118 protein-coding genes, 6 tRNA genes, 3 rRNA genes and 2 riboswitches (2 of these 129 running past the window's edge) are annotated in these 109,841 nt (G+C 60.8%); of the genes, 99 read left to right on the top strand and 28 right to left on the bottom strand.

Going from position 1 to position 109,841, the window contains the following annotated elements; genetic code table 11:
* From LLJ08_RS17530 to trpC, 10 genes are all read left to right on the top strand, one after another.
* Nucleotides 1–630, top strand: partial view of an ABC transporter permease gene (locus tag LLJ08_RS17530; RefSeq protein WP_228207561.1) — the 3' portion only. The gene continues 624 nt to the left of window position 1, outside the view; 630 of the gene's 1,254 nt are visible here — the last part of the coding sequence; its start codon lies off the left edge, out of view; it ends in the stop codon at nt 628–630.
* Nucleotides 631–693: 63 nt separating this feature from the next.
* Entirely contained in the window at nt 694–1,521 is an 828-nt protein-coding gene (locus LLJ08_RS17525; RefSeq protein WP_015278322.1) for an ABC transporter permease, read from the top strand.
* 12 nt (nt 1,522–1,533) lie between these two features.
* Complete coding sequence (gene gabD / locus LLJ08_RS17520) at nt 1,534–3,000, top strand: NADP-dependent succinate-semialdehyde dehydrogenase (RefSeq protein ID WP_228207560.1); 1,467 nt, start codon at nt 1,534–1,536, stop codon at nt 2,998–3,000.
* Nucleotides 3,001–3,158: 158 nt separating this feature from the next.
* A complete protein-coding gene (gene gabT, locus LLJ08_RS17515) occupies nt 3,159–4,439 on the top strand; it encodes a 4-aminobutyrate--2-oxoglutarate transaminase (protein WP_228207559.1) in 1,281 nt (426 codons plus the stop codon).
* A gap of 104 nt (nt 4,440–4,543) precedes the next feature.
* Nucleotides 4,544–5,218 (top strand): ribulose-phosphate 3-epimerase, encoded by a 675-nt coding sequence (gene rpe / locus LLJ08_RS17510; RefSeq protein WP_015278319.1) that lies wholly within the window; start codon nt 4,544–4,546, stop codon nt 5,216–5,218.
* On the top strand, nt 5,215–5,916 hold the full coding sequence (locus LLJ08_RS17505; RefSeq protein ID WP_045666642.1) for a phosphoglycolate phosphatase: 702 nt from the start codon (nt 5,215–5,217) through the stop codon (nt 5,914–5,916). Before rpe ends, LLJ08_RS17505 begins: the two co-directional genes overlap by 4 nt.
* A gap of 179 nt (nt 5,917–6,095) precedes the next feature.
* Nucleotides 6,096–7,580, top strand: a complete 1,485-nt coding sequence (gene trpE / locus LLJ08_RS17500) for an anthranilate synthase component I (protein ID WP_228207558.1) — start codon at nt 6,096–6,098, stop codon at nt 7,578–7,580.
* Between the two features lie 2 nt (nt 7,581–7,582).
* Nucleotides 7,583–8,176 (top strand): aminodeoxychorismate/anthranilate synthase component II, encoded by a 594-nt coding sequence (locus LLJ08_RS17495; RefSeq protein WP_102820736.1) that lies wholly within the window; start codon nt 7,583–7,585, stop codon nt 8,174–8,176.
* Nucleotides 8,176–9,222 (top strand): anthranilate phosphoribosyltransferase, encoded by a 1,047-nt coding sequence (gene trpD / locus LLJ08_RS17490; RefSeq protein ID WP_014821658.1) that lies wholly within the window; start codon nt 8,176–8,178, stop codon nt 9,220–9,222. The genes LLJ08_RS17495 and trpD overlap by 1 nt, the downstream gene beginning before the upstream one ends.
* Entirely contained in the window at nt 9,219–10,061 is an 843-nt protein-coding gene (gene trpC / locus LLJ08_RS17485) for an indole-3-glycerol phosphate synthase TrpC (protein ID WP_125876909.1), read from the top strand. Before trpD ends, trpC begins: the two co-directional genes overlap by 4 nt.
* Before the next feature lie 45 nt (nt 10,062–10,106).
* Here trpC and crp read toward each other — a convergent pair whose 3' ends face one another.
* Complete coding sequence (gene crp / locus LLJ08_RS17480) at nt 10,107–10,751, bottom strand: cAMP-activated global transcriptional regulator CRP (protein WP_015278313.1); 645 nt, start codon at nt 10,749–10,751, stop codon at nt 10,107–10,109.
* Between the two features lie 212 nt (nt 10,752–10,963).
* Here crp and LLJ08_RS17475 point away from each other — a divergent pair, with 212 nt between their 5' ends.
* Nucleotides 10,964–11,386, top strand: a complete 423-nt coding sequence (locus LLJ08_RS17475; RefSeq protein ID WP_014821655.1) for an OsmC family protein — start codon at nt 10,964–10,966, stop codon at nt 11,384–11,386.
* Nucleotides 11,387–11,594: 208 nt separating this feature from the next.
* Nucleotides 11,595–12,395 carry an adenosylmethionine decarboxylase gene (speD, locus tag LLJ08_RS17470; protein WP_031297947.1) on the top strand — a complete coding sequence of 267 codons (801 nt, stop codon included), beginning with the start codon at nt 11,595–11,597 and terminating at the stop codon, nt 12,393–12,395.
* 57 nt (nt 12,396–12,452) lie between these two features.
* On the opposite strand, the gene coq7 is transcribed toward speD, so the two are convergent.
* Together coq7 and LLJ08_RS17460 are read right to left on the bottom strand one after the other, a co-directional pair.
* On the bottom strand, nt 12,453–13,100 hold the full coding sequence (gene coq7 / locus LLJ08_RS17465; RefSeq protein WP_023445868.1) for a 2-polyprenyl-3-methyl-6-methoxy-1,4-benzoquinone monooxygenase: 648 nt from the start codon (nt 13,098–13,100) through the stop codon (nt 12,453–12,455).
* Between the two features lie 64 nt (nt 13,101–13,164).
* Nucleotides 13,165–13,506: a histidine triad nucleotide-binding protein gene (locus LLJ08_RS17460; RefSeq protein WP_023445867.1), complete on the bottom strand. Its 342-nt coding sequence runs from the start codon at nt 13,504–13,506 to the stop codon at nt 13,165–13,167.
* 78 nt (nt 13,507–13,584) lie between these two features.
* Between LLJ08_RS17460 and LLJ08_RS17455 the strand changes: the two genes are divergently transcribed.
* Nucleotides 13,585–15,063 carry an AAA family ATPase gene (locus LLJ08_RS17455; RefSeq protein WP_228207557.1) on the top strand — a complete coding sequence of 493 codons (1,479 nt, stop codon included), beginning with the start codon at nt 13,585–13,587 and terminating at the stop codon, nt 15,061–15,063.
* A gap of 16 nt (nt 15,064–15,079) precedes the next feature.
* Here the strand turns inward: LLJ08_RS17455 and LLJ08_RS17450 are convergent, their stop codons facing one another.
* Together LLJ08_RS17450 and hemJ are read right to left on the bottom strand one after the other, a co-directional pair.
* A complete protein-coding gene (locus LLJ08_RS17450) occupies nt 15,080–16,036 on the bottom strand; it encodes a DUF805 domain-containing protein (protein WP_228207556.1) in 957 nt (318 codons plus the stop codon).
* A gap of 131 nt (nt 16,037–16,167) precedes the next feature.
* On the bottom strand, nt 16,168–16,596 hold the full coding sequence (gene hemJ / locus LLJ08_RS17445; RefSeq protein WP_014821649.1) for a protoporphyrinogen oxidase HemJ: 429 nt from the start codon (nt 16,594–16,596) through the stop codon (nt 16,168–16,170).
* A 128-nt stretch (nt 16,597–16,724) separates the two neighbouring features.
* On the opposite strand from hemJ, the gene argC reads away from it, so the two are divergent.
* On the top strand, nt 16,725–17,759 hold the full coding sequence (argC, locus tag LLJ08_RS17440) for an N-acetyl-gamma-glutamyl-phosphate reductase (RefSeq protein WP_041015127.1): 1,035 nt from the start codon (nt 16,725–16,727) through the stop codon (nt 17,757–17,759).
* A gap of 111 nt (nt 17,760–17,870) precedes the next feature.
* Entirely contained in the window at nt 17,871–18,221 is a 351-nt protein-coding gene (gene erpA, locus LLJ08_RS17435) for an iron-sulfur cluster insertion protein ErpA (protein WP_003285497.1), read from the top strand.
* Between the two features lie 51 nt (nt 18,222–18,272).
* Here the strand turns inward: erpA and LLJ08_RS17430 are convergent, their stop codons facing one another.
* Nucleotides 18,273–19,364 (bottom strand): anhydro-N-acetylmuramic acid kinase, encoded by a 1,092-nt coding sequence (locus LLJ08_RS17430; RefSeq protein WP_228207555.1) that lies wholly within the window; start codon nt 19,362–19,364, stop codon nt 18,273–18,275.
* A gap of 2 nt (nt 19,365–19,366) precedes the next feature.
* Nucleotides 19,367–20,782 (bottom strand): peptidoglycan DD-metalloendopeptidase family protein, encoded by a 1,416-nt coding sequence (locus LLJ08_RS17425; RefSeq protein WP_228207554.1) that lies wholly within the window; start codon nt 20,780–20,782, stop codon nt 19,367–19,369.
* A gap of 170 nt (nt 20,783–20,952) precedes the next feature.
* Between LLJ08_RS17425 and tyrS the strand changes: the two genes are divergently transcribed.
* Nucleotides 20,953–22,152 (top strand): tyrosine--tRNA ligase, encoded by a 1,200-nt coding sequence (tyrS, locus tag LLJ08_RS17420; RefSeq protein ID WP_228207553.1) that lies wholly within the window; start codon nt 20,953–20,955, stop codon nt 22,150–22,152.
* Between the two features lie 28 nt (nt 22,153–22,180).
* Here the strand turns inward: tyrS and LLJ08_RS17415 are convergent, their stop codons facing one another.
* Complete coding sequence (locus LLJ08_RS17415) at nt 22,181–22,621, bottom strand: hypothetical protein (RefSeq protein ID WP_228208955.1); 441 nt, start codon at nt 22,619–22,621, stop codon at nt 22,181–22,183.
* Between the two features lie 101 nt (nt 22,622–22,722).
* Here LLJ08_RS17415 and LLJ08_RS17410 point away from each other — a divergent pair.
* The 54 genes from LLJ08_RS17410 to LLJ08_RS17145 all read left to right on the top strand — a co-directional run bounded on the left by LLJ08_RS17410 (nt 22,723) and on the right by LLJ08_RS17145 (nt 64,071).
* Nucleotides 22,723–24,259, top strand: a 16S ribosomal RNA gene (locus tag LLJ08_RS17410).
* A gap of 91 nt (nt 24,260–24,350) precedes the next feature.
* Nucleotides 24,351–24,427 (top strand) — tRNA-Ile (locus LLJ08_RS17405).
* Nucleotides 24,428–24,457: 30 nt separating this feature from the next.
* A tRNA-Ala gene (locus tag LLJ08_RS17400) sits at nt 24,458–24,533 on the top strand.
* A 253-nt stretch (nt 24,534–24,786) separates the two neighbouring features.
* Nucleotides 24,787–27,677 (top strand): 23S ribosomal RNA (locus LLJ08_RS17395).
* A gap of 133 nt (nt 27,678–27,810) precedes the next feature.
* Nucleotides 27,811–27,926, top strand: a 5S ribosomal RNA gene (gene rrf / locus LLJ08_RS17390).
* The 16S, 23S and 5S rRNA genes sit together here with 2 tRNA genes alongside, the layout of an rRNA operon.
* A 119-nt stretch (nt 27,927–28,045) precedes the next feature.
* On the top strand, nt 28,046–28,993 hold the full coding sequence (gene birA / locus LLJ08_RS17385; protein ID WP_044315607.1) for a bifunctional biotin--[acetyl-CoA-carboxylase] ligase/biotin operon repressor BirA: 948 nt from the start codon (nt 28,046–28,048) through the stop codon (nt 28,991–28,993).
* On the top strand, nt 28,990–29,727 hold the full coding sequence (locus tag LLJ08_RS17380) for a type III pantothenate kinase (protein ID WP_041015744.1): 738 nt from the start codon (nt 28,990–28,992) through the stop codon (nt 29,725–29,727). Before birA ends, LLJ08_RS17380 begins: the two co-directional genes overlap by 4 nt.
* A gap of 24 nt (nt 29,728–29,751) precedes the next feature.
* The gene (locus LLJ08_RS17375) at nt 29,752–30,423 is read left to right on the top strand and encodes an SPOR domain-containing protein (protein ID WP_044315606.1); all 672 of its coding nucleotides are present in this window, start codon (nt 29,752–29,754) and stop codon (nt 30,421–30,423) included.
* A gap of 141 nt (nt 30,424–30,564) precedes the next feature.
* Nucleotides 30,565–30,649, top strand: a tRNA-Tyr gene (locus LLJ08_RS17370).
* Between the two features lie 25 nt (nt 30,650–30,674).
* Nucleotides 30,675–30,748: transfer RNA gene (locus tag LLJ08_RS17365), tRNA-Gly, on the top strand.
* Nucleotides 30,749–30,774: 26 nt separating this feature from the next.
* Nucleotides 30,775–30,850 (top strand) — tRNA-Thr (locus LLJ08_RS17360).
* A gap of 84 nt (nt 30,851–30,934) precedes the next feature.
* The gene (gene tuf / locus LLJ08_RS17355; RefSeq protein WP_014821633.1) at nt 30,935–32,128 is read left to right on the top strand and encodes an elongation factor Tu; all 1,194 of its coding nucleotides are present in this window, start codon (nt 30,935–30,937) and stop codon (nt 32,126–32,128) included.
* A 51-nt stretch (nt 32,129–32,179) separates the two neighbouring features.
* A tRNA-Trp gene (locus tag LLJ08_RS17350) sits at nt 32,180–32,255 on the top strand.
* 42 nt (nt 32,256–32,297) lie between these two features.
* Nucleotides 32,298–32,666: a preprotein translocase subunit SecE gene (gene secE / locus LLJ08_RS17345; protein ID WP_228207552.1), complete on the top strand. Its 369-nt coding sequence runs from the start codon at nt 32,298–32,300 to the stop codon at nt 32,664–32,666.
* Nucleotides 32,667–32,675: 9 nt separating this feature from the next.
* A complete protein-coding gene (gene nusG / locus LLJ08_RS17340) occupies nt 32,676–33,209 on the top strand; it encodes a transcription termination/antitermination protein NusG (protein ID WP_014821638.1) in 534 nt (177 codons plus the stop codon).
* Nucleotides 33,210–33,319: 110 nt separating this feature from the next.
* The gene (rplK, locus tag LLJ08_RS17335) at nt 33,320–33,751 is read left to right on the top strand and encodes a 50S ribosomal protein L11 (RefSeq protein ID WP_003280820.1); all 432 of its coding nucleotides are present in this window, start codon (nt 33,320–33,322) and stop codon (nt 33,749–33,751) included.
* Nucleotides 33,751–34,446, top strand: a complete 696-nt coding sequence (gene rplA, locus LLJ08_RS17330; protein ID WP_023445635.1) for a 50S ribosomal protein L1 — start codon at nt 33,751–33,753, stop codon at nt 34,444–34,446. The genes rplK and rplA overlap by 1 nt, the downstream gene beginning before the upstream one ends.
* Before the next feature lie 191 nt (nt 34,447–34,637).
* Nucleotides 34,638–35,138: a 50S ribosomal protein L10 gene (gene rplJ, locus LLJ08_RS17325; RefSeq protein WP_003280824.1), complete on the top strand. Its 501-nt coding sequence runs from the start codon at nt 34,638–34,640 to the stop codon at nt 35,136–35,138.
* 74 nt (nt 35,139–35,212) lie between these two features.
* Nucleotides 35,213–35,581, top strand: a complete 369-nt coding sequence (rplL, locus tag LLJ08_RS17320) for a 50S ribosomal protein L7/L12 (RefSeq protein WP_003293014.1) — start codon at nt 35,213–35,215, stop codon at nt 35,579–35,581.
* A 213-nt stretch (nt 35,582–35,794) separates the two neighbouring features.
* Nucleotides 35,795–39,865 (top strand): DNA-directed RNA polymerase subunit beta, encoded by a 4,071-nt coding sequence (gene rpoB, locus LLJ08_RS17315; RefSeq protein ID WP_014821636.1) that lies wholly within the window; start codon nt 35,795–35,797, stop codon nt 39,863–39,865.
* 65 nt (nt 39,866–39,930) lie between these two features.
* Complete coding sequence (rpoC, locus tag LLJ08_RS17310; protein WP_014821635.1) at nt 39,931–44,130, top strand: DNA-directed RNA polymerase subunit beta'; 4,200 nt, start codon at nt 39,931–39,933, stop codon at nt 44,128–44,130.
* 140 nt (nt 44,131–44,270) lie between these two features.
* Nucleotides 44,271–44,642 carry a 30S ribosomal protein S12 gene (rpsL, locus tag LLJ08_RS17305; protein WP_003280832.1) on the top strand — a complete coding sequence of 124 codons (372 nt, stop codon included), beginning with the start codon at nt 44,271–44,273 and terminating at the stop codon, nt 44,640–44,642.
* Nucleotides 44,643–44,740: 98 nt separating this feature from the next.
* The gene (gene rpsG / locus LLJ08_RS17300; RefSeq protein ID WP_003280834.1) at nt 44,741–45,211 is read left to right on the top strand and encodes a 30S ribosomal protein S7; all 471 of its coding nucleotides are present in this window, start codon (nt 44,741–44,743) and stop codon (nt 45,209–45,211) included.
* 30 nt (nt 45,212–45,241) lie between these two features.
* Nucleotides 45,242–47,362, top strand: coding sequence for an elongation factor G (gene fusA / locus LLJ08_RS17295; protein WP_228207551.1), 2,121 nt, complete (start codon nt 45,242–45,244; stop codon nt 47,360–47,362).
* 30 nt (nt 47,363–47,392) lie between these two features.
* On the top strand, nt 47,393–48,586 hold the full coding sequence (gene tuf, locus LLJ08_RS17290; protein ID WP_014821633.1) for an elongation factor Tu: 1,194 nt from the start codon (nt 47,393–47,395) through the stop codon (nt 48,584–48,586).
* Nucleotides 48,587–48,736: 150 nt separating this feature from the next.
* Nucleotides 48,737–49,048, top strand: a complete 312-nt coding sequence (rpsJ, locus tag LLJ08_RS17285; protein ID WP_003186070.1) for a 30S ribosomal protein S10 — start codon at nt 48,737–48,739, stop codon at nt 49,046–49,048.
* An 82-nt stretch (nt 49,049–49,130) separates the two neighbouring features.
* The gene (gene rplC / locus LLJ08_RS17280) at nt 49,131–49,766 is read left to right on the top strand and encodes a 50S ribosomal protein L3 (protein ID WP_014821632.1); all 636 of its coding nucleotides are present in this window, start codon (nt 49,131–49,133) and stop codon (nt 49,764–49,766) included.
* A gap of 12 nt (nt 49,767–49,778) precedes the next feature.
* Nucleotides 49,779–50,381 (top strand): 50S ribosomal protein L4, encoded by a 603-nt coding sequence (gene rplD / locus LLJ08_RS17275; RefSeq protein ID WP_014821631.1) that lies wholly within the window; start codon nt 49,779–49,781, stop codon nt 50,379–50,381.
* Complete coding sequence (rplW, locus tag LLJ08_RS17270) at nt 50,378–50,677, top strand: 50S ribosomal protein L23 (protein ID WP_003281842.1); 300 nt, start codon at nt 50,378–50,380, stop codon at nt 50,675–50,677. The genes rplD and rplW overlap by 4 nt, the downstream gene beginning before the upstream one ends.
* Nucleotides 50,678–50,691: 14 nt before the next feature.
* Nucleotides 50,692–51,513, top strand: coding sequence for a 50S ribosomal protein L2 (rplB, locus tag LLJ08_RS17265; protein ID WP_003281841.1), 822 nt, complete (start codon nt 50,692–50,694; stop codon nt 51,511–51,513).
* Between the two features lie 16 nt (nt 51,514–51,529).
* Nucleotides 51,530–51,805, top strand: coding sequence for a 30S ribosomal protein S19 (gene rpsS, locus LLJ08_RS17260; RefSeq protein ID WP_014821630.1), 276 nt, complete (start codon nt 51,530–51,532; stop codon nt 51,803–51,805).
* 13 nt (nt 51,806–51,818) lie between these two features.
* Entirely contained in the window at nt 51,819–52,151 is a 333-nt protein-coding gene (gene rplV, locus LLJ08_RS17255; RefSeq protein ID WP_003103908.1) for a 50S ribosomal protein L22, read from the top strand.
* Between the two features lie 13 nt (nt 52,152–52,164).
* Nucleotides 52,165–52,851 carry a 30S ribosomal protein S3 gene (gene rpsC, locus LLJ08_RS17250; RefSeq protein WP_003289210.1) on the top strand — a complete coding sequence of 229 codons (687 nt, stop codon included), beginning with the start codon at nt 52,165–52,167 and terminating at the stop codon, nt 52,849–52,851.
* Nucleotides 52,852–52,863: 12 nt separating this feature from the next.
* On the top strand, nt 52,864–53,277 hold the full coding sequence (gene rplP / locus LLJ08_RS17245; RefSeq protein ID WP_003281836.1) for a 50S ribosomal protein L16: 414 nt from the start codon (nt 52,864–52,866) through the stop codon (nt 53,275–53,277).
* Nucleotides 53,277–53,468, top strand: coding sequence for a 50S ribosomal protein L29 (gene rpmC / locus LLJ08_RS17240; RefSeq protein WP_003281834.1), 192 nt, complete (start codon nt 53,277–53,279; stop codon nt 53,466–53,468). The genes rplP and rpmC overlap by 1 nt, the downstream gene beginning before the upstream one ends.
* Nucleotides 53,469–53,470: 2 nt before the next feature.
* Nucleotides 53,471–53,737 carry a 30S ribosomal protein S17 gene (rpsQ, locus tag LLJ08_RS17235; RefSeq protein WP_003293030.1) on the top strand — a complete coding sequence of 89 codons (267 nt, stop codon included), beginning with the start codon at nt 53,471–53,473 and terminating at the stop codon, nt 53,735–53,737.
* Between the two features lie 23 nt (nt 53,738–53,760).
* Nucleotides 53,761–54,129 carry a 50S ribosomal protein L14 gene (gene rplN, locus LLJ08_RS17230; RefSeq protein WP_003281831.1) on the top strand — a complete coding sequence of 123 codons (369 nt, stop codon included), beginning with the start codon at nt 53,761–53,763 and terminating at the stop codon, nt 54,127–54,129.
* An 11-nt stretch (nt 54,130–54,140) separates the two neighbouring features.
* A complete protein-coding gene (rplX, locus tag LLJ08_RS17225; protein WP_003304067.1) occupies nt 54,141–54,455 on the top strand; it encodes a 50S ribosomal protein L24 in 315 nt (104 codons plus the stop codon).
* A 19-nt stretch (nt 54,456–54,474) separates the two neighbouring features.
* Nucleotides 54,475–55,014, top strand: a complete 540-nt coding sequence (gene rplE, locus LLJ08_RS17220; RefSeq protein ID WP_003304066.1) for a 50S ribosomal protein L5 — start codon at nt 54,475–54,477, stop codon at nt 55,012–55,014.
* Nucleotides 55,015–55,027: 13 nt separating this feature from the next.
* Nucleotides 55,028–55,333, top strand: coding sequence for a 30S ribosomal protein S14 (gene rpsN / locus LLJ08_RS17215; protein ID WP_014821629.1), 306 nt, complete (start codon nt 55,028–55,030; stop codon nt 55,331–55,333).
* Between the two features lie 184 nt (nt 55,334–55,517).
* Nucleotides 55,518–55,910 carry a 30S ribosomal protein S8 gene (gene rpsH / locus LLJ08_RS17210; protein ID WP_003293036.1) on the top strand — a complete coding sequence of 131 codons (393 nt, stop codon included), beginning with the start codon at nt 55,518–55,520 and terminating at the stop codon, nt 55,908–55,910.
* Between the two features lie 12 nt (nt 55,911–55,922).
* Entirely contained in the window at nt 55,923–56,456 is a 534-nt protein-coding gene (rplF, locus tag LLJ08_RS17205) for a 50S ribosomal protein L6 (RefSeq protein ID WP_014821628.1), read from the top strand.
* A 10-nt stretch (nt 56,457–56,466) separates the two neighbouring features.
* Nucleotides 56,467–56,817, top strand: a complete 351-nt coding sequence (rplR, locus tag LLJ08_RS17200; protein WP_003304061.1) for a 50S ribosomal protein L18 — start codon at nt 56,467–56,469, stop codon at nt 56,815–56,817.
* A 3-nt stretch (nt 56,818–56,820) separates the two neighbouring features.
* On the top strand, nt 56,821–57,321 hold the full coding sequence (rpsE, locus tag LLJ08_RS17195) for a 30S ribosomal protein S5 (RefSeq protein ID WP_003304059.1): 501 nt from the start codon (nt 56,821–56,823) through the stop codon (nt 57,319–57,321).
* Between the two features lie 2 nt (nt 57,322–57,323).
* The gene (gene rpmD, locus LLJ08_RS17190; protein WP_003281818.1) at nt 57,324–57,503 is read left to right on the top strand and encodes a 50S ribosomal protein L30; all 180 of its coding nucleotides are present in this window, start codon (nt 57,324–57,326) and stop codon (nt 57,501–57,503) included.
* A 3-nt stretch (nt 57,504–57,506) separates the two neighbouring features.
* Entirely contained in the window at nt 57,507–57,941 is a 435-nt protein-coding gene (gene rplO, locus LLJ08_RS17185) for a 50S ribosomal protein L15 (RefSeq protein WP_014821627.1), read from the top strand.
* Nucleotides 57,942–59,270, top strand: coding sequence for a preprotein translocase subunit SecY (secY, locus tag LLJ08_RS17180; protein ID WP_003304058.1), 1,329 nt, complete (start codon nt 57,942–57,944; stop codon nt 59,268–59,270).
* 29 nt (nt 59,271–59,299) lie between these two features.
* Nucleotides 59,300–59,416 (top strand): 50S ribosomal protein L36, encoded by a 117-nt coding sequence (gene rpmJ, locus LLJ08_RS17175; RefSeq protein ID WP_003281814.1) that lies wholly within the window; start codon nt 59,300–59,302, stop codon nt 59,414–59,416.
* A gap of 129 nt (nt 59,417–59,545) precedes the next feature.
* Nucleotides 59,546–59,902 carry a 30S ribosomal protein S13 gene (rpsM, locus tag LLJ08_RS17170; RefSeq protein WP_003289190.1) on the top strand — a complete coding sequence of 119 codons (357 nt, stop codon included), beginning with the start codon at nt 59,546–59,548 and terminating at the stop codon, nt 59,900–59,902.
* A 30-nt stretch (nt 59,903–59,932) separates the two neighbouring features.
* Nucleotides 59,933–60,322 (top strand): 30S ribosomal protein S11, encoded by a 390-nt coding sequence (gene rpsK, locus LLJ08_RS17165; protein ID WP_003281811.1) that lies wholly within the window; start codon nt 59,933–59,935, stop codon nt 60,320–60,322.
* Between the two features lie 17 nt (nt 60,323–60,339).
* Entirely contained in the window at nt 60,340–60,960 is a 621-nt protein-coding gene (gene rpsD, locus LLJ08_RS17160; protein WP_003293044.1) for a 30S ribosomal protein S4, read from the top strand.
* Nucleotides 60,961–60,982: 22 nt separating this feature from the next.
* On the top strand, nt 60,983–61,984 hold the full coding sequence (locus LLJ08_RS17155) for a DNA-directed RNA polymerase subunit alpha (RefSeq protein WP_014821626.1): 1,002 nt from the start codon (nt 60,983–60,985) through the stop codon (nt 61,982–61,984).
* Nucleotides 61,985–62,029: 45 nt separating this feature from the next.
* The gene (gene rplQ, locus LLJ08_RS17150; protein WP_003304056.1) at nt 62,030–62,416 is read left to right on the top strand and encodes a 50S ribosomal protein L17; all 387 of its coding nucleotides are present in this window, start codon (nt 62,030–62,032) and stop codon (nt 62,414–62,416) included.
* Between the two features lie 194 nt (nt 62,417–62,610).
* Nucleotides 62,611–64,071 (top strand): catalase, encoded by a 1,461-nt coding sequence (locus LLJ08_RS17145; protein WP_044314112.1) that lies wholly within the window; start codon nt 62,611–62,613, stop codon nt 64,069–64,071.
* A 69-nt stretch (nt 64,072–64,140) separates the two neighbouring features.
* On the opposite strand, the gene LLJ08_RS17140 is transcribed toward LLJ08_RS17145, so the two are convergent.
* Both LLJ08_RS17140 and uvrA read right to left on the bottom strand, forming a co-directional pair.
* Nucleotides 64,141–65,403: a M14 family zinc carboxypeptidase gene (locus LLJ08_RS17140; protein ID WP_228207550.1), complete on the bottom strand. Its 1,263-nt coding sequence runs from the start codon at nt 65,401–65,403 to the stop codon at nt 64,141–64,143.
* 110 nt (nt 65,404–65,513) lie between these two features.
* Nucleotides 65,514–68,357, bottom strand: a complete 2,844-nt coding sequence (uvrA, locus tag LLJ08_RS17135) for an excinuclease ABC subunit UvrA (protein WP_042923776.1) — start codon at nt 68,355–68,357, stop codon at nt 65,514–65,516.
* 131 nt (nt 68,358–68,488) lie between these two features.
* Between uvrA and LLJ08_RS17130 the strand changes: the two genes are divergently transcribed.
* The 4 genes from LLJ08_RS17130 to LLJ08_RS17115 all read left to right on the top strand — a co-directional run bounded on the left by LLJ08_RS17130 (nt 68,489) and on the right by LLJ08_RS17115 (nt 72,325).
* The gene (locus tag LLJ08_RS17130; protein ID WP_221102652.1) at nt 68,489–69,856 is read left to right on the top strand and encodes an MFS transporter; all 1,368 of its coding nucleotides are present in this window, start codon (nt 68,489–68,491) and stop codon (nt 69,854–69,856) included.
* A 157-nt stretch (nt 69,857–70,013) separates the two neighbouring features.
* A complete protein-coding gene (locus LLJ08_RS17125) occupies nt 70,014–70,508 on the top strand; it encodes a single-stranded DNA-binding protein (protein ID WP_003304048.1) in 495 nt (164 codons plus the stop codon).
* A gap of 10 nt (nt 70,509–70,518) precedes the next feature.
* Nucleotides 70,519–71,403, top strand: coding sequence for a sugar nucleotide-binding protein (locus LLJ08_RS17120; RefSeq protein ID WP_014821589.1), 885 nt, complete (start codon nt 70,519–70,521; stop codon nt 71,401–71,403).
* Nucleotides 71,396–72,325 carry an NAD-dependent epimerase/dehydratase family protein gene (locus LLJ08_RS17115; RefSeq protein WP_228207549.1) on the top strand — a complete coding sequence of 310 codons (930 nt, stop codon included), beginning with the start codon at nt 71,396–71,398 and terminating at the stop codon, nt 72,323–72,325. The genes LLJ08_RS17120 and LLJ08_RS17115 overlap by 8 nt, the downstream gene beginning before the upstream one ends.
* A gap of 74 nt (nt 72,326–72,399) precedes the next feature.
* Here LLJ08_RS17115 and LLJ08_RS17110 read toward each other — a convergent pair whose 3' ends face one another.
* Nucleotides 72,400–73,083, bottom strand: coding sequence for an OmpW/AlkL family protein (locus LLJ08_RS17110; RefSeq protein WP_101274547.1), 684 nt, complete (start codon nt 73,081–73,083; stop codon nt 72,400–72,402).
* A gap of 184 nt (nt 73,084–73,267) precedes the next feature.
* Between LLJ08_RS17110 and LLJ08_RS17105 the strand changes: the two genes are divergently transcribed.
* From LLJ08_RS17105 to LLJ08_RS17080, 6 genes are read left to right on the top strand one after another with little or no spacing between them, the layout of a single operon-like run.
* Nucleotides 73,268–74,053 carry a DUF3450 domain-containing protein gene (locus LLJ08_RS17105; RefSeq protein WP_045666209.1) on the top strand — a complete coding sequence of 262 codons (786 nt, stop codon included), beginning with the start codon at nt 73,268–73,270 and terminating at the stop codon, nt 74,051–74,053.
* Nucleotides 74,050–75,396 (top strand): MotA/TolQ/ExbB proton channel family protein, encoded by a 1,347-nt coding sequence (locus LLJ08_RS17100; RefSeq protein ID WP_228207548.1) that lies wholly within the window; start codon nt 74,050–74,052, stop codon nt 75,394–75,396. The genes LLJ08_RS17105 and LLJ08_RS17100 overlap by 4 nt, the downstream gene beginning before the upstream one ends.
* On the top strand, nt 75,389–75,934 hold the full coding sequence (locus LLJ08_RS17095; RefSeq protein WP_014821584.1) for a MotA/TolQ/ExbB proton channel family protein: 546 nt from the start codon (nt 75,389–75,391) through the stop codon (nt 75,932–75,934). The genes LLJ08_RS17100 and LLJ08_RS17095 overlap by 8 nt, the downstream gene beginning before the upstream one ends.
* Before the next feature lie 11 nt (nt 75,935–75,945).
* Nucleotides 75,946–76,359, top strand: coding sequence for an ExbD/TolR family protein (locus LLJ08_RS17090; RefSeq protein WP_023444691.1), 414 nt, complete (start codon nt 75,946–75,948; stop codon nt 76,357–76,359).
* On the top strand, nt 76,359–77,072 hold the full coding sequence (locus LLJ08_RS17085) for an energy transducer TonB (protein WP_228207547.1): 714 nt from the start codon (nt 76,359–76,361) through the stop codon (nt 77,070–77,072). Before LLJ08_RS17090 ends, LLJ08_RS17085 begins: the two co-directional genes overlap by 1 nt.
* Nucleotide 77,073: 1 nt before the next feature.
* The gene (locus tag LLJ08_RS17080) at nt 77,074–78,165 is read left to right on the top strand and encodes a tetratricopeptide repeat protein (protein WP_228207546.1); all 1,092 of its coding nucleotides are present in this window, start codon (nt 77,074–77,076) and stop codon (nt 78,163–78,165) included.
* Between the two features lie 34 nt (nt 78,166–78,199).
* On the opposite strand, the gene LLJ08_RS17075 is transcribed toward LLJ08_RS17080, so the two are convergent.
* From LLJ08_RS17075 to LLJ08_RS17060, 4 genes are read right to left on the bottom strand one after another with little or no spacing between them, the layout of a single operon-like run.
* Nucleotides 78,200–78,712: a DUF3299 domain-containing protein gene (locus LLJ08_RS17075; protein WP_228207545.1), complete on the bottom strand. Its 513-nt coding sequence runs from the start codon at nt 78,710–78,712 to the stop codon at nt 78,200–78,202.
* Between the two features lie 8 nt (nt 78,713–78,720).
* Nucleotides 78,721–79,986, bottom strand: a complete 1,266-nt coding sequence (locus LLJ08_RS17070; protein WP_228207544.1) for an ABC transporter permease — start codon at nt 79,984–79,986, stop codon at nt 78,721–78,723.
* Nucleotides 79,987–79,989: 3 nt separating this feature from the next.
* Nucleotides 79,990–80,697 (bottom strand): ABC transporter ATP-binding protein, encoded by a 708-nt coding sequence (locus tag LLJ08_RS17065; protein WP_125898022.1) that lies wholly within the window; start codon nt 80,695–80,697, stop codon nt 79,990–79,992.
* 17 nt (nt 80,698–80,714) lie between these two features.
* A complete protein-coding gene (locus tag LLJ08_RS17060; protein WP_014821578.1) occupies nt 80,715–81,344 on the bottom strand; it encodes a DUF2796 domain-containing protein in 630 nt (209 codons plus the stop codon).
* Between the two features lie 95 nt (nt 81,345–81,439).
* Here LLJ08_RS17060 and LLJ08_RS17055 point away from each other — a divergent pair, with 95 nt between their 5' ends.
* On the top strand, nt 81,440–81,790 hold the full coding sequence (locus tag LLJ08_RS17055) for a hypothetical protein (RefSeq protein ID WP_044314121.1): 351 nt from the start codon (nt 81,440–81,442) through the stop codon (nt 81,788–81,790).
* Between the two features lie 26 nt (nt 81,791–81,816).
* Here the strand turns inward: LLJ08_RS17055 and trxA are convergent, their stop codons facing one another.
* Nucleotides 81,817–82,686: a thioredoxin gene (gene trxA, locus LLJ08_RS17050; RefSeq protein ID WP_044314122.1), complete on the bottom strand. Its 870-nt coding sequence runs from the start codon at nt 82,684–82,686 to the stop codon at nt 81,817–81,819.
* A gap of 205 nt (nt 82,687–82,891) precedes the next feature.
* Between trxA and yedE the strand changes: the two genes are divergently transcribed.
* Nucleotides 82,892–84,118 carry a selenium metabolism membrane protein YedE/FdhT gene (gene yedE, locus LLJ08_RS17045; RefSeq protein ID WP_228207543.1) on the top strand — a complete coding sequence of 409 codons (1,227 nt, stop codon included), beginning with the start codon at nt 82,892–82,894 and terminating at the stop codon, nt 84,116–84,118.
* A complete protein-coding gene (gene yedF / locus LLJ08_RS17040) occupies nt 84,087–84,326 on the top strand; it encodes a sulfurtransferase-like selenium metabolism protein YedF (protein WP_014821574.1) in 240 nt (79 codons plus the stop codon). The genes yedE and yedF overlap by 32 nt, the downstream gene beginning before the upstream one ends.
* Before the next feature lie 31 nt (nt 84,327–84,357).
* Here yedF and thpR read toward each other — a convergent pair whose 3' ends face one another.
* The 3 genes from thpR to LLJ08_RS17025 form a co-directional block, all read right to left on the bottom strand.
* Nucleotides 84,358–84,876, bottom strand: a complete 519-nt coding sequence (gene thpR / locus LLJ08_RS17035) for an RNA 2',3'-cyclic phosphodiesterase (protein ID WP_228207542.1) — start codon at nt 84,874–84,876, stop codon at nt 84,358–84,360.
* 72 nt (nt 84,877–84,948) lie between these two features.
* Entirely contained in the window at nt 84,949–85,605 is a 657-nt protein-coding gene (locus tag LLJ08_RS17030) for a class I SAM-dependent methyltransferase (RefSeq protein ID WP_041014983.1), read from the bottom strand.
* Complete coding sequence (locus LLJ08_RS17025) at nt 85,602–86,027, bottom strand: YbaY family lipoprotein (protein WP_041014982.1); 426 nt, start codon at nt 86,025–86,027, stop codon at nt 85,602–85,604. Before LLJ08_RS17025 ends, LLJ08_RS17030 begins: the two co-directional genes overlap by 4 nt.
* A gap of 112 nt (nt 86,028–86,139) precedes the next feature.
* Here LLJ08_RS17025 and nrdR point away from each other — a divergent pair, with 112 nt between their 5' ends.
* From nrdR to LLJ08_RS16965, 12 genes are all read left to right on the top strand, one after another.
* Complete coding sequence (nrdR, locus tag LLJ08_RS17020; protein WP_003281766.1) at nt 86,140–86,607, top strand: transcriptional regulator NrdR; 468 nt, start codon at nt 86,140–86,142, stop codon at nt 86,605–86,607.
* On the top strand, nt 86,604–87,704 hold the full coding sequence (gene ribD, locus LLJ08_RS17015; RefSeq protein WP_228207541.1) for a bifunctional diaminohydroxyphosphoribosylaminopyrimidine deaminase/5-amino-6-(5-phosphoribosylamino)uracil reductase RibD: 1,101 nt from the start codon (nt 86,604–86,606) through the stop codon (nt 87,702–87,704). The genes nrdR and ribD overlap by 4 nt, the downstream gene beginning before the upstream one ends.
* Before the next feature lie 127 nt (nt 87,705–87,831).
* Nucleotides 87,832–87,970, top strand: a riboswitch (FMN riboswitch).
* A 120-nt stretch (nt 87,971–88,090) separates the two neighbouring features.
* Nucleotides 88,091–88,753 carry a riboflavin synthase gene (locus LLJ08_RS17010; protein WP_011912026.1) on the top strand — a complete coding sequence of 221 codons (663 nt, stop codon included), beginning with the start codon at nt 88,091–88,093 and terminating at the stop codon, nt 88,751–88,753.
* Between the two features lie 11 nt (nt 88,754–88,764).
* Entirely contained in the window at nt 88,765–89,844 is a 1,080-nt protein-coding gene (gene ribBA / locus LLJ08_RS17005) for a bifunctional 3,4-dihydroxy-2-butanone-4-phosphate synthase/GTP cyclohydrolase II (RefSeq protein ID WP_228207540.1), read from the top strand.
* A gap of 58 nt (nt 89,845–89,902) precedes the next feature.
* Entirely contained in the window at nt 89,903–90,379 is a 477-nt protein-coding gene (ribH, locus tag LLJ08_RS17000; protein ID WP_003289143.1) for a 6,7-dimethyl-8-ribityllumazine synthase, read from the top strand.
* Nucleotides 90,376–90,861, top strand: coding sequence for a transcription antitermination factor NusB (gene nusB / locus LLJ08_RS16995; RefSeq protein WP_003281759.1), 486 nt, complete (start codon nt 90,376–90,378; stop codon nt 90,859–90,861). Before ribH ends, nusB begins: the two co-directional genes overlap by 4 nt.
* Nucleotides 90,862–90,873: 12 nt before the next feature.
* Entirely contained in the window at nt 90,874–91,836 is a 963-nt protein-coding gene (gene thiL / locus LLJ08_RS16990; RefSeq protein ID WP_228207539.1) for a thiamine-phosphate kinase, read from the top strand.
* A gap of 48 nt (nt 91,837–91,884) precedes the next feature.
* Complete coding sequence (locus LLJ08_RS16985) at nt 91,885–92,382, top strand: phosphatidylglycerophosphatase A family protein (RefSeq protein WP_023444676.1); 498 nt, start codon at nt 91,885–91,887, stop codon at nt 92,380–92,382.
* Between the two features lie 84 nt (nt 92,383–92,466).
* Entirely contained in the window at nt 92,467–93,114 is a 648-nt protein-coding gene (locus tag LLJ08_RS16980; protein ID WP_101274534.1) for a retropepsin-like aspartic protease family protein, read from the top strand.
* 110 nt (nt 93,115–93,224) lie between these two features.
* Nucleotides 93,225–93,842 carry a GTP cyclohydrolase II gene (ribA, locus tag LLJ08_RS16975; RefSeq protein WP_041014975.1) on the top strand — a complete coding sequence of 206 codons (618 nt, stop codon included), beginning with the start codon at nt 93,225–93,227 and terminating at the stop codon, nt 93,840–93,842.
* Nucleotides 93,839–94,246, top strand: a complete 408-nt coding sequence (locus tag LLJ08_RS16970; RefSeq protein WP_228207538.1) for a hypothetical protein — start codon at nt 93,839–93,841, stop codon at nt 94,244–94,246. The genes ribA and LLJ08_RS16970 overlap by 4 nt, the downstream gene beginning before the upstream one ends.
* Complete coding sequence (locus LLJ08_RS16965) at nt 94,246–95,046, top strand: cobalamin-binding protein (RefSeq protein ID WP_228207537.1); 801 nt, start codon at nt 94,246–94,248, stop codon at nt 95,044–95,046. Before LLJ08_RS16970 ends, LLJ08_RS16965 begins: the two co-directional genes overlap by 1 nt.
* A gap of 22 nt (nt 95,047–95,068) precedes the next feature.
* On the opposite strand, the gene LLJ08_RS16960 is transcribed toward LLJ08_RS16965, so the two are convergent.
* From LLJ08_RS16960 to LLJ08_RS16945, 4 genes are all read right to left on the bottom strand, one after another.
* Complete coding sequence (locus tag LLJ08_RS16960; protein WP_228207536.1) at nt 95,069–96,925, bottom strand: TonB-dependent receptor domain-containing protein; 1,857 nt, start codon at nt 96,923–96,925, stop codon at nt 95,069–95,071.
* Nucleotides 96,926–97,023: 98 nt separating this feature from the next.
* Nucleotides 97,024–97,240: riboswitch (cobalamin riboswitch) on the bottom strand.
* A 243-nt stretch (nt 97,241–97,483) separates the two neighbouring features.
* A complete protein-coding gene (locus tag LLJ08_RS16955; protein ID WP_228207535.1) occupies nt 97,484–101,137 on the bottom strand; it encodes an SbcC/MukB-like Walker B domain-containing protein in 3,654 nt (1,217 codons plus the stop codon).
* Nucleotides 101,134–102,369, bottom strand: a complete 1,236-nt coding sequence (locus tag LLJ08_RS16950; protein WP_228207534.1) for an exonuclease SbcCD subunit D C-terminal domain-containing protein — start codon at nt 102,367–102,369, stop codon at nt 101,134–101,136. Before LLJ08_RS16950 ends, LLJ08_RS16955 begins: the two co-directional genes overlap by 4 nt.
* Before the next feature lie 826 nt (nt 102,370–103,195).
* Entirely contained in the window at nt 103,196–104,068 is an 873-nt protein-coding gene (locus tag LLJ08_RS16945; protein WP_104097986.1) for a helix-turn-helix transcriptional regulator, read from the bottom strand.
* A gap of 325 nt (nt 104,069–104,393) precedes the next feature.
* On the opposite strand from LLJ08_RS16945, the gene LLJ08_RS16940 reads away from it, so the two are divergent.
* Complete coding sequence (locus LLJ08_RS16940; protein ID WP_003281738.1) at nt 104,394–104,609, top strand: hypothetical protein; 216 nt, start codon at nt 104,394–104,396, stop codon at nt 104,607–104,609.
* 3 nt (nt 104,610–104,612) lie between these two features.
* On the opposite strand, the gene LLJ08_RS16935 is transcribed toward LLJ08_RS16940, so the two are convergent.
* Genes LLJ08_RS16935 through LLJ08_RS16920 form a run of 4 tightly spaced genes read right to left on the bottom strand, consistent with a single transcriptional unit; the run spans nt 104,613 to nt 107,213 of the window.
* A complete protein-coding gene (locus LLJ08_RS16935; RefSeq protein WP_228207533.1) occupies nt 104,613–105,929 on the bottom strand; it encodes a sensor histidine kinase in 1,317 nt (438 codons plus the stop codon).
* Complete coding sequence (locus tag LLJ08_RS16930) at nt 105,926–106,591, bottom strand: response regulator transcription factor (protein WP_014821557.1); 666 nt, start codon at nt 106,589–106,591, stop codon at nt 105,926–105,928. Before LLJ08_RS16930 ends, LLJ08_RS16935 begins: the two co-directional genes overlap by 4 nt.
* Entirely contained in the window at nt 106,591–106,896 is a 306-nt protein-coding gene (locus LLJ08_RS16925; protein ID WP_003301964.1) for a PepSY domain-containing protein, read from the bottom strand. The genes LLJ08_RS16930 and LLJ08_RS16925 overlap by 1 nt, the downstream gene beginning before the upstream one ends.
* An 8-nt stretch (nt 106,897–106,904) precedes the next feature.
* The gene (locus LLJ08_RS16920; protein ID WP_003301967.1) at nt 106,905–107,213 is read right to left on the bottom strand and encodes a PepSY domain-containing protein; all 309 of its coding nucleotides are present in this window, start codon (nt 107,211–107,213) and stop codon (nt 106,905–106,907) included.
* Nucleotides 107,214–107,385: 172 nt separating this feature from the next.
* Between LLJ08_RS16920 and LLJ08_RS16915 the strand changes: the two genes are divergently transcribed.
* Nucleotides 107,386–107,742, top strand: a complete 357-nt coding sequence (locus LLJ08_RS16915) for a copper-binding protein (protein WP_228207532.1) — start codon at nt 107,386–107,388, stop codon at nt 107,740–107,742.
* A gap of 2 nt (nt 107,743–107,744) precedes the next feature.
* Here LLJ08_RS16915 and LLJ08_RS16910 read toward each other — a convergent pair whose 3' ends face one another.
* Complete coding sequence (locus LLJ08_RS16910) at nt 107,745–108,521, bottom strand: DUF899 domain-containing protein (RefSeq protein ID WP_228207531.1); 777 nt, start codon at nt 108,519–108,521, stop codon at nt 107,745–107,747.
* A gap of 225 nt (nt 108,522–108,746) precedes the next feature.
* Between LLJ08_RS16910 and LLJ08_RS16905 the strand changes: the two genes are divergently transcribed.
* Both LLJ08_RS16905 and LLJ08_RS16900 read left to right on the top strand, forming a co-directional pair.
* Nucleotides 108,747–109,010, top strand: a complete 264-nt coding sequence (locus tag LLJ08_RS16905; RefSeq protein WP_023444659.1) for a PepSY domain-containing protein — start codon at nt 108,747–108,749, stop codon at nt 109,008–109,010.
* Nucleotides 109,011–109,174: 164 nt separating this feature from the next.
* A protein-coding gene (locus LLJ08_RS16900; protein WP_228207530.1) for an RluA family pseudouridine synthase crosses the window boundary here: on the top strand, nt 109,175–109,841 show its 5' portion. 218 nt of this gene lie beyond the right edge of the window; only the first 667 of its 885 coding nucleotides appear in the window; it begins with the start codon at nt 109,175–109,177; the stop codon falls past the right edge of the window.

Below are 109,841 nucleotides of genomic sequence, written 5' to 3'. Positions count from 1 at the left end.
ATCACCTCGATCTGCCTGCTCTTGGCCTATCCGCTGGCGTATCTCCTGGCCAACTTGCCGGCGCGGCAGAGCAACCTGCTAATGATCCTGGTGCTGCTGCCATTCTGGACCTCGATTCTGGTGCGTGTGGCGGCTTGGATCGTGCTGCTGCAGTCCGGCGGCCTCATTAATGGTACGTTGCTGAAGATGGGGCTGATCGACCAGCCGCTGCAGCTGGTGTTCAACCGCACCGGCGTCTACATCGCCATGGTGCACATCCTGCTGCCGTTCATGATCCTGCCGATCTACAGCGTGATGAAGAACATCTCGCCGAGCTACATGCGCGCCGCGGTGTCGCTGGGCTGTCATCCGTTCGCCAGCTTCTGGCGGGTGTACTTCCCGCAGACGCTGGCCGGCGTCGGTGCGGGCTGCCTGTTGGTGTTCATCATCTCCATCGGCTACTACATCACCCCGGCGCTGCTCGGCAGCCCGAACGACCAGATGGTCAGCTACTTCGTCGCCTTCTACACCAACACCACTATCAACTGGGGCATGGCCACGGCGTTGGGCGGCCTGCTGCTGCTCGCCACCATGCTGCTGTACGTCATCTACAGCTGGCTGGTCGGTGCCAGCCGCCTGCGGCTGGGTTGAGATGACGCATGTCGCGGCGCGGCCGCCTTTTCAGAGTCTTCATGCCGGGCAGGAGAACCTTTCATGCTGAGCCCCTACATGTCACCCGTCGAACGGGCCTGGTACTACGCGCTGCGCATCCTCTGCGCGCTGGTGCTGCTGTTTCTGATCGTGCCGGTACTGGTCATCGTGCCGCTGTCGTTCAATTCCGGCTCGTTCCTCGTCTATCCCTTGCAGGGCTTTTCCATGCGTTGGTACGAGGCGCTGTTCAGCTCGGCCGACTGGATGCGCTCGCTGAAGAACAGCATGCTCATCGCGCCCGCCGCGACCTTTCTCGCTGTGGTGCTCGGCACCCTGGCGGCGGTCGGCCTGACCCGCGCGGAATTTCGCGGCAAGGCGCTGCTGATGACCATACTGATCTCGCCGATGGTGGTGCCGGTGGTGATCATCGGTGTAGCCAGCTACCTGTTCTTCGCACCGCTGGGCATGGGCAACAGCTACCTGTCGCTTATCCTTGTGCACGCGGTGCTCGGCGTGCCCTTCGTGATCATCACGGTCTCCGCGACGCTGCAGGGCTTCAACTACAACCTGGTGCGTGCTGCGGCCAGCCTCGGCGCATCACCGCTGACCGCGTTCTTCCGCGTGACCCTGCCGCTGATCGCACCGGGGGTGATTTCCGGCGCGTTGTTCGCCTTTGCCACCTCGTTCGATGAAGTGGTGGTGACGCTGTTCCTCGCCGGCCCCGAGCAGATCACCCTGCCGCGGCAGATGTTCAGCGGTATACGGGAAAACCTCAGCCCGACCATCGCCGCCGCGGCGACTCTGCTGATCGGCTTCTCCATCGCTCTGCTGCTGACCCTGGAGTGGCTGCGTGGCCGCGCCGAGAAGCTGCGCACCCAACAACCTGCCTGACGGAATACGCACATGACTCTGCAACTTGGGCAACCCGATCTGTTGCGCCAAACCGCCTATCTCAACGGTGAGTGGTGCGAGGCCGACAGTGGTGCGCGCACTGAGATATTCAACCCGGCCACCGGTGAGCTGATCGGCGCCGTGCCAAACATGGGCCGCGGCGAAACCCGCCGGGCCATCGAAGCCGCCCAGGCGGCACAACCCGCCTGGCGCGCGCTGACTGCCAAGGAGCGCGCCGGGCGCCTGCGTCGCTGGTACGAACTGATGCTGGAGAACCAGGAAGACCTGGCGCGCATCATGACCGCCGAGCAGGGCAAACCACTGGCCGAGGCCCGGGGCGAGGTGGCTTATGCTGCTTCCTTTCTCGAGTGGTTCGCCGAGGAGGGCAAGCGCCTCTACGGCGATGTGATTCCTGCCCACGCCGGCGACAAGCGCATCCTGGTGCAGAAGGAGCCAGTCGGCGTCACCGCGGCGATCACGCCGTGGAATTTCCCCAGCGCAATGATCACCCGCAAGGCTGGGCCGGCGTTGGCCGCGGGCTGTGCCATGGTGCTCAAGCCGGCACCGCAGACACCGTTCTCGGCACTGGCGCTGGCCGCGCTGGCCGAGCGTGCGGGCATTCCGGCGGGACTGTTCAGCGTGATCACCGCCGATGCCGCCACGTCCCGTGAGGTGGGTGCCGAACTATGTGAGAACCCTATCGTGCGCAAGCTCTCGTTCACCGGCTCGACCGCGGTGGGAGTCAAGCTGATGCAGCAGTGCGCGCCGACGCTGAAGAAGCTCTCGCTGGAGCTGGGCGGCAACGCACCCTTCATCGTCTTCGACGACGCCGATCTGGATGCGGCGGTCGAGGGCGCGATGATCTCCAAGTACCGCAACGCCGGGCAGACCTGCGTCTGTGCCAACCGCATCTACGTACAGGACGGCATCTACGACGCCTTCGTCGACAAGCTTTCCGCTGCGGTGGCGCGGCTGAAGGTCGGCAACGGTGCGGAGGAGGGCGTGACCACCGGTCCGCTGATCGACGCCGCGGCAGTGGCCAAGGTGCAGCGCCATCTGCAGGACGCCCTCGACAAGGGCGCCACCCTGCTGGCCGGCGGCAAACCCCATGCACTGGGCGGCAACTTCTTCGAGCCGACGCTGGTGGGCGGCGTCACGTCCGAGATGGCCGTGGCGCGCGAGGAAACCTTCGGTCCGCTGGCGCCGCTGTTTCGCTTCCGCGACGAGGACGAGGTGATCCGCCAGGCCAACGACACCGAGTTCGGCCTCGCCGCCTATTTCTACGCCCGCGACCTGAGCCGGGTGTTCCGCGTCGCTGAGGCATTGGAGTACGGCATGGTCGGCATCAACACCGGGGTGATCTCCACCGAGGTGGCGCCGTTCGGCGGCATGAAGGCATCCGGCCTCGGCCGTGAAGGCTCGAAGTACGGCCTGGATGAATACGTGGAAATCAAATACCTGTGCCTGGGCGGCATCTGACGCCAGCGGCCTAAAACAGGCGTGCAAAATAATGCACGGAGTTTTACTGTAATCCGAACGCCCCGGATGGTGTGGCAGTCGATCATCGTATGCTGCCGCACCCGCTTCATGGCGTTCTTTCCGACCCGCGCCGACGATGAGCGGCTACCGAGGAGCTTATGAGCAAGACCAACGAATCCCTTATGCAACGCCGTGTCGCCGCCGTTCCCCGTGGCGTCGGCCAGATCCATCCGATATTTGCCGATCACGCGAAGAACAGCAGCGTGGTCGACGTCGAAGGCCGCGAGTTCATCGATTTCGCCGGTGGCATCGCCGTGCTGAATACCGGTCACCTGCACCCGAAAATCATCAAGGCGGTCGAGGACCAGCTGCACAAGCTGACCCACACCTGCTTCCAAGTGCTGGCCTACGAGCCCTACGTCGAGCTGTGCGAGAAGATCAACGCGCGGGTGCCGGGTGATTTCGCCAAGAAGACCCTGCTTGTCACTACCGGCTCCGAGGCGGTGGAAAACGCGGTGAAGATCGCCCGCGCCGCCACCGGGCGTGCCGGCGTGATCGCCTTCACCGGCGCCTACCATGGCCGCACCATGATGACCCTGGGGCTGACCGGCAAGGTCGCGCCGTACTCGGCTGGCATGGGCCTAATGCCGGGCGGCATCTTCCGCGCGCTGTACCCTTGCGCCATTCATGGCGTCAGCGTCGATGACTCGATCGCCAGCATCGAGCGCATCTTCAAGAACGACGCCGAGCCACGCGACATCGCGGCGATCATCATCGAGCCGGTGCAGGGCGAGGGCGGCTTCAACGTCGCGCCGAAGGATTTCATGGCTCGCCTGCGCGCACTGTGCGACGAGCACGGCATCCTGCTGATCGCCGACGAAGTGCAGACCGGCGCCGGGCGTACCGGCACCTTCTTCGCCATGGAACAGATGGGTGTGGTCGCCGACCTGACCACCTTCGCCAAGTCTGTTGGCGGTGGTTTCCCGATTGCCGGCGTGTGCGGCAAAGCCGAGATCATGGATGCCATTGCGCCCGGCGGGCTGGGCGGCACCTACGCCGGCAATCCGCTGTCCTGTGCAGCCGCGCTGGCGGTGTTGGAAGTCTTCGAGGAAGAGAAGCTGCTCGACCGCTGCAAGGCGGTAGCCGAGAGGCTGACCACGGGCCTCAAGGCAATCCAGACCAAGCACGAGGAGATTGGTGAGGTGCGCGGTTTGGGCGCGATGATCGCAATCGAGCTGTTCGAGGACGGCGATCATGCGCGACCGGCTGCCGCCCTGACCTCGCAGATCGTTGCCCGTGCGCGGGACAAGGGCCTGATCCTGCTGTCCTGCGGCACTTACTACAACGTGCTGCGCGTGCTGGTGCCGCTGACTGCCGAGGACGAACTGCTCGACCGTGGCCTGGCCATCATCGGTGAGTGCTTCGATGAGCTGACCTGATCCGACCTAGCGGCTCGCCGGCATCCGCAATGGATGTCAGGCGCGCCGCAACCCTGACCCTCGGGTACAATGCGCGGCATTCCGCCGTGCTACCCGAGGTCGTCATGCAGCCGTTCGCTATCGCCCCTTCGATTCTTTCCGCCAACTTCGCCCGTCTGGGTGAGGAAGTGGACAACGTGCTGGCCGCCGGCGCCGACATCGTCCATTTCGATGTGATGGACAACCACTACGTACCCAACCTGACCATCGGCCCCATGGTCTGCTCCGCGCTGCGCAAGCATGGCGTCACCGCGCCCATCGACGTGCATCTGATGGTCAAGCCGGTGGACCGCATGATTGGCGACTTCCTCGAAGCGGGCGCCAGCTACATCACCTTCCACCCGGAAGCCTCCGAGCACATCGACCGCTCGCTGCAGCTGATCAAGGACGGCGGCGCCAAGGCCGGTCTGGTGTTCAACCCGGCCACGCCGCTGGACGTGCTCAAGTACGTCATGGACAAGGTCGACATGGTCCTGCTGATGAGCGTCAACCCGGGCTTCGGTGGACAGAAGTTCATTCCCAACACCCTCGACAAGCTGCGCGAAGCGCGTGCGCTGATCGATGCCAGCGGCCGCGAGATTCGCCTCGAGATCGACGGCGGTGTGAATCCGAAGAACATCCGCGAAATCGCTGCGGCGGGCGCCGATACCTTCGTTGCCGGCTCGGCCATCTTCAACCAGCCGGATTACAAAGCCGTGATCGACCAGATGCGCGCCGAGCTGGCGCTGGCGCGTCCATGACCCGCCTGGAGCAACTGTTCGACGGCAAGTTGCCGCGGCTGGTGATGTTCGATCTGGACGGCACCCTGATGGATTCGGTACCCGACCTGGCCGCAGCGGTGGACAAGATGTTGATGCTGCTCGGTCGCGAGCCCGCCGGCATCGAGCGGGTACGTGACTGGGTCGGCAATGGTTCGCGGGTGCTGGTGCGTCGTGCATTGGCCGGTCAGCTGGAGCATGAAGGTGTAAGCGGCGAGTTGGCCGACGAGGCGCTGGCGCTGTTCATGCAGGCCTACTCCGGCGGCCACGAGCTGACGGCTGTCTATCCGGGCGTTCGCGAATGCCTGGATTGGCTGCGCGAGCGCGAGGTGAAGCTGGCGATCATCACAAACAAGCCGGCGCAGTTCATCGAACCGCTGCTGGAGGAGAAGGGGCTGGCCGGATACTTCCAGTGGCTGGTCGGCGGCGATACCTTGCCGCAGCAAAAGCCCGATCCGGCCGCGCTGTTCTGGGTGATGGACAACGCTGGCGTTGCGCCCGGCGAATCGCTGTTCGTGGGTGATTCGCGCAATGACGTGCGGGCTGCTAAGGCCGCGACAGTCCCGTGTGTCGCGCTTACCTACGGCTACAACCACGGCGAGCCCATCGCTGATGAGCATCCGGCTTTGGTGCTCGACGACCTGCGTGAGCTGGTTGCTTCGGCTCCGGGGCTGCGCTAGTGTGGCCGGACTCTTTTTGACCCACCGAAGAGATCAGCTCGTGGTGCTCACCCGCAGACAATGGATGAAAGTCATCAAGGCCCTGGCCCGTTGGCGCTGGCGCGCCTGACTTTTCCTGCCGGCCAGGCCGGCGCGTTTGCCGTTGTTCGTTCGAACCCTCCTCAGACCACGAGGCTGACATGACCCGCGAAGAATTCCTGCGTTTGGCCGCCGAAGGCCATAACCGCATCCCCCTGTCGTTCGAAACCCTTGCCGACTTCGACACCCCGTTGTCGCTATACCTGAAACTGGCCGATGCGCCGAACTCCTATCTGCTTGAATCCGTTCAGGGCGGCGAGAAGTGGGGGCGTTACTCAATCATCGGTCTGCCGTGCCGCACCGTGCTGCGCGTGCGGGATCACCGCATCAGCGTGACCACCGATGGCATCGAGACCGAGGCCTGTGAGGTCGAGGATCCGCTGGCCTTCGTCGAATCCTTCCAGCAGCGCTACCGCGTCGCGCCGGTCGAAGGTCTGCCGCGCTTCAACGGCGGGCTGGTCGGCTATTTCGGCTACGACAGCGTGCGCTATGTCGAGCGCAAACTTGGAAATTGCCCCAACCCGGATCCGCTGGGCACACCGGATATCCTGCTGATGGTTTCCGACGCCGTGGTGGTGTTCGACAACCTCGCCGGCAAGCTGCACTGCATCGTGCTGGTCGACCCGTCGCAGCCGGAAGCCTACGAGGCCGGTCAGGCTCGCCTGCACGCGTTGCGGGCGAAGCTGCGCCAGTCGATCACGCCGCGCCTGGGCCTAGATTTCGAAAAGAGCAATGGTGCCGAACCGACCTTCCGCTCCAGCTTCAGCCGCGAGGATTACGAGCAGGCGGTCAACCGCATCAAGGACTACATCCTCGCCGGCGACTGCATGCAGGTGGTGATTTCCCAGCGCATGTCGATCCCGTTCAAGGCCGCACCCATCGATCTGTACCGCGCGCTGCGTTGCTTCAACCCGACGCCCTACATGTACTTCTTCAACTTCGGTGACTTCCACGTGGTGGGGTCGTCGCCAGAAGTGCTGGTGCGGGTCGAGGAAGGTCTGGTCACGGTCCGCCCCATCGCCGGCACGCGTCCACGCGGTGCCAGCGAAGAAGCTGATCTGGCGTTGGAGCAGGACCTGCTCAGCGATGCCAAGGAGCTTGCCGAACACCTGATGCTGATCGACCTGGGCCGCAACGACGTCGGTCGTGTCGCCGAGACCGGCACGGTGCGGCTGACCGAGAAAATGGTCATCGAGCGCTATTCGAATGTCATGCACATCGTTTCCAACGTCACCGGCCAGCTCAAGGCGCCATTGACGGCGATGGATGCGCTGCGCGCGATCCTGCCGGCCGGCACGCTCTCAGGTGCACCGAAGATTCGCGCCATGGAAATCATCGACGAACTCGAGCCGGTCAAGCGTGGAGTGTACGGCGGCGCCGTCGGCTATCTCGCCTGGAACGGCAACATGGATACCGCTATCGCCATCCGTACCGCGGTGATCAAGGACGGCGAGCTGCATGTGCAGGCCGGTGCCGGCATCGTTGCCGACTCGCAGCCGGCACTCGAATGGGAAGAGACGCTGAACAAGCGCCGCGCCATGTTCCGCGCGGTGGCCCTCGCCGAGCGCGACGAGCAGGAGAACTGATCATGCTGCTGATGTTGGATAACTACGATTCCTTTACCTACAACGTCGTGCAGTACCTCGGCGAGCTTGGTGCCGACGTCAAGGTGGTGCGCAACGACGAACTGAGCGTGGCCGAGATCGAAGCGCTGAATCCGGAGCGTATCGTCGTCTCGCCGGGCCCGTGCACGCCGAACGAGGCCGGCGTGTCGCTGGAGCTGATTCGTTATTTCGCCGGCAAGTTGCCGATTCTCGGCGTTTGCCTCGGCCACCAGAGCATCGGTCAGGCCTTCGGTGGCGATGTGGTACGTGCTCGGCAGGCCATGCACGGCAAGACCAGCCCGGTGTTTCACCATGACCAGGGTGTGTTCGCCGGGCTCAATAATCCGCTGACCGTCACCCGTTACCACTCGCTGGTGGTCAAGCGCGAGACGTTGCCCGACTCCCTGGAAATCACCGCCTGGACCCAGCTGGACGATGGCTCGGTCGACGAGATCATGGGCTTGCGACACAAGACGCTGAATATAGAGGGTGTGCAGTTCCACCCCGAATCGATCCTCACCGAACAGGGCCATGAGCTGTTCGCGAATTTTCTGAAGCAGACCGGAGGCGTGCGCTGATGGATATCAAGGAAGCCCTCAACCGCATCGTCGGTCAGCTGGACCTGACCACCGAAGAGATGCAGGCGGTGATGCGTCAGATCATGACCGGGCAATGCACTGATGCGCAGGTCGGTGCGTTCCTCATGGGCATGCGCATGAAGAGCGAAACCATCGACGAGATCGTCGGCGCTGTGCAGGTCATGCGTGAGCTTGCCGCCCCGGTGCGTTTCGACACCGACAAGCTTGTCGACACCTGTGGCACCGGTGGCGACGGCATGAATATCTTCAACGTGTCCACTGCCGCCTCGTTCGTCGTTGCGGCCGCTGGCGGCAAGGTCGCCAAGCACGGTAACCGCGCAGTATCCGGCAAGAGCGGCAGCGCCGATCTGCTCGAGGCGGCCGGGGTCTTCCTCGACCTGACGCCCGAGCAGGTGGCGCGCAGTGTCGATACGGTCGGCGTCGGCTTCATGTTCGCCCCGGCCCATCATGGCGCCATGAAGCACGCGGCCGGCCCGCGCCGCGAACTCGGCCTACGTACGCTGTTCAATATCCTCGGCCCCATGGCCAACCCGGCCGGCGTCCGCCATCAGGTGCTTGGCGTGTTCAGCAAGGCATTGTGCCGGCCGATGGCCGAAGTGCTGGCGCGTCTGGGCAGCAAGCATGTGCTGGTGGTGCATGCGCAGGATGGGCTGGACGAGATCAGCCTCGCCGCGCCGACGCATGTTGCCGAGCTGAAGGATGGTGAGATCCTTGAATACAGCATTCAGCCCGAAGACTTCGGGATCAAGAGTCAGAGCCTGATCGGTCTGAACGTCGAGGATGCACAGGGTTCGCTGGCCTTGATCCGCGATGCGCTGGGGCGTCGGCAGAGCGAGAACGGGCAGAAGGCTGCCGACATGATCGTGCTCAACGCTGGCGCTGCGCTTTACGCAGCCGATCTGGCGAGCAGCCTGAAGCAGGGTGTCGAGATGGCGCATGATGCCCTCAGCACCGGGTTGGCGCGTGACAAGCTGGAGGAGCTGGTTTCCTTCACCGCGGTATTCAAGCAGGAGAATCAAAAGTGAGCGTGCCGACCGTTCTGGAGAAGATCATCGCCCGCAAGTTCGAGGAGGTTGCGCAGCGCAGTCGCCAGGTCGGGCTGGGTGAGCTGGAGCAGCGTGCCGCAGCTGCCGATCCGGTGCGTGGCTTCGCGGCCGCGCTTGAGCGCCGGGTGCGCAGCAAGGAGCCTGCGGTTATCGCTGAGGTGAAGAAGGCATCGCCGAGCAAAGGAGTCATTCGCGATCCCTTCCTGCCCGCCGAGATCGCCGCCAGCTACGAGACCGGGGGCGCTGCTTGCCTGTCGGTGTTGACCGACATCGATTTCTTTCAGGGCGCCGATGAATATCTGCAGCAGGCGCGGGCGGCTTGCTCGCTGCCGGTTATCCGCAAGGATTTCATGATCGACCCGTATCAGGTGATCGAAGCGCGCGCGCTTGGCGCCGACTGCATTCTGCTGATCGTCGCGGCACTGGACGATGCGCGTATGCACGAGCTGGCAGCGGTGGCCAAGCAGCAGGGGCTGGACGTGCTGGTAGAGGTGCACGACGCTGCCGAACTCGAACGTGCGCTGCGTCTGGAAACGCCGCTGGTGGGCATCAACAACCGCAACCTGCATACCTTCGAGGTCAATCTGGAAACCACGCTGGATCTGCTGCCGCGGATTCCAAAGGATCGGCTGGTGGTGACCGAGAGCGGGATCTTCAATCGTGCCGATGTCGAGCTGATGGAAATAAACCAGGTCTACGCATTCCTGGTGGGCGAGGCGTTCATGCGCGCCGAGCAACCTGGCGTAGAGCTGCAGCGCCTGTTCTATCCCGATCGTTCGCGCGGCCGTGCGGCCCCTGTCGCTGCCGATCCGGAGTGACCGCCTGCCCGCGCATTGCGCGCTGGCAGGTAGCGGTCTGAAGGATCAGCGAGTGCCGAATACCACCATGGTCTTGCCTTTGACATAGACGAGACCCTGGGCTTCCAGGCTCTTGAGCACCCGACCGACCATCTCGCGGGAGCAACCGACGATACGGCCGATTTCCTGGCGGGTGATCTTGATCTGCATGCCGTCCGGATGAGTCATGGCGTCGGGCTGCTTGCACAGGTCGAGCAAGGTACGCGCGACACGGCCGGTAACGTCGAGGAAGGCCAGGTCGCCGACCTTGCGTGTGGTGTTGCGCAGACGCTCGGCCATCTGACTGCCGAGGGCATAGAGGATGTCCGGATCCTGCTGGGTCAGCTCGCGAAACTTCGCATAGCTCAGTTCGGCAACTTCGCATTCGGTCTTTGCGCGGACCCAGGCGCTGCGTTCCTTTTCCGTTCCTTCCTTCTCGAAAAGCCCCATCTCTCCGAAAAAGTCGCCTGCATTCAAATAGGCGATGATCATCTCGCGACCGTCGTCATCCTCGATAAGAATGGTGACCGAGCCTTTGACGATGAAAAAAAGCGACTCGCAACGGTCGCCTGCGTAAATGATCGTGCTCTTCGCCGTGTACCGCCGTCTATGGCAATGGGCGAGCAACTTGTCGATATTCTTTATCTTGGGCGTAAGAGAGATAGCTACCATGCTGTGGGTCCCGGATAAGTATTCAATAAAGACTGATTATTGTTATATGTGGCTGTCATTCAGCTTTCGTGAGCTTAACAGACCAAGGCGGAGCAGTTGCAAAGTTGCGACAGGCGAAACGTGTGGGTCAACGCACCTTTAGTCGCGTATGTGACGCTGTCGATTTAAAGGCCCATGCTAAGCTAGCCGCCCTGTTTTTATTGGAGCTGGCGATGAAAGCGCGCATTCAATGGGTCGACGGTGCGATGTTCCTTGGCGAGTCCGGCAGCGGACATGTCGTGGTGATGGATGGCCCGCCCGAGAACGGCGGACGTAACCTTGGCGTACGCCCCATGGAGATGCTGCTACTTGGCCTGGGTGGCTGCAGTAACTTCGATGTAGTGAGCATCCTGAAAAAGTCGCGGCAGGCTGTGGATAGTTGCGAAGTCTTCGTTGAGGCCGACCGTGCATCCGAAGACCCAAAGGTGTTTACCAAGATTCATCTGCGTTTCGTCGTCAAGGGGCGCTCGCTGAAGGAGGCCCAGGTCAAGCGCGCGGTCGAGCTTTCGGCGGAGAAGTACTGCTCGGCCTCAATCATGCTTGGTCGTGCCGGCGTCGAGATCAGCCATGCTTACGAGATTGTCGAGCTCGACTGACCGCTATCGGCTATCTCAATCGATGGGAGTGGGTCTGGTGACGCTTTCGAAAAGCCTCCCGCTCTATCATGCGCAGCCCCGATTGATTCGGGTGTCATTCATTCCATTGCAATAACGGCCGTCACCGGCGCGAAGAGGTGTTTACCGTCCTGCTCAGATGCTTCGGTGTCCGACGGGCATGAGCCCCGACAAGAGAATGTTTCCAATGGTGAAAAGCAAACTCAAGCTTCACGGGTTCAACAATCTGACCAAGACCTTGAGCTTCAACATCTACGACATCTGCTATGCCGAGACGTCTGAAGACCAGCAGGCATATGTGCAGTACATCGATGAAGAATACGACGCCGAGCGGCTTACACAGATTCTGACCGATGTTGTAGACATCATTGGTGCCAACATACTCAACATTGCCCGCCAGGATTACGAGCCGCAGGGCGCCAGCGTGACGATTCTGATCTCCGAACAACCGGTGACGCCAACTGACAGTCAGATCGAGGAGTCGCCTGGCCCGCTGCCCGAAACCATCCTTGCGCACCTCGACAAGAGCCACATCACCGTGCATACCTACCCGGAAATACATCCGGTGGACGGCATTGCCACGTTCCGCGTCGATATCGATGTTTCAACCTGCGGCGTTATCTCGCCGCTGAAGGCGCTCAACTATCTGATCCACCAGTTCGATTCGGATATCGTCACCGTGGATTATCGCGTGCGCGGTTTTACCCGCGATGTCGAGGGCAAGAAGCACTTCATTGATCACGAGATCAACTCTATCCAGAACTACCTGTCTGATGACACGCGCTCGGTCTATCAGATGACCGATGTGAATGTGTACCAGGAAAATCTGTTCCACACCAAGATGCTGCTCAAGGACTTCGAGCTGGAGAATTATCTGTTTGGCGATGCGACCAGCAATCTTTCTCCGGAGCAGCGCAAGCAGGTCGAGAAGCGGTTGCGTCACGAGATGCTGGAAATTTTCTACGCGCGCAACATGCCGCGTCATGCGTAGGCTTCAGCAGCATTGTCATTGATAAGGGCGCTTCGGCGCCCTTTTTCGTGGCAAACGTCAGATGCGATAAGTCGCCTTGGTCATGACCTTGGATACCAGGCTCATGCCGAATTTGACTGGGGCTGGAAATCGCAGGCCGCCGGCCTCGATGGCGGCGGTGGAGTGCTGCTGCTCGTCCTCGCGCATCTGCTCGAGAATGGCACGGGATTTGTCGTCGCTTGCCGGCAGCTGGCCAAGGTGTTCGTCCAGGTGCTTGCAGACCTGATCTTCAGTAGCCGCGACGAAGCCCAGGCTGATGCGATCGCTGATCAGACCGGCCGTGGCGCCAATCCCGAACGACAGCCCGTAGAAAAGCGGATTGAGCACGCTGGTGTGGCTGCCCAACTGGCGGATGCGTTGTTCACACCAGGCCAGATGGTCGATTTCCTCATCCGCCGCCTGTTCCATCGCCCGACGTACCTGCGGGAGGCGAGCCGTCAGGGCCTGGCCCTGGTACAGCGCTTGGGCGCAGACTTCGCCGGTGTGGTTGATGCGCATCAGGCCGGCAACGTGGCGGGTCTCGCTCTCGCTGAGTTCGGCCTCGTTCTTCAATACCGCCGGCGACGGGCGTGCTGGCTGGCCACTGAAAGGCAACAGCGTGCGCAGGGCCGAATCGGCCTGCATCAGCAAGCGGTCAGCTGGGGAGTAGTGGCGTTGGCTGGTCATATGTCCTCCGGAACAGGTTGGAGCCACGGGCAGTGGATGAGGCTGCAGTTTGGGCGCTTGGCTGTCAGCCTGGCGGCCAATGCATCTGCCGCTGACCGAGTACGTGCATGTGAATATGGTTGACCGTCTGCCCGCCTAGGTCGTTGCAGTTCATCACCACGCGAAAACCGTCCTGACACCCTTGCTCTGTGGCCAGGCGTTGCGCAGTCAAGAGGATATGCCCGGCGAGCGCCTTGTCGTGCTCCTCGTTCAGGTCGTGCAAGGTGGCGATATGTTTCTTCGGAATCACCAGAAAGTGCACCGGGGCCTGAGCCGCGATGTCGTGGAAGGCGATAACCTGATCGTCCTCGTAAAGCTTGCGTGCGGGAATTTCCCCGTCCACGATCTTGCAAAACAGACAATCCATGGCGGTTCTCCGGGAGAGCGTCGGTCGAACAGTGTATCAGGGCATATGAGCCGTGGTGAGGCTGTACAGGGAGGTGATGTGAAGAACGATATTCATGATCTGGGTTTGGTTCTGGATTCGAGAGTCCGACTGGTGCTGGTTGAGTCCTGGGACGAGCGCAGAGTGCTCGAGACGCTGACGGGGCTTGCCATGCGCCAAGGCTTGGGCTTCTACCTGTGGTCGGCGACCGAGGGGGTGCGCCATCTGTCCTTTGGCGGCGAGCTGCAGGGCGGCGAGGAAAGCTGCGCGCCGGACGTGGCGCTGAAACTGGTGAAGCACGATCCCCAGGCGAACCTGTACGTCTTCTGCGATCTGCATCCGTTTCTCGATGAGCCGAAGTTGGTGCGGCTGCTGAAGGACATTGCGATGAGTGAAGCGCCTGTGGCGCCGACCCTCGTGCTGGTGTCGCATGCGCTCAAGCTGCCGCCTGAAGTGCAACGCTACGCAGCACGCTTCAGCCTTTCGCTGCCGGCCGAGGAAGAGCTGCTTGCCATCGTCCGCGAGGAAGCCACCCGCTGGAGCGAGCGTAATCGCGGTGCTCGCGTTCGCACCGACAATCGCACGTTGCAGCAGGTGGTGAAGAATCTGCGCGGCCTGAGCCATGCAGAGGCGCGGGCGCTGGCACGCAATGTCATTTGTGATGACGGTGCGATCACCCAAGAGGATCTTCCCGAGCTCAATCGCAGCAAGTTTCAGCTGCTGGATCTCGATGGGGTACTCGGGTTCGAATACGAGACGGCCCGCTTCGCGGAGGTGGGTGGTCTGGCCAATTTCAAACGTTGGCTGGCGGACCGGCAGGGCGCGTTTCTGGATGGTCAGGGCGATGATCTACCGCGCGGCGTGATGCTGGTCGGGGTGCAAGGTGGCGGCAAGAGCCTCGCCGCTAAGGCGGTCGCCGGTCTGTGGGGGCTGCCGTTGCTGCGGTTGGATTTCGCCTGCTTGTACAACAAGTATTTCGGTGAAACCGAGCGTAACCTGCGTGAAGCGCTGACCCTCGCGGAACAGATGGCGCCTTGCGTTTTGTGGATGGACGAGATCGAAAAAGGTTTGGCGACTGGCGATATGGATGGCGGCGTAAGCCAGCGGGTACTGGGCACACTGCTGACGTGGATGGCCGAGCGTACCGCGCCGGTATTCATGGTGGCTACGGCAAACGCCATCGATCGGCTGCCTGCAGAGCTGCTGCGAAAGGGGCGATTCGACGAACTCTTCTTCGTGGATTTGCCAGATCTCGCGACGCGTGCGGAGATCTTCCGCATCCATCTCACGCGACGCGAACTGCAACCTGATGATATGGGGCTGATGGTACTGGCCGGGACGAGTGATGGTTTCTCCGGCGCCGAGATCGAGCAGGTGGTGGTCAGCGCGGTTTATGCCGGCCAGGCCCAGCAACGGGATGTCGATCAAGCGATGCTGCTCGACTGCATTCGTGCAACATCGCCGTTGTCGGTTGTCATGGCCGAGCGCCTCGATGCACTGCGGGAGTGGGCAAGGGGGCGCACGGTACAAGCCGATTGAGGGTCTGCTTCAGCAGCTAGAAGCCGGCTCCCTGACGCATTTCCACCAGCGCGGGGATGGTCAGCGCCGCCACTAGGCCGGAGATGATCAACAGCAGCCACAGCGCGGCGAGGATCTTCACCGACCGGCTGTTGGGCGGTGGTGGAGAACCATAGCGATTGACTTCCCGACTCCCCGGCATCAGCAGCATGACGAAGGGAAACAGGCTGCCCAGCACCGGGACCAGATTGAGCAGGATCAGCCAGCCGGACCAGCCGAAGTCATGCAGGCGCTGAACGCCGATCTGCACGCTGACCACGAGCATGCCGATGCCGATCAAGCCCATGCAGATGAGCCCCATCGTGCTGGAGATTGCCATCATGATCGCGGCGACACCGAACAAGCCCGTGGCCGCGAACATGATCACCAGTGACCACGCTAGATAACGCAGACGGCCAATCCGGCCAGTGACGGAAAAAGGCTTGAGGTCGCCATGTCGAGGCATTGCTTCGCTGACGTTTGCAGAGGGCGGGGCGTAAGGTGACACCGTTGCGCTGGCGCCCTGAGGTGCAGCACTCTCATGAAGCTGCGCCTGACGCGCCAGATACTTCTCGATGATGATGCCGCACGTACTGCACTCATTGGCCTGGCTTTGCGCGTGCCCGCATTTAGGACATGTCATGAGCGCGGCAGGTGGGTTGTCACCTTGGGCCGCCGCCAGTTCTTCATCCGTCTGCACTAGGCTCAGGGTGGGGCTGGTGTGCTCAGGCTCTTTGTATGCCCTGGCGCCAGCGCGGTGCAGCGCGCCGATGTACTTGTCGGCTTCCTGGCTGCTCAGTTTGCTTTTGATCACGGCCGCCTGGCCACTGAACAATCGCTCGACCTTGCTTGGGTCGGTCTTGAACAGGACGGCCAGGTTTGCCTTTACCGCCTCGAGCGGCATGTCGGGCATAAGTTCGCCAGTGAAGACGATTTTGAATTGAGCTTGTTGCATGTGGCGTCCGTGTCACAGGGATGGTTGCGGCAGATTAGAGGTGAGGAACAGCGGATACAACAACGTATGCTCCGGTTTCCGAGTCAGGTAACACAATGCTCGCGAACTCAACTGATCAGCTGTCGGCCAGCTCAGAAGGGCCTGACGACGACAAGGATCACGATGGCCAGCAGAAACAGGACCGGGACCTCATTGAACCAGCGATAGAACACGTGCCCGCGAATGTTCTCGTCACGAGCAAACCGCTTCAGTTGTGCGCCGCATACGTGGTGATAGCCGACCAATACAAGGACCAGCGCCAACTTGGCGTGAAGCCAGCCGCCTGTACCGAACAAACCGGGATTCAGAATGACCATCCATATGCCAAACACCAGCGTGGCGATCATGGAAGGAAGCATGATGCCGCGGTAAAGCTTACGCTCCATGATCTTGAAGCGCTCTCGACTGGGTTCATCCTCACTCATCGCGTGATAAACGAACAAGCGAGGAAGATAGAAAAGTCCGGCGAACCAGCAGACGACGGCGATGATGTGCAGTGCTTTGAGCCAAAGGTAGAGCATCTATGGAATCCTGCGGGGGCGAATGCGTCGATAGTAGTGGCTGCGTTCGCCCCCGTCACCCCGGCGGTTGGCCCGCGATCAAAGCAGCTTTATCATCGCGCTTTTACGTTTCCAGTTGAGGGCAGGTCATGATCAAGGTCGGTATCGTTGGCGGCACAGGCTATACGGGCGTCGAATTGCTGCGCCTGCTTGCTCAGCATCCGCAGGCCGAAGTGGCTGTCATCACCTCCCGCTCTGAGGATGGGGTGAAGGTCACCGACATGTACCCCAATCTGCGAGGCCACTACGACGACCTCGCTTTCAGTGTTCCGGACGCAGCAACATTGGGTGGATGCGACGTGGTGTTCTTCGCGACCCCTCATGGCGTCGCCCACGCACTTGCTGGCGAGTTGCTGGCAGCCGGAACCCGAGTCATTGATTTGTCCGCCGATTTCCGCCTGCAGGATGCCGAAGAGTGGGCGAAATGGTACGGGCAGGCTCACGGTGCGCCTGAACTGCTCGCTGAGGCCGTGTACGGACTGCCTGAGGTCAATCGCGAGCAGATCAGAAAGGCACGCCTGATTGCCGTTCCTGGCTGTTACCCGACCGCTACCCAGCTGGGCTTTCTACCGCTGCTTGAAAATGGTCTTGCTGATGCCTCGCGCTTGATTGCGGATTGCAAGTCGGGCGTCAGCGGTGCCGGGCGCGCAGCGAAGATCGGTTCCCTGTTCACCGAGGCTGGCGAAAGCATGATGGCGTATGCGGTCAAAGGGCACCGGCATCTGCCGGAGATCAGCCAAGGTCTGCGCCGAGCAGCGCAAGGTGACGTCGGGCTGACTTTTGTCCCGCACCTGACTCCGATGATCCGTGGTATCCACGCGACGCTGTACGCCACCGTTGCCGATACTTCCGTGGATCTGCAGCGCCTTTATGAGCGCCGCTATGCCAACGAGCCGTTCGTCGATGTGATGCCGGCCGGCAGTCATCCGGAGACACGTAGCGTGCGTGGCGCTAACGTTTGCCGCATTGCCGTACATCGTCCGCAGGACGGTGACCTGGTGGTCGTGCTGTCCGTGATCGACAACCTGGTGAAAGGCGCATCCGGCCAGGCGATCCAGAATATGAATATCCTGTTCGATCTGAATGAAAAACTGGGGCTTGGAAATGTGGCGCTCCTGCCATAAACCGGTTTTCACATCGAGGCGCTGAAGCTGGTCGAATAGTTGACCGGTTTTGTCAGGAAAGCCGATAATGCACCGTCAATGCAGTAGGGCGTTTCACGCCAGGAGAAACCAATGAGTGTCGAATCCTTCACGCCCACCGCCATCCAGTTCAGTCAGGGGGCGGCAAGCAAGGTGAAGAGCTTGGTCGATGAGGAAGGCAATCCGCGCTTGAAGCTGCGGGTCTTCGTCACTGGAGGCGGCTGCTCGGGTTTCCAGTACGGCTTTACTTTCGATGAAGATGTGGCCGACGACGATACGATCATCGAGCGAGAGGGCGTAAGTCTCGTGGTCGACCCCATGAGCTACCAGTACTTGGCTGGTGCAGAAGTGGACTACCAGGAAGGGCTGGAAGGCTCTCGTTTCGTGATCAAGAATCCAAACGCGACGACTACCTGTGGTTGCGGACAGTCGTTTTCTATCTGATGTCTGTGGCCTCGAAGCGCCGTGCACTGCACGGCGTTTCCGTTTCTGGCATCAAGCGGGATAGATGGCGCCAAGGATTCGAGAGCCCCGTGCGCCAGTGACCGCGGGACGATTTGCCGGGATGCCTTCCAGGCAGCAGTGGGCCAACCATGCAAATGCCATCGCCTCCACCCAGTCTGCCGGCACCCCTTCGCTGTCTGTGCTTTTGACCTCACAGGTCGGGGCTAGCACCTGTAACCTTCGCATCAGCGCAGCGTTATGCGCCCCACCACCGCAGACAAGCAATTCCTCAACGTTCAGCTGAGTGGCGATGAGTGACTCGGCTATGCTCCTCGCAGTAAGTTCGAGCAGCGTCGCCTGGACATCTGCAGGCTGCAGATCTTTCCGGTCGGCGAGAAGTCTATCCAGCCAGGCCAGGTTGAAAAGCTCGCGTCCGGTGCTTTTGGGGCCCTGAGTTTTGAAAAAACCTTCGTTGAGCATCAAGGTGAGTAAGTCCTCATCCATGATGCCGGTCGTCGCCCAATCGCCGTTGCGGTCGTATGCCAAGCACTTGTGGCGTTGAATCCAGGCGTCCATTAGGACGTTGCCGGGCCCACAATCGAAGCCATGAGTAGGGTTGCCTGGATACAGAATGCTGAGATTGCTGAATCCCCCAATGTTCAGAATCGCGCGGACTCGCTGGGAATTGCCAAAGATGGATTCGTGGAAAGCGGGCACGAGCGGTGCGCCATGTCCGCCGGCAGCAACGTCGCGTCGGCGAAAATCCCCAACCACGGTTATGCCGGTCAGTTCCGCCAATAGAGCGGGGTTGCCGATCTGAATCGTGAACCCGAGATGGGGTTCATGCCTGATAGTTTGACCGTGGCTGCCAATAGCGCGTATCGACTGCGGGGCAAGCTGCTGTTCGATGAGCAGCTGATCAACCGTTTCTGCTGCGAGCGTAGCCCACTGGTTCTCAGCAATAGCTGCGCGCTTCAGCTCGTCCCGCCCAGACGAGCACAGGGCGAGTAGATCTTGCTTTAGCTTGGCAGGCATTTCCTGGAAGCGGGTGGCTATCAGCCGAGTGCGGGTGGTCTGCTCGATGAGCGCGATGTCCAGGCCATCAAGACTGGTGCCGGACATCACCCCCAGATAAAGAGCCACGATTACTGCTGGTTGAGGGCTAGTACGGTGGCCTTCTCTTCGTCCATCCGTGCCATCAGAGGCTGGCTCAGTTGCATGAAGCGCTGCTTTTCGTTGCGAGCGATCGGATCTGCCATCGGTAGTTTCAGGCCTAGCGGATCGACATGAACGCCGTCGACCTGGAACTCATAATGCAGATGCGGGCCGGTGGAAAGGCCGGTTGTGCCGATGTAGCCAATGATCTGACCTTGCTTTACAGCGGATCCATTACGCACACCTTTGGCAAAACCTTGCATGTGCGCATACAGGGTGCGGTAGCGCTGGCCGTGCTGGATGATCACCGTGTTGCCATAGCCGCCCTTGCGCCCGGCAAGCAGTACTTTGCCGTCACCGGCGCTTTTGATCGGCGTCCCGTGCGGGGCTGCATAATCAACCCCTTTGTGCGCTCGGATCTTGTTCAGGATCGGATGTTTGCGACCATTGGAAAAGCGGGAGCTGATGCGTGCAAAGTCCACCGGCGTTCGGATGAATGCTTTGCGCATGCTGGTACCGTCAGCATTGTAATAGCTGGTGGCCCCATCCTTATTGGTGTAGCGAACGGCAGAATAGGTTTTGCCCCGATTGGTAAAGCGCGCCGCGAGGATATTGCCGGTACCGACGCGTTGCCCCTCTACGGTCTTCTCTTCATAAATAACTTCGAAGCTGTCGCCTTTGCGAATGTCGAGTGCAAAGTCGATGTCGTAGCCAAATACGTTGGCCAGATCCATAGTCAGGTTATGGCTGAGGCCCGCGCGCTTCGCGGCTAGAAACAGACTGCTATCAATCTCACCGCGAGCGTATACGGAGCTGATTTCGGGCTTGATCTGTTCTTTTTTGAATGAATAACCGTCAGGCGTCTTCTCTAGCGCGAGCGTTTCCAGACTATTGAGTTTGCTGCGTAGGCCGGCTAGCCCGCCTTGCTCGGTCAGTTGAAACTCAAGGGACTGGCCGATCTTCAAACGGGAAAACTGTTTGGCATCCTTGCTGCTCGACAGGACGGCATGCATGACGGATGGGGAAAGGCCTACTTTGGAAAATACTGTCGATAGCGTATCCCCATTGGCCACGACCACGGTCTTCGTCAGAGAGTCTGACTTTGGAGCAGGGGCCTGGGTGAACTCCTCTTCTTCCGGTAGCTCAGCATTTTTGGCCTCGGATGATGTGCCCGGCGTGGCAGTTGCAGCGAAGGGAGACTCGACCAGGCCTGGTTGGCTGTCGCCGGGCTCGACGACAATTTGTCCAGAGGAGGACTCGAGCTTCAGGTCAATGAAGGTCTTCTTCGCCTCGACTTCACGTGATGGGAATACAAGCAGCGCCAGGCTCAGCAGCGCAGCTACACCACTGGCAGCCAGAAGATGGCTCTTGGGGTAGTTCGGAGCTTTTGATTTGGAAGGCATCATTGGGCTTCTGGCATATTTTTGCACGGGAAATAACTGTCTAAAATATAAGCAAAGCGCATCGGAGGCAACCCTTGTGGCTGCTGAGCTGCTGGTCGGTACAAGCGCGCTGCTTGTAATCGGCCGTCGATCTTGTAAGGTTGTCGCCCTTTAATAATGGTACGGGGCTTGCCATGAAGTCGGTTGAAGAGCAACTGTCGGTGATCAAACGGGGTGCTGATGAGGTGCTCGTCGAATCGGAGCTGGTCACTAAGCTTGAGCGAGGCGAGCCGTTGCGCGTCAAAGCGGGATTCGACCCTACCGCTCCCGATCTTCATCTCGGGCATACCGTGCTCATTAATAAGATGCGCCAGCTTCAGGACTTGGGGCATCAGGTGATCTTCCTTATAGGGGATTTCACCGGAATGATTGGTGATCCAAGTGGCAAAAGCACCACACGGCCCCCGTTGACCAGGGAGCAGGTCCTCGAGAACGCCGAAACTTACAAGTCCCAGGTTTTTAAGATACTGGATCCCGGAAAGACCGAGGTGGCGTTCAATTCAACCTGGATGGACAAGCTGACTCCAGCCGACTTTATCCGTCTAGCTTCTCAATATACTGTCGCTCGTATGCTTGAACGTGATGACTTCAGTAAGCGCTACTCCACGAACCAGCCGATAGCCATCCATGAGTTCCTCTATCCGCTCGTCCAGGGGTATGACTCGGTTGCGTTGAGGGCTGACATAGAGCTCGGAGGGACTGACCAGAAATTCAACTTGCTTATGGGGCGTGAGCTTCAGCGGTCGTACGGTCAGGCCTCGCAGTGCGTAGTGACCATGCCGTTGCTTGAGGGGTTGGATGGCGTGAAGAAGATGTCCAAGTCCCTTGGCAATTACGTCGGGATCCAAGAAGCACCAGGCGTCATGTATAGCAAGTTGGTCTCGATCCCTGATTCGCTCATGTGGCGGTACTTCGAGCTGCTCAGCTTCCGGTCGCAGGGTGAGCTCGATGAGTTTCGTGCTGATGTCGAGCGGGGATCCAATCCCCGGGATATCAAGATCAAGTTGGCCGAGGAGATCGTTGCGCGTTTCCATGGGGACGAAGCGGCTGCGGCTGCGCATCGTTCTGCGGGTAATCGGATGAAGGAGGGTGAGCTTCCCGAAGACCTTCCGGAAATCGAACTGATCTCTGATCAGGACATGCCCATTGCGTCGGTCCTTAATAAGGCGGCGCTGGTCAAGAATGCAGCTGTCGCGCGGGACTTGCTGGGTTCTAGCGGTGTCCGTGTTGACGGGCAGGTAGTGGATCGTGGTTTCGTATTCAGGCTTGGCGCGACCCATATTTGTCAGGCTGGAAAGAAGTCGTTCGCGCGTATCTCCCTCAAGGCAGAATAAAACTGAAATAAACGGTTGACGTTGATTTTCAGGCTCCTATAATGCGCACCACTTCCGGTGCAGTCCTTAAGCAAAACCTCTTGTAAATCAAAAGGTTAGCGAAATAAAAGGGTTGCACGGATGGCGGATTCGAGTAGAATGCGCCGGGCTGGCAGGGTGGTAGTTGCATCCTGTTGGCGGCTTCGGTCGGGTTGATCGGAAGCGGTTGAAAGAGGTGGTTGACAGCGGTTTTGAACGCTGTATGATTCGCCTCCCGCTGACGAGAGACGCAAGTTGATCTGAAGCGCAAGCGGTTGAGAAGAAAGAAAAACTTCTTCAAAAACAGCTTGACAGGTAACAAGGCTGCTGTAGAATGCGCGGCCTCGGTTGAGACGAAAGACTTGATCGAAACGCTCTTTAACAACTGAATCAAGCAATTCGTGTGGGTGCTTGTGAATGTAAGACTGATGGTCAGATAGATTATCAGCATCACAAAGCAACACTCGTTTATTCGAGAGTTACTCTTTACTTGTAAAGAGATTTGCGATTGCTGAGCCAAGTTTAGGGTTTTCTCAAAACCCAAGCAGTATTGAACTGAAGAGTTTGATCATGGCTCAGATTGAACGCTGGCGGCAGGCCTAACACATGCAAGTCGAGCGGATGAAGAGAGCTTGCTCTCTGATTCAGCGGCGGACGGGTGAGTAATGCCTAGGAATCTGCCTGATAGTGGGGGACAACGTTTCGAAAGGAACGCTAATACCGCATACGTCCTACGGGAGAAAGCAGGGGACCTTCGGGCCTTGCGCTATCAGATGAGCCTAGGTCGGATTAGCTAGTTGGTGAGGTAATGGCTCACCAAGGCGACGATCCGTAACTGGTCTGAGAGGATGATCAGTCACACTGGAACTGAGACACGGTCCAGACTCCTACGGGAGGCAGCAGTGGGGAATATTGGACAATGGGCGAAAGCCTGATCCAGCCATGCCGCGTGTGTGAAGAAGGTCTTCGGATTGTAAAGCACTTTAAGTTGGGAGGAAGGGCATTAACCTAATACGTTAGTGTTTTGACGTTACCGACAGAATAAGCACCGGCTAACTTCGTGCCAGCAGCCGCGGTAATACGAAGGGTGCAAGCGTTAATCGGAATTACTGGGCGTAAAGCGCGCGTAGGTGGTTTGTTAAGTTGAATGTGAAAGCCCCGGGCTCAACCTGGGAACTGCATCCAAAACTGGCAAGCTAGAGTATGGCAGAGGGTGGTGGAATTTCCTGTGTAGCGGTGAAATGCGTAGATATAGGAAGGAACACCAGTGGCGAAGGCGACCACCTGGGCTAATACTGACACTGAGGTGCGAAAGCGTGGGGAGCAAACAGGATTAGATACCCTGGTAGTCCACGCCGTAAACGATGTCGACTAGCCGTTGGGATCCTTGAGATCTTAGTGGCGCAGCTAACGCATTAAGTCGACCGCCTGGGGAGTACGGCCGCAAGGTTAAAACTCAAATGAATTGACGGGGGCCCGCACAAGCGGTGGAGCATGTGGTTTAATTCGAAGCAACGCGAAGAACCTTACCAGGCCTTGACATGCAGAGAACTTTCCAGAGATGGATTGGTGCCTTCGGGAGCTCTGACACAGGTGCTGCATGGCTGTCGTCAGCTCGTGTCGTGAGATGTTGGGTTAAGTCCCGTAACGAGCGCAACCCTTGTCCTTAGTTACCAGCACGTTAAGGTGGGCACTCTAAGGAGACTGCCGGTGACAAACCGGAGGAAGGTGGGGATGACGTCAAGTCATCATGGCCCTTACGGCCTGGGCTACACACGTGCTACAATGGTCGGTACAAAGGGTTGCCAAGCCGCGAGGTGGAGCTAATCCCATAAAACCGATCGTAGTCCGGATCGCAGTCTGCAACTCGACTGCGTGAAGTCGGAATCGCTAGTAATCGTGAATCAGAATGTCACGGTGAATACGTTCCCGGGCCTTGTACACACCGCCCGTCACACCATGGGAGTGGGTTGCTCCAGAAGTAGCTAGTCTAACCTTCGGGGGGACGGTTACCACGGAGTGATTCATGACTGGGGTGAAGTCGTAACAAGGTAGCCGTAGGGGAACCTGCGGCTGGATCACCTCCTTAATCGAAGACTTCAGCTTCTTCATAAGCTCCCACACGAATTGCTTGATTCACTAGCGAAAAGCGATTGGGTTTCGACCCGAGAGAGACGATTGGGTCTGTAGCTCAGTTGGTTAGAGCGCACCCCTGATAAGGGTGAGGTCGGCAGTTCGAATCTGCCCAGACCCACCAATTGTCATGGGATGTGGCCGATCTGTAGATGGGGCCATAGCTCAGCTGGGAGAGCGCCTGCTTTGCACGCAGGAGGTCAGCGGTTCGATCCCGCTTGGCTCCACCATTAACTCGAAAATCGCTGAAAGCTCAGAAATGAGTGCTGCTTACGCATCCTGTGATGTGTGAGGGTATTGATTTCTGGTCTTTGCGCCAGAACTGTTCTTTAAAAATTTGGGTATGTGATAGAAGTAGATTTGAGTGGTCACTTTCACTGGTGATTATTCAAGTCAAGGTAAAATTTGCGTGTTCTCTATGCAAATTTTCGGCGAATGTCGTCTTCACGTTATAGACAGTAACCAGATTGCTTGGGGTTATATGGTCAAGTGAAGAAGCGCATACGGTGGATGCCTTGGCAGTCAGAGGCGATGAAAGACGTGGTAGCCTGCGAAAAGCTTCGGGGAGTCGGCAAACAGACTTTGATCCGGAGATGTCTGAATGGGGGAACCCAGCCATCATAAGATGGTTATCACACACTGAATACATAGGTGTGTGAGGCGAACCAGGGGAACTGAAACATCTAAGTACCCTGAGGAAAAGAAATCAACCGAGATTCCCTTAGTAGTGGCGAGCGAACGGGGATTAGCCCTTAAGCTTCTTTGATTTTAGCGGAACGCTCTGGAAAGTGCGGCCATAGTGGGTGATAGCCCTGTACGCGAAAAGGTCTTAGAAGTGAAATCGAGTAGGACGGAGCACGAGAAACTTTGTCTGAATATGGGGGGACCATCCTCCAAGGCTAAATACTACTGACTGACCGATAGTGAACCAGTACCGTGAGGGAAAGGCGAAAAGAACCCCGGAGAGGGGAGTGAAATAGAACCTGAAACCGTATGCGTACAAGCAGTGGGAGCCTACTTTGTTAGGTGACTGCGTACCTTTTGTATAATGGGTCAGCGACTTATTTTCAGTGGCGAGCTTAACCGAATAGGGGAGGCGTAGCGAAAGCGAGTCTTAATAGGGCGTCTAGTCGCTGGGAATAGACCCGAAACCGGGCGATCTATCCATGGGCAGGTTGAAGGTTAGGTAACACTGACTGGAGGACCGAACCGACTACCGTTGAAAAGTTAGCGGATGACCTGTGGATCGGAGTGAAAGGCTAATCAAGCTCGGAGATAGCTGGTTCTCCTCGAAAGCTATTTAGGTAGCGCCTCGTGTATCACTGCTGGGGGTAGAGCACTGTTTCGGCTAGGGGGTCATCCCGACTTACCAAACCGATGCAAACTCCGAATACCAGCAAGTGTCAGCACGGGAGACACACGGCGGGTGCTAACGTCCGTCGTGAAAAGGGAAACAACCCAGACCGTCAGCTAAGGTCCCAAAATCCTGGTTAAGTGGGAAACGATGTGGGAAGGCTTAGACAGCTAGGAGGTTGGCTTAGAAGCAGCCACCCTTTAAAGAAAGCGTAATAGCTCACTAGTCGAGTCGGCCTGCGCGGAAGATGTAACGGGGCTCAAACCAGGTACCGAAGCTACGGGTTCAACGCAAGTTGAGCGGTAGAGGAGCGTTCTGTAAGCCTGTGAAGGTCAGTTGAGAAGCTGGCTGGAGGTATCAGAAGTGCGAATGCTGACATGAGTAACGACAATGCGAGTGAAAAACTCGCACGCCGAAAGACCAAGGGTTCCTGCGCAACGTTAATCGACGCAGGGTGAGTCGGTCCCTAAGGCGAGGCTGAAGAGCGTAGTCGATGGGAAACGGGTTAATATTCCCGTACTTCTAGTTACTGCGATGGGGGGACGGAGAAGGCTAGGCCAGCAAGGCGTTGGTTGTCCTTGTTTAAGGTGGTAGGCAGAGATCTTAGGTAAATCCGGGATCTTAATGCCGAGAGCTGATGACGAGCTTTCTTTTAGAAAGCGAAGTGGTTGATGCCATGCTTCCAGGAAAAGCCTCTAAGCTTCAGGTAACTAGGAACCGTACCCCAAACCGACACAGGTGGTTGGGTAGAGAATACCAAGGCGCTTGAGAGAACTCGGGTGAAGGAACTAGGCAAAATGGCACCGTAACTTCGGGAGAAGGTGCGCCGGTGAGGGTGAAGTATTTACTACGTAAGCCCATGCCGGTCGAAGATACCAGGCCGCTGCGACTGTTTATTAAAAACACAGCACTCTGCAAACACGAAAGTGGACGTATAGGGTGTGACGCCTGCCCGGTGCCGGAAGGTTAATTGATGGGGTTAGCGCAAGCGAAGCTCTTGATCGAAGCCCCGGTAAACGGCGGCCGTAACTATAACGGTCCTAAGGTAGCGAAATTCCTTGTCGGGTAAGTTCCGACCTGCACGAATGGCGTAACGATGGCGGCGCTGTCTCCACCCGAGACTCAGTGAAATTGAAATCGCTGTGAAGATGCAGTGTATCCGCGGCTAGACGGAAAGACCCCGTGAACCTTTACTATAGCTTTGCACTGGACTTTGAATTTGCTTGTGTAGGATAGGTGGGAGGCTTTGAAGCGTGGACGCCAGTTCGCGTGGAGCCAACCTTGAAATACCACCCTGGCAACTTTGAGGTTCTAACTCTGGTCCGTTATCCGGATCGAGGACAGTGTATGGTGGGTAGTTTGACTGGGGCGGTCTCCTCCTAAAGAGTAACGGAGGAGTACGAAGGTGCGCTCAGACCGGTCGGAAATCGGTCGTAGAGTATAAAGGCAAAAGCGCGCTTGACTGCGAGACAGACACGTCGAGCAGGTACGAAAGTAGGTCTTAGTGATCCGGTGGTTCTGTATGGAAGGGCCATCGCTCAACGGATAAAAGGTACTCCGGGGATAACAGGCTGATACCGCCCAAGAGTTCATATCGACGGCGGTGTTTGGCACCTCGATGTCGGCTCATCACATCCTGGGGCTGAAGCCGGTCCCAAGGGTATGGCTGTTCGCCATTTAAAGTGGTACGCGAGCTGGGTTTAGAACGTCGTGAGACAGTTCGGTCCCTATCTGCCGTGGACGTTTGAGATTTGAGAGGGGCTGCTCCTAGTACGAGAGGACCGGAGTGGACGAACCTCTGGTGTTCCGGTTGTCACGCCAGTGGCATTGCCGGGTAGCTACGTTCGGAAGAGATAACCGCTGAAAGCATCTAAGCGGGAAACTTGCCTCAAGATGAGATCTCACTGGAGCCTTGAGCTCCCTGAAGGGCCGTCGAAGACTACGACGTTGATAGGTTGGGTGTGTAAGCGCTGTGAGGCGTTGAGCTAACCAATACTAATTGCCCGTGAGGCTTGACCATATAACACCCAAACAATTTGGCTGTTAGACGGAAAGTCGACAAACAGACCGAAAATCTGCACGAACACGCAATACCAATTCATCACATACCCGATTGGCTGCAGCGGCTAAACCCCGAGGCAGCAACTGAATTGCTTGACGACCATAGAGCGTTGGAACCACCTGATCCCTTCCCGAACTCAGTAGTGAAACGACGCATCGCCGATGGTAGTGTGGGGTCTCCCCATGTGAGAGTAGGTCATCGTCAAGCTCCTTTCCCAAACCCCCGACCCGCGTAAGCTGGTCGGGGGTTTGCTTTTGCGCGATTTAAAGACTGTGATAGGCACCTGTCGTTGGTGTCGCTATCATTCGGCCTCTTTTGGGGGTGGCATGTATAGGCTGTTAACGTTGCTTCAGGATGGGCGCTTTCATTCAGGGCGTGAACTGGGGGAGGCGCTCGGCATAAGTCGCAGTGCGGTCTGGAAGCACCTGCAACGTATTCAGGCTGACGCAGTGCTTAACCTCTATAAAGTCCCCGGGCGTGGGTACCGCTTGGCGGAACCTCTTTCGCTGCTCAATCATGAGGCGCTTGCGCCGCAACTGGAGCAGATTGGGTGGTCGCTGCATCTTTACGACTCGATTGACTCTACTAATGCTCAGGCATTGCGGCTCCTGCAGACCGTGCCACCTCCTTTTTTGGTTCTTGCAGAGGCTCAGTCTGCTGGTAGAGGGCGGCGCGGTCGTAGTTGGGTGAGTCCTTTCGGGCAGAACCTTTATTGCAGCTTGGCTATAAAGGTGCAGGGCGGTGCTAGTCAGCTTTCTGGTATGAGTCTGGTGGTCGGGCTGGCGGTAATGCAGGTGCTACATCAAGTCGGCATCTCGCAAGCGGGCGTCAAGTGGCCTAACGACGTATACGTTGATGGCCGCAAGATCGCAGGGATTCTGCTTGAGCTGACTGGCGACCCGGCGGATGTATGTCACGTAATTATCGGCATCGGCATCAATGTCAATATGATTGAGGCGGCGGGAATAGATCAGCTTTGGACATCCGTTAAAGAGCATGCAGGTATGGTTGATCGAAACGAGTTGCTGCTGACATTGGCCGCCACCCTTAGACGAAATTTGGAGCGGCATGCCCAGGTCGGGTTTGCTGCGATGAAGGGTGAGTGGGAATCTAACCATGTCTGGCAAGGCCTGAAATGCACGCTGAGTACCGGGTCTCAAGATTGCTCGGGCACGGTCTTGGGCGTCGATGATCAAGGCGGGCTCAGGATGATGATTGATGGGGGGGTGCGCTCCTTCAGTGGTGGTGAGCTAAGTTTGAGGCTTGATCAATGATTCTCGAGCTCGACTGTGGCAATAGCTTGATCAAATGGCGGGTGTTGCAAGTAAGCGGTGATGTTGCGGCTCAGGGCGCTTCTGTATCGGCCGTGGACCTCCTTAGTGCGCTCTCTGGCCTGACTGGCGTAAAGATTGAGCGTGCGCGGCTAGTTAGCGTTCGTAGCGATCTCGAGACTGAAGAGCTGTGTTCGTGCATCTCCAGTGCATTGTTCATTGACGTACAGCGCGCTCTACCAGCGCCTCGGCTTGGTGGCGTAGTGAACGGGTACCTCGAGTACGACCGTTTAGGGATGGACCGTTGGTTGGCCATGGTTGGCGCGTTCCAGTTGGAGCGCCGGGCAATGGTGGTAATCGACCTGGGGACGGCGGTCACGGTTGACTTCGTTGATGCAGAGGGCGGCCATCTGGGGGGCTACATTTGCCCTGGCATTTCTCTTCTTAGGCAGCAGTTGACTACCCATACCCGGCGCATCAGCTATACGGCAGAAGAAATCCCAATGATGCAAGGTGAGCCTGCGCCTGGGCGAAGCACTGTCCAGGCGGTTGAGCGGGGGTGCTTTCTGATGCTGCGTAGTTTTGTTGCTTCGCAAGTCCTGGCGGCCAGCGACTATCTGGGGGCTGACTTTGTAATCTACTCCACCGGTGGCGACGCAACGCTGATCGACGATATGGTCGGGGTTAGGCGGGTTCCGGATCTGGTCTTTCGCGGGCTGGCGATTGCTTGTCCCTAGCGTCACATAGAAGGTCGAGCCTGCATGCGTTGGTTATTTTTCCTGTTGGTGCTGTTGAACGTATTCTTCTGGGTGCAGCATCAGTATCAGTCACCCGTGCGCATCAAGGAGGTGGTGCCTCTTGATGCTTATGATCGGCCGACACCCAACATCACTCTGCTTAGTGAATCCTCTCCTTCGAGCCGTAAAGACGCTGGGCAACCGGCGTCGTCCGACGGTGGCTGCCTATTTCTTGGTGGCTTCGATGACGAGTCGCCTGCGCTTTCCTTGGAGCAGCGGCTTTTGAGCTTGGATATCCAGTCGGAAATACGACGGATAGATACCGAGGTCGGCGTGGATTATTGGGTGTATCTGCCGCCGCTCGCTTCCAGGCAGGCTTCCCTGCGGCAATTGCGCGAGTTGCAAAGCCGTAATATTGACAGCTACATCATTACCGTTGGTGACTTGGCTAATGGCATTTCACTGGGCATCTTCTCCCGAAAGGATTCGGCAGAGGGCGTAGTGGCGCGCTTAAGCGAGGTTGATTATTCGGCGCTGGTGCGTGAGTTGCCGAGGATGCACTCCAAATACTGGGTGCAGGTGAGCGCCGCTAGTCGTGATCAATTGGGTGATGGGGTCATGGGAAGCTTGAAAGCAGACATGCCTGCCCTGCAATTTCGCCATATGCCCTGCACTGGCATTGCATCTTCTCAATAGTTTAAATAGAATGGCGCCCGCTTCGCCGTGGGGAATCCAAGATTCCTTGGCAAGGCGGCTGTCAGTAAAGCTAACCTCAAGATTTTTATGAGGAAAAGCTTGACAGTAGGGTGGCAAGTGATGAAAATGCCGCCTCACTTTGGAGGGGTTCCCGAGCGGCCAAAGGGATCAGACTGTAAATCTGACGTCATAGACTTCGAAGGTTCGAATCCTTCCCCCTCCACCAGATTCAAGCGTAGGCTTCGGCGTTCGCGGGTATAGTTTAGTGGTAGAACCTCAGCCTTCCAAGCTGATGATGCGGGTTCGATTCCCGCTACCCGCTCCAGCTTCGGTGGTTGCGCAGTGCGATTCGCTCATGTAGCTCAGTTGGTAGAGCACACCCTTGGTAAGGGTGAGGTCAGCGGTTCGAATCCGCTCATGAGCTCCAAACTCCAAAGGCAGATATGTATATATCTGCCTTTGTTTTAATGGTGGCGTGACTAGCTCAATTCAACGATGGGAGACGGTCTCGATGGCTAAAGAAAAGTTCGAACGTAACAAACCGCACGTCAACGTCGGCACCATTGGTCACGTCGACCATGGCAAGACCACTCTGACTGCCGCTCTGACTCGCGTGTGCTCCGAAGTTTTCGGCTCCGCTCGTGTCGACTTCGACAAGATCGATAGCGCGCCGGAAGAGAAGGCTCGCGGTATCACCATCAACACCGCTCACGTAGAGTACGACTCCAATGTCCGTCACTACGCGCATGTTGACTGCCCGGGTCACGCTGACTATGTGAAGAACATGATCACCGGTGCTGCCCAGATGGATGGTGCGATCCTGGTTTGCTCCGCTGCTGACGGCCCCATGCCGCAGACTCGCGAGCACATCTTGCTGTCCCGTCAGGTGGGTGTTCCGTACATCGTCGTGTTCCTGAACAAGGCCGACATGGTCGACGACGCCGAGTTGCTCGAGCTGGTCGAAATGGAAGTTCGTGATCTGCTGTCGACCTATGATTTCCCGGGTGACGACACGCCGATCATCATCGGTTCCGCGCTGATGGCGCTGAATGGCGAAGATGACAACGAGCTGGGCACTACTGCGGTCAAGAAGCTGGTCGAGACTCTGGATACCTACATCCCTGAGCCGGTTCGCGCCATCGACAAGCCGTTCCTGATGCCGATCGAAGACGTGTTCTCCATTTCCGGTCGCGGTACCGTTGTGACTGGTCGTGTTGAGCGCGGCATCGTCAAGGTTCAGGAAGAAATCGAGATCGTTGGTCTGCGTGATACCACCAAGACCACCTGTACCGGTGTAGAAATGTTCCGCAAGCTGCTCGACGAAGGTCGTGCCGGTGAGAACTGCGGCGTTCTGCTGCGTGGTACCAAGCGTGATGACGTCGAGCGTGGTCAGGTTCTGGCCAAGCCGGGCACCATCAAGCCGCACACCAAGTTTGAAGCCGAAGTGTACGTTCTGTCCAAGGAAGAGGGTGGTCGCCACACCCCGTTCTTCAAGGGCTATCGTCCGCAGTTCTACTTCCGTACCACCGACGTGACCGGTTCGTGCGAACTGCCGGAAGGCGTTGAGATGGTAATGCCGGGCGACAACGTGAAAATGGTTGTCACCCTGATCAAGCCGATTGCCATGGAAGACGGCCTGCGCTTCGCAATTCGCGAAGGTGGTCGTACCGTTGGTGCTGGCGTGGTTGCCAAGATCGTCGAATAACGATTGATCTGTTTGAAGCGGGTCGGCATAATAGTCGGCCTGACTCTTTCTAGGCCAGTAGCTCAATTGGCAGAGCGGCGGTCTCCAAAACCGCAGGTTGGGGGTTCGATTCCCTCCTGGCCTGCCATTTTCAATATCGAATTTGGCAGTCTTTACAAGGTTCTAGCAGATGAATATCAAAGCTGAAGCCAATGACGTGCGCTTCGATCTGGTGAAGTGGCTTGTTGTGGCTGCTTTGGTGGTGGTTGCTGTGGTTGGTAACCAATACTACTCCGCTGAGCCGATTCTCTATCGTGTCCTTGCAGTGCTGGCGATAGGCGTAGTTGCTGCGTTTGTTGCTTTGCAGACGTCCAAAGGGCGTTCGTTCGCTGTGTTGCTGAAAGAAGCGCGTGGCGAGATTCGCAAGGTCGTCTGGCCGACCCGTCAAGAAACCACGCAGACAACGTTGATCGTTGTTGTTGTTGTTTTGGTGATGGCGCTGCTGTTGTGGGGGCTTGATTCCCTGCTCGGTTGGTTGGTCTCCATGGTTGTTGGTTAAGGGTGTCTCGTGGCTAAGCGTTGGTATGTTGTGCATGCTTACTCGGGTTACGAGAAGCACGTCATGCGCTCTCTTGTTGAGCGTGTCAAGCTTGCCGGCATGGAAGATGAGTTCGGCGAGATTCTCGTTCCCACCGAAGAGGTGGTCGAGATGCGTAACGGGCAGAAGCGCAAGAGTGAGCGAAAGTTCTTCCCTGGTTACGTTCTGGTTCAGATGGAAATGAGTGAGGGTACTTGGCACCTCGTCAAGGATACTCCTCGAGTAATGGGTTTCATTGGTGGTACGGCTGACAAGCCGGCACCCATTACCGATAAAGAGGCCGAGGCTATCCTTCGTCGCGTTGCTGACGGAAGTGACAAGCCGAAGCCGAAGACGCTCTTCGAACCGGGTGAGGTGGTGCGGGTGGCGGATGGCCCCTTCGCTGACTTCAATGGTGTGGTTGAAGAGGTTAATTATGAGAAGAGTCGGATCCAGGTCGCGGTTCTGATCTTCGGTCGCTCTACGCCAGTAGAGCTGGAGTTCAGTCAGGTCGAGAAGGTTTAACTGAACGAAGCATCCCTCACCCCGCAGTTTCAGGCTGCGGGGTTTTGTCGTCACTGGGATAAATCAGTAATGGGGAGCCGAAAGGCGCTATAACCCGTAATGGAGTAAATATGGCTAAGAAAATTCAAGCTTACATCAAGCTTCAGGTAAAGGCCGGTCAGGCTAACCCGTCGCCGCCCGTTGGTCCTGCCTTGGGTCAGCACGGCGTAAACATCATGGAGTTCTGCAAGGCATTCAATGCCAGGACCCAGGGCCAGGAGCCCGGTCTGCCAACTCCAGTGATCATCACTGTATACAGCGATCGTAGTTTCACCTTTGAAACCAAGAGTACTCCGGCTGCGGTGCTGCTGAAGAAAGCTGCTGGTATCACCAGCGGTTCCGCTCGCCCCAACACCCAGAAGGTCGGCACCGTCACTCGTGCGCAGTTGGAAGAGATCGCCAAAACCAAGCAGGCTGATCTGACTGCTGCCGAAATGGAGGCTGCTGTTCGGACCATCGCTGGTTCCGCTCGCAGCATGGGCCTGAACGTGGAGGGTGTGTAATGGCTAAGTTGACCAAGCGCCAGAAGGCTATCGCCGAGAAAGTCGAAGCCGGCAAGCAGTACGCTTTCGAAGATGCCGCAAAGCTGTTGGCTGAGGTTTCGGCTGTTAAGTTCGCCGAGTCGTTCGATATCGCGATCAATCTGGGTGTTGATCCGCGTAAATCCGACCAGGTCGTTCGTGGCGCAACCGTTCTGCCGAATGGTACTGGCAAGAGCGTTCGTGTTGCCGTGTTCACTCAGGGTCCCGGTGCTGAGGCCGCACTGGCCGCTGGCGCAGATCGCGTTGGTATGGACGAGCTGGCTGCCGAAATGAAAGGTGGCGATCTGAACTATGACGTAGTCATCGCCTCGCCGGACGCCATGCGTGTTGTTGGTCAGTTGGGCCAGATTCTTGGTCCGCGTGGTCTGATGCCGAACCCGAAGGTAGGCACCGTAACTCCAGATGTCGCTACCGCCGTCAAGAATGCCAAGGCTGGTCAGGTACGTTTCCGTACCGACAAGAACGGCATCATCCATACCTCGGTGGGTAAGGTTGGTTTCGAGGCTGGCCAGCTGAAGCAGAACGTCGAAGCGCTGCTTTCGGATCTTAAGCGTCTGAAGCCGTCGACTTCCAAAGGTATTTACGTCAAGCGCGTGACCCTGAGCACCACCATGGGTCCGGGACTGGTCATCGATCAGGCTTCCCTGGAAGCGTAAGGCGACGGCGCCCCTTCGAGGGCGCCTGCAAAGATTGGGGTCCCTGCCTGGCGGGGGCTATCCAAGACCGTAGGCGGCGAAAGCCTTAAACCGCAAGCCTACGCAGAGGTGCTCCCGATTCGTACCGAATCAGACACCAAATCCAGTCCGGTTTCGACCGGATGAAACGGTAACATCCAGGAGTGTAACCCGTGGCAATCAAACTCGAAGACAAGAAGGCCATCGTCGCTGAAGTCAACGAGGCTGCCAAAGCCGCCCTGTCCGCTGTCGTGGCTGATGCCCGTGGCGTGACCGTGGGGGCCATGACCGGACTCCGTAAAGAGGCCCGCGAAGCTGGTGTTTACGTGCGTGTTGTACGTAACACCCTGCTGCGCCGCGCTGTTGATGGCACGCAGTTCGAAGTGCTCAATGACGTGTTCAAAGGCCCGACCCTGATTGCGTTCTCCAACGAACATCCGGGCGCTGCTGCTCGTATCTTCAAGGAGTTCTCCAAGGGTCAGGACAAGTTCGAGATCAAGGCCGCTGCGTTCGAGGGGCAGTTCCTCGCAGCCAACCAGATCGACGTACTGGCAACTCTGCCGACCTACGACGAAGCCATTTCTCAGCTGATGAGCGTTATCCAAGGCGCCACCAGCAAGCTGGCTCGTACACTGGCGGCCGTTCGCGACCAGAAAGAAGCTGCTGCCGCGTAATAGCGTAGATTCTTTCGCAATCACTTTTTGAATTAGATGGCCGTAGGCCGTCACCTAATACAGGAACTAGAGTCATGGCTCTGACCAACGAAGATATCATCAACGCCGTTTCCGAAATGTCCGTGATGCAGGTTGTTGAACTGATCAAGGCAATGGAAGAGAAGTTCGGCGTGACCGCTGCTGCTGCCACCGTTGCTGCTGCTGGCCCGGCTGCTGCTGCTGTCGAAGAGCAAACCGAGTTCACCATCGTTCTGGCTGAAGCTGGCGAAAAGAAGGTCAACGTGATCAAGGCTGTTCGCGAGCTGACCGGTCTGGGCCTGAAAGAAGCCAAGGCTGTCGTTGACGGCGCCCCGGGCGTGGTCAAGGAAGGCGTTTCGAAAGAAGAAGCCGAAGCAGCCAAGAAGACTCTGGAAGAAGCAGGCGCCAAAGTCGAGCTCAAGTAAGCGACGACTTTGCGTCTACAGCCCGAGCGACTCGCGAAAGGCTGATGGCTGGTGGCTTTTGCCACCGGCCTTTTTCCGTTATGGAAAGTCAGCCCTGCTGGCTATTCCTCGGAAAGCCACTTTAGGGTGGTGCGAATCAAGGGATTCGCAAGATTTTCTGGCTGCTCCCGTCGGGAGAAGCCAACAAGCAGGTGACCAAGCTGGGGAACGCTGATGGCTTACTCATACACTGAGAAAAAACGTATCCGCAAGGACTTTAGCAAGTTACCGCACGTGATGGACGTGCCGTATCTTTTGGCCATCCAGCTGGATTCGTACCGCGAATTCCTGCAGGCGGGAGCGACCAAAGATCAGTTCCGCGACATTGGCTTGCATGCAGCCTTCAAATCCGTTTTCCCGATTATCAGCTATTCCGGCAATGCAGCGCTGGAATACGTCGGCTATCGCCTGGGCGAGCCGGCTTTCGATGTCAAGGAATGTGTCCTGCGCGGCGTGACCTTCGCCGTTCCGCTGCGCGTCAAGGTGCGCCTGATCATTTTCGACAAAGAGTCGTCGAACAAGGCCATCAAGGACATCAAGGAGCAGGAAGTCTACATGGGGGAAATCCCCCTGATGACCGAGAACGGTACCTTTATCATCAACGGTACCGAGCGCGTTATTGTCTCCCAGCTGCACCGCTCGCCGGGCGTGTTCTTCGATCATGACCGTGGCAAGACTCACAGCTCCGGTAAGCTTTTGTATTCTGCTCGTATCATTCCTTACCGTGGCTCTTGGCTGGACTTCGAATTCGATCCGAAGGATGCCGTATTCGTCCGTATCGATCGTCGCCGCAAGCTGCCCGCTTCGGTACTTCTGCGTGCTTTGAATTACAGCACCGAAGAAATTCTCGATGCCTTCTACGACACCAACATCTTCCATGTGAAGGGCGAAACCCTTGCGTTGGAGTTGGTGCCGCAGCGTCTGCGTGGCGAGATCGCCACGTTCGACATCAAGGATGAGAACGGCAAGGTCATCGTCGAGCAGGGGCGTCGCATCACGGCTCGTCACATCAATCAGCTCGATAAGTCCGGTATCAAAGAGCTTGAGATGCCGATGGACTACGTCTTGGGGCGCACCGTTGCCAAGGCGATCGTGCATCCGGCCACCGGCGAAATCATCGCAGAGTGCAACACCGAGCTGACGGTCGATGCCATGGCGAAGATCGTCAAGGCTCAGGTCGTTCGTTTCGAGACCCTGTACACCAACGATATCGACTGCGGTCCGTTCATTTCCGATACGCTGAAGATCGACTCGACCACCAACCAGCTTGAAGCGCTGGTCGAGATCTATCGCATGATGCGTCCTGGCGAGCCGCCAACCAAGGATGCAGCCGAGACGTTGTTCAACAATCTGTTCTTCGCCTCGGAGCGCTACGACCTGTCCGCTGTGGGTCGGATGAAGTTCAACCGTCGTATCGGTCGTACCGAGATCGAGGGTTCGGGCGTTCTGAGCCGCGAAGACATCGTCGCCGTCCTCAAGACCCTGGTCGATATTCGTAACGGCAAGGGCATCGTTGACGACATCGATCACCTGGGTAACCGTCGTGTTCGTTGCGTTGGCGAGATGGCCGAGAACCAGTTCCGCGTTGGCCTGGTCCGTGTCGAGCGCGCCGTCAAGGAGCGTCTGTCGATGGCCGAAAGTGAAGGCCTGATGCCGCAGGACCTGATCAATGCCAAGCCGGTTGCGGCGGCGGTCAAGGAGTTCTTCGGTTCCAGCCAGCTTTCGCAGTTCATGGACCAGAACAACCCGCTGTCGGAAATCACCCACAAGCGCCGTGTCTCCGCACTTGGCCCGGGTGGTCTGACCCGTGAGCGCGCCGGCTTCGAAGTGCGTGACGTACACCCGACCCACTACGGTCGCGTATGCCCGATCGAGACTCCTGAAGGTCCGAACATCGGCCTGATCAACTCACTGGCTGCCTATGCTCGCACCAACCAGTACGGCTTCCTGGAAAGCCCGTACCGCGTGGTCAAGGAAGGCGAGGTCACTGATGAGATCGTGTTCCTCTCGGCGATCGAAGAAGCCGACCATGTTATTGCTCAGGCCAGCGCCAAGCTGGAAGGTCGCAAGCTGGTCGACGAACTGGTTGCTGTACGTCACTTGAACGAATTTACCGTCAAGGCTCCGGAAGACGTGACCCTGATGGACGTGTCGCCCAAGCAGGTCGTTTCCGTCGCTGCCTCGCTGATTCCGTTCCTCGAGCACGACGACGCCAACCGCGCTCTGATGGGCTCGAACATGCAGCGTCAGGCGGTGCCGACTCTGCGTTCGGACAAGCCGCTGGTCGGTACTGGTATGGAGCGCAACGTGGCGCGCGACTCCGGCGTTTGCGTGGTTGCCCGTCGTGGCGGTGTGATCGATTCAGTCGACGCGAGCCGTGTAGTCGTACGTGTTCATGATGGGGAGGTCGAGACCGGCGAAGCTGGTGTCGACATCTACAACCTGACCAAGTACACCCGTTCCAACCAGAACACCTGCATCAACCAGCGTCCGCTGGTTCGCAAGGGTGACGTGGTGGAGCGTGGCGACATCATGGCTGACGGCCCTTCCACTGATATGGGGGAGCTGGCGCTCGGGCAGAACATGCGCGTCGCGTTCATGCCTTGGAACGGCTACAACTTCGAAGACTCCATCCTCCTCTCGGAGCGTGTGGTTCAGGAAGATCGTTTCACCACTATCCATATCCAGGAACTGACCTGTGTGTCGCGTGACACCAAGCTCGGTCCAGAGGAAATCACCGCGGACATCCCAAACGTGGGCGAAGCTGCGCTGAACAAGCTGGACGAGGCGGGTATTGTCTACGTTGGTGCCGAAGTCGGCCCGGGCGATATTCTGGTTGGCAAGGTGACTCCGAAAGGCGAAACCCAGCTGACTCCGGAAGAGAAGCTGCTGCGCGCGATCTTCGGTGAGAAGGCGTCCGATGTGAAGGACACCTCCCTGCGTGTGCCGACTGGCACCAAAGGTACCGTTATCGACGTTCAGGTGTTCATCCGCGACGGTGTCGAGCGCGACTCCCGTGCGCTGGCTATCGAGAAGATGCAACTCGACGAGATCCGCAAGGACCTCAACGAGGAGTTCCGTATCGTCGAAGGCGCTACCTTCGAACGCCTGCGCTCGGCTCTGGTTGGCGCGACTGCCGAGGGCGGTGCCGGCCTCAAGAAAGGTGCTGTCATCACTGACGAGATCCTCGACGGGTTGGAGCATGGGCAGTGGTTCAAGCTGCGCATGGCCGAAGATGCGCTGAACGAGCAATTGGAAAAGGCTCAGGCCTACATCTCCGATCGCCGTCAGCTGCTCGACGACAAGTTCGAAGACAAGAAGCGCAAGTTGCAGCAGGGCGACGACCTGGCGCCGGGCGTACTGAAGATCGTCAAGGTCTACCTGGCGATCAAGCGTCGCATCCAGCCGGGCGACAAGATGGCTGGTCGTCACGGTAACAAGGGTGTCGTCTCGGTGATCATGCCGGTCGAAGACATGCCGCATGACGCCAACGGCACGCCGGTCGACATCGTGCTCAACCCGCTTGGCGTACCGTCGCGTATGAACGTCGGTCAGATCCTCGAAACCCACCTGGGCCTCGCCGCCAAGGGCCTGGGCGAGAAGATCAATCTGATGCTCGAAGAGCAGCGCAAGGTCGCCGAGCTGCGCAAGTTCCTGCACGAGATCTATAACGAGATCGGAGGCCGTCAGGAAAATCTGGACGACCTGAGCGATCAGGAAGTGCTGGACCTGGCCAACAACCTGCGCAAGGGCGTTCCGATGGCTACTCCGGTATTTGACGGAGCCAAGGAGCGCGAGATCAAGGCCATGCTGAAGCTGGCTGATCTGCCAGAAAGCGGCCAGATGCAGCTGTTCGACGGGCGTACCGGCAATAAATTCGAGCGCACCACCACGGTCGGCTACATGTACATGCTCAAGCTGAACCACCTGGTCGACGACAAGATGCACGCGCGTTCCACCGGTTCCTACAGCCTGGTTACCCAGCAGCCGCTGGGTGGTAAGGCGCAGTTCGGTGGTCAGCGCTTCGGGGAGATGGAGGTCTGGGCGCTGGAAGCCTATGGCGCCGCGTACACCCTGCAGGAAATGCTCACGGTCAAGTCGGACGACGTGAACGGGCGGACCAAGATGTACAAGAACATCGTGGACGGCGATCACCGTATGGAGGCCGGCATGCCGGAGTCCTTCAACGTGTTGATCAAAGAGATCCGCTCGCTCGGTATCGATATCGATCTGGAAACCGAATAACCACGCACCGCCTGCGCGGCGCCCGGCACTGGCCGGGTGTCGCAGGTCCGTGAGGAGGAAAGGCCTTGAAAGACTTGCTGAATCTGTTGAAAAACCAGGGTCAAATCGAAGAGTTCGATGCCATCAAGATTGCCCTGGCTTCGCCCGAGATGATCCGTTCCTGGTCCTTCGGTGAAGTAAAGAAGCCGGAAACCATCAACTACCGTACGTTCAAGCCGGAGCGCGACGGTCTGTTCTGCGCCAAGATCTTTGGTCCGGTAAAGGACTACGAGTGCCTGTGCGGTAAGTACAAGCGCCTCAAGCACCGCGGTGTCATCTGCGAGAAGTGTGGTGTGGAAGTCGCACTGGCCAAGGTACGCCGCGAGCGCATGGCGCACATCGAGCTGGCTTCGCCGGTTGCCCACATTTGGTTCCTGAAGTCGCTGCCGTCCCGTATCGGTCTGCTGCTGGACATGACTCTGCGCGACATCGAGCGCGTGCTCTATTTCGAAAGCTATGTCGTCATCGATCCGGGCATGACTACCCTGGAAAAGGGTCAGCTGCTTAATGACGAGCAGTACTTCGAAGCGCTGGAAGAGTTCGGTGACGACTTCGATGCCCGCATGGGTGCCGAGGCTGTGCGCGAGCTGTTGATCCAGATCGACCTGGAGCACGAAATCGGTCGCCTGCGCGAGGAAATCCCGCAGACCAACTCCGAAACCAAGATCAAGAAGCTCTCCAAGCGGCTGAAGCTGATGGAAGCGTTCCACGGCTCGGGCAACCTGCCGGAGTGGATGATCCTCACCGTGCTGCCAGTACTGCCGCCGGATCTGCGTCCGTTGGTTCCGCTGGATGGCGGTCGTTTCGCGACTTCGGATCTCAACGATCTGTATCGCCGCGTGATCAACCGTAACAACCGTTTGAAGCGTCTGCTCGACCTGTCGGCGCCGGACATCATCGTGCGCAACGAGAAGCGCATGCTGCAGGAAGCCGTCGATGCGTTGCTGGATAACGGCCGGCGCGGTCGAGCCATCACCGGCTCGAACAAGCGTCCGCTGAAGTCCCTGGCTGACATGATCAAGGGTAAGCAGGGTCGCTTCCGTCAAAACCTGCTCGGTAAGCGCGTGGACTACTCCGGTCGTTCCGTGATCACCGTGGGCCCGACTCTGCGTCTGCATCAGTGCGGTCTGCCGAAGAAGATGGCTCTCGAGCTATTCAAGCCGTTCATTTTCGGCAAGCTCGAAATGCGCGGCATGGCCACCACCATCAAGGCGGCCAAGAAGATGGTAGAGCGCGAGCTGCCCGAGGTCTGGGACGTTCTCGCCGAAGTCATTCGCGAACACCCCGTGCTGCTCAACCGCGCACCGACCCTGCACCGTCTGGGTATCCAGGCGTTTGAGCCGGTGCTGATCGAAGGCAAGGCGATTCAGCTGCACCCGCTGGTCTGCGCCGCGTACAACGCCGACTTCGACGGTGACCAGATGGCCGTGCACGTGCCGCTGACCCTGGAAGCCCAGCTCGAAGCGCGCGCGCTGATGATGTCGACCAACAACATCCTTTCGCCAGCGAACGGCGAGCCGATCATCGTTCCGTCGCAGGACGTGGTTCTGGGTCTGTACTACATGACCCGTGAAGCCATCAACGCGAAGGGTGAAGGCCGGGTCTTCGCGGATCTGCAGGAAGTCGACCGTGTCTTCCGCGCCGGCGAAGCGTCGCTGCACGCCCGGGTGAAGGTGCGCATCAACGAAACCATCAAGGATCGTGACGGCAGCATCACCAAGAACACCCGTATCGTCGACACCACTGTTGGTCGCGCGCTGCTGTTCCAGATCGTGCCGGCCGGCCTGTCGTTCGACGTGGTCAACCAGCCGATGAAGAAGAAGGCAATCTCCAAGCTGATCAACCTGTGCTACCGCACTGTTGGCCTGAAGGACACTGTGATCTTCGCCGACCAGCTGATGTACACCGGTTTCGCCTACTCGACTATCTCCGGTGTTTCCATCGGCGTGAATGACTTCGTCATTCCGGATGAGAAGGCACGCATCATCGATGCGGCAACCGAGGAAGTTAAGGAGATCGAAAGCCAGTACGCTTCCGGCCTGGTAACCCAGGGCGAGAAGTACAACAAGGTGATCGACCTTTGGTCCAAGGCCAACGATGAAGTTTCCAAGGCGATGATGGCCAACCTCTCCAAGGAGAAGGTCATTGATCGTGATGGTAACGAAGCCGAGCAGGACTCGTTCAACTCGATGTACATGATGGCCGACTCGGGCGCGCGGGGTTCCGCTGCGCAGATTCGTCAGCTCGCCGGCATGCGTGGTCTGATGGCCAAGCCGGACGGCTCGATCATCGAAACGCCGATTACCGCGAATTTCCGTGAAGGTCTGAACGTACTCCAGTACTTCATCTCCACTCACGGTGCTCGTAAGGGTCTGGCGGATACCGCTCTGAAAACCGCGAACTCCGGTTACCTGACTCGTCGTCTCGTCGATGTCGCGCAGGATCTGGTCGTTACCGAAGTGGATTGCGGTACCGAGCAGGGCCTGTTCATGACCCCGCACATTGAGGGTGGTGACGTAGTCGAGCCGCTGGGTGAGCGCGTTCTCGGTCGTGTGATTGCGCGTGATGTACTCAAGCCGGGCACCGACGATGTGCTGGTGCCGGCCGGTACGCTGGTTGACGAGCAGTGGGTCGACTTCATCGAGTTGAACAGCATCGACGAAGTGGTCGTGCGCTCGCCTATTTCCTGCGAAACCCGCTACGGTATCTGCGCCAAGTGCTACGGCCGCGACCTGGCCCGCGGGCATCAGGTGAACATCGGTGAGGCGGTGGGCGTTATCGCTGCTCAGTCCATCGGTGAGCCGGGTACCCAGCTGACCATGCGTACGTTCCACATTGGTGGTGCGGCCAGCCGTACTTCTGCTGTCGACAACGTCATGGTTAAGAACGGCGGCACCATTCGTCTGCATAACCTGAAACACGTAGAACGTGCCGATGGTGCGCTGGTGGCGGTATCCCGCTCCGGTGAGCTGGCGGTGGCCGACGACTTCGGTCGTGAGCGCGAGCGCTACAAGCTGCCGTACGGCGCGGTGATTTCCGTCAAGGAAGGCGACAAGGTCGATGCGGGTGCTGTGGTCGCCAAGTGGGACCCGCACACTCACCCGATCGTCACCGAGATGAAGGGTGTCGTGACCTTCGTCGGCATGGAAGAGAACATCACCATCAAGCGCCAGACCGACGAGTTGACCGGTCTGACCAACATCGAAGTGATGGATCCGAAGGACCGTCCGGCATCGGGCAAAGACATTCGCCCAGCGATCAAGATGGTCGACGCCAATGGTAAGGAACTGCTGCTGCCGGGTACCGACGTGCCTGCTCAGTACTTCCTGCCGGCTAACGCCCTGGTGGGTGTGGCTGACGGTGCCGAGATCAACGTGGGTGACGTCATCGCACGTATCCCGCAGGAAACATCGAAGACCCGCGATATCACCGGTGGTCTGCCGCGCGTTGCTGACTTGTTCGAAGCACGTCGTCCGAAGGAGCCGTCCATCCTGGCGGAAATCAGCGGTACGATTTCCTTCGGTAAGGAAACCAAGGGCAAGCGCCGCCTGGTGATCACGCCTACAGACGGCAGCGATCCGTACGAGGAACTGATTCCGAAGTGGCGTCACCTGAACGTCTTCGAAGGCGAGCAGGTGAACAAGGGCGAGGTCATCTCTGATGGCCCGAGCAACCCGCATGACATCCTTCGTCTCTTGGGTGTCAGTGCGCTGGCCAAGTACATCGTCAATGAAATTCAGGACGTGTACCGTCTGCAAGGCGTGAAGATCAACGACAAGCACATCGAGACCATCCTGCGGCAAATGCTGCGCAAGGTTGAGATCAGTGAGTCGGGCGATTCCAGCTTCATCAAGGGTGACCAGATGGAGCTGACCCAGGTATTGGAAGAAAACGAGCGTTTGAGCGACGACGACAAGTTCGTCTCCAAGTACGTCCGCGTTCTTCTGGGTATCACCAAGGCATCGTTGTCGACCGAGTCGTTCATTTCTGCGGCGTCGTTCCAGGAAACAACGCGTGTTCTGACCGAGGCTGCCGTTACTGGCAAGCGCGATTATCTGCGCGGTCTCAAGGAGAACGTAGTCGTGGGTCGCCTGATTCCAGCTGGTACGGGCCTGCAGTATCACAGCGAGCGTAAGCGCAAGCGTGAAGCCGACAAGCCCGTTCGTGTGAGCGCCGATGAGGTCGAAGCAGCTCTGACCGAGGCGTTGAACTCCAGCGGTAACTAAAGTGCTTGGCCTCGGTTACAAGCCGGGGCCTGCCTTGACGGTGGGCGAGAAGCTCTTTAGACTCTCGTACCCCTAATTTGGCGGGGCTTCGTGCCCTGCCATTTTTCGTTTGTGTCGAAAGACAACAGTGGAGCTAGTAGATGGCAACTATCAACCAGCTGGTACGTCAGCCGCGTAAGCGGGTCGTCGAGAAAAGCGACGTCCCTGCGCTGCAAAACTGCCCGCAACGTCGTGGCGTGTGCACTCGTGTGTACACCACCACGCCGAAGAAACCGAACTCCGCACTGCGTAAAGTGTGCCGTGTTCGTCTGACCAATGGCTATGAAGTCGCCTCGTACATCGGCGGTGAAGGTCACAACCTGCAAGAGCACAGCGTAGTGCTGATCCGTGGCGGTCGTGTAAAAGACCTTCCGGGTGTGCGTTACCACACCGTGCGCGGCTCGCTGGATACTTCCGGCGTGAAAGACCGTAAGCAGGGTCGTTCCAAGTACGGCGCCAAGCGTCCGAAGTAAGCAGCATTTCTATTTATTTGAGTCGATAAGAGTAAGGTCGGACGTAGCCTGCGCGTTACCGTTCCGAGCTAACCTGAAGACCGTTTGAGGGCTTATCAATGCCAAGACGTCGTGTAGCAGCCAAGCGCGAGATCCTTGACGATCCGAAATACGGAAGTCTGATCCTGGCCAAGTTCATGAACCACGTGATGGAAAGCGGCAAGAAAGCCGTTGCCGAGCGTATCGTTTATGGTGCCTTGGACAAGGTGAAGGAGCGCAAGAACAGCGATCCCCTGGAAATCTTCGAAAAAGCACTCGATGCCATCGCTCCGCTGGTCGAAGTCAAGTCCCGCCGTGTTGGCGGTGCTACCTATCAGGTTCCGGTCGAAGTTCGTCCTTCCCGTCGCAATGCGCTGGCCATGCGCTGGCTGGTAGATGCCGCGCGTAAGCGTGGCGAGAAATCCATGGCGCTGCGCCTTGCTGGCGAGCTGATGGATGCTTTTGAAGGTAAAGGCGCTGCAGTCAAGAAGCGCGAAGATGTCCACCGTATGGCTGAAGCCAACAAGGCCTTCTCGCACTACCGCTTCTAAATCAAGCGCAACTTTTACGAGGACCTTATTGTGGCCCGTACTACCCCTATCAATCGCTACCGTAACATCGGTATCTGTGCCCACGTAGACGCGGGCAAGACCACCACCACGGAGCGGATTCTGTTCTATACCGGCCTCAGCCATAAGATGGGTGAAGTGCACGACGGCGCAGCGACTACCGACTGGATGGTTCAGGAGCAGGAGCGTGGTATTACCATTACCTCTGCTGCTGTAACGACCTTCTGGCAGGGTTCGCGCGGTCAGTACGACAAGTACCGCGTCAACGTCATCGATACACCTGGTCACGTTGACTTCACCATCGAGGTGGAGCGCTCGCTCCGCGTTCTCGATGGTGCTGTGGTTGTGTTCTGTGGTACCTCCGGCGTTGAGCCGCAGTCTGAAACCGTATGGCGTCAGGCCAACAAGTACGGTGTGCCGCGTATCGTTTACGTGAACAAGATGGACCGTCAGGGCGCCAACTTCCTGCGTGTCGTCGGCCAGATCAAGCAGCGCCTGGGGCACACTCCGGTGCCGGTTCAGCTCGCCATTGGTTCCGAAGAGAACTTCGAAGGTCAGATCGATCTGATCAAGATGAAGGCCATCTACTGGAACGATGAGGACAAGGGAACCAGCTACCGTGAGGAAGAAATTCCGGCAGAGCTGATGGAACTCGCCGAAGAGTATCGCTCGAACATGATCGAGGCTGCGGCCGAGGCCAATGAAGAGCTGATGAACAAGTATCTCGAAGGTGGTGAGTTGACCGTCGAAGAGATCAAGGCTGGTCTGCGTCAGCGCACCATTGCTTGTGAAATCGTTCCTGCGGTCTGTGGCTCCTCGTTCAAGAACAAGGGCGTGCCTCTGGTTCTCGATGCCGTTATCGACTTCCTGCCTGCGCCGACTGAAATTCCCGCTATCCAGGGCGTAAACCCGGATAACGAAGAGCTGACCGATGAGCGTTACGCCAACGATGAAGAGCCTTTCTCCGCTCTGGCGTTCAAGATCGCTACCGACCCCTTCGTCGGTACCTTGACCTTCGCTCGCGTCTACTCCGGCGTTCTCTCTTCCGGTGACTCGGTGATGAACTCGGTCAAGGGCAAGAAGGAGCGCGTGGGTCGGATGGTGCAGATGCACGCCAACCAGCGTGAAGAGATCAAGGAGTGTCGCGCGGGTGATATTGCTGCTCTGATCGGCATGAAGGATGTCACCACGGGTGACACGCTCTGCTCGATCGACAAGCCGATCATTCTCGAGCGCATGGACTTCCCTGAGCCGGTAATTTCGGTAGCCGTTGAGCCGAAGACCAAGGCTGACCAGGAGAAGATGGGTATCGCGCTGGGCAAGCTGGCTCAGGAAGATCCATCGTTCCGTGTTCAGACCGACGAAGAAACTGGTCAGACCATCATCTCGGGTATGGGTGAGCTTCACCTCGACATCCTTGTCGATCGTATGCGTCGCGAGTTCAACGTCGAAGCCAACATCGGCAAGCCGCAGGTGTCTTACCGCGAAACTATCACCAAGGACAATGTCGAGATCGAAGGTAAGTTCGTTCGTCAGTCCGGTGGTCGCGGCCAGTTCGGTCATTGCTGGATCCGTTTCTCCACTCCAGACGTGGATGAAAAGGGCAATATCACTGAAGGCTTGGTGTTCACCAACGAAGTGGTAGGTGGTGTGGTTCCGAAGGAATACATCCCGGCGATCCAGAAGGGTATCGAAGAGCAGATGAAGAACGGCGTTGTCGCCGGCTATCCGCTGATCGGCCTGAAGGCTACCGTGTTCGATGGTTCCTACCATGACGTCGACTCTAACGAGATGGCGTTCAAGGTTGCAGCTTCCATGGCGACCAAGCAGCTGGCCGGTAAGGGCGGCGGTAAAGTGCTTGAGCCGATCATGAAGGTTGAAGTAGTGACCCCTGAAGACTACATGGGCGATGTAATGGGTGACCTGAACCGTCGTCGTGGTCTGATCCAGGGTATGGAAGACTCGGTCTCCGGCAAGGTTATCCGTGCCGAGGTTCCGCTTGGGGAAATGTTCGGTTATGCAACCGACGTTCGTTCCATGTCTCAGGGTCGCGCGAGCTACTCCATGGAATTCTCCAAATACGCTGAGGCGCCGGCGAATATCGTCGAGACGCTCGTCAAAAAACAAGGTTGATTCAGCCCTTTAAGTAAGAGGTTTACTGTCGTGGCTAAGGAAAAGTTCGAACGTAACAAACCGCACGTCAACGTCGGCACCATTGGTCACGTCGACCATGGCAAGACCACTCTGACTGCCGCTCTGACTCGCGTGTGCTCCGAAGTTTTCGGCTCCGCTCGTGTCGACTTCGACAAGATCGATAGCGCGCCGGAAGAGAAGGCTCGCGGTATCACCATCAACACCGCTCACGTAGAGTACGACTCCAATGTCCGTCACTACGCGCATGTTGACTGCCCGGGTCACGCTGACTATGTGAAGAACATGATCACCGGTGCTGCCCAGATGGATGGTGCGATCCTGGTTTGCTCCGCTGCTGACGGCCCCATGCCGCAGACTCGCGAGCACATCTTGCTGTCCCGTCAGGTGGGTGTTCCGTACATCGTCGTGTTCCTGAACAAGGCCGACATGGTCGACGACGCCGAGTTGCTCGAGCTGGTCGAAATGGAAGTTCGTGATCTGCTGTCGACCTATGATTTCCCGGGTGACGACACGCCGATCATCATCGGTTCCGCGCTGATGGCGCTGAATGGCGAAGATGACAACGAGCTGGGCACTACTGCGGTCAAGAAGCTGGTCGAGACTCTGGATACCTACATCCCTGAGCCGGTTCGCGCCATCGACAAGCCGTTCCTGATGCCGATCGAAGACGTGTTCTCCATTTCCGGTCGCGGTACCGTTGTGACTGGTCGTGTTGAGCGCGGCATCGTCAAGGTTCAGGAAGAAATCGAGATCGTTGGTCTGCGTGATACCACCAAGACCACCTGTACCGGTGTAGAAATGTTCCGCAAGCTGCTCGACGAAGGTCGTGCCGGTGAGAACTGCGGCGTTCTGCTGCGTGGTACCAAGCGTGATGACGTCGAGCGTGGTCAGGTTCTGGCCAAGCCGGGCACCATCAAGCCGCACACCAAGTTTGAAGCCGAAGTGTACGTTCTGTCCAAGGAAGAGGGTGGTCGCCACACCCCGTTCTTCAAGGGCTATCGTCCGCAGTTCTACTTCCGTACCACCGACGTGACCGGTTCGTGCGAACTGCCGGAAGGCGTTGAGATGGTAATGCCGGGCGACAACGTGAAAATGGTTGTCACCCTGATCAAGCCGATTGCCATGGAAGACGGCCTGCGCTTCGCAATTCGCGAAGGTGGTCGTACCGTTGGTGCCGGCGTGGTTGCCAAGATCGTCGAGTAATAATTGACGATGATGAAAAAGGCCCCCTCGGGGGCCTTTTTCTATTGTTGATCATTTATTGACACCCTATGGGCGCATCCGTACAATTGCGCCTCCTTTTACCGGGGGTATTGCGCCTGGTAGGGTGGCTACTTGGAGTCTGAGGTCAAAATGCAAAACCAACAAATCCGTATTCGGTTGAAGGCTTTTGACCATCGCCTGATCGATCAATCAACCCAGGAAATCGTGGAAACCGCGAAACGTACTGGTGCTCAGGTGCGTGGTCCGATTCCGCTGCCAACCCGCAAAGAGCGGTTCACTGTGCTGGTCTCCCCGCACGTCAATAAAGACGCGCGCGATCAGTATGAAATTCGAACCCACAAGCGTGTGCTGGACATTGTTCAGCCGACCGACAAAACCGTCGATGCGCTGATGAAGCTCGATCTTGCGGCTGGTGTGGAAGTGCAGATCAGCCTCGGCTAAAACCTGAGAGTTTTAGTCGTGTAACGCTCTGAAATGGGCGGCCATAGCGGGTGAAAGCCCCGTACACTCAAGAGGTTTCAAAATGACTATTGGTGTAGTCGGTCGCAAATGCGGTATGACCCGCGTTTTCACCGAGGATGGTGTCTCTATTCCGGTTACGGTCATCGAGATCGAGCCGAATCGCGTCACTCAGTTCAAGAATGAAGAGAGCGATGGCTATCGTGCAGTGCAGGTCACTGTCGGCGAGCGTCGCGCGTCCCGTGTTACCAAGGCTCAGGCCGGTCACTTCGCTAAAGCGAATGTTGCTGCTGGTCGTGGCGTCTGGGAATTCCGCCTCGATGGCGAGGAGTTCCAGGCTGGTGACCAGATCAACGCTGAGATTTTCCAGGCTGGGCAGATGGTGGATGTCACCGGTCAGTCCAAGGGTAAAGGCTTCGCCGGTACCATCAAGCGCTGGAACTTCCGTGGTCAGGACAATACCCACGGTAACTCCGTATCCCACCGCGTCCCGGGCTCTATCGGTCAGTGCCAGACCCCAGGTCGTGTATTCAAGGGCAAGAAGATGTCCGGGCACATGGGCGCCGAGCGCGTAACCGTGCAGTCTCTGGAAATCGTGCGTGTCGATGCTGAGCGGAATCTGCTTTTGGTGAAGGGCGCAGTGCCCGGTGCCACTGGTGGTGACGTGCTCGTGCGTCCGGCCGCCAAGGCTCGCGGTTAAGGGGGAGTTCACATGCAATTGAATGTAAATGGCGCACAGGCCATCGAAGTCTCCGATCGCACCTTTGGTGGTGAGTTCAACGAGACGCTGGTGCACCAGGCAGTCGTCGCCTACATGGCCGGCGGTCGTCAGGGTAGCAAGCAGCAGAAAACCCGCTCCGATGTGTCCGGTGGTGGCAAGCGTCCGTGGCGCCAGAAGGGCACAGGTCGTGCTCGTGCTGGTACCAGCCGTGGCCCGATCTGGCGTGGCGGTGGCGTAACTTTCGCCGCTCGCCCGCAGAATCATGATCAGAAGCTGAACAAGAAGATGTATCGCGCTGCGCTGCGTTCCATTCTTGCTGAGCTGGTCCGCTCCGAGCGTCTGGTTGTCGTAGAAGATTTCGCCGTCGACGCGCCGAAAACCAAAGTGCTTGCTAGCAAGCTCAATGGTATGGGCCTGAGCGATGTGCTGATCGTTTCCGATGCTGTCGATCAGAACCTGTACCTGGCTGCGCGCAACCTGCCGCATGTCGATGTGCGTGATGTCCAGGGTTCCGATCCGGTCAGCCTGATCGCCTATGACAAGGTGTTGATCACCGTGTCGGCTGTGAAGAAATTCGAGGAGCTGCTGGGATGAACCAGGAACGCGTATTCAAAGTCCTGCTTGGTCCGCACGTCTCTGAGAAGGCTACCGTGCTGGCTGACAGCAAGAAGCAATTCGTTTTCAAGGTTGCGACCGACGCAACCAAGCTGGAAATCAAGAAGGCTGTTGAGAGCCTGTTCGACGTGAAGGTCGCCGCCGTCAACACCCTGAACGTTCAGGGCAAGACCAAGCGTACCGCTCGCGGTCTGGGCAAGCGCAACGACTGGAAGAAGGCGTATATCGCGCTTCAGCCGGGCCAGGATCTCGATTTCTCCGGCAGTGCTGAGTAAGGAAGGGGTGCATCATGGCAATCGTTAAATGCAAACCGACTTCCGCGGGCCGCCGTTTTGTGGTCAAGGTGGTCAATCAGGAGCTGCACAAAGGCGCTCCTTACGCACCGCTGCTCGAGAAGAAGTCGAAGACTGGCGGCCGTAACAACAACGGTCGTATCACCACTCGCCACATTGGCGGTGGTCACAAGCAGCATTACCGTCTGGTTGATTTTCGTCGCAACAAGGATGGCATTCCTGCCATCGTCGAGCGTATCGAATATGACCCGAACCGTACTGCGCACATTGCGCTGCTGAAGTATGCCGACGGTGAGCGTCGCTACATCATCGCGCCGAAGGGTGTAAGCGCTGGCGATCAGCTGGTCTCGGGCATCAATGCTCCGATCAAGGCTGGCAACAGCCTGCCGCTGCGCAACATCCCGCTGGGTTCTACCGTTCATGGTGTCGAGCTCAAGCCGGGTAAGGGTGCTCAGATCGCTCGCTCCGCTGGCGCTTCGGCTCAGCTGGTTGCTCGCGAGGGTTCCTACGTGACGCTGCGTCTGCGCTCCGGCGAGATGCGCAAGGTGCTGGCCGAGTGCCGTGCGACCCTGGGCGAGGTCTCGAACTCCGAGCACAGCCTGCGTTCGCTGGGCAAGGCAGGGGCTAAGCGCTGGAAGGGCATTCGTCCTACCGTTCGTGGTGTCGCGATGAACCCGGTCGATCACCCGCACGGTGGTGGTGAAGGTCGTACCTCCGGTGGTCGTCATCCGGTGTCGCCATGGGGCTTCCCGACTAAGGGCGCGAAGACCCGCACTAACAAGCGCACCGATAACATGATTGTCCGTCGTCGCAAGTAACTAGAGGGATACGACAGTGCCGCGTTCTCTGAAAAAAGGTCCTTTTATCGATCTTCACCTACTGAAGAAGGTCGAAGCGGCGGTGGAAAAGAGCGATCGTAAGCCAGTTAAAACCTGGTCGCGTCGTTCGATGATCCTGCCGCAAATGGTCGGTCTGACCATCGCTGTACATAACGGTCGTCAACATGTGCCGGTCCTCGTGTCCGAAGACATGGTCGGCCACAAACTCGGCGAGTTCGCTGCAACCCGTACATATCGCGGGCATGTGGCGGACAAGAAAGGCAAGCGCTAAGGGGTAAGGAAAGATGGAAGTAGCCGCTAAGTTGTCGGGCGCTCGCATCTCCGCCCAGAAAGCCCGCCTGGTCGCCGACCAGATCCGCGGGAAGAAGGTGGGCGAAGCGCTCAACCTCCTGGCTTTCAGTAGCAAGAAAGCCGCCGAGATCATGAAGAAAGTGCTGGAGTCGGCCGTTGCCAACGCCGAGCACAACGAAGGCGCAGATGTGGATGACTTGAAAGTCTCCACGGTCTTCGTCAACGAGGGGCGTTCGCTTAAGCGCATCATGCCGCGTGCCAAAGGCCGCGCTGATCGCATCGTCAAGCGGTCTTGCCATATCACTGTCAAGGTTGCGGACAAGTAACGGAGTCGATCAGATGGGTCAGAAAGTACATCCCACTGGCATTCGCCTGGGAATCGTCAAGGAGCACACCTCCGTCTGGTACGCAGACGGCCGTACGTATGCAGACTATCTGCTTGCAGATCTGAACGTGCGTGAGTACCTCCAAGACAAATTAAAAAGCGCGTCCGTAAGCCGTATCGATATCCATCGCCCGGCTCAAACCGCACGCATCACCATCCACACCGCTCGTCCCGGCATTGTGATCGGCAAGAAGGGTGAGGATGTTGAGAAGCTGCGTCAGGACCTGACCAAGCAAATGGGTGTGCCGGTGCACATCAATATCGAAGAGATCCGCAAGCCGGAGCTCGACGCAATGCTGGTTGCACAGAGCGTAGCTCAGCAGCTGGAGCGTCGCGTGATGTTCCGTCGCGCCATGAAGCGCGCCGTACAGAACGCCATGCGCATTGGTGCCAAAGGCATCAAGATCCAGGTCAGTGGTCGTCTGGGTGGGGCTGAAATTGCCCGTACCGAGTGGTATCGCGAAGGTCGTGTGCCTCTGCACACCCTGCGTGCCGATATCGATTACAACACTTACGAAGCGCACACCACTTACGGTGTGATCGGCGTGAAGGTGTGGATCTTCAAGGGCGAAGTAATTGGTGGTCGCCATGAAGAGCTCAAGCCTCAAGCGCCTGCTCCTCGTAAAAAAGCTGCTAAGTAAGGGGTACGCCAAATGTTGCAACCCAAGCGTACAAAATTCCGCAAGCAGATGACCGGCCACAACCGTGGTCTGGCTCAGCGCGGTAGCAAGGTCAGCTTCGGCGAATTCGCGCTGAAGTCTGTTTCCCGTGGTCGTCTGACCGCGCGTCAGATCGAGGCTGCACGTCGTGCGCTCACCCGTCACGTAAAGCGTGGCGGAAAGATCTGGATCCGCGTGTTCCCCGACAAGCCTGTAACCAAGAAGCCTCTGGAAGTCCGGATGGGTAAAGGTAAGGGTAGCGTCGAGTACTGGGTAGCCCAGATTCAGCCGGGCAAGGTGCTCTACGAGATCGAGGGTGTTTCCGAAGAGCTGGCGCGTGAGGCTTTCGCCCTGGCCGCTGCAAAGCTGCCGCTCGCCACCTCCTTTGTTAAGCGGACGGTGATGTGATGAAAGCGAATGAACTTCGTGAAAAATCCGTTGAGCAGCTGAACGAGCAACTGCTCGAGCTGCTGCGGGACCAGTTCAATCTGCGTATGCAGAAAGCGACTGGCCAGTTGGGGCAGTCTCACCTGCTCTCGCAAGTCAAGCGCGACATCGCTCGTGTCAAGACTGTGCTCAACCAGCAGGCAGGTAAGTGATCATGGCTGAAGCTCAGAAAACCGTCCGCACGCTGACCGGCCGCGTCGTCAGCGACAAGATGGACAAGACCATCACCGTTCTGATCGAGCGTCGCGTCAAGCACCCGATCTACGGTAAATACGTGAAGCGTTCGACCAAACTGCACGCCCACGACGAAACCAACCAGTGCCGTATCGGCGACAAGGTCACCATCCGCGAGACTCGTCCGCTGGCAAAGACCAAGTCCTGGATGCTGGTTGATGTCGTTGAACGCGCCGTCGAAGTCTAAGGGCTAGGGGTCGGAGAAATTATATGATTCAGACTCAATCCATGCTCGATGTGGCTGATAACAGTGGCGCTCGTCGCGTCATGTGTATCAAGGTGCTCGGCGGTTCTCACCGTCGTTACGCCGGCATCGGCGACATTATCAAAGTAACCGTCAAGGAAGCGATTCCTCGTGGCAAGGTCAAGAAAGGCCAGGTGATGACCGCTGTTGTGGTTCGCACTCGTCACGGTGTTCGTCGTCCCGATGGCTCCATCATTCGCTTCGATGGCAATGCTGCTGTTCTGCTGAACAACAAGCAGGAGCCTATCGGCACCCGTATCTTTGGGCCGGTGACGCGTGAACTTCGTACCGAGAAGTTCATGAAGATCGTCTCGCTCGCCCCTGAAGTGCTGTAAGGAGTAGCCGCATGCAAAAGATTCGTCGCAACGACGAGATCATCGTCATCGCCGGCAAAGACAAGGGCAAGCGCGGTAAGGTGCTGAAGGTCCTCGCGGACGACCGTCTGGTCGTTGGCGGGATCAATCTCGTGAAGCGCCATACCAAGCCTAACCCGATGTCCGGCGTTCAGGGCGGTATCGTCGAGAAGGAGGCGCCTTTGCACGTCTCTAACGTCGCCATTTTCAACGGTGAGACCAACAAGGCAGACCGCGTTGGCTTCAAGGTTGAAGAGGGCAAGAAAATTCGTGTCTTCAAGTCGACCCAGAAGCCGGTTGACGCTTGAGACTGCTAGGTAGATAACCATGGCACGACTAAAAGAAGTTTATCGGAAGGAAATCGCGCCCAAGCTGAAGGAAGAACTGAAGCTTGGCAACGTGATGGAAGTTCCGCGTATCACCAAGATCACCCTCAACATGGGTATCGGCGAAGCGATCGGTGACAAGAAGATCATCGACAATGCTGTTGCCGATCTGGAAAAGATCACCGGCCAGAAGGTTGTAGTGACTCACGCTCGCAAGTCCATCGCAGGCTTCAAAGTTCGCGAAGGCTGGCCGATCGGCGTCAAGGTCACGCTGCGCAGTGATCGTATGTATGAATTCCTGGATCGCCTGCTTTCGATCTCCCTGCCGCGCGTGCGTGACTTCCGCGGCCTGAATGCCAAGTCCTTCGATGGCCGCGGCAACTACAGTATGGGCGTCAAAGAGCAGATCATCTTCCCGGAAATCGATTACGACAAGATCGATGCCCTGCGTGGTCTGGACATCACTCTGACCACTACTGCTCGGACGGATGAAGAAGGTCGCGCTCTGCTGCGTGCTTTCAACTTCCCGTTCCGTAACTGATTGGAGTAGGCACATGGCTAAGCAAAGCATGAAGAACCGTGAGCTGAAGCGTCAGCAAACGGTCGCCAAGTTCGCCCAGAAGCGTGCTGCACTGAAAGCAATCATCGCAAGTCCGGAGTCCTCTCCGGAAGCGCGCTGGGAAGCTCAGGTCGCACTGCAGAAGCAGCCTCGTGACGCAAGCGCTTCGCGCCTGCGCAACCGCTGCCGTCTGACTGGTCGTCCGCACGGCGTTTACCGCAAGTTCGGCCTCGCGCGCAACATGCTGCGTCAGGCGGCAATGCGTGGTGACGTGCCGGGTCTGGTTAAGGCCAGCTGGTAATAGAAGCATCCAGGGCCCTGCGGGTCCTGTTTGTTTTTCGTTCAAGCCCCTCATGGGGCTTGATTCGTTTCTGGCAACTCTCTAGAATGCCCGGCTCGCCTGAGCCTTGCATTTTTGTGGGGTTTGCCTGTTGGCGACACGAGCCGTCCAAGGCTTATTTTTTTGTATTAGGAGCTAAGAGCCCATGAGTATGCAGGACCCGTTAGCGGACATGCTAACTCGTATCCGTAATGCCCAGATGGCCGAAAAGTCCGTCGTAAGCATGCCGTCTTCCACTCTGAAGGTGGCTGTTGCCAACGTTCTTCAAGGTGAAGGCTATATCGCGGGATACCAGGTCAGTGGCGACGCCAAGCCGCAACTGTCCATCGAGCTGAAGTATTTCGAAGGCCGTCCGGTCATCGAAGAGCTCAAGCGCGTAAGTCGTCCTGGCCTGCGCCAGTACAAATCCGTTGACCAGTTGCCGAAAGTACGTGGCGGTTTGGGTGTGTCGATTGTCTCCACCAACAAGGGTGTGATGACTGATCGGGCTGCTCGGGCTGCTGGTGTTGGCGGCGAAGTGCTCTGCACTGTGTTCTAAGGGGGGATAAGCATGTCTCGCGTTGCTAAGAACCCCGTCAAGCTGCCTGCTGGCGTCGAAATCAAGATGTCTGGTCAGCAGCTTTCGGTGAAGGGCGCAAAAGGCGCTCTCGAACTGAATGTTCATCCGTCCGTGGAGGTCATCCAGGAGTCTGGTGAGCTGCGTTTTGCTGGCCGTAATGGCGATCAGCAAACTCGCGCCATGGCCGGCACTACCCGTGCGCTGGTCAACAACATGGTGATCGGCGTCAGCCAAGGCTTCGAGCGCAAGCTTCAGCTGGTTGGTGTTGGTTACAAGGCGCAAGCCAAAGGTCAAGTGCTGTCCCTGGCTCTCGGTTTCTCGCATCCGGTGGATTACGAACTGCCGCAAGGCGTTACCGCTGAGACCCCCAGCCAGACCGACATCCTGATCAAGGGTGTCGACAAGCAACTGGTCGGTCAGGTGGCTGCTGAAATCCGCGACTTCCGTCGCCCTGAGCCTTACAAGGGCAAAGGCGTGCGGTACTCGGATGAAGTAGTCCGTCGCAAAGAAGCTAAGAAGAAGTAGGGCATAGCAAATGAGCGTAAAGAAAGAAACTCGTCTGCGTCGCGCTCGCAAGGCACGCCTGAAGATGCGCGAGCTGGAAACCGTACGCCTCTGCGTGTACCGCTCTTCCCAGCACATCTACGCCCAGGTCCTTTCGGCCGACGGCGGCAAGGTCCTGGCCAGCGCCTCGACTCTGGACAAAGAACTGCGTGACGCCGCCACCGGCAACGTCGACGCTGCCAAGAAAGTCGGTCAGCTGGTCGCTGAGCGCGCGAAAGCCGCAGGTGTCACTCAGGTGGCGTTCGACCGTTCTGGCTTCAAGTACCACGGTCGTGTCAAGGCACTGGCTGAAGCTGCTCGTGAAGGCGGGCTGGAGTTCTAAGTTATGGCAAATAACGAGCAAAAGCGCGACGAAGGCTACATCGAGAAGCTGGTTCAAGTTAACCGCGTCGCAAAAACTGTAAAAGGTGGTCGTATCTTCACCTTCACCGCGCTGACTGTGGTCGGTGATGGCAAGGGTCGTGTCGGCTTCGGTCGTGGCAAGTCCCGTGAAGTACCGGCTGCTATTCAAAAGGCTATGGAGGCGGCTCGCCGCAACATGATCCAGGTCGACCTGAATGGCACTACTCTGCAGTACGCCACCAAGGCCGCGCATGGCGCGTCCAAGGTCTACATGCAGCCTGCCTCCGAGGGTACCGGCGTGATTGCCGGTGGTGCCATGCGCGCCATTCTGGAAGTTGCTGGCGTTCAGAACGTACTGGCCAAGTGCTACGGCTCTACCAACCCGGTCAACGTGGTTCACGCCACCTTTAAGGGTCTGAAGGCGATGCAGTCGCCTGAGTCGATTGCTGCCAAGCGTGGCAAGAGCGTCGAGGAGATTTCCTGATCATGGCTAACACCGTCAAGGTCACGCTGATCAAGAGTGTCAGCGGTCGTATCCCCAATCACAAGCTGTGCGTCAAGGGTCTTGGCCTGCGTCGCATTGGTCACACCGTCGAGGTTCAGGATACTCCTGAAAATCGCGGCATGATCAACAAGGCTTATTACATGCTCCGTGTGGAGGGCTAAGCCATGCAACTGAACGATCTGCGTTCTGCGCCGGGTGCCCGTCGCGAAAAGCTGCGTCCCGGTCGTGGTATCGGTAGTGGCCTGGGCAAGACCTGTGGCCGTGGTCACAAGGGTCAGACCTCTCGTTCCGGCGGCAAGATCGCTCCCGGTTTCGAGGGTGGTCAGCAGCCTCTGCATCGTCGTCTGCCGAAGTTCGGTTTCGTTTCGCTGAAAGCCATGGATCGCGCTGAGGTTCGTACCTCTGAGTTGGCCAAGGTGGAAGGTGATGTCGTTACCGTGCAAAGCCTGAAAGACGCCAACGTAATCAACCAGAACGTACAGCGCGTGAAAATCATGCTGTCGGGCGAGGTTGGTCGTGCGGTTACTCTCAAGGGTATCGCAGCCACCAAAGGTGCGCGTGCGGCTATCGAAGCAGCTGGCGGCAAGTTCGAGGAATAAATGGCTAAGCAAGGTGCTCTCTCCGCGCTGAGTAATGGTGGTCTGTCCGAACTCTGGGCTCGTCTGCGCTTTCTGTTCATGGCGATCATCGTCTATCGGATTGGCGCACACATCCCTGTTCCCGGGATAAATCCCGATCGGCTGGCCGAGCTGTTCCGTCAGAACGAGGGGACCATCCTTAGCTTGTTCAACATGTTTTCCGGTGGTGCGCTGGAGCGCATGAGTATTTTTGCTTTGGGGATCATGCCGTACATTTCGGCATCGATCATCATGCAGCTCATGACCGCTGTCAGCCCACAGCTGGAGCAGTTGAAGAAAGAAGGTGAGGCCGGTCGTCGCAAGATCAGTCAGTACACGCGTTACGGTACGCTCGTGCTGGCCATCGTTCAGGCGATCGGTATGTCGGTCGGGTTGGCGGGGCAAGGTGTCGCGTTCAGCAACGATTTCGGCTTCTACTTCGTGGCCATCACGACGTTCGTGTCTGGTGCTATGTTCATGATGTGGCTGGGTGAGCAGATCACCGAGCGTGGCGTTGGCAACGGTATCTCGATGTTGATCTTCGCAGGTATCGTCGCCGGCTTGCCGGGTGCGCTCGGTCAGTCGTTCGAGTCTGCTCGCCAGGGCGATATCAATATCATCGCGCTGCTCGCTGTCGGCCTGCTCGCTGTAGCGATCATCGGTTTCGTGGTGTTTATCGAGCGTGGTCAGCGCCGTATCGCGGTTCACTACGCGAAGCGTCAGCAGGGCCGTAAGGTCTTTGCCGCGCAGACCAGTCACTTGCCGTTGAAGGTGAATATGGCAGGGGTCATCCCGGCTATCTTTGCCAGCAGCATTCTGCTGTTCCCGGCTTCGCTGGGGCAGTGGTTCGGTCAGTCAGAGAGCATGGGCTGGTTGGCTGACATTTCGCAGGCGATCGCGCCCGGGCAGCCGTTGAACATTCTGCTGTTCAGTGCCGGGATCATCTTCTTCTGCTTCTTCTATACGGCATTGATGTTCAATCCGAAAGACGTAGCAGAGAACCTGAAGAAGTCTGGCGCGTTTATTCCCGGGATTCGTCCTGGTGAGCAGTCGGCTCGCTACATTGATGGCGTGTTGACTCGTTTGACCATGTTCGGCGCCCTGTACATGACGGCTGTCTGCCTGCTGCCACAGTTTCTTGTGGTCGCAGCCAACGTGCCGTTCTACCTTGGTGGGACCTCGTTGCTGATCGTGGTCGTGGTTGTAATGGACTTCATGTCCCAAGTGCAGTCACACCTCATGTCGCACCAGTACGATTCCCTGATGAAGAAAGCCAACCTGAAGGGCTACGGCAGTGGAATGCTCCGCTGAGGTGGCTCGTAAGGTTCTAGGAGTTGGTGATGAAAGTTCGTGCATCGGTTAAAAAGCTGTGCCGTAACTGCAAGATCATCCGTCGCGACGGTGTCGTGCGCGTGATCTGTAGCGCAGAACCGCGTCACAAGCAGCGCCAAGGCTGATTGTGTAAGGCGTTATAACCCGGCAGCTAGTGCGCTGCCGGGTTGAATATTTGTTATTACAGCGTTAATATCTCGCGCCCTTTTCTTGGCTTCCGGGGCGTAGGTAGCTGTCAATTGGAGTTTCACTGAATGGCCCGTATTGCAGGCGTCAACATTCCGGATAACAAGCACACTGTTATCTCGCTGACCTACATCTACGGTGTTGGTCGCACCCGTGCACAGGAAATCTGTGCTGCTACCGGTGTGAATCCGGCAGCGAAGATCAAGGATCTTTCCGACGAGCAGGTCGAACTGCTGCGTGGCGAAGTCGGCAAGTTCATCGTTGAAGGCGACCTGCGTCGCGAAGTCAACATGAAAATCAAGCGCTTGATGGACCTGGGCTGCTATCGCGGCCTGCGTCATCGTCGTGGTCTGCCGGTTCGCGGTCAGCGTACCAAGACCAACGCACGTACCCGTAAGGGCCCGCGCAAGCCGATCCGCAAGTAATCGCGTTAGCGAATCGACAGGAATTTAGTCATGGCAAAACCTGCTGCTCGTCCTCGTAAAAAAGTCAAAAAGACAGTGGTTGATGGCATCGCCCACATCCACGCGTCTTTCAACAACACCATCGTGACCATCACCGATCGTCAGGGCAATGCGTTGTCCTGGGCTACTTCGGGTGGTTCCGGTTTCCGCGGCTCGCGTAAGAGCACTCCGTTCGCTGCCCAGATCGCTGCAGAGCGCGCTGGCCAGGCTGCGCTGGAGTACGGCCTGAAGAACCTCGACGTCAACGTCAAGGGCCCAGGTCCGGGTCGGGAGTCCGCCGTGCGTGCTTTGAACGCATGTGGTTATAAAATCGCCAGCATCACCGACGTGACGCCTATCCCGCATAACGGGTGCCGTCCGCCGAAGAAGCGCCGCGTGTAATCAGGAGACAGTGAAGAATGGCTCGTTATATTGGTCCCAAGTGCAAACTGTCTCGTCGTGAAGGCACCGATCTCTTCCTGAAGAGTGGTGCGCGCGCGCTCGAATCCAAGTGCAATATCGAAACCCCGCCGGGTGTTCACGGTCAGCGTCGCGGACGTCTGTCCGATTACGGCACCCAGCTGCGTGAAAAGCAGAAGGTACGCCGCATCTATGGTGTGCTGGAGCGTCAGTTCAGTGGTTATTACAAGGAAGCAGCCAGCCGTAAGGGCGCTACCGGTGAGAATCTGCTGCAGCTGCTCGAGTGCCGTCTGGACAACGTCGTGTACCGCATGGGCTTCGGCTCTACTCGTGCCGAATCGCGTCAGCTGGTCTCGCACAAGTCAATCAGCGTCAACGGTCAGACCGTGAACATTCCGTCTTACCAGGTCAAGGCCGGTGACGTAGTGGCTGTTCGTGAGAAGTGCCGTAACCAGCTGCGTATCGCCCAGGCCCTCGAACTGTGCGCTCAGCGCGGTCGCGTTGAATGGGTCGAAGTAGATGCCGACAAGAAATCCGGTGTTTTCAAGAATGTTCCGGCTCGCAGCGATCTGTCCGCCGACATCAACGAAAACCTGATTGTCGAGCTCTACTCCAAGTAAGGGCTAGAAAATAGGTGTATCCATGCAGAGTTCGGTAAATGAGTTCCTGACCCCCCGCCATATCGATGTGCAGGTGGTCAGTCCGACCCGTGCCAAGATCACTCTCGAGCCCCTCGAGCGTGGTTTTGGCCACACCCTTGGCAACGCGCTGCGTCGTATTCTGTTGTCCTCCATGCCCGGCTGCGCTGTGGTCGAGGCCGAGATCGACGGTGTGCTCCACGAGTACAGCGCCATCGAGGGCGTGCAGGAAGATGTCATCGAAATCCTGCTCAACCTCAAAGGTATCGCCATCAAGCTGCACGGCCGTGATGAAGTGACCTTGAGCCTGGTGAAGAAGGGCGCGGGCGCTGTTACCGCTGCCGATATCCAGCTGGATCACGATGTCGAAATCGTCAACGGCGATCACCTGATCGCCAATCTGGCGGCCAACGGCTCGCTCAACATGAAGCTCAAGGTCGCTCGCGGCCGCGGTTACGAGCCTGCTGATGCGCGTCAGAGCGATGAAGACGAAAGCCGTAGCATCGGTCGTCTGCAGCTCGACGCCACTTTCAGCCCGGTTCGTCGCGTGGCTTACGTGGTCGAGAATGCTCGTGTCGAGCAGCGCACCAACCTGGACAAACTGGTCATTGACCTGGAAACCAACGGCACCCTGGATCCCGAAGAGGCGATCCGTCGTGCAGCGACCATCCTGCAGCAACAGCTGGCTGCGTTCGTCGACCTCAAGGGCGACAGCGAGCCGGTTGTAATCGAGCAGGAAGACGAGATCGATCCGATCCTGTTGCGTCCGGTTGATGACCTGGAGCTGACCGTACGTTCGGCCAACTGCCTGAAGGCGGAAAACATCTACTACATTGGTGATCTGATTCAGCGCACCGAAGTAGAGCTGTTGAAGACGCCGAATCTGGGCAAGAAGTCCCTGACTGAGATCAAGGACGTTCTGGCTTCGCGTGGTTTGTCCCTCGGTATGCGTCTGGATAACTGGCCGCCGGCAAGTCTCAAGAAGGACGATAAGGCCACTGCCTGATCGCCCCCAGTAACCGAACTGAACGTTTGGTAAGGAATTTCAATCATGCGTCATCGTAAAAGTGGCCGTCACCTGAGCCGCACCAGCGCCCACCGCAAGGCCATGTTTCAGAACATGGCGGTGTCGCTGTTCGAGCACGAACTGATCAAAACCACCCTGCCTAAGGCCAAGGAACTGCGCCGCGTTGCCGAGCCGCTGATCACCCTGGCTAAGGAAGACAGCGTCGCCAACCGTCGTCTGGCTTTCGACCGTACGCGTTCGAAGGCTGCCGTAGGCAAGCTGTTCAACGATCTGGGCAAGCGTTACGCCACCCGTCAGGGCGGCTATCTGCGTATCCTCAAGTGCGGCTTCCGCGCTGGTGACAACGCACCTATGGCTTACGTCGAGCTGGTTGACCGTCCGGTCACTGGTGAAGTGGAAGCCGCCGAGTAAGATCGGTAGCAGCAATTAAAAACCGAGCCTTTTGGCTCGGTTTTTTTATGCCCAAAGGATTCTGAGAGACTGGCTCTATAAGGGGCGTTGATCTTCATCATTAGTCGCCGTTGCGCTTGCTTCCTATGATGGCATTCAACCAGCAGGTACTTACCAAGACCCTGGAAGCTATTGAATACCAAGGAGCTGCAACCATGACTGACAAGCCGAAGCTCACAACCGTTGCCGGTGCGCCGGTATCCGAAAACCAGAACTCCATGACTGCGGGCCGCCGTGGTCCCATGCTGCTTCAGGACGTATGGTTTCTAGAGAAGCTCGCTCATTTCGACCGCGAGGTGATTCCGGAGCGTCGTATGCACGCGAAAGGTTCCGGCGCGTTTGGCGAGTTCGTCGTCACCCATGACATCACCCGCTACACCAAAGCCAAGCTGTTTTCCGAGGTTGGTAAGCGCACCCCGTTGTTCGCCCGCTTCTCTACCGTCGCCGGTGAGCGCGGCGCGGCCGACGCCGAGCGTGACATTCGTGGTTACGCACTGAAGTTCTACACCGAGCAAGGCAACTGGGACATGGTGGGCAATAACACCCCGGTGTTCTTTTTCCGCGATCCGCTGAAGTTTCCGGACCTCAACCACGCAGTAAAACGCGATCCGCGCACCAACATGCGCAGCGCGAACAACAACTGGGACTTCTGGACCGGGCTGCCTGAGGCCTTGCACCAGATCACCTATGTCATGGGTGATCGGGGCATTCCGGCGTCGTACCGCCATATGCACGGTTTCGGTTCGCACACCTACAGCTTCATCAGTCCGAACAACGAGCGTTTCTGGGTGAAGTTTCACTTTCGGACCCAGCAGGGCATCAAGAATCTCACCGACGCCGAGGCTGCAGCCATCGTTGCCAATGACCGGGAGAGTTCGCAGCGCGATCTGTTCGAGGCCATCGAGCGTGGCGAATATCCACGTTGGACGATGTATGTGCAGATAATGCCGGAGGCCGACGCCGCCAAGGTGCCGTACCATCCGTTCGACCTCACCAAGGTCTGGCCGCATGCTGACTACCCATTGATCGAGGTCGGCTATTACGAACTCAACCGCAATCCCGACAACTACTTCCAGGATGTCGAGCAGGCGGCATTCACGCCGGCGAATGTCGTTCCGGGCATCAGCTTCTCTCCAGACCGTATGTTGCAGGGCCGTCTTTTCTCCTACGGGGATGCGCAACGCTACCGGCTGGGGGTGAATCACCATCAGATTCCGGTCAACGCTCCGCGTTGCCCGGTCCACAGCTACCATCGCGATGGTGCCATGCGCGTAGATGGCAATCAGGGCGGTCGTCTGCATTACGAGCCGAATACCTATGGCGAGTGGCAGGAACAGCCTGACTTCAGCGAGCCACCGCTGGCTCTCGAGGGGGCGGCGGATCGTTACGACTACCGTGCCGACGACGCCGATTACTTCACTCAGCCGGGCAACCTGTTCCGCTTGATGAAGGCTGATGAACAGCAGCGGTTGTTCGAAAATACCGCTCGGTCGATGCAGGGAGTGGCGCGTCATATCAAGATTCGCCACATCAGCCACTGCCTGAGGGCTGATCCGGCCTATGGAGCAGGTATTGCCGCCGCCCTGGATATTCCGTTGTCGGAAGTGCCGGCATAAGCGATTCGCGGTATCCGCAAGATCGAGAAGCCCGCAGCGAGTGCTGCGGGCTTTCTTGTCTCTTCAGCGCTATTCGTGGGGATTGTTGAGCGGCTTATCGCTCTCCTGTCCGGGTGGCAGAAGGCGATCGGCCTCTGCCGGATCGATCGCCGTCAGACTGCCGTCGGCAGTTGCGACAAGCACGGCCTCAAGCATTTCACGCACATTGTTGCGCAGCATGCCGGCAGACTTCTGGCCGCGGCTGTTCAATCCGCCGATTTCCATGAGCACGCTGCCGCCCAATGGGCCTGTTTCGCCGGCGGCCAGTCGCTCGGTCCCCAGCAGGCCGTATGCGTTTCGGGCAATGCCTGGATCGCCGCCGCCGCGGCGGACATCGCCGCTGGGGTGCTCATAGTAGTAGTTGGTGATTTCCATGAAGCCAAGCTGCGTGGAGCGCTGCTTCATCACGATTGCCAGCTGCTTCGACAGTGCTACCGCTTCCGGGGCGACATCCGGGTGAGTTGGCCAGGTGATAGAACCGGTCACCTGGCGTGCCGGGCGGTTCACTTCAGGATCCACATCCTCGAGTACCACGGCAGGGTTCTGATTGTGCACATCTACCAGCCAGATGGGACGGTAACGGTCATAGATGCCGCGTACCGCAACCGCTTCGGGCACCGGGTTCTGCCCCGGGTTGAAGTGCCGCTCACTGGCCAGGCCTGGATTGCAGCGTATCTGCGTGCTCTTGCTCCAGTCTGTCCAGTGGTAGCGGTTGATGTCGTAGCTAAATCGGCGTTGGCTGTCGGCATTGGTGAAGGCGGTCACGTTGGCGCCGAGGTGCTGATCCAACTTGGCAGGATTCAGGGTGCCATCGGCGCGCAGGCAGTCAGCGCTGGTTTGCGGGGCGCTGAAATCCATGTTGCCGCGACTGAAACGCTCGGCGCCGTCTGGGTTGACCCTCGGCACGATCAGCACCTGCAGATTATCCAGTACCTGGCGGGACAAGGCCCCGCCCGAGGCAAGGCGTTTTATCAGATTGACCGCCGCTTCGGTGCCGTGAGGTTCGTTGCCGTGCTGTTGGGTGATGATCATCACGGCTGATTTGTCTGAATTACCCAGCCTGGCCAGCCAGATTGGTCGGCCTTCGTTGCTGCTGCCGGCCTGTTCTAGTCGCAGGGCATCCGGGAAGCGTCGTGAAAGTGCGTTGAGCTGATCGTACAGCTGGTTGTTGCTCATGAACGCCTCCAGCGAGACGTTCTGCTCATTGGTGATCCAAGGGCCGTTGGGTTGGGCGGCGGCGAGACCGGGTAGCAGGCCGGCGCCAAGCAGGCAGGCAGCAAGCGCAATTCGCATCAGGATTTCTCCTTATCGGGCTAGGAGTGTCCCGCCCAACTGCCCGGCGGGATCCGTAGTGGACCCCGCTGCGCTTGCGATTGTTGCCGAAACGGCTGCCGACGCGATGATCAACCCGCCGAGCGGTCGCGCTCGAGTAACGGTTTGAGGAAATGACCGGTATGAGACTGGGCCATGCCTGCCACCTCTTCCGGCGTACCGCAGGCGATGATCTGGCCACCCTTCGAGCCGCCTTCCGGGCCGAGATCCACCAGCCAGTCGGCCGTCTTGATGACGTCAAGGTTGTGCTCGATCACCACGACCGTATTGCCGTGGTCGCGCAGACGGTGCAGTACGTCGAGCAGCTGCTGGATATCGGCGAAATGCAGGCCGGTGGTGGGTTCATCAAGAATGTACAGCGTCTTGCCCGTGTCACGCTTGGACAGCTCGCGGGACAGCTTGACGCGCTGCGCCTCACCGCCAGACAGGGTCGTCGCACTCTGCCCCAGCTTGATGTAGGACAGCCCAACATCCATCAGCGTCTGCAGTTTTCGCGCGACGGCCGGCACCGGATCGAAGAACTCGCGGGCTTCCTCGATGGTCATGTCGAGCACTTCGGTGATGCTCTTGCCCTTGTACTTCACCTCCAGCGTTTCGCGGTTGTAGCGCTTGCCCTTGCACACGTCGCAGGGCACGTAGATGTCGGGCAGGAAGTGCATTTCCACCTTGATCACGCCGTCGCCCTGGCAGGCTTCACAGCGTCCGCCCTTGACGTTGAAAGAGAAGCGGCCCGGACCGTAGCCGCGTGAGCGCGCTTCCGGCACGCCGGCAAACAGCTCGCGAATCGGCGTGAACAGCCCCGTGTAGGTCGCCGGGTTGGAGCGCGGGGTGCGGCCGATCGGGCTCTGATCGATGTCCACTACCTTGTCCAGATGCTGCAGCCCATCGAAGCTGTCGTGCGGGGCTACTTCCAGCGTGGTCGCGCCATTGAGTGCAGTCGCCGTGATCGGGAACAGCGTGTTGTTGATCAGCGTTGATTTGCCCGAGCCCGACACACCGGTGATGCAGGTGAGCAGGCCGACCGGAATCTCCAGGTCGACGTTGCGCAGGTTGTTGCCCCGCGCGCCCTTGAGCTTGAGCAGCATCTTCGGATCACGGCGGGTGCGCTCAGGCCGATAGTTGATCTTCACCCGGCCAGAGAGGTACTTGCCGGTCAGCGAATCCGGGTGCGCCATCACCTCGTCAGGTGTGCCTTCAGCGACGATGCGGCCGCCATGTATGCCGGCACCTGGACCGATGTCTACCACGTAGTCGGCGAGACGGATCGCATCCTCGTCATGCTCCACGACGATCACCGTATTGCCGATGTCGCGCAGGTGGCGAAGGGTGCCCAGCAAGCGTTCGTTGTCGCGCTGATGCAGGCCGATCGAAGGTTCGTCGAGGATGTACATCACCCCAACCAGGCCGGCGCCGATCTGACTGGCCAGGCGAATACGCTGGGCCTCGCCGCCGGACAGGGTGTCGGCGCTGCGATCCAGGGTCAGATAATCCAGGCCGACGTTGACCAGGAACTGCAGGCGTTCGCGGATCTCCTTGAGAATCTTGTCGGCGATCTCGCCGCGTCGTCCGCTGAGCGAGAGGACGCCGAAGTAGTCGGTGGCGTCGCCGATGGGCATGGCCGTGACCGCAGGCAGGGTCTTGTCGCCAACCCACACGTGGCGTGCTTCACGGCGCAGACGCGTGCCGCGACAGTCCGGGCAGGGCTGGGTGCTCAGGTATTTGGCGAGCTCTTCGCGAACCGAATTGGATTCGGTTTCGCGGTAGCGGCGTTCCAGGTTGGGAACGATGCCTTCGAACGGGTGCGAACGCTTGACGATATCGCCGCGGTCGTTGAGGTAGCGGAACTCGACATTCTCACGGCCGCTGCCGCGCAGGATGGACTTCTGATGATCGGCGGCCAGTGAGTCGAAAGGCTCGTCGAGGCTGAAGCCATAATGCGAGGCCAGTGAGCCGAGCATCTGGAAATAGTAAACGTTGCGCCGGTCCCAGCCGCGTATGGCGCCTTCGGCCAAGGTCAGCTCGCCATTGACCAGGCGCTTGGCGTCGAAGAACTGCTTTACGCCCAGGCCGTCACAGGTGGGGCAGGCGCCGGCTGGGTTGTTGAAGGAGAACAGCTTGGGCTCAAGCTCGCTGATCGAGTGGCCGCAGATCGGGCAAGCGAAGCGTGCGGAGAAGATCATTTCCTCGCTGTCGTCGTCCTCTTCCATGGAGGCGACCAGGGCGATGCCATCGGCCAGCTTGAGCGCCGTTTCGAAGGATTCGGCCAGGCGCTGCTGCAGGTCGCCGCGAACCTTGAAGCGGTCCACCACCACGTCGATCGAGTGCTTCTTCTGCTTGTCCAGCTTGGGTAGCTCGTCGAGCTCGTACAGCCGCCCGTTGACGCGGGCGCGCACGAAACCCTGAGCACGCAGCTCGTCGAACACGGCCAGGTGCTCGCCCTTGCGTTCGCGGATGACCGGGGCCAGCAGCATCAGCTTGCGGCCTTCGGGCAGTGCCAGCACCTGGTCGACCATCTGACTGACCGTCTGCGCTTCCAACGGGGCATCGTGATCTGGACAGCGCGGCGTGCCGACCCGCGCATAGAGCAGACGCAGGTAGTCGTAGATCTCGGTGATGGTGCCCACGGTGGAGCGCGGGTTGTGCGAGGTCGATTTCTGCTCGATAGAGATCGCCGGGGAGAGCCCCTCAATGGTGTCGACGTCGGGCTTTTCCATCATCGAGAGGAACTGGCGCGCATACGCCGAAAGCGATTCGACGTAACGGCGCTGGCCTTCTGCGTAGAGAGTGTCGAATGCCAACGATGATTTGCCAGAACCGGACAAGCCGGTGATGACGATCAGCTTGTCGCGCGGCAGGGTGAGGTCGATGTTCTTCAGGTTGTGGGTGCGGGCCCCACGAATCAGAATCTTGTCCAAAACAGCCTCGCGTGGCGGGCGGAAACCCGAAAGTATACGGCCGGGGTGATAGTCGCGGCAAAACCGCGCGCCTGTGCCGAACAGGGTAGGGCTGCTAGAATCGCCGCCGGTTCATACAAGCGAGACCCTCCATGCAGGACCCCTACAGCGAGCGCATGAGCGCCAGCGAAAAACGCGCAGCTTCCGGGCTGGCCCTGGTTTTCGCTTTTCGCATGCTCGGCATGTTCATGGTTTTGCCCGTGCTGGCAACCTACGGCATGGACCTGGAAGGCGCTACGCCGACCCTGATCGGTCTTGCGATAGGTGCCTATGGTTTGACCCAGGCGCTGCTGCAAATTCCCTTCGGTATTCTTTCCGATCGTATTGGTCGCTTGCCTATCATCTATTTCGGCCTGCTGATCTTCGCCGCTGGAGCGGTGCTCGCGGCGATGTCCGACAGCATCTGGGGCGTCATCGCCGGGCGCATCCTGCAAGGGGCGGGGGCGATTTCCGCTGCAGTGATGGCGCTGCTCTCGGACCTGACCCGCGAACAGCACCGGACCAAGGCAATGGCGCTGATCGGCGTGAGCATCGGTTTTTCCTTCGCTGTCGCGATGATCGTCGGGCCGTTGCTGACCCGTGCCTTCGGTCTCTCCGGGCTGTTCTGGGTAACCGCCGGCATGGCGTTGCTTGGCGGCGTCATCGTCGCGTTGCTGCCCAAGGCCCATGCGCATGTGCGCCATCGCGAATCGGGCGTCGCCAAGCAGGCGCTCGGCCTGACGTTGCGCCACCCCGATCTGTTGCGCCTGGATTTCAGCATCCTGGCGCTGCATGCGATCCTGATGGCCAGCTTCGTCGCGCTGCCGCTGGCACTGGTCGAGCAGGGCGCGTTGCCCAAGGAAGAGCATTGGTGGGTCTACCTCACGGCACTGCTGGTCGGCTTCTTCGGCATGATTCCCTTCATAATTTATGGCGAGAAGAAGCGCCAGATGCGCCGCGTGCTGTTGGGCGCGGTCTCCGCGTTGCTGCTCTGCGAGCTGTTCTTCTGGTGGTTCGGAAATGGCTTGTGGATGCTGGTCGTCGGCATGGTGGGCTTCTTCATCGCGTTCAATCTGCTGGAAGCGTCGCTGCCTTCGTTGATCAGCAAAGTCGCACCGGCCGGCGGCAAGGGCACCGCGATGGGCGTCTACTCCACCAGTCAGTTTCTCGGTGCCGGTCTCGGTGGCGTGCTTGGCGGTATGCTCTATCAGCAGGGTGGCCTGGCGCTGGTGTTCGCCGGTTGCGCTGCACTTTGCGCGTTGTGGTTCGTGGTGGCCTTCAGCATGCGCGAACCTCCTTATGTCACCAGCCTGCGCTTGCCGCTGTCGGCCGGAGCGCTGGCCAACGCAGGACTTGGGCGTGACCTGCTACAAGTCGCCGGTGTTAGCGACGTGCTCATCGTTGCCGACGAGGCAGCGGCCTATATCAAGGTCGATACGCAGCAGCTGGATCGTGAAGCTCTTGATCGCCTGGTTGCCTGAGGCGCCTGTTCGCGGCTGCATAGTGCCGCGCAACATGAAAGTGCGTCGGTTGGCCGTCAGGGGTGGCTGAGGTAAGATTCGCGGTCATCGGCTTTGCTGGCGGTACAACCGCCATCGGTGAATCCATCCAATTCAATGTTCCAATGAGGAGTTACCCATGGCCAGAGGGGTGAATAAAGTCATCTTGATCGGCAATGTCGGCGGCGACCCGGAAACCCGCTACATGCCCAATGGCAATGCGGTGACCAACATCACGCTGGCAACCACCGATAGCTGGAAGGACAAGCAGACCGGTCAGCTTCAGGAGCGTACCGAGTGGCATCGCGTGGTGTTGTTCGGCAAGGTTGCCGAGATCGCCGGCGAATACCTGCGCAAGGGTTCGCAATGCTACATCGAGGGACGCCTGCAGACCCGCGAGTGGGAGAAGGACGGCGTCAAGCGCTACACCACCGAAATAGTCGTCGACATGAACGGCACCATGCAGCTGCTCGGTGGCCGTGGCGGCAGTTCCGACGATGCGCCGCGTCAGGCTCGCCCGCAGCAGCGTGAGCCGCAGCAGGCGCCGCGTCAGCAGGCCCAGCCGCAGCAGCCCGCTGCGCGGCAGCAGCCGGCACCGGACTACGACAGCTTCGACGACGACATCCCCTTCTAGAGTTATCTGAATGCGAATGCGCCTGATGCTGTTGGGCGGCGGCAATGCCCTGGGCCAGGCGCTCATCCGCCTCGGCGCCGAGGAAGACATAGGCTTCCTCGCGCCGCGACCGCCCGCTCAGGGCTGGGACGCCGCCAGTCTTACCCAGTTGCTCGACGACAACCGTCCGGATGTCGTGGTCAACCTTGCCTACTATTACGACTGGTTCCAGAGCGGACAGCCCAACGAGCCGGCGCTCGCCGCACAGGAGCGTGCGGTCGAGCGGCTCGCCGAACTCTGTCAGCACCATGATTTCGTCCTGTTGCAGCCATCGAGCTACCGGGTATTTGACGGTGCCCGAACCACGGCCTATAGCGAAAAGGACGAGGTGGCGCCGCTGGATGCACGAGGCAGGGCGCTGTGGCGCATCGAGCAGAGTGTGCGTTCGCTATGCCCGCGACATGTCCTGCTGCGTTTTGGCTGGTTGCTCGATGACAGTCGGGACGGTGTTCTAGGGCGCGTGCTGCAACGACTCGAGCAGAGCGAGGCGATACTGCTGGCGGATGACCGGCGCGGCAATCCGACACCTGTCGACGATGCCGCGCGCGTGATCCTTGCGGTATTGAAGCAGCTCGACTGCCAGGCTCCGCTGTGGGGTACCTATCACTACGGCGGACATGAGGCTTCCACCCCGTTGCTGGTCGCCCAGGCGTTGCTCGGCGAGGCCGGCAAGTATCGCGACGTCACAACGGCGAATCTGACGGCCGTGGCGCATGCCGCCTGTTCGGATGCCGCAGCCGAACCGCAGCACGGCGTACTCGCCTGCAAGAAGATTTTCACCACTTTCGGCATCAAGCCTCGCGCCTGGCGTACCGGGTTGCCGAGCCTGTTGGAGCGCTATTACCGTCATGGCTGATGCCCCGATTCTGGTCACCGGCGGTGCCGGGTTCATTGGATCGAACCTGGTCGATGCGTTGCTGGCGCGCGGCTATGCCGTTCGTGTGCTGGACAATCTCTCGACCGGCAAGCGCGAAAACCTGCCGCAAGATACACGCGTCGAGCTGATCGTCGGCGATGTCGCCGATGCCGATTGCGTGCGTCGTGCGGTGCAGGGATGTCGGGCGGTGGTGCATCTGGCCGCGGTGGCGTCGGTGCAGGCGTCGGTGGACGACCCGTTCGGTACTCACCAGAGCAACCTGATCGGCACGCTCAATCTGTGTGAGGCGATGCGCGAGGCGGGTGTGAAGCGGGTGCTGTTCGCCTCGAGCGCAGCGGTCTATGGCAACAACGGCGAAGGCCATGCTATCGATGAGGACACGCCGAAGGCGCCCCTGACACCCTACGCCGCCGACAAGCTGGCCAGCGAGCACTACCTGGATTTCTATCGGCGCCAGCATGGTCTGGAGCCGGTGGTGTTCCGCTTCTTCAATATCTTCGGGCCGCGGCAGGATCCATCGTCACCGTATTCCGGTGTGATCAGCATCTTCACCGAGCGGGCGCAGAAGGGTTTGCCGATTGCGGTGTTCGGCGATGGCGAGCAGACGCGCGATTTTCTCTACGTTGCCGATCTGGTCGAGGTGTTGGTGCAGGCGCTGGAGTCGCCCGAGGCGGTGGCGGGCGCGGTGAATGTTGGGCTGAATCAGGCCACTTCGCTGAATCAGCTGCTGGCGGCCATCGGTGACGTGTTGGGCGGGCTTCCCGAGGTGAGCTATCAGGCCGCGCGGCCGGGGGATATTCGTCATTCGCGGGCGAATAATGCCCGGCTAGTGCAGCGCTATCGTCTGCCGGAACCGCCGACCGGCATGCGGGAAGGTTTGGCGAAGCTGTTGGGTTTGTAGGTTGCAAACTCTGAAAACACAAAAGGCGCCCTAGGCGCCTTTTGTCTGTCTGCGATCCGGCTGGGCCGGTTACGTCAGAACTTGTAGCCAAGACCGACCATGTAGACGAAGGGGTCTACATCTACGTCGACTTTGACTTTGTCGCCAGCCAAGTAAGTGGTGCCGGTCGTGTCGATGTCGATATAGCGAAGCTGAGCGTTCAGCATGATGTTGTCGGTCAGCATATAGTCCATGCCAACTTGAGCGGCCAGGCCCCAAGAGTCCTTCATGTCCAGTCCGCTAAAACCTTTGTCTTCGGCGCTGCTGCTCAGTTCGGTGTCGAAGAACCAAGTGTAGTTGATGCCGGCACCGACATAAGGCTGGAACGCTGAGGTCTTGTTCAGCGGGTAGTAGATAACGCTGAGGGTCGGCGGCAGGTGCTTGAGGCTGCCCAGCTTGCCGTTCAGGCCTGCATATGGTCCTGGCATTCCCTTCACGCCAACGTCGTGACTGAAAGGAGTTGCGGCCAACAGTTCAATACCCACCTTATCAGTGACCATGTAGGCGAAGTTCAGGCCCAGCTGAGTATTGCTGTCCAGCGTAGCTTTGGAGCCAGCGACGTCGCCGAGAACGGCATGGTTGATGTCACTGCTATCTTCGTGCGGATCAACGGTAATAGCACCAGCGCGAACGATGATGTCCCCGGCTTCGAAAGCCTGGGCGAAGGGTGCGGCCAGCGCCAGGGCCAGCGCGGAAGCGGTGAACAGGGTCTTGCGCATGATGATGCTCCGTTTGTTGGAATGCGATTGGGCGCCATGGTAGGTGCTGAGCGCTGGGGCTTTTTGATCCAGCTCAATGAAAAACGCCGCCTCGACTGCGACGAAACGCCCGGGTTGCTTTGCGTCAACTCACAGATGATAATGTTTCTCTTTTGAGTTAACGACCGTCTGCAAGGACCCTTCAATGCCTTCCTTCTTTCCCCGCCTGCTGGCGGTTGCCGTGCTGCCGTGCTGTCTTCAGCTTTATGCCGGGTCGCTGTCCGCGGCACCGCTGGATGCTGCGCTGGATGAGAGCGAGCGTTTGTCTGCGGAGGCGAAGGCCTCGCAGGCGCGGATCGACCAGCTCGACGACGCCACTCGCGAGATGCTCAACGAGTACCGCAGTGCTTTGCAGCAGACCGAAGCGCTAAAGGCCTACAACAAGCAGTTGCAGGAGCTGACCGCGGCGCAGAACAAGGAGCTGGTGGGCTTTCAGCGCCAGCTGGACAGCATCGAGCGCACCCAGGAAGCCGTTACGCCGCAGATGAGCCGTATGGTCGAGGTGCTGGGGGAATTCATCGCGGCCGATCTGCCGTTCCTCCCCGATGAGCGTGCCGACCGTCTGGCCGGCCTGCAGGACCTACTGCCACGCGCCGACGTCAGCCTGGCGGAAAAGTACCGGCGCATCCTCGAGGCCTATCAGATCGAAAGCGATTACGGCCGCACGCTGGAAGCCTGGCGTGGTGAGCTGCCGGGCGACGCGGAGTCACGCAGCGTCGAATTCCTGCGGCTCGGTCGAGTGATGCTCTATTACCAGACTCTCGATGCTCACGAGAGCGGCTGGTGGAATCCGCAGACGCGCGCCTGGGAAGTGCTCGACGGCAGCGCCCGCCGACCGCTTACGCAGGCCATCGCCATCGCCCGTCAGCAACAGGCTCCGGCCTACCTGCAATTGCCCGTGAAGACCCTGGCCGAGGAGGCCGCGCAATGAGCCGTCTGTTTTCCCTCCTTCTTGTCGCGCTGTTGCCCCTCACGGCTCATTCGGCAGAATCGCTCAGTCCCGACCAGCTGCTCGAGCGCATTCGCAGCGACCGTGCCGCCGAGGTCAGCGCCATGCAGGCCCGCGAGCAGGCCTTCGTTCGTGATCGTGGCGAGCAGCAGCAACTGCTTTCCCGTGCCCGTGCCGCACTTGCCGAGCAGAAGGCCGAGGCCGAACGCCTGAAGGCCGACTTCGATCGCCAGGAGGCCGAGCTGGCCGAGCAGGAAAAACTCCTGGCGCAGCGTGTTGGCCATCTGGGTGAGCTGTTCGGCGTCGTGCGCCAGAGTGCAGGTGACATCGCTGGCCAGTGGCAGGACAGTCTGCTCAACGCCCAGTATCCCGAGCGCCTGACCCAGCTGCGCAGCCTGGCGGAAAGCCGCGCGCTGCCGTCGGCCGATGACCTCGATGCGTTCTGGATGACCCTGCTGGAAGACCTAGCGGCCAGCGGCCGCGTCGAGCGCGTACCGCTGCCGGTGGTGGGCACCGATGGCGCGCGCAGCGAGCAGCCGGTACTGCGGGTCGGCAGCTTCTCCGCATTCACCGACGAAACCTTCCTGCGCTACGACGCCGATGCCGGCGAGCTGCTGGTACCGGCACGCCAGCCGTCCGGTCAGGGTTTGATCGAAGACTATCAGAGCAGCTCCGATGCGCTGGCTACATTGCCGGTGGATCCGAGCCGCGGCACGCTGATCGCCCAGCTGCAACGCCAGCCGGACCTGTGGGATCGCGTCAAGCAAGGCGGTCTGGTGGGTGGCGTCATTCTGGTGCTCGGTGCCGTCGGCCTGCTGCTGGCGATCTGGCGCATGGTGTATCTGGGTGGCGTCGGTCGCAAGGTGGGCAGCCAGATGCGCGAGCTGAACCAGCCGCGCGACGACAATCCGCTCGGCCGCATCATCGGCGTGCTGGGGCCGAAGCCACAGTTGTCGGATCTGGAGACCCTCGAGCTCAAGCTGGACGAGGCGATCCTCCAGGAAACCCCGCCACTGGAGCGCGGTCAGCCGCTGCTCAAGCTGCTGGCAGCCGTTGCACCGCTGCTCGGCCTGCTGGGCACCGTGACCGGCATGATCATCACTTTCCAGGCCATCACCCAGAGCGGTGGCGGCGACTCGCGGCTGATGGCCGACGGTATCTCCCAGGCGCTGGTAACCACGGTGCTGGGCCTGGTGGTAGCGATTCCGCTGCTGTTCCTGCACAGCTTGCTGGCCAGCCGTAGCAAGGCGCTTATCCAGTTGCTGGAGCAGCAGAGCGCCGGCCTCATCGCGCTGCACCTGTCGGGGGCGCCACGCCGTGACTGATCTGCGCGCTCACTGGCTGGGTCTGATCGACAGCGGTCACGCGCTGCTCGATTTCATGGCTGCCGGCGGCGTGGTGATGTGGGCGCTGGCCGGCCTGTGCGTGCTGTATTGGACGTTGGTTTTCGAACGCCTCTGGTTCATGCGGCGGGTCTTCCCGCACTGGGTCGAGTCACGCCGCCAGGCCTGGGCGCAGATGGCCGATGAGCCTGGTAGCTGGCAGCGTGCGGTGCGTTCGGCCTGGCTGGCGCAGGCTCAGCAGCAGTTGTCCGGACCGCTACGGCTGAGCAAGACCCTGGTGGCGATGTATCCGCTGCTTGGCTTGCTCGGTACGGTCAGCGGCATGATCGCGGTTTTCGACGTGCTGGCGCTCAGTGGCTCCGGCAACCCACGCGGCATGGCCGCGGGTGTCTGGCAGGCGACCCTGCCGACCATGGCCGGCATGGTGCTGGCCATCACAGGATTGTTCAGTCTGGCGCGCCTAGAGCGAATCGCGCGCCAGTCTCTCGACCGGCTGGCTGACCAGCTGCGTCACGACTGAGGATTAGCGGGATGCGTATGCGCCGTCATCATTACCAGCAGGAAGAAGATACCGGCATTGATCTCACGCCGATGCTCGATGTGGTCTTCATCATGCTGATCTTCTTCATCGTCACCAGCTCCTTCATCAAGGAATCCGGTGTCGAAGTCCAGCGCCCGCAGGCGGACACCGCCAGCACTCAGGACAAGGGCAATATTCTCATCGCCGTCACGGCCGATGGCCAGGTCTGGATCGACAAGCAGGTGGTCGACGTACGCAGTGTGCGGGCGCATGTCGAGCGGCTGCGCGTGGATCAGCCGGAGGGCGCTGTGGTCGTCCAGGCTGACCAGGATGCGCGTACCGGCCTGGTGGTGCAGGTCATGGACCAGGCGCGTCAGGCCGGCGTGCAAGACGTTGCGCTGGCCGCCAGCACGGGGTCGCGCTGATGCAACCGCGGCTGGTCCGTTTCAGTCTGGCCTTCATCGCCGCCTGTGTGGTGGCGTTGCTGCTGTTCGCCCTGATGCTGAGCATGGTCAATCCCCCGCGCAGCAAGATTGAGGAAGATCCATTGGCGATTGCCAATTTCGTGCGCATGGATGGGCGCAACGAGGACACCGCCACGCGCTCACGTCAGCAGGCGCCACAGCCACCGCAGCCGAAGACGCCACAACCGCCGACGCCTCCGACGCCGAACATGGCGACCCCAGACGCCAATCTGCCCAAGCTCGACCTCGACCTGCCGAACATCGATGCGGGCGTATCGGTCGCCACCGCTCCGGCGCCCAGTCTGTCCGGCCTGACGGCGGCACAGAGTGCCCCGGCCGCGACGCCAGCGCCGGCCAGTGCGGCAGTCGAAGCGGCGGGCAAGCCCGGCGGTCCGGAGCAGGAAGTGATGCCGCTCAATGATGTACGTCCGGAGTATCCCTACCGTGCGCGGCAACAGGGCATCGAAGGGCATATCAAACTGGCGTTCACCATCAACCCGCAGGGGCGGGTGGAGAACATCCGCGTGCTGGAAGCCTCGCCTCGTAACGTGTTCGATCGCGAGGCCCGGCGCGCGGCGGCCCGCTGGCGTTTCGCGCCGCGTACCGAAAACGGTGCACCGGTATCCCGTGAAGCCGTGAAAACCCTGCACTTCCGCCTGCAAGGAGAACGCTGAGATGCTTCGTTTGCTGCTCGTGCTGTCGCTTTTTCTCTCCGTTTCGGCCCAGGCCGCCCAGGCCATCGACCCCGCGGTGTTCATGGCGCTCGAGCGAGCGCAGACCGCGCAGAGCAAGGGCGACTATGCCGCTGCGCGCAAGGCGCTGGAGGGCGTCAGCGCCAAGGCCGGTAGCGGTGAAGAGGCGTTGCTCTGGCGCAGTCGCGGCTATCTGGCCTGGGCCGAAGGCAATAATCGCCAGGCGCTGGAATGGCTGGACAAGGCAGTGGCCAGCGGCAAGCTGGACGAAGAGCTGCTGGCCGGCGAGCGGATGAACCTTGCGCGGCTGAACCTGGTCGAGGGTCGCTACGCCAAGGTGGTCAGCCTGCTGGGATCGGCCAATCAGGGCAACGAAGAAGTGCTGCAGATGCTGGTGCAGGCTTACCAGGGCCTCGGTCAGCATGCCAAGGCGCTGCCGCTGGCCGAGCGTTATGTGCAGGCGAACCCGAAGGCGGGCGATACCTGGCTGCAGTTCCTGGTTGCCGGCAACGCCGAGCTCAAGCGCTATCAGGCTGCCGAACGCTGGCAACAAAAGCTGCTGCTGCGCCACCCCGATCAGGTCAAGGCCTGGCGGCAGCTGGCCGGCCTGCAGCAGATGGCTGGCGCTGAAGATCGCGCGCTGGCGACGCTGCGCACGGCGCACGCGAAGGGCTTGCGCTTCAGTGAGGCGGAGCTGGACAACCTGGTCGCTCTCGCTAGTGCCGCTGGGCAGCCATGGCAAGGCGCCAAACTGCTCGAAGGGATGCTGGCGTCACGCTTGCTGCCGAGTAATGCCAGTCGCCAGGAGCGCATGGGCATGCTTTGGTGGCAGGCCCGCGAGCGCACCGAGGCCGCGAAGATCTATCGCCAGCTGGCGACTCAGACTGGCAGCGCGAAGTTCTGGATGAATGTGGCGCAGCTCGAGCTGGAACAGGCTCGTTGGCAGGCCGGGCTTGACGCGTTGAAGCAGGCCGAGCGGGCCGGCGCCGAGCGTCGTCGTGTGCGCGAATGGCGCGAGTGGGCGGAAGGTGAGCTCAGTTTCGAGCGTGAGAAGCAGATCGCCAGCGCGCACTGATCGAGCTGGCAGAACGTAACCTGCCGGCTGGTGATTACTGCAATTCGTAGGGATAGATCTTCTGTGCCTGCATGCGATAACCGGCCTCCGCCAGCTCGCTGCTGGCGTGCTCCACCCTCAGCGGCCCCTCGATCCAGAACGGTTCATATAGCGCTTCCACCCGCACGCCCAGCTCGCTGGTGGCATGCACGATCTGGTTGGATGGCGGCGGGGGCACGTGAATGCAGGCGCCGAAGTAGGGCACCAGCAGGAATTCGATGACGCGCCCTTCCTCGGTCATGTCCAGCGGCACGATATACCCCGGCAACTTCACCATCTGCCCATCGAGCGCTTCGACCACTGGCGCGGCCGGCGACTGTTGTGCGGCAGCCGGCCCGGTTTCGGCAGCCAGCGCATCGGCCAGCTGCGACATGTCATGCATGGCCATTGGCGGCGGTGGCGGCGGCGCGCCCTCGGGAATCAGCTCCGACCACTGTAGATCGCGGACGTCATCGGCATGCGCAGAGACCGCACAGGCCAGTAGCAGAGCAAGCAGCAGGCGCGACATCGGGTTCCTCACAGTCGAATCGACAGGCCATCGGCCAGCGATTGGCGATAGGCCCGCCAGGCCGGCACGCTGCCCATCAGCAGTGCCGCCAGCAGGATAGCGCCGAGCAGTCCCCACTCATAGGCGCTCGGCCAGGCCAGCGGCAGATAAAGGCCGTAGAGGCTCTGCAGCGGCGACTGCGCGATTGCGATGCCGATATACAGCAGGGCCAGCCCCAGCAGCGTGCCCGCGAGGGCCAGGCCGAACGCCTCGATGATCAACAGCGCGGCGATATGCCAGGGGCGAGCACCCACCGAGCGCAGGATCGCCATCTCCCGGCGTCGCTCGTTGAGGCTCGTGAGGATCGCCGTGAGCATGCCGATCAGGCCGGTCAGGACGACGAACAGCGAGACCACGAACAGCGCTTTCTCGGCCGTGCCCATCAGGCTCCAGAGCTCCTGCAGGGCGACGCCGGGCAGGATCGCCAGCAGCGGCTCGCTGCGGTACTGGTTGATTTCCCGTTGCAGGGTGAAGGTGGCGACCTTGCTGTTCAAACCGAGCAGGACCGCAGTGATCTGCTGCGGCTGGAGATCGAGCGCCCGCGCTTGCTCGGCGTCGATACGCGCGGCGCCGCGGGCCGGCATGCCGTTCTGCCAGTCGACATGCAGCGCTTCCATGCCGGCCAGACTGATGTGCAGGGTACGGTCGACCGGCGTGCCGGTGCGCTGCAGCACGCCGACCACGCGGAACGGTTTGTCATCGTGCTGTACAAGGCTGACACGCGCTACGCCATGGGCGAGGACGATGCTGTCGTCGAGTTTGTAGCCCAGTGCGCTGGCCACTTCCGCGCCAAGCACGACCTCGAAAGGATCGCTTTCGAAGGCGCGGCCTTCTGCCAGGTGCAGCGGCTGTTTGCGACCGTAGCGGTAATGCTCGAAATAGGCCGTGTTGGTGCCCATTACGCGATAGCCACGATGGGAGTCGCCCAGGGAAATCGGAATCGCCCAAGCGACCCGCGGGTGTTCGGCGAAGCGCTGGTAGCTGTCCCAACGGATGTTGTTGGTCGCATTGCCGATGCGGAACACCGAGTACAGCAACAGATTGACCGAGCCGGAGCGCGCACCGACCACCAGATCGGTGCCGCTGATGGTGCTGGCGAAGCTGGCGCGGGTTTCGTTGCGCACCCGTTCGACGGCGAGCAGCAGGCACACCGAGAGGGCGATGGCGAACACGGTCAGCAGGGCGGTGAAGCGCCGATTGTTCAGGCTCGCCAGGGCCAGGCGCAGGAGATACATCGCTCAGCACTCCACTGCGCGCGTCGCGCGATTGAGTTCGGCCAGCGACAGGCTACGGTCGAACAGAGGCGCCAGGCTCTGATCATGGCTGACGAACAGCAGGCTCGCGCCGGCTGCGCGGCACTCGGAGAACAGCAGCTGCAGAAAGACTTCGCGGCTATCCGCATCCAGCGCCGAGGTCGGCTCGTCGGCGATGACCAGCTCCGGCTGGCCGATCAGTGCGCGGGCAGCGGCGACGCGTTGCTGCTGGCCGATGGAGAGCGCATCGGCACGACGCTCGAAGAGCTCCGGGGGCAGTCCCAGATGCTCCAGCAGGCCCGCCGCCGCGGCATCCGTACTGCCGTGGCGCTTGCGCGCACGTTCGGCACGCAGCGGCGAAAAATGGCAGGGCAGGCCGACGTTCTCGCGTACCGAAAGAAAAGGCAGAAGGTTGAACTGCTGGAAGATGTAGCCGGTGTGATCGACGCGGAAGCGGTCACGGGCACCGGCCGACAGACTGCCGAGGTCGCGGTCGAGCAGGCGGATACTGCCGCGGCCGGCCTTCTGCACGCCGCCGATCAGGCCGAGCAGGGTGGTCTTGCCGCTGCCCGACGGGCCCTTGAGGAACAGGCTTTCGCCGCGTTCGAGGCGAAACGTGGGAATGTCCAGCAGCTCGGCCTGGCGGGGCCAGGCGAAGCCGAGGTTGTCGATTGCGAGGAGTGGAGCGCTCATCGGGGTCCCGTGCTGGTTCAGAAGGGCAATTGCGCGCGGGCCGGCGTCAGTTCCGTGCCCTGCTGGCCGCTCGGGCCGATCAGTTGTACCTGAATCTTTTCCGTGCCGGGAAAGCTTTCGAACAGCCGTGTGAGATCCAGTGCGCGCAGCGCCTCTGGGTTGCTGCAGTCGAGTTGGTAGTGCGCTTCGATGTCGCTGTGGCCACCGGCTTCGTGGTCGTCGTGGTCGTGCTTATCCTCCTGCTTGTGTTCGTGATCATCGCCGCGCTGATAGCCCGCATGGGCCGAGCCGAGCAGTTCGCCGGCAAACTGCTGCTCACTGACGCTGCAACCTGCCGCCGCCGGGAGGCCGAACAGGGCCAGAGGTTGTTCCAGTTGCGAGCGTACGCTGGCGATCTTCGCCTCATCTGCTGCGCTGGCAGCAGCGTGCTCGAAACCGAGCAGGTTCATCGCCGGGCTGATCAGCTCCAGCTCCAGCTGATTGCCATCCAGTGCCGCATTCAGGCGCGCCGCGCCATGCTCATGCGCACCCAGGCTGGTGGCGCCTTCGTGTTCATGGTGATGATCGTCTTCATGTGCTTGGCTGTAGCTCAGGGGCAGCAGAAGCATAGGCACGGCAAAAAGTAGGTGGCGCATGGTCGGCTCCATCGAAAGGGGTTCGTTACGTTATAACAACTTTGCCGTGCGGCTGGCCAGTCCGCTGCCTTCATGTGAGGATGAACGCATAGCTCTGGAGGGACAGCATGATTCGAATCCGCGGACGCATAGGAGATTGGCCGGTCGATCTTGAAATCGAGCTGGACGCCCAGGACTGGATGAACCTGACCCGTAGCGTCGGCACCGATGAGGCTGCGGTGGGTGGCGTCCAGGCGCCTGCGACGCCACCTGGCGATGCCCTGTGGCACAGTGCGCGGGAGCGACTGCGCTGCGCCGGCAAACTGGACGGCCCGGAATTGCTCGCCGAACTGGAAGCGCTCGCCGGCAATGCGTTGCTGGCCAAGCGGCTGCTGGTGCGCTTGCGTCACTGTGACGAGGTGAAGGTCGAGCACGGCGCCGACTCGGCTTGCTATCACTGGGTCGGCGCGCCTTCCTGATGGGCGCGCCGGAGGTTTGCCCGCGATCAGTAGATCGCCTGGTAAAGCTTGCGGCGGTACAGCGTCACCAGCGGGTGGTCATTACCCAGCAGATCGAAAACCTGTAGCAGCGTCTTGTGCGGCTGCCCATCGGCGTACCCGCGGTTGCGCACGAACAGCTTGAGCAGGCCGTCGAGCGCCGCCTCGTATTGCTGGCGAGCCAGTTGCTGGATGGCCAGCTGATACGCCGCTTCATCGTCCTCGCCATTCTGCGCCAGGCGACTCTTCAAGGTGGCGACTTCCGGCAGGTCGTTGGCCTGGCGCAGAAACGTCAGCTGAGCACGGGCGCCGGCCAGAACCTGCTTGTGCTCATCGCCTTTTACCGCGTTGAGCACCGTTTCCGCTTCGCCCAGTTCTCCGCGCTCGGCCAGGCAGCGGGCATAAAGAATCAGCCCGGCAGCGTTCTCGTTGTCTTCACTCAGCAGCTGCTGCAGCTGCGCCTCGGCCTCGGCGAAACGGCCTTCGGCGAAGGCGGCCTGCGCGCTTTCCAGCAGGTTGCCCTGCGGCGTCGCCGGAGCCTGCACGTGGGGCTCGAGCATGGCGCGAATCGCCGATTCGGGCTGCGCACCGGCGAAACCGTCCACTGGTTGACCATCCTTGAACAACACCACGGTTGGCAGGCTGCGGATGCCGAAACGGGCGACGACCTCCTGTTCGATGTCGCAGTTGACCTTGGCCAGCAGCAGCTCACCCTGATACTCCTCGGCGATCTTCGCCAGCAGCGGCATCAGGGCCTTGCACGGCGCGCACCATTCGGCCCAGAAATCCACCAGTACCGGCTTGTGAAACGAGTTCTCGAGCACCAGCTGTTCGAAGCTGGCGGTGGTGACATCGAAGATATAGGGCGTCTGGCTCATCGGGATTCTCGTGGGCACGAATGACAGGAAAGGCGTGCATGGTATGTGGGGGCGCCCGCCACGGGAAGCAAGGGCTCGCATGCCCGCGGCCATTGGTCTATGGTTGCGCCCGCCGGATGGCACGGCTCTTTGCCGGCTCATCGTGGCGCAACCCTTTTCCTAGACCGGTGCGGCGTTTGCAGTCGCGCGTCATAAGGAGCTTCACATGTCCGTTCTCTCCGACTTCCGGGAGCGCTACCTCGTGCGCTTCTGGTCGCCGCTGCCCGCGCTTGTCGCGCTGGGCGTCGCTTCCGCTTACTACTTCGCCATAACTGGCACCTTCTGGGCCGTCACCGGCGAGTTCACTCGCTGGGGTGGGCACGTCATTTCCTGGTTCGGCTACGCACCCGAGGAGTGGAGTTACTTCAAGCTGATCGGCTTGTCCGGCACGCCGCTCGATCGCGTGGATGGCGTGATGATCATCGGCATGTTGCTTGGCGCACTGTGTGCGGCGCTGTGGGCAAACAACGTCAGCCTGCGCTGGCCGACCAGCAAGCGCCGCCTGTTGCAGGGGCTGATCGGCGGGGTGGTCGCCGGCTTCGGCGCGCGCCTGGCAATGGGTTGCAATCTGGCGGCTTTCTTCACCGGCATTCCGATGTTCTCGCTGCACGCCTGGGCTTTCATGTTGGCTACCGTGGGTGGTGCCTGGATCGGCGTGAAGATCTGCTTGTTGCCCTGGTTGCGCACGCCGCTGAAGGTCGGCAGCCAGGCCAGCTCGCTGTTCGGCGACGCGGAAGGCACGCGGCGGCGGGCCACGGTGCAGGCCCGGATCGGCACGGCGGTCGCGGTGCTTGCGGTCGCCTTCGCTGCCTGGCGTTTCGATGTCTCGCTGGTGCTCGGCATGGCGGTGCTGTTCGGACTCCTGTTCGGCGGGCTGATCGAGCGCGCACAGATCTGCTTTACCAGTGCCGCGCGCGATCTCTGGACCACCGGCCGAACCCGCGCTGCCTACGGCATCCTGCTGGGCATGGCTGTGGCTTGCGTCGGTACTTTCGGTGCCATCGCGCTAGGGGCAAGCCCGAAGATTTTCTGGATGGGGCCGAACGCAATCATCGGTGGGGTGCTGTTCGGCATCGGTATCGTCGTTGCCGGCGGCTGCGAAACCGGCTGGATGTATCGCGCCATGGAAGGGCAGGTGCATTTCTGGGTGGTCGGCGTCGGCAACGTTATCGGCGGTACTCTGGTGGCGGTCTACTGGGACGAACTCGGCACCTCGCTGGCACTGCCCTATCCGAAGATCAATCTGCTGGAGAGCTTTGGCCCGGCCAGTGGCTTGCTGCTGACCTTCGCCGGCCTGGCCGTCGCCATGTTGCTGGTGCACCTCAATGCACGTCGTTTCCAATCGAAAAGGAGCCCTGCCCGTGAGCCAGGCCAAACCGAATCTCTCGCTTGATCTGCGTGGCGAGCATTGCCCGTACAACGCCATCGCTACGCTGGAAACCCTGGAAACCATGCAGCCGGGGCAGTTGCTCGAAGTGGTGACCGACTGCTCGCAGTCGGTACATGGCATCCCTGAAGATGCCAAGGCCAACGGTTACAACTGCCTGGCGGTGGAACAGCACGGTGCGCTGTTCCGTTTTCTGATCGAAGTGCCGCGTTGAGAGACTGCGCCATGGCGGCCTTGAAGGGTTGTTATGGCAGAAGTGGCCAGCTGCCCAGCTCGTCGTAGCGCACGCCGTCCGCCGTATTGACTGAACGGTAGAGCACGAAGCGATCGACGTGCCAGGTGAAGTCTGGCGCCGGTTGCTGCGCTCGGCTCCGGGCCTGGCGGCTCAGCGTCAGGTGCGGCAGGAATGGCCGGCAGTCGAGCACGACGCCAAGCGCTGCCAGCCGTTCGCTCAGTGCTTCGACCAGCTGCAGCAGCGCGAGTGGTGTGCTAGCGGGCTGCAGGCAGATGAAACCTTTGCCGATGGTGGTCAGGCGGTCGAGGGTCAGGCTGAAAGCTTCGGCGTGCACGGTTGCAGCCATCTGCAGCAGGGCGTCGAGGTGTTCTCTCGGTTGTGCGCCAAGAAAGGCCAGGGTCAGGTGCAGGTTGTCCCGCGATACGGCTCTGCCGTCGAGGGCCTGGTCTTCACGCCAAGCGCAGACGGCTGCCGCCTGCTCGGGCGGGCAGGGCAGGGCGAAGAACAGGCGCAGGGTGTTGTCGATCATGGCGGGTCCCCGGTCGCAGCGGCACAGATTGGTGGAAAACGCTTCGCGGTTTTTCACCCTGGCTCAGACTCTTCAGCTCCTTGCAGCGTGATAGAGGCTCACGTGCCTGAACTCCGCAGGCTCTGCCAGATCCGGCCAGGTGCAGGCATCCAGCACGTCCAGGCGCCGATACAGCGGATGAGCGAAATCGCGCACCCGTGAGTCGGCCACCAGCGCTTCCCGGCCTCGGCTGAGGAAGTGATCCAGCAGCGGCAGGTTAGCTCGGTCATAGAGCACGTCAGCGACGATGATCAGATCAAAGCGATCCGCCTCGCCGAAGAAGTCCTGCGAATAGCGTAGCTCGACCTCGTTCAGCGCGGCGTTGGCCTGGCAGGCCGCGAGCGCCAGCGGATCGAGATCGCAGGCCACCACCTCGACCGCGCCGGCCTTGGCGGCGGCGATGGCGGCGACGCCCGAGCCCGCGCCGAAATCCAGCACGCGCTTGCCACGCACCCATTCCGGCCGTTCGGCCAGCCAGCGCGCCAGCACCAGGCCGCTGGCCCAGCAAAAGCTCCAGTACGGCGGCTCTTCGAGTATCCGCCGGGTTTCCTCGGGGCTGAAGGCGCGATCCATGTTGGCAGCGTCGATCAGCCAGAGTCGCAGATCGGTGCCCGGCAGCGGCTCGGCAACCAGGCGTGCGTCGCCCAGCAGATCGTTCAATGCCGCCTGTAAGGGTGCCGGTGCCGTCACGGCGCCGGGACCAGCTGTAGCGGGCCGAGCGCCTGGCTGGCGGGGCTGGCAATGCTGCGCGATGGCAGGCGCATGATCAGCTGTCCCGCTCGCGTGACACGGCCGCGCAGCTCCACGCGCTGGCCCGGACGAAAAGTGTCCGGGTTGAACTGCAGGATGAATGGCAATTCGCTGCCGCGGCCCTTGAGCTGCACGTTGCTCAGCAGGCGGTCTGGCTGGTCACGGCGATCGACTTCCAGCAAGGCGAGTTCGACGTCGCTGCCCGCCGGCGCGCCGATCAGGCTGCCGCTCAGTTCGTTGAGCAATTTGGAATGCGGGGCCGTGCTCAGCTCGACCGGCGCGGTCGGCGGCTCGCTGGGTTGGCTGCTGCAGCCGGCGAGCAAGGCCAGGAAGGCAGGGAGAACGAAAAAACGTGGCGGCACGGACAGCCTCCTGAACGACGATTGCGGGTTGTATAGCAGCAAAGCCGTCGCCTTGTCTTGCGGGTCGGATGCGCTACCATGGCCGTCCCGACGTACGACCGATTTCAGCCCCATGCATTGTCCCTTCTGTGCCGCCAACGATACCAAGGTCATCGATTCCCGCCTGGTTGCCGAGGGCGATCAGGTGCGCCGTCGCCGCGAGTGTCTGGCCTGTGGCGAGCGTTTCACCACCTTCGAAACCGCCGAGCTGGTGATGCCGCGCCTGATCAAGTCCGATGGCAGCCGACAGCCGTTCGACGAGCAGAAACTGCGCGCCGGCATGCAGCGTGCGCTGGAAAAGCGTCCGGTCAGCGTCGAGCGTCTCGAAGCGGCCATCGCCCATATCAAGCATCAGCTGCGCGCCACCGGCGAGCGCGAAATCAAGTCGCGGGTGCTCGGCGAGCTGGTGATGGCCGAGCTGCAGAAGCTCGACGAGGTCGCCTATATCCGCTTTGCCTCGGTCTACCGCCGCTTCCAGGACCTCAACGAATTCCGCGAGGAGATCGAGCGGCTGTCCCGCGAGCCCGCGAAGCCCGAATGACTACTGATCACGCCTGGATGGCCCGCGCGCTGCAGTTGGCGCGCAAGGGGCTGTATTCGACCCATCCGAACCCGCGGGTCGGTTGCGTCATCGTCGCTGATGGCGAGCTGGTCGGTGAAGGTTGGCATGTGCGTGCCGGCGAGCCGCATGCCGAAGTCCATGCGCTGCGCCAGGCCGGTGAGCGCGCCCGCGGCGCCACCGCGTACGTCACCCTCGAACCCTGCAGCCATTACGGGCGTACGCCGCCCTGTGCCGAAGCGCTGGTCAGGGCTGGCGTTGGACGCGTGGTGGCGGCCGTGCAGGACCCCAATCCGCAGGTCGCCGGGAACGGTCTGGAGCTGCTGCGCAGCGCCGGCATCGAGGTCGCCAGCGGCGTGCTGGAAGCCGAGGCGCGCGAGCTCAACTGCGGCTTTATCAAACGTATGGAAAGCGGCCTGCCGTTCGTTCGTGCCAAGCTGGCGATGAGCCTGGACGGGCGTACCGCGATGGCCAGCGGCGAGAGCCAGTGGATCACCGGCCCGGCCGCCCGCGCCGAGGTGCAGCGCTTGCGCGCCCGTTCCAGCGTGGTACTGACCGGCGCAGACACCGTGCTCATGGATGCCGCGCGGCTGACCGTGCGCGGGGCCGAGCTGGGGCTGGATGCGGAAACCACCGCGCTGGCGCTGCAGCGCCCGCCGCTGCGGGTGCTGGTCGATGGTCGGCTGCGCGTGCCGCTGGATGCGCCGTTCTTTCAGGCTGGTCCGGCGCTGGTCGTCACGGCGGTCGCCGGCTGCGAGGAGACCTATCGTCGCGCCGGCCACGAGGCGCTGGTGCTGGGGCAGGAGCGGGTCGACCTGGCCGCGCTGCTGCGCGAGCTGGCTGCCCGTGGTGCCAACGAGGTGCTGGTCGAGGCCGGACCGCGGCTGGTCGGCGCGTTCGCCAGCCTCGGCCTGATCGACGAATACCAGGTGTTCATGGCGGCCAAGTTTCTCGGCTCCTCCGCGCGGCCGCTGCTGGAGCTTCCGCTCGAGCGCATGAGCGAGGCGCGCGAGCTGAAGATCGTCGACATCCGTGCGGTGGGTGACGACTGGAAGATGGTGGCGCGTCCGGCCAGCTGATCGGCAACCCGTGTCGGCTGTGTCCGCCGATAGCCTGTGTCTTGCACCCTCATAGCTGCTATCTGGCGATATCGGGCTGCCCCGCGCCGCTATTTGTGTTAAAAACGCTGCCGGGCCGCAAGCGGCCCAACGTTCTCAGGGCGGGGTGCGATTCCCCACCGGCGGTAATGGCCACGGCCTAGCCCGCGAGCGCTTGCCCAGGCAAGGTCAGCAGACCCGGTGTGATTCCGGGGCCGACGGTATAGTCCGGATGAGAGAGAGCGGGATATCCCGATGGACGCCGTCCGTGCGCCCGTCATGCATCCCTATCGATCCGTAGCGCCCTGTTTTTCAAAAACAGGAGTTCGTCGTATGCAGCGTTTTACCCGCCTTCCTCGGGAGGCCACATGTTCACCGGAATAATCGAAGCCATCGGCACCATCCGTGCGCTCACGCCCAAGGGCGGCGACGTACGCGTGCTGGTCGAAACCGGCAAGCTGGATCTGGGCGACGTCAAACTGGGCGACAGCATCGCGGTCAACGGCGTCTGCCTGACTGCGGTCGAGCTGCCGGGCAACGGCTTCTGGGCCGACGTCAGCCGCGAAACCCTGGCGCGCACCGCCTTTATCGACCTCAAGGCCGGCAGTCGGGTCAATCTGGAAAAGGCCCTGACGCCTACCAGCCGCCTTGGTGGCCATCTGGTCAGCGGTCACGTCGACGGCGTCGGCGAGGTCGTGGCGCGTGAAGATAACGCCCGCGCCGTGCAGTTCCGCATCCGTGCGCCGCGCGAGCTGGCCAAGTACATCGCGCTCAAGGGCTCGATCACCGTGGACGGCACCAGCCTCACGGTCAATGCGGTCAACGGCGCGGAGTTCGAGCTGACCATCGTGCCGCACACCCTCGGCGAAACCATCATGGCCGACTACCGCCCCGGGCGGCAGGTGAACCTGGAAGTCGACCTGCTGGCGCGTTACCTGGAGCGCCTGATGATGGGCGACAAGGCCGCCGAACCCAAGGCCTCGGGGCTCACCGAAGGTTTTCTCGCCGAGCACGGCTACCTGAAGAATTGAGGAGACGCCCCATGGCGCTCAATACCGCTGAAGAACTGATCGAAGACATCCGCGCCGGCAAGATGGTCATCCTCATGGATGACGAGGACCGCGAGAACGAGGGCGACATCATCGTCGCCTCCGAGTGCGTGACCGCCGAGCACATCAACTTCATGGCACGCTTCGCCCGCGGCCTGATCTGCATGCCGATGACCCGCGAGCGCTGTGAGCTGCTCAAACTGCCGCTGATGGCGCCGCGCAATGGTTCCGGTTTCGGCACCAAATTCACCGTTTCCATCGAGGCGGCTGAAGGCGTGACCACCGGCATTTCCGCGGCCGACCGCGCTCGTACCGTGCAGGCAGCTGTAGCGCGAGCAGCGAAAGCCGAGGACATCGTCAGCCCTGGTCACATCTTCCCGCTGATGGCGCAGCCGGGCGGCGTACTGGCGCGTGCCGGTCACACCGAGGCGGCATGTGATCTGGCGCGCATGGCAGGCTTCGAACCATCCGGCGTGATCTGCGAGATCATGAACGACGACGGCACCATGGCGCGCCGCCCGCAGCTTGAGCTGTTCGCCGAGCAGCATGGGCTGAAGATCGGCACCATCGCCGACCTGATCCACTACCGCATGATCCACGAGCGCACCGTGGAGCGGGTTTCCGAGCAGCCGCTGGAAACCGAGCTGGGTCAGTTCAACCTGGTCACCTACCGCGACGGCGTCGAGGACACCGTGCACATGGCACTGACCCGCGGCGAGATTTCCCCCGAGGAGCCGACGCTGGTGCGCGTGCACAACATGGAGCCGCTGCGTGATCTGCTGCTGGTCACCGTGCCGGGCCGCTGGAGCCTGCGCGCGGCAATGAGCGAAGTGGCCAAGGCCGGCAAGGGCGTTGTGCTGCTGCTCGGCAACCCGCTGACCGGCCCGCAGTTGCTGGCGCAGCTGACCCGTCAGCAGCCGCCGACCCCGGCGACCTACAGCACCGTCGGTGCCGGTTCGCAGATCCTGCGTGATCTTGGTGTACGCAAGATGCGCCTGATGAGCGCGCCGATGAAGTTCAACGCGATATCCGGCTTCGATCTGGAAGTTGTAGAATACCTCCCGGCCGAATAATCAGAGGCGCCGCGCAGTCCGCGGCGCCTTCGTTCTTTAAAGAGATGAGAAAGCACCCATGCCCCTGAAGACCATCGAAGGAACCTTCATCGCCCCGCAGGGCAAATACGCCCTGGTCGTAGGCCGCTTCAACAGCTTCGTCGTCGAGAGCCTGGTCAGCGGCGCGGTCGATGCGCTGGTTCGCCACGGCGTCAGCGAGAACGACATCACCATCATCCGTGCACCGGGTGCCTTCGAGATTCCGCTGGTTGCGCAGAAGGTCGCCCAGCAGGGTGAATACGACGCCATCGTCGCTCTCGGGGCGGTCATTCGTGGCGGCACGCCGCACTTCGAATACGTTGCCGGCGAATGCACCAAGGGTCTGGCTCAGGTTTCCATGGAATTCGGTGTGCCGGTCGCCTTCGGCGTACTGACCGTCGATTCCATCGAACAGGCCATCGAGCGCTCCGGCACCAAGGCCGGCAACAAGGGCGCCGAAGCCGCACTTTCCGCACTGGAAATGGTGAGCCTGCTGTCGCAGCTGGAGGCGAAGTGAGCCTGAATCACGACGATAGCCAGGACGCTCCCCAGCCCAAGGCCAAGGGCAAGATCGCCACGCGCCGGGTTGCCCGCAGCCTGGCGATGCAGGCGCTGTATCAGTGGCACATGGCCGGTCAGAGCCTCAACGAAATCGAGGCGCAGTTTCGCGTCGACAACGATTTCTCCGGGGTGGACGGAAGCTACTTCCACGAGCTGTTGACCGGTGTCGCACGCAGCAAGAGCGAAGTCGACGGTGCCATCGCGCCGAATCTCGACCGTCCGCTGGACGAGCTCGATCCGGTGGAGCTGGCGATTCTGCGGCTGTCCACCTACGAGCTGATGCAGCGCATCGACGTGCCTTACCGCGTGGTCATCAACGAAGGCATCGAGCTGGCCAAGGTCTATGGCGCCACCGACGGGCACAAGTTCGTCAACGGCGTGCTGGACAAGCTGGCGCCCACGCTGCGCAGCGCCGAAGTGCGCAACCACAAGCGCTGAGGGCTGCTCGCCTTGCTGGGTGAGTTCGAGCTGATCCGTCACTACTTCGCCGCCGCCGCTTGTGCCAGGGCTGGCGGCGAAGTCGTTCTCGGCATTGGCGATGATTGTGCCCTGCTGCAGCTTCCGGTCGGCGAACAGCTGGCTGTTTCCACCGATACCCTGGTCGCCGGGGTGCATTTCCCCGATCCCTGCGATCCCTTCCTGCTCGGGCAGCGCGCGCTGGCCGTGGCGGCCAGTGATCTTGCCGCCATGAGCGCCGCGCCCATCGGCTTCACCCTCGCCCTGACCTTGCCTGCTGGCGATCCACTCTGGCTGGCGGAACTTGCCCGTGGCCTGGATTCGATGGCGCTTGATTGCAGCCTGCGTTTGATTGGTGGCGACACCACCCGCGGCCCGCTGAGCCTGACCGTCACCGTGTTCGGCCGGGTGCCGTCCGGGCTGGCGCTGGTTCGGTCCGGCGCGCAGGTCGGCGATCTGCTCTGTGTCGGCGGTGTGCTCGGTGAGGCGGCTGGTGCCCTGCCGCTGGTGCTGCGCCAGGCCGAAGCCGATGCGGACGTCGCCGAACACCTGCTGGCACGCTACTGGTCGCCGCAACCGCAGCTGGCCCTGGGTGAAGCGCTGCGAGGCAAGGCCACGGCGGCGCTGGATATCTCCGACGGTCTGCTGGCCGATTGTGGGCATATCGCCAAGGCTTCGGGCGTGGCCTTGCAGATCGAGCGTGATCGCCTGCCGCTGTCCGAACCTTTGCGGCGCTTCGCCGGCGACGCCGAAGCGCTGCGTTGCGCGCTGGCCGGCGGCGACGACTACCTGCTGGCGTTCACCCTGCCGGCTGCTGAGCTCGTATCACTGCAGGCCGCCGGCTGGCCGGTACAGGTCATCGGCCGGGTGTTGGCAGGGGAGGGTGTGCAGCTGATCGATGCGGCGGGTAATGAAGTCGCTGTGTCCGAACGTGGTTACAACCATTTCAATGCGTAAGTGCTGCGATGCGATCGCTTGCCTCCGATCCGAGAAAGGAACGCTGTTTTGACTGAATCCTCACCAGTCGCGGCCAAGCCGCAAACCCTGGTCTGGTCCGACCCCTGGCACAACCTGGCGTTCGGCTTCGGCTCCGGGCTGATGCCCAAGGCACCGGGAACCTGGGGTTCGCTGGTAGCACTGCCGTTCGTGCCGCTGTGGCAACTGCTGCCAGGCTGGGGTTATCTGCTGATGCTCGGCCTGACCATGCTGTTCGGCGTCTGGCTGTGCGGCAAGGTGGCGCGCGAACTCGGCGTGCACGACCACGAAGGAATCGTCTGGGACGAGTTCGTCGGTATCTGGATCACTTTCTGGCTGGTGCCGGAAGGCTGGTACTGGATGCTGCTCGGCTTCGTGGTGTTCCGTGTGATGGATATCGCCAAACCCTGGCCGATCAGCTGGGTGGATCGGCATATCCATGGCGGGGTGGGGATTATGCTCGACGATATCCTCGCCGGTGTCGCGGCCTGGGCGGTCATGCAGGGGCTGGTGGCGCTGTTGGTTTGATTGTGCGTCCGGTCGCTGCAGGCAGTCGGCCATTGAAGGATGATCGGCGTTCGCCCCGGGCCCGGTTTCGAGGAAGAAATAGCCATGCGTAGCGTCTCCGTTCTGTTCGCCAGCCTGTTGCTCCTGCCCGCGCTGGCGCAGGCCGCACCCATGGTGCAAGTGGTCGGGCTATTTCCGGGCGCTGCGGTGGTCAATGTCGACGGTCAGCGCAAGCTGGTAAGGGTCGGCCAGACCGGCCCTGGCGGCGTCCAGGTGGTGAGCGCCGATGCCAGCGGTGCGGTACTGCGCGTCGACGGCGTTGAGCGTCATTACAACCTGAGTCGCGAATACAGCGGCGCCTACGCGGCGCCAAGCAAGACCCAGCTGAGCGTCGCAAAGGGCACCGGCGGCCATTACTGGATCGCCGGGGCGATCAACGGCCAGTCGATTCAGTTTCTCGTTGATACCGGCGCCACCTCGGTGGCGATCAACGAACATCAGGCCCGTCGCTTGGGCATCGACTACCGCGTCAACGGTCGGCCCATGGTGGTGAGCACCGCCAGCGGTACGGCGAAGGCCTGGCGCGTGCATCTCAACAGCGTCAAGGTCGGGGCGATCGAGGTGCTCGGCGTGGACGCGGTGGTCGTCGAGGGCGGTTCGCCTACCGAAGCGCTGCTCGGCATGAGCTTTCTCGGGCGCGTCAGCTGGCGCGAGGAGCAGGGCGTGCTGGTGCTGGAGTCGAAAACCTCCTGAGCGGCTTCCTGACGGCACGATAGGCGCGGTCGACGACCAAACTCTCCAGCCAGATTCGCGGTTAGTTGGTGTTACAATGTCCGCTTTTCTGCCTCCTGGGATTTCCGCCCGTGTCTGTCGTGTTCGTCGCCGCTTCCCAACTGCCGACGCCGTTCGGTGTGTTCACCATGCATGGTTTTCTCGACCAGGACACTGGCAAGGAACATGTCGCGCTGACGCTCGGCGACGTGGCCGATGGCAAGCCGGTGCTGGGGCGTCTGCACTCCGAGTGCCTGACCGGCGATGCGTTGTTCAGCCTGCGCTGTGACTGCGGCTTCCAGCTCGAAGCGGCACTGCGCGCGATTGCCGACGAGGGCCGCGGCGTGCTGCTCTATCTGCGCCAGGAAGGCCGTGGTATCGGCCTGCTGAACAAGATTCGCGCTTACGAACTGCAGGATGCCGGCGCCGACACCGTCGAAGCCAACGAGCGTCTGGGGTTCGCCCCGGACATGCGCGACTACGGCATCTGCCTGCCGATGCTCGAGCACCTGGGCATCGCCGAGATCAAGCTGATGACCAACAACCCACGCAAGGTCAAGGCGCTGCAGGGCTTCGGCATTCGCGTCGCCGAACGCAAGCCATTGCAGATCGCGCATAACCCGTACAACCGCAACTACCTCGCCACCAAGGCCGGCAAGCTCGGCCACATGCTCGGCGAGATTCACCAAGGCGAAGCCGAGCAGTCGTGACGCGCGCCGCCGCCCTTCGCCAGCTCGCACGTGACGGCTGGCTGCATACGCTGCTGATGGTGCTGCCGGTGCTGGTGCTTGGGCGCACATCGGTGGTGTTTGCCGACTGGGGTCTGCCACTCTTCGCTGCAGGCCTCACCTCGCTGTTCTTCAGCCTGCGGGCCTTCACCCGCTTCAAACATGCGCTGATCGCCACCGAGCAGGCGCTGAACGGGCCGGCGGAGGACGACGCCTGGAACGATCTGCGTCGCGTGCGCCGTCGCGGTCTGCTGATCGCCTCATTACCGGCCTGGTTCGGCGCTGCGGGTGCGCTGTTCGGCATGGAGCCGGTTGCCCGCCTGCTGCTGGTGTTCGGTAGCCTGGTGTTGCTGGTGCTCTACCGCATTCCGCGGCAATTGCATTGATGCGGCGTCTGCTGCTTGCCGCGCTGGTTTCCCTGGCGTCATTGCCTGCGTTGGCTGCCGAGCGAGTAGTGAGCCTGGCGCCATCGCTCAGCGAGATCATGCTCGAACTCGATGCCGCCGACCGGCTGGTTGGCGTCCTGGATGGTGGCGAGCGCCCAGCGGCGCTGCAGTCGGTGCCTTCGGTTGGACGCTATGGCCAGGTGGAGATGGAAACCCTGCTCAGCTTGCGCCCTGATCTCGTGCTGCTCTGGCCGGACAGTGTGCCGCGCAGTCAGCGTGAGCAGTTGCAGCAGTTCGGTATTCCCGTTCTGGTTGTCGAGCAGACCCGTCTCGAAGGGCTGGCCGAGCAGTTCGTTGTAGTGGGTAATGCCGTCGGGCGCGCCGAACAAGGCGAACGACTGGCCGGGCGCTTTCGTGCAGGCCTCGCCGAATTACGCAGCAACTACACGCGCGCTGAGCCGCTGCGGGTGTTCTATCAGATCTGGAATCGCCCGCTGTATACCCTAGGCGGCCAGCAGATCATCAGCGAAGCGATCGAGGTGTGTGGTGGGCAAAACGTTTTCGCCGATCTGACCCTGGCGGCGCCCCAGGTCAGCATCGAAGCCGTGCTCGCCCGCGATCCTGAAGTCATTCTGGCCGGTAGCGGTGCGCAGTTGGATGAGTGGCAGGCCTGGCCGCAGCTCAGTGCCGTGCGCAGCGGTCGACTGCTTGAAGTGCCCGACAAGGGGCTGGAGCGCCCAAGCTTCCAGATGCTGGGGGCGATCAGGAAGCTCTGCGAGGTGATGGCGGCTGCGCCCTGAGCGGGCGCGCCGGTAGACGCTGCTACAGCGAGGGAGTCCAGGTGACGGCGAACAGTGCGGTGCGGCCCGCTTCGCGATAGCCGTAATTCTGCGACGGATCCCACCAGTTAGTTCCGTCTGGGCGGTTGTAGGTCGCCAGCGCGTAGTCGCGGTCGAACAGGTTGTTGACCTTCGCCTCCCAACGCAGCTCCGGATGGCTCTGCCAGCCAGCGCGCAGATCAAAAACGCCATAGCCGGACAGCTCGCGGGTGTTTGCGATCGTGTCGTAACGAGCGCTGGAAACGTGCCAACCGGCGCCAGCCGAAAGCGTGCCGAAAGTGCGATCAAGGTCGATGCTGAGCGTGCGCTTTGCCCGGCGCGCCAGAGTATGGCCGCTGTCCCGATCGCGTGGATCGATGATGCTAACGCCGAGGCTCGCCTGCCAGCCCAGCAGTTCGCGCGCCGCACTGGCTTCGAAACCGTTGATCCGTGCCTGGCTGACGTTCCCCATCCGGTTTTCGCCCCAGGCGATCATGTCTTCGACATCGGTACGATAAAGCGCGGCTTCCAGCTGGGTCTCGTCGAATTCGGCGCGCCATTGCAACTCATAGGTCTTCGAGGTCTCCGGCTTGAGGTCCGGATTCGGTCCCCACAACGGCGGCCCGTAAAGATCGGAGAATGTTGGAGCGCGGAAGCCTTCGCCATAGCTCAGAATCCAGCGCTGCGACTCACTCACTGGCAGGCTGACAGCGGCATTCCAGCTGTTGTGGCTGCCGAACTGCTGGTTGTCATCGTGGCGTAGCCCGAGCTCGGTGCCAAAGCGCTCGCCTTGAAAGCTGTGCTGGGCAAAGAAAGCCGAATTGTCGCGGCTGTCTTCCTGAAAAATCGTCGCGGAGTCGAGTTGGTCTTCATACCAGTCGCCGCCGACGCTCAGTTGGTGGCGCTCGCTCAATTGCAGCCGATTTATCCAGGCCGCCGAATGACGCGTGGTTTCCAACAGGGTGTTGTTCCAAGCGCTGCCGGCGCCGACGGCGTGATTACGATCGAAGCTGCGACCCAGTTCCAGACGGCTATTCCACATGTCGGTCAACTGACCGTCCAGGTAGCCGCTGTAACTGCTGACCCGAAACTCGTCCTGCGGCGTTCCGGGTTCGAAATCATTGGCGTCGTCATACTCGTTCTTGCCGCGCTGGTCGTTGAGACTCAAGCCGGCTTTCCAGTTTGCATCGAACTGGTGATCCAGCTTCAGGTGCAGCGCCTTGTTGCGCTGGCCATCGTTGTCCTGATCGGCGCCGCGGTTGTCGCGAGTGATATCGAAGCCGTCGCGCTCGTCGAGGCTGGCGCCGAGGTGGACGCGAGTCTGCTCCGTTCCGGCTGCGAGGCTCAGGCTGCGCTGGAAGGTCTGGTCGCTGCCGGCGGCCAAGCGGACTTCCGGGTTTATTCCGGTTTTGCCGCCACGGGTAAAGATCTGGATGACGCCACCAATGGCATCCGCGCCGTAAAGCGAGGAGCGCGGGCCACGGATCACTTCGACACGCTCGATGTTGTCAATGGCCAGGTAGTCGAGGCGGGCGAAACCGCTGGTGGCCGAGGCAATGCGTTGGCCATCGACCAGCACCAGCGTTTGTGCAGTACCGGTGCCGCGCAGCGATAGCGACGCCACACCGCCAGGGCTGCTCACCTGTACGCCTGGCACACGCCGCAGCAGCTCGGGCACGCTGCGGGCTTGTAGCCGTTCGATATCCGCGCGAGTGAATACGGTATTGGCTGCCGTCGCCTGGGCGCGCGGTTCAGCCTGGCGGGCGGAGGTAATGAGCATGCTTGGCAGCTCCTGCTCAGCAGCAAACACCTGCACGCCAGGCAGCAGCGCCACGGCCAGGGCAAGTCGGGACAGTTTCATTCTTGGAATTCCTCAAAAGATCGCAGACTTTTGAGGAGGGCAGGAACAAGCGCGGGGGATGACGGGCAGCAGCGCTTGACGGTGCTGCCCTCCGCAACACCAGTCGAATCCGTCAGGCCGGTCTCCGGGCTTTCGACACGCATCACGCTCACCTTCCCATGTCGGAACACAGTGGCTGTGGAGCGGACGGCGATCCCTGAGCATCGCGGTCGATTACCGTTGCGGGGGCAGCGCCGGCCTTGCTCATCGAGCGCACCGGCTTCCCGTTTAATGCGGACCTTGCGGTCGTGCACACCTGGGCGGATAAGAAAACGCGCGAACCTTACGGCCGGTGCTGGGGAAACACAAGCGGACGAATGGCCGCAAGGACAGTGGTTTCCAAGCAAAGCCGCGTCCCAGGGCCGCTCGAGCGTTGCTCGAAAAACATCCAGCCGCGACGGTGCGCAATGTTCAGCGATCGGCGCTGACTTGCGGGCGCCTACATTGGGCTCGAAGCCACCGAGGTCGTGCCGGCGGTCGCCAAGCGACGGCGGCATGTCCGCGCGACAGCGCTGAGCTTTATGAAAGCCCGCCGACAATCTGTAGATCACTCTGCCCATTGCCCTGCCGGCGCACCTGGATCTGCACTGGAATGCGCTCGTGCATTTCCGCCACATGGGAGATCACCGCCACCTTGCGGCCCTGGGCCTGCAGCGAATCCAGCGCGTCCATGGCGATCTGCAGCGACTCGGGGTCGAGGCTGCCGAAGCCTTCGTCGATAAACAGCGACTCGATCCTGAGCTTGCTCGAGGCCATCGAGGCCAGGCCCAGCGCCAGGGCCAGCGAAACGAGGAAGGTCTCGCCGCCGGACAGCGAATGCACCGAGCGCAGCTCGTCGCCCATCTCGGTATCCATGACCAGTAGGCCCAGCGGGCTGCCGCCGCGCTTGAGCCGATAGCGCCGGGCCAGTTGGCGCAGCTGCACATTGGCATGCTGCACCAACAGGTCGAGGTTGTAGGCCTGGGCGATCTTGCGGAAGGCGCCGCCGTCGCTGGAGCCGATCAAGGCGGCGATGCGCCCCCAGCGCTGATGCTCGGCCCGTGCGGCGTCGATCTGTGCGAGCAACGCCTGGCTCTGGCTGCGGCGCTTGTCGTCGTCGATCAGCTGGGCGCGGGTTTCCGCGCAGCGCTGGTCGGCCTGCTCGCATTGCTGCAGTTGCTCGGCATGGCGCTGCTGCAGCCGTTCGATGTCCGGCGTTTCGGCCTGCTGCAGTTTGTGCGTGTTCAGGCGACTGAGGCAGCCGTCCAGACGCTCGCGACAGCGGGTCAGGGTTTCGGCGTTCTGTTGCAGGCGCTGGCGCGCCTCGGCAATCAGCTGGTCATCCATGTGCAGCAGCTGGGCGAGGGTGGCGTCGTCCAGCTGCGGGTGGCTGGTGCGCCAGGTGGCCAGTTCCGCATTCAGCGCGTCGCGTTCCTGTTCCAGTTCGGCTTGGCGCTGGCGACAGTTCTGCTGCTCGCTGTGCAGCCGCGTCAGGCCAAGCTTGCTCTCGTTGAGCTGCCGATCAATCTCGGCCTGGGTTTGCCGCGCAGCCTGGATGGTCGCGTCCAGCTGCCGTTGCCAGGCGCTGGCGCTGGTCTGTTCGCCAAGGCTGGTACGCAGCGCCTGCTGGCAGGCCAGCAGCAGTTTCTCGCGCTCGGTCAGTCGTGCGCTGCAGCTTTCCTGTTTCTCCTGGCGATGGCGTTGTTGCAACTGCTCGTCGCTGCGGCGCTGCTCGCACTGGCGCAGCTCATCGGCCAGCTCGGTCTGCGCCTGCAGTTGCTGCAGCCGCGTGGCGATGCTGGTGTCCAGCTGCATAAAGGTCTGCGCCGGATTTTCGCGCCAACGCTGCAGTTGTTCGGTGGGCAGCAGTTCGGCGAAGGTTTGCAGTTCCTCGTCGAGCTGCTGGTGATCGCGGGCGAGCGCATCGCGTTGGCGGGCGAGTTGCTGGGTCGCCTCGACGCAGGCCTCGCGCGCGGCCTGCCAGGCCTGCTGCAGGGTTTCGCTGCGCTGTTGCAGCGCGAGCAGTTGCTGCTGACGCTGGCTGGTGTTGGCGATCTGGTCTTTGAGTGTCGTCAGCTGCGCTGCCAGCCATTGCGAACGCTCGGCTTCCGGCTGCTCAAGCAATCGCGAGTGTGCGGGCAGGGCTAGCAGGCGCGGTGCCAGGGCCTGCAGCTGCACCTCGACTTCGCCCTGGCGTTGTTGCGTCTGGCGCAACTGCGTGCTGAGCGCGACATGGCGATCGCGCAGTTCCTGCAGACGCTGGTCCTGTTCCTGCAGCGACTGGCGCGCGCGCTCGGCCTCGCTGTCGTCGTGCTGATCTAGGCTGGCGACCAGCGCGTCGGTCTGCTGCCAGGGATGCTCGTCGCTGCCGCAGACCGGGCAGGGCTCGCCGGGGACGAGCGCCGCACGCAGCGCTTCGACATTCTCGCTGCGTGCCAGGCGTTGGCGTTCAAGCAGGGCGAGGGTGACCTTGAGCGCCTGCTCGGCAGCATCACGGTCACTACGAAGCTGTTTGCCCTGCGGTACCAGGCTGTCCAGCTCGGCCTGCTGGCGGATGTGGGCGTCGCTCAGTTCGCGCTGGCTGGCGGTGAGCGTGAGCTGCTGCGCCCAGAGTTCGCGCAGGGCCTCGGTTTCGCGCTCGGCCTGGCGCCATTCGTCGAGCTGTCGATGCAGACCGGCCAGCTGTTCGGCCAGCCCTAGTTCGCTGTCGCGCTCGCGTTGCAGATTGTCCAGCGCCTCGCGCGCCTGGCTTTGCCGGGTTTCGGCAGCCTTGGCCTGCGCTTCCAGTGCCGGGAGTTCGCCCTGACCTTGCTGCAGCCGTGCCGCCAGCTGGACGGCCTGTTGCAGACGCGGACGGTAACCGCCCCAGGCTGCACAAAGTGGTTGCAGCGCTGCGCTCGTCTCGAGTTGCTGCGTCAGCGTTGCTAGCTGTTCGGCGGCGCGCTGTTGCTGCTCGGCGAGCTGCTTGAGCGTTGCCTCGCCGGTGCTCGCCGCGGCATCGGCCTGGACGCTTTCTTCGCGGATCGAGGCGAAGTCGGCGTTCAGATGCTGTAGGCGTTCTTCTTCACGGCGCGCCTGGACGAGCCGCGGCTCGGCGTCCTGGCGCGCCTGTTCGGCCGCACGCAGGTCGTTGCTGGCCGCTTCGCACTCGCTCTGCAAGGTGTCGAGACGTTGCTGCAGGCTTTGCGCCTCGTGCTGCAGGCGAGCGAGGCTGTCGGCGGCCTTGCCCAGCAGCGGTTCGAGTTCCTGCTGGCGCAGAAAGCGGTGGCGCTGCGGTGCGAGCCGTTCGAACAGGTCGAGAATACGGCGGGCCTCGGTCAGGCTCTCGCGCTCGCCTTCGGCGTCCTGCAGCTGCTGGCGTGCGGCTTCGCGCTCGTTTTCCAGGCGCTGCAGTTCGCTGAGCCATTGCCGCTGGGCTTCCAGCTCCTTGAGCTGCTGTTGCAGCTTCTTCAATTCTTCGAGCTGGGCCTGATGTTCGCGCTCCAGTACTTCACGCTGCTCGGGCTCCAGTGGTTGCAGGCCACCGGCCTGCTGTTCCAGGCGAGTCAGGCTCTCCTTCGCCTGCTTGGCGGCCTCGAACGAGGCCTGGCCGAGGCGACTGTAGAGGCCGGTATCGGTGAGCTTTTCCAGCAGGGTGCCACGCTCGTTGTCGTCGGCCTTGAGGAAGGCGGAAAACTCGCTCTGCGCCAGCAGCACGGCGCGGGTGAACTGGGCCAGGGTCAGCCCCAGACGCGCTTCCAGCAGTTCCTTGAACTCGCGCTTTTTACCGCTGGCCAGGAGCGTGCCGCTGTCCAGATCGGTGAGGCTCTGGCTGCTGGCCTGCAGTTTGCCGTCGATCTTCTCTTTGGCACGCCTGACCTCCCAGCGCGCGCGGTAGCGGTGGCCGTCGACACCGACGAAATCCACTTCTGCGTAGCCGCTGCCACAACCGCGGCGCAGCAGGTTGCGCTCGTCGCCACCGCCGATCTCGGTTTCGACGTCGGGAACCTTGTTCAGCGGTGAGACGCTGTCGAGCCGTGGCGTGCTGCCGAACAGCGCCAGGCACAGGGCGTCGAGAATGGTGCTCTTGCCGGCACCTGTAGGCCCGGTGATGGCGAACAGTCCGGCGCTGGCCAGCGGCTCGGCGGTGAAATCGATGATCTGTTCGCCGGCCAAGGAGGCCAGGTTCTTCAGACGGATGGCGAGGATTTTCATCGACCGTCCTCCTCATGTGCGAACTCGACTCGTTGCAGCAAAGTGGCGAAATCGTCCAGCGCCTGCTCGTCCGCCGGGTTGCCGTACTGTTCTTCCCAGGCGCGGGCGAACAGCTCCTGCGGGGTGATCTGGTCGAGGCCGAGCAGCACTTCCGATTCCGTCTCGCCGCGCTTGCCGGCGTATTCACTGGCGATGCGCACCAGTCGGCAGGCCTTGCCGGTTATCGCGGTTTCGATGCGCTGGCGCAGGTCCGGCAGCGGCTCGTCGAGCAGCACGCGTACCTCCAGCCAGGGCAGGTTGTCGTCGAACAGCCCGGTGGGCGGCAGCGCTTCCAGCGCGGTAATGATTTCGGCCAGGGGCGCGCGGCCGATGCGGATCATTTCCACCGCGCGCGGCACCGGCAGACTTTCGACCTGCGCCAGCTGCTCGCCGTCGAGCTCGACCAGCAGCACCTGATGCGGGTAGTTGACCTCGGCGAAGGACAGCGGCAGCGGCGAGCCGCTGTAGCGGATGCGCGACTGCCCGGCGACCTGCTGCGGCTTGTGCAGGTGGCCGAGGGCGACGTAGGCGACCGATTCGGGAAACAGGCTGGCCGGCAGCGCTTCGGCGTTGCCGATAACGATATTGCGCTCGGACTCCTCCGACACCGCGCCGCCGGCCATGTGCGCGTGGCTCATGGCGACCAGAGCCTGGCCGGGCTGGCGTGCGGATTCGGCGGCGGCGATGAGGCGTTCATGCACCTGACGGATGCCGGCCATGTAGTCGTCGCCCAGCGTCATTCCGGTGACTTCGGCCGGACGCAGGAAGGGCAGGGTGAGACACCAGGCGGCGGTGTTGCCAGCGGCGTCGTGTAGCGGCACCAGCAGCCGCTGGTGATCCAGCTGGCCCTCGGCGACCCAGCTGATGCGACCGACGGCGTGTGCGTTGAGGCGCTTCATCAGCGGCGCTGGCAGTTCGATACGCCCGCCGGAGTCGTGATTGCCGGCGATCATCACGATGTCCAGCTGCGGGAGTTTTTCGTGGGCGCGGACGATGAAATCGTAGAGGCGTTCCTGGGCCTTGAGTGGCGGGTTGACCGTGTCGAACACGTCCCCGGCTATGAGCAGGGCGTCGGCGCGGTGGGCGACCAGCTGGTCGAGCAGCCAGGCGAGGAATTGTGCGTGTTCGAAGTCGCGGTCCTGGCCATGGAGGGTCTGGCCGAGGTGCCAGTCGGAGGTGTGGATCAGGCGCATGCGAGGGAATTTTCTTCGTAGGTGTCGCGACGGACCGCGGCTGGATGGAGGAGGCTGGGCGCAGCGTTTTTGCGCCGTATCCGTAGGCGCGGAGTAGCGTGTCGAGTCTCTGCTGGCGAAGCTTTTGGACGTTGGCTTCGCGGGATACAGCCTATCGCGGTGATGGCTAGATGCATTGGTTTCGCCCTGCTGGGCGAGTTCCTTTTGGCAGTCGCCGGATGGCCGGCCCCGCCCAAAGGAACCAAAAAGTCTTGCCCCTGCATCCGGGTCTCGCTGCGCTCGACTTCCCTCATTCCTTCCACGTTCCGGGGGCCGGCGTACAAGGGCCATCCATGGCCCTTTACGCCTCTCGCGGCATCCATGCCGCTCACTTCCCTCCACGCGGATTCCATTCGGCCTCCTGAAAGGGGCGTTCGGCATCGCCTGGCAGATTGTTGACTGGTGAACGAGCGAAGCGGCCTCCCGCTATCAATGAACTTACAGACGACTCGGTCTCGAATCCCCTTCAGGAGGCCGAGCGTAGGTGCTGCGCAGGGGGACGCGAGGCATGGATGCCGAGCGAGGAGCGATGGGCCAGGGATGGCCCTTCGCGACGACCGCCGGAGCAGCGCCGGAGCGAGGGAAGTTTTGCGAAGCAAAACCCGTATGTCGGGGTGGCTTTCTTTTTGGTTACTTTTTCTTGGCCACACAAGAAAAAGTGACGCGCCGTGCAAGGCGCAACCTGCAGGTCGGGCCGAGGAAAGCGCGGCGTCGTACGCATAGGTTTGCGCCGGCACCAGTTCGCGAGCAAGCTCGCTCCTGCAAGTGGCCACGTTACGCCTAACCCTCACGAGTACAACCACCCCTTCAACGCCTGCAGATTCCCCACCTGCAGCTGCTGCGCCGCCGCATTGGCCTGCACGGTGTTCGGGTCGATGCCGAAGCGCTGCAGCACGTACTGCACCAGCGCTCCGCGCGTCTCCACCGGCAGCTGGCCCTCGACCATGCCGAAGTCCACCTCGATGATCGCCTTCTGCGCAGGGCTCAATCGCGCGTCCGGCTCGATCAGCACGGTCACCGGCGTGTTCCATGCCTCGTCCTGTTCGCGGGTGTGTTCGCTGGTGTCCATCAGGTCCGGCTCGCCACGGAAGCGGCTGAGCACGAAGTCGCGGTATTCGCGGTTCTTCTCGCAGTAGGCGCGCACGTGCCAGCGCATGCCGGTGAACACCAGCGTGTGCGGCGCCATCACGCGGATTTCCACCTCGGGATTGGCCAGCGAGACATACTCGCTCTCCAGCCGCAGCCCCTCGCGACAGGCCTGCAGGATCGGCCGCAGCACCTCGGGTCGGATACTGCGGTCCGGCACCTGCAGTACCTCGGTATGCGCGTAGGCCAGCGCCAGGCCCTCGATATGCGGGGCGCGCACACGGTTCTGGTCGAGTAAATGCAGATAGGCGCTGGCGCTGCCGTCGATGAACAGCGGCTGGAAGCCTTTGGTCGGCTTGTAGCCTTTCAGGTGGCGGTCATATGTCAGGTTTTTGGGCGCATGTTCGTTCAGGTAGGTGTTGATGTCCTTCGATGCCTGCTGGCGGCTGATGCCGAAACTCTGCATCAGGTGGCCCGTGGTCAGGCGGCCTTCCCACCAGGCGATGGTCTCGATCAGCCGGTAGCGCAGCGCCAGGTCCCAGCGAATCTGACTGATCGATTGCTTGCGTTTCATCGCCTCTGCACCTGTTCCAAAGATTTACATGCCTATGTCGAGCAGGTCGACGTGTCGCGCAACGCTACATATATTCGGGGTATGTTTCAACTCGATCCGGTGGATGAGGAGACCCTGACATGAGCCTGATGATCAATGCGTTGGTGATGTCCTGCATGGCGTTCGTCGTGATGCTGTTTCTGGCCTGGCTGGCCTATGGCAGCGGCAATCGGAAGGGGTGATGAGCGTTACAGTTCTATGAAGATCAGTGGATTCCCGATGGACGGCATGAATCTCCGAGCGATGAACAGGGTCTTTGTCTCAGGCTCATTGCTAGAGATGCTTCATGAAGACTCTTTCCCGCTACCTGGCCGAAACCTTCACCTCGCAGTACCGCACGCGCGTCGAGCCGCAAGCGGACGGTCGCCTGCTGGTGCATGTCGGCTACCCGATCAATGGCACCCACGCCACGCGCATCATGGCCGGGCACCAGGTGCAGAACACTCTGCTGGTCGAAACCATACTCGAAGACATGCGTAACGAACTGGCTCGTCCGCAATGATGCTCAGCGCGTCGCCGGCAGTGCGATGCGCACCCGCAAACCGCCCAGCGGGCTTTCTTCAAGACTCCACTCGCCACGCCAGGCCGTCAGGATATCGCTGACGATTCCCAGCCCCAGCCCGTGACCTTCCGCCGACTCGTCCAGCCGTACGCCACGGTTGATGACCTGCTCGCGCTGTGCCGCCGGAATCCCCGGTCCGTCGTCGTCCACCAGCAGGACGAAGCCATCGCCGCTGCGCTCGATGCTCAGCTCGACGCGGCTACGGGCCCACTTGCAGGCGTTATCCAGCAGATTGCCCAGCAGCTCGAGCATGTCCTCGCGATCACGCGGCAGGCGGCAGCCGGCGGGCGCGTGCCAGCGCAGGTCGAGGCCGCTGCGGTGGATCATCGCCAGCGTATCGAACAGTGCCGGCAGTTCCGCGTCGCAGTCGAAATGCGCACCGGGCAGCACGTCCACCGATAGCCGCGCCCGGCCCAGTTCGCGGCTGACTCGTTGCTGGATCTGCTCCAGCTGCTCCTGCAGGCTGGCCTGCAGTTCGGGGTGGGCGGTGAGTTCTTCGTGTTGCACCAGGCTGCCGAGCACTGCCAGTGGCGTCTTCAGCGCGTGACCGAGGTTGCCCAGGGCATGTCGCGAGCGCTGCAAGGTGTCTTCGGTGTGGCTGAGCAGGTGGTTGATCTGCTCGACCAGCGGCTGCAGCTCGACGGGCGCCTGCTGGTCCAGCTGCTGGCGCTGGCCCTGCTGCAGCTGGGCGATCTGCTGCCGCGCGCGCTCCAGCGGGCGCAGTGCCAGCCCCATGGCGTAGCGCTGCAACAGCAGCAGGGCGAGCAGGGCGAAACCGACCAGGCCCAGACCGCTCAGCCGCACGCGGGCAAAACTTTCGAGGACCGGCGTGTAGTCCTGCGCCACGCTGATGATGATCGGCTGGCCGTCGCGGCGGTACTCGGCGCGATAACCCAGCAGTCGCTGTTCCTGCGGGCCGTCGAGCAGTTCGTCCGCCAGGCCGGCGCGTTCCGGCCATTCTGGCGAGGCGTCCCACAGCGAGCGGGAGCGCCAGGTGCGCTCGGGCAGTTCGATCTTGAAGTAGTGGCCGGAGAACGGCCGTTGATAGCGCGGGTTGAGGCGCTGCACGTCCAGCTGATCGCCGTTCGGCCCCTTCACCAGGGCAATCAGCAGGCCCTCGGTTTCCTCGCGCAGATCGGTTTCCAGACTGCGCCTGAGGCCTGACTCGAAGAGCCACAGGCTGGTCTGCACCAGCACCAGCGCGACCAGTAGCAGGGTGGCGATCAGCGCCAGGCTGAGGCTGCGCTGGATGGACTTCACGGCTGGCCGCCGAAGCGATAGCCCTGGCCGCGGCGCGTTTCGATCAGCTCGCGGCCGAGCTTGCCGCGCAGCCGGTTGATATGCACCTCGATGACGTTTGAATCGCGCTCGGTTTCACCGTCGTACAGGTGTTCGGTCAGCTGGGTTTTCGACAGCAGCTGCCCCGGATGCAGCATGAAATAGCGCAGCAGGCGGAATTCTCCGGCGGTGAGTTCGATGTCCTGACCATCCTTGCGACAGCACTGGCGCGACTCGTCCAGCTCCAGGCCGCCGGCCTGCAACATGGGCTGGTTGGCCAGGCCGTGGGCACGGCGCAGCAGCGCCTGGATGCGCAGCAGCAGTTCTTCGGGATGAAAGGGCTTGGTCAGGTAGTCGTCGGCGCCGGCCTTGAGGCCGTCGATGCGCTCGGCCCAGGAGCCGCGCGCGGTAAGGATCAGCACCGGTGTGGTGAGGCCGCCGGCACGCCAGTCGCGCAGCACCTCCAGCCCCGGTTTGCCAGGCAATCCGAGGTCGAGAATGATCAGGTCATAGGGCTCGCTGGCGCCCTGGTATCCGGCGTCGCGGCCATCGGCCAGCCAGTCGATGGCATAACCGTTGCGGCTGAGGCTGGCGACCAGCTCATCGGCCAGTGGAACGTTGTCTTCGACCAGTAGCAGACGCATCAGTCTTCTTCATCCTTGAGCAGGCGCCCGTCGCGGGCATCCAGTTCGAGCTCGCGGGCAACGCCGTCGGTGGTGAGCAATTCGATCTCGTAAACGTAGATGCCATCTTCCTCCTCCAGCTCCGCTTCCAGCAGGCTGGCCCCCGGATAGCGCTCCATGGCGCGCTGGAGCAGGGCTTCCAGCGGCATGATGAGACCCTCGCGGCGCAGCCGCAGGGCCTCATCCTGGTCCAGGTCGCGGCTCGCCGCCGGAGTGGCAGCGAGCAGCAGGGTCAGTGGAACGGTTACGAAAAGGGGGGCACGCATGGATGGCCTCAGTCGTCCTGATGGTCCTTCAGCACTTCGCCGGTCTTGGCGTCGAGCTCGACGTCCCATTGCACACCTTTGTCGTCGCGCAGTTCAAGCTGATAGACGTAGCGGCCGTACTCTTCTTCCAGCTCGGTTTCCTCGACGGTGGCGCCGGGGTGCTTGGCCAGTGCCGCTTCGTTGAGCTTCTCGAACGACTGGATGGTGCCGGCATCGCGCAGCTTCAGTGCTTCGTCGGGACCGATGTCCTTGGCCATGGCCAGGTTGGCACCGAGGGCGAGGGTGGCGGCGGTGAACAGCGTAGTCAGTGTTTTCATGGTTTTGATTCCTGTGGTTGGTTTCAACGATTCACAGGTTACGGGGGCTTGCTTAAACGAAACTGAACGTCGCCAGGCGGCTGCGAATGCACCGTTCGGGCGAGGGCGAACCGCGCCATGGGGACTACGCTTGCTGCAGGTCAGCACGACCGATCGATTGGGGTGAGTCGTCATGAAAACCGTGTTTCTCGTACTGCTTGCGACCCTCGGGCTGAGTGGCCAGGCCTCTGCCGAGGATCTGCTGAAGCCCTCCACCACACCGCCACCGGTCGATGATGTGGCGGCTGGCAACAGCCTGGAGGCCGAGGCCGCTTACCAGGCCGAAGGCGTGATCCGCGCCATCGATGCCCGGCAGGGCAGCGTCACCATCGCCCACGGGCCGGTGCCGGAGTTGAAGTGGCCGGCGATGGTGATGCCGTTCAAGGCGGACGCCGCACAGCTCGGCGGGCTGGCCGTGGGCGATGCGGTGGAGTTCCGCTTCAGCAACGGCGAGATGGACCCGCAGATCGTCTTCATTCGACGGCAGTAGCCTCAGCGTCGCGCCTGCTCGTGGCAGCAACCGGCGGGCTCTGAGCGTCCGCTCGGAGCAACGCGATCATCGCTGTCGTAACGGTCGTGCAGGCGTACCCAGTCGGTGAGGTTGTGCCGCGGGCCCGTTTCGTTGCGACCGTTGGGCGTCATGTCCAGCAGGACATAGGTGCCGAGCAGTTCTTCCGCGCCGCGACCATAGGCCGAGAAGGTGTGGAAGATGTCGCCCTGCGGGTCGCGATAGAAAACACTGAAGCCCGACAGCTCCTCGCAGACGAAGGGTTGCCAGGCGTAGTTGTAGAAGACCTTGCCCTCGACGATGTCCTCGGCATCGAAGGACACGTGGAAGTCGCGGTTGAACGTGCTGCCGGCCGACGACAGCCAGCGGAACTGCCAGCCCATGCGCTGGCGGAACGCCTCCAGCCGCTCGAACGGCGCGCGGGAAATGGCGGCGAAGCTGACGTCATGCTGCAGCAGGTGCAGTAGCGCACCGCCGATATGATCGGCCTCGAACGAACAGCCGACGCAACCCTCGGTCCAGTCCGGGCCGAACATGAAGTGCTTGATCACCAGCTGGCTGCGACCCTCGAACAGCTCGCTCAGGAGAACCGCGCCGCTGGCATCGTGAAAGCGATAGTCCTGCGCAAGGCGTCGCCAGGGCAGTTGCCGACGCTTTTCGCTGAGCGCATCGCGCTGGCGGGTGAGCTGTTTCTCTTCCTGCAGATGGGCGCTGTGGGCGGCCAGCCAGTCCTGATCGGATACGACCTTGTGCGTTGCCATGTGGACCTCCGGGGCGCGGATTGGAAGCGGGCGCGGAGCCACCGCCGCGCGGCAATGGTCCTGTGACAGAGTCGATTGGCGCCGGGCGAAATCGACATCGGGCCAGGGAACGTCCGGCGGCTGGCGGCGCGGTGGTTGAACTTAGCGGCCGCCGCCGCGCTCGTAATTCAGGCAAGGGCCAACCGTATGGCCCGATCTGATCCCGTTCGCAGAAGGAATAACGAGATGTACAACAAGACACTGACCGCCGCGCTCGCCGTTGCCATCCTCGGTTCTGGTGCTGCCTTCGCCGCCGACAAACCCGGCGCCGACTGGATCAGCCTCGAACAGGCCGTAGAGAAGGCCAAGGCCGCCGGCTACACCGAACTGCACGGCATCGAGGCCGATGATGATGGCTGGGAAGGCGAGGGCATGAAGCAGGACGGCAAGAAGTACGAGTTCAAGATCGATGGCCGTACCGGCGAAGTGACCAAGGACAAGGAAGACTGAGCCTGCGCGTTCCTCTCGCCTGGCGTCTTCGCTGAGCGCATCGCCTGCCTCCTGGCGGCGCTGCGCTCAGCAGCCACTTGCCACAGCTCTCCCGCAACGGGAGGGCAGCTACTGACAGAGCAGGTATCATCCACCTCCCTCGTCGCTACCGTGTAGCTGCATTCATGTCCGCTTCCAGTTCCCGCCCCAGCACCCTGCATCTGCCGCCAGGCGATTGGCCTACGGTGCTCGACTGCCTGTGCGCGCACTTCCCTGCGATCAGTCGCGCTACCTGGCTCGATCGCATCGCCCGCGGCCGCGTGCTTGATGCGCAGATGCAGCCGATCGATGCCGCGCAGGCCTATCGGGTAGGCATGCGCATTCATTACTTTCGCGAAGTGCCGAATGAGACCCCGGTGCCGTTCGAAGAACGCATCCTGCACGTCGACGAGCATCTGGTGGTAGCCGACAAACCGCACTTTCTCTCGGTGATGCCGGCCGGCGAATACGTCAACGAAACCCTGCTGGCGCGGCTCAGCAAACGGCTGGGTAACGCCGATCTGGTGCCGATTCATCGTATCGATCGGCTCACCGCCGGTCTGGTGCTGTTCTCGGCCAACCGGGAGAGCCGTGGTGCCTACCAAGCGCTGTTCCGTGAGAGGGAGATCAACAAGCGCTACGAGGCAATCTGCCCGGCGCTGCCGCATGTCGAATTTCCCCTGCGCCGACGCCTGTGCATGGTGCCGGGCGACCCCTTCTTCCTGATGCGCGAAGGCGAGGGCGAGCCGAACAGCGAAACGCTGATCGAGGTGCTCGAACGGCGCGGCGACCTCTGGCGCTACGGGCTCTCCC

The organism is Stutzerimonas chloritidismutans, from assembly GCF_020783375.1.
GTDB classification, from domain to species: domain Bacteria; phylum Pseudomonadota; class Gammaproteobacteria; order Pseudomonadales; family Pseudomonadaceae; genus Stutzerimonas; species Stutzerimonas kunmingensis.
This window is presented reverse-complemented; position numbering and strand designations above follow the sequence as displayed.

What these genes read in the sequence shown, in the direction of transcription:
- LLJ08_RS17010 (WP_011912026.1), top strand. Translation starts at nt 88,091, where the DNA reads ATGTTCACCGGAATAATCGAAGCCATCGGCACCATCCGTGCGCTCACG.
- rplA (WP_023445635.1), top strand. Translation starts at nt 33,751, where the DNA reads ATGGCTAAGTTGACCAAGCGCCAGAAGGCTATCGCCGAGAAAGTCGAA.
- rpsQ (WP_003293030.1), top strand. Translation starts at nt 53,471, where the DNA reads ATGGCTGAAGCTCAGAAAACCGTCCGCACGCTGACCGGCCGCGTCGTC.
- hemJ (WP_014821649.1), bottom strand. Translation starts at nt 16,596, where the DNA reads ATGCTCTACCTTTGGCTCAAAGCACTGCACATCATCGCCGTCGTCTGC.
- rplL (WP_003293014.1), top strand. Translation starts at nt 35,213, where the DNA reads ATGGCTCTGACCAACGAAGATATCATCAACGCCGTTTCCGAAATGTCC.
- secE (WP_228207552.1), top strand. Translation starts at nt 32,298, where the DNA reads ATGAATATCAAAGCTGAAGCCAATGACGTGCGCTTCGATCTGGTGAAG.
- secY (WP_003304058.1), top strand. Translation starts at nt 57,942, where the DNA reads ATGGCTAAGCAAGGTGCTCTCTCCGCGCTGAGTAATGGTGGTCTGTCC.
- LLJ08_RS17075 (WP_228207545.1), bottom strand. Translation starts at nt 78,712, where the DNA reads ATGTCGCGCCTGCTGCTTGCTCTGCTACTGGCCTGTGCGGTCTCTGCG.
- rplQ (WP_003304056.1), top strand. Translation starts at nt 62,030, where the DNA reads ATGCGTCATCGTAAAAGTGGCCGTCACCTGAGCCGCACCAGCGCCCAC.
- rpsD (WP_003293044.1), top strand. Translation starts at nt 60,340, where the DNA reads ATGGCTCGTTATATTGGTCCCAAGTGCAAACTGTCTCGTCGTGAAGGC.
- rplP (WP_003281836.1), top strand. Translation starts at nt 52,864, where the DNA reads ATGTTGCAACCCAAGCGTACAAAATTCCGCAAGCAGATGACCGGCCAC.
- rpsJ (WP_003186070.1), top strand. Translation starts at nt 48,737, where the DNA reads ATGCAAAACCAACAAATCCGTATTCGGTTGAAGGCTTTTGACCATCGC.
- gabD (WP_228207560.1), top strand. Translation starts at nt 1,534, where the DNA reads ATGACTCTGCAACTTGGGCAACCCGATCTGTTGCGCCAAACCGCCTAT.
- rpsK (WP_003281811.1), top strand. Translation starts at nt 59,933, where the DNA reads ATGGCAAAACCTGCTGCTCGTCCTCGTAAAAAAGTCAAAAAGACAGTG.
- argC (WP_041015127.1), top strand. Translation starts at nt 16,725, where the DNA reads ATGATCAAGGTCGGTATCGTTGGCGGCACAGGCTATACGGGCGTCGAA.
- LLJ08_RS17475 (WP_014821655.1), top strand. Translation starts at nt 10,964, where the DNA reads ATGAAAGCGCGCATTCAATGGGTCGACGGTGCGATGTTCCTTGGCGAG.
- rplD (WP_014821631.1), top strand. Translation starts at nt 49,779, where the DNA reads ATGCAATTGAATGTAAATGGCGCACAGGCCATCGAAGTCTCCGATCGC.
- LLJ08_RS17080 (WP_228207546.1), top strand. Translation starts at nt 77,074, where the DNA reads ATGCTTCGTTTGCTGCTCGTGCTGTCGCTTTTTCTCTCCGTTTCGGCC.
- rpmJ (WP_003281814.1), top strand. Translation starts at nt 59,300, where the DNA reads ATGAAAGTTCGTGCATCGGTTAAAAAGCTGTGCCGTAACTGCAAGATC.
- yedE (WP_228207543.1), top strand. Translation starts at nt 82,892, where the DNA reads ATGTCCGTTCTCTCCGACTTCCGGGAGCGCTACCTCGTGCGCTTCTGG.
- rpsL (WP_003280832.1), top strand. Translation starts at nt 44,271, where the DNA reads ATGGCAACTATCAACCAGCTGGTACGTCAGCCGCGTAAGCGGGTCGTC.
- rplF (WP_014821628.1), top strand. Translation starts at nt 55,923, where the DNA reads ATGTCTCGCGTTGCTAAGAACCCCGTCAAGCTGCCTGCTGGCGTCGAA.
- LLJ08_RS17155 (WP_014821626.1), top strand. Translation starts at nt 60,983, where the DNA reads ATGCAGAGTTCGGTAAATGAGTTCCTGACCCCCCGCCATATCGATGTG.
- LLJ08_RS16915 (WP_228207532.1), top strand. Translation starts at nt 107,386, where the DNA reads ATGAAAACCGTGTTTCTCGTACTGCTTGCGACCCTCGGGCTGAGTGGC.
- rpe (WP_015278319.1), top strand. Translation starts at nt 4,544, where the DNA reads ATGCAGCCGTTCGCTATCGCCCCTTCGATTCTTTCCGCCAACTTCGCC.
- LLJ08_RS17425 (WP_228207554.1), bottom strand. Translation starts at nt 20,782, where the DNA reads ATGATGCCTTCCAAATCAAAAGCTCCGAACTACCCCAAGAGCCATCTT.
- birA (WP_044315607.1), top strand. Translation starts at nt 28,046, where the DNA reads ATGTATAGGCTGTTAACGTTGCTTCAGGATGGGCGCTTTCATTCAGGG.
- rplC (WP_014821632.1), top strand. Translation starts at nt 49,131, where the DNA reads ATGACTATTGGTGTAGTCGGTCGCAAATGCGGTATGACCCGCGTTTTC.
- LLJ08_RS17055 (WP_044314121.1), top strand. Translation starts at nt 81,440, where the DNA reads ATGATTCGAATCCGCGGACGCATAGGAGATTGGCCGGTCGATCTTGAA.
- LLJ08_RS16965 (WP_228207537.1), top strand. Translation starts at nt 94,246, where the DNA reads ATGCGGCGTCTGCTGCTTGCCGCGCTGGTTTCCCTGGCGTCATTGCCT.
- rplV (WP_003103908.1), top strand. Translation starts at nt 51,819, where the DNA reads ATGGAAGTAGCCGCTAAGTTGTCGGGCGCTCGCATCTCCGCCCAGAAA.
- ribH (WP_003289143.1), top strand. Translation starts at nt 89,903, where the DNA reads ATGCCCCTGAAGACCATCGAAGGAACCTTCATCGCCCCGCAGGGCAAA.
- thpR (WP_228207542.1), bottom strand. Translation starts at nt 84,876, where the DNA reads ATGATCGACAACACCCTGCGCCTGTTCTTCGCCCTGCCCTGCCCGCCC.
- rplX (WP_003304067.1), top strand. Translation starts at nt 54,141, where the DNA reads ATGCAAAAGATTCGTCGCAACGACGAGATCATCGTCATCGCCGGCAAA.
- ribBA (WP_228207540.1), top strand. Translation starts at nt 88,765, where the DNA reads ATGGCGCTCAATACCGCTGAAGAACTGATCGAAGACATCCGCGCCGGC.
- tyrS (WP_228207553.1), top strand. Translation starts at nt 20,953, where the DNA reads ATGAAGTCGGTTGAAGAGCAACTGTCGGTGATCAAACGGGGTGCTGAT.
- LLJ08_RS17125 (WP_003304048.1), top strand. Translation starts at nt 70,014, where the DNA reads ATGGCCAGAGGGGTGAATAAAGTCATCTTGATCGGCAATGTCGGCGGC.
- LLJ08_RS17110 (WP_101274547.1), bottom strand. Translation starts at nt 73,083, where the DNA reads ATGCGCAAGACCCTGTTCACCGCTTCCGCGCTGGCCCTGGCGCTGGCC.
- ribD (WP_228207541.1), top strand. Translation starts at nt 86,604, where the DNA reads ATGACTACTGATCACGCCTGGATGGCCCGCGCGCTGCAGTTGGCGCGC.
- LLJ08_RS17375 (WP_044315606.1), top strand. Translation starts at nt 29,752, where the DNA reads ATGCGTTGGTTATTTTTCCTGTTGGTGCTGTTGAACGTATTCTTCTGG.
- LLJ08_RS16960 (WP_228207536.1), bottom strand. Translation starts at nt 96,925, where the DNA reads ATGAAACTGTCCCGACTTGCCCTGGCCGTGGCGCTGCTGCCTGGCGTG.
- LLJ08_RS17070 (WP_228207544.1), bottom strand. Translation starts at nt 79,986, where the DNA reads ATGTATCTCCTGCGCCTGGCCCTGGCGAGCCTGAACAATCGGCGCTTC.
- rplW (WP_003281842.1), top strand. Translation starts at nt 50,378, where the DNA reads ATGAACCAGGAACGCGTATTCAAAGTCCTGCTTGGTCCGCACGTCTCT.
- LLJ08_RS17120 (WP_014821589.1), top strand. Translation starts at nt 70,519, where the DNA reads ATGCGAATGCGCCTGATGCTGTTGGGCGGCGGCAATGCCCTGGGCCAG.
- rplE (WP_003304066.1), top strand. Translation starts at nt 54,475, where the DNA reads ATGGCACGACTAAAAGAAGTTTATCGGAAGGAAATCGCGCCCAAGCTG.
- LLJ08_RS17525 (WP_015278322.1), top strand. Translation starts at nt 694, where the DNA reads ATGCTGAGCCCCTACATGTCACCCGTCGAACGGGCCTGGTACTACGCG.
- rplR (WP_003304061.1), top strand. Translation starts at nt 56,467, where the DNA reads ATGAGCGTAAAGAAAGAAACTCGTCTGCGTCGCGCTCGCAAGGCACGC.
- LLJ08_RS17090 (WP_023444691.1), top strand. Translation starts at nt 75,946, where the DNA reads ATGCGTATGCGCCGTCATCATTACCAGCAGGAAGAAGATACCGGCATT.
- LLJ08_RS17145 (WP_044314112.1), top strand. Translation starts at nt 62,611, where the DNA reads ATGACTGACAAGCCGAAGCTCACAACCGTTGCCGGTGCGCCGGTATCC.
- LLJ08_RS17460 (WP_023445867.1), bottom strand. Translation starts at nt 13,506, where the DNA reads ATGGATTGTCTGTTTTGCAAGATCGTGGACGGGGAAATTCCCGCACGC.
- rpsE (WP_003304059.1), top strand. Translation starts at nt 56,821, where the DNA reads ATGGCAAATAACGAGCAAAAGCGCGACGAAGGCTACATCGAGAAGCTG.
- LLJ08_RS16905 (WP_023444659.1), top strand. Translation starts at nt 108,747, where the DNA reads ATGTACAACAAGACACTGACCGCCGCGCTCGCCGTTGCCATCCTCGGT.
- trxA (WP_044314122.1), bottom strand. Translation starts at nt 82,686, where the DNA reads ATGAGCCAGACGCCCTATATCTTCGATGTCACCACCGCCAGCTTCGAA.
- LLJ08_RS17415 (WP_228208955.1), bottom strand. Translation starts at nt 22,621, where the DNA reads ATGCTGATAATCTATCTGACCATCAGTCTTACATTCACAAGCACCCAC.
- LLJ08_RS16955 (WP_228207535.1), bottom strand. Translation starts at nt 101,137, where the DNA reads ATGAAAATCCTCGCCATCCGTCTGAAGAACCTGGCCTCCTTGGCCGGC.
- LLJ08_RS16980 (WP_101274534.1), top strand. Translation starts at nt 92,467, where the DNA reads ATGCGTAGCGTCTCCGTTCTGTTCGCCAGCCTGTTGCTCCTGCCCGCG.
- rpsN (WP_014821629.1), top strand. Translation starts at nt 55,028, where the DNA reads ATGGCTAAGCAAAGCATGAAGAACCGTGAGCTGAAGCGTCAGCAAACG.
- LLJ08_RS17130 (WP_221102652.1), top strand. Translation starts at nt 68,489, where the DNA reads ATGCAGGACCCCTACAGCGAGCGCATGAGCGCCAGCGAAAAACGCGCA.
- coq7 (WP_023445868.1), bottom strand. Translation starts at nt 13,100, where the DNA reads ATGACCAGCCAACGCCACTACTCCCCAGCTGACCGCTTGCTGATGCAG.
- LLJ08_RS17115 (WP_228207549.1), top strand. Translation starts at nt 71,396, where the DNA reads ATGGCTGATGCCCCGATTCTGGTCACCGGCGGTGCCGGGTTCATTGGA.
- LLJ08_RS17140 (WP_228207550.1), bottom strand. Translation starts at nt 65,403, where the DNA reads ATGCGAATTGCGCTTGCTGCCTGCCTGCTTGGCGCCGGCCTGCTACCC.
- rpsG (WP_003280834.1), top strand. Translation starts at nt 44,741, where the DNA reads ATGCCAAGACGTCGTGTAGCAGCCAAGCGCGAGATCCTTGACGATCCG.
- LLJ08_RS17505 (WP_045666642.1), top strand. Translation starts at nt 5,215, where the DNA reads ATGACCCGCCTGGAGCAACTGTTCGACGGCAAGTTGCCGCGGCTGGTG.
- LLJ08_RS16930 (WP_014821557.1), bottom strand. Translation starts at nt 106,591, where the DNA reads ATGCGTCTGCTACTGGTCGAAGACAACGTTCCACTGGCCGATGAGCTG.
- nrdR (WP_003281766.1), top strand. Translation starts at nt 86,140, where the DNA reads ATGCATTGTCCCTTCTGTGCCGCCAACGATACCAAGGTCATCGATTCC.
- rplO (WP_014821627.1), top strand. Translation starts at nt 57,507, where the DNA reads ATGCAACTGAACGATCTGCGTTCTGCGCCGGGTGCCCGTCGCGAAAAG.
- rpmC (WP_003281834.1), top strand. Translation starts at nt 53,277, where the DNA reads ATGAAAGCGAATGAACTTCGTGAAAAATCCGTTGAGCAGCTGAACGAG.
- LLJ08_RS17060 (WP_014821578.1), bottom strand. Translation starts at nt 81,344, where the DNA reads ATGGAGCCGACCATGCGCCACCTACTTTTTGCCGTGCCTATGCTTCTG.
- rpmD (WP_003281818.1), top strand. Translation starts at nt 57,324, where the DNA reads ATGGCTAACACCGTCAAGGTCACGCTGATCAAGAGTGTCAGCGGTCGT.
- trpE (WP_228207558.1), top strand. Translation starts at nt 6,096, where the DNA reads ATGACCCGCGAAGAATTCCTGCGTTTGGCCGCCGAAGGCCATAACCGC.
- rplK (WP_003280820.1), top strand. Translation starts at nt 33,320, where the DNA reads ATGGCTAAGAAAATTCAAGCTTACATCAAGCTTCAGGTAAAGGCCGGT.
- rpsH (WP_003293036.1), top strand. Translation starts at nt 55,518, where the DNA reads ATGAGTATGCAGGACCCGTTAGCGGACATGCTAACTCGTATCCGTAAT.
- crp (WP_015278313.1), bottom strand. Translation starts at nt 10,751, where the DNA reads ATGGTAGCTATCTCTCTTACGCCCAAGATAAAGAATATCGACAAGTTG.
- rpoB (WP_014821636.1), top strand. Translation starts at nt 35,795, where the DNA reads ATGGCTTACTCATACACTGAGAAAAAACGTATCCGCAAGGACTTTAGC.
- LLJ08_RS17100 (WP_228207548.1), top strand. Translation starts at nt 74,050, where the DNA reads ATGAGCCGTCTGTTTTCCCTCCTTCTTGTCGCGCTGTTGCCCCTCACG.
- gabT (WP_228207559.1), top strand. Translation starts at nt 3,159, where the DNA reads ATGAGCAAGACCAACGAATCCCTTATGCAACGCCGTGTCGCCGCCGTT.
- LLJ08_RS17450 (WP_228207556.1), bottom strand. Translation starts at nt 16,036, where the DNA reads ATGCAACAAGCTCAATTCAAAATCGTCTTCACTGGCGAACTTATGCCC.
- LLJ08_RS16920 (WP_003301967.1), bottom strand. Translation starts at nt 107,213, where the DNA reads ATGAAAACACTGACTACGCTGTTCACCGCCGCCACCCTCGCCCTCGGT.
- rpsM (WP_003289190.1), top strand. Translation starts at nt 59,546, where the DNA reads ATGGCCCGTATTGCAGGCGTCAACATTCCGGATAACAAGCACACTGTT.
- erpA (WP_003285497.1), top strand. Translation starts at nt 17,871, where the DNA reads ATGAGTGTCGAATCCTTCACGCCCACCGCCATCCAGTTCAGTCAGGGG.
- LLJ08_RS16940 (WP_003281738.1), top strand. Translation starts at nt 104,394, where the DNA reads ATGAAGACTCTTTCCCGCTACCTGGCCGAAACCTTCACCTCGCAGTAC.
- LLJ08_RS17380 (WP_041015744.1), top strand. Translation starts at nt 28,990, where the DNA reads ATGATTCTCGAGCTCGACTGTGGCAATAGCTTGATCAAATGGCGGGTG.
- LLJ08_RS17085 (WP_228207547.1), top strand. Translation starts at nt 76,359, where the DNA reads ATGCAACCGCGGCTGGTCCGTTTCAGTCTGGCCTTCATCGCCGCCTGT.
- rplB (WP_003281841.1), top strand. Translation starts at nt 50,692, where the DNA reads ATGGCAATCGTTAAATGCAAACCGACTTCCGCGGGCCGCCGTTTTGTG.
- LLJ08_RS16910 (WP_228207531.1), bottom strand. Translation starts at nt 108,521, where the DNA reads ATGGCAACGCACAAGGTCGTATCCGATCAGGACTGGCTGGCCGCCCAC.
- LLJ08_RS17105 (WP_045666209.1), top strand. Translation starts at nt 73,268, where the DNA reads ATGCCTTCCTTCTTTCCCCGCCTGCTGGCGGTTGCCGTGCTGCCGTGC.
- LLJ08_RS16925 (WP_003301964.1), bottom strand. Translation starts at nt 106,896, where the DNA reads ATGCGTGCCCCCCTTTTCGTAACCGTTCCACTGACCCTGCTGCTCGCT.
- trpD (WP_014821658.1), top strand. Translation starts at nt 8,176, where the DNA reads ATGGATATCAAGGAAGCCCTCAACCGCATCGTCGGTCAGCTGGACCTG.
- LLJ08_RS16945 (WP_104097986.1), bottom strand. Translation starts at nt 104,068, where the DNA reads ATGAAACGCAAGCAATCGATCAGTCAGATTCGCTGGGACCTGGCGCTG.
- rplN (WP_003281831.1), top strand. Translation starts at nt 53,761, where the DNA reads ATGATTCAGACTCAATCCATGCTCGATGTGGCTGATAACAGTGGCGCT.
- tuf (WP_014821633.1), top strand. Translation starts at nt 30,935, where the DNA reads ATGGCTAAAGAAAAGTTCGAACGTAACAAACCGCACGTCAACGTCGGC.
- LLJ08_RS16950 (WP_228207534.1), bottom strand. Translation starts at nt 102,369, where the DNA reads ATGCGCCTGATCCACACCTCCGACTGGCACCTCGGCCAGACCCTCCAT.
- rpsC (WP_003289210.1), top strand. Translation starts at nt 52,165, where the DNA reads ATGGGTCAGAAAGTACATCCCACTGGCATTCGCCTGGGAATCGTCAAG.
- LLJ08_RS17065 (WP_125898022.1), bottom strand. Translation starts at nt 80,697, where the DNA reads ATGAGCGCTCCACTCCTCGCAATCGACAACCTCGGCTTCGCCTGGCCC.
- LLJ08_RS17495 (WP_102820736.1), top strand. Translation starts at nt 7,583, where the DNA reads ATGCTGCTGATGTTGGATAACTACGATTCCTTTACCTACAACGTCGTG.